Here is a 115343-nt window from a genome sequence, read left to right on the forward strand (position 1 = left end):
GCGAGCCGCTCCCGGTCGGCCGCTGCGGGTAGCGGTCGAGGGCCTGTGTCTGGCCGGGAAGTCCACGCTGGCGGCGGCCCTCGCGCTACGACTGGGCGCACGCCTGGTGCCCGAGTACGCCGACCTGGCACCCCTGCCGCCGTGGCCGCCCGCCGACGCCGCTGCCGCCCGCGCGGCCCTGGATCACCTCGCCTCCCTCGAGCAGGGGCGGCAGCGCGCGGCCGGACGGCACCGCGTGGTGGTCTTCGACCGGTGCCCGCTGTCGCTGGCGGCCCACGAAGCCGGGATGCGCGCGCTGGGCACCCCGGCCGACGTGAGGTACGCGGCTCGGCTTTTCACCGGGCATCGCGCACCGGATGCCGTGCTGCATCTGACGGTGCCTGAGCAGGCCGCCCGAGAGCGTCTACGCGTCCGCGGTCCGCTGCCCGGCCACCTCATCGATCCGGCTGTACGGGCGGCGATGGCCGACTACTACACCGCGGCGCTCGCCCGCCTTCCCGGCCGGGTGCTGCACCTGGACGCCACCCGCCGGCTTCCGCAGCTCCTGGACCGGGTGCTCGCCTTCCTGCACCACCTGCCCGGCCGGCCCGCCGAGCTCTGGGCACTGCCGGCCTCCGAGAGCACCGGGAGGGCTGCGTGATCCCCGACGTCCCCGCGACCGAGGCGTCGCGCGCCGCCGTGCACGCCGATGCCGTGGCTCGGGCACGCGTCTGCATGCCCGGCTTCACGCCCTCCGGCGACCTCCTGGCGACGGAGACGTCCCTGCTGGTGTCGGGGACCGCCGAGGGCCGGGCCGCCGTCGCAAAGGTGCCCGTCGACCGGCGTCCGTTCTGGATTGCGCGCGCCCGGCACGAGATCGGCGTCTACCGCCTGCTGCGCAGCTCCCGCGCCCCGGTACCGATGCCGACGATGCTCGGCGCCGACGAGGTCAGCCCTGTCCTGGTCATCTCCCGTCTGCCGGGGGCTCCGCTCGCCCCGGAGCGGTACCCGCGTGCGGCGCTACCGACGGCATCCCTCGACGCACTGCTCGACACCCTGGAGGCCGTTCACCGCTGGGAGCCGGGCGGGGATTGGCCGGATGACAGCGACTTCCCCGCCCAGCTCGCCGCCCTCGGCCTCCTCACCCCGGCGCAACTGGCCACGGCCGCCCGGGTCTTCACCTTCGCCCGGCAGCGGCTTCCGTTACGTCTCGAATTCGGCGACGGGCACCCCGGCAACGTCCTCGCCGCGCTTGGCGGCGGCCAACTGGCCCTGGTGGACCTGGAGTTCCTGGCCCGTCGACTGCCCGGCTATGACCATGCCGTCCTCTGGGTTCTGCTCGGGGATCACCCGGCTCACCGGGACACCGTCCTCATCTCCGTCGACGGCACGGACGCGGCGTGGGCCGCGTTCTGGGTCGCCGCCGCGCTCTACGCCGGACGCGAGCTCGTCTCCCACCAGCGGTGGGCGCCCGACCAGGCACGGCGAAACCGCATCCCGAGGCTGCGCGCGGACCTCGACTACGCCATGGGCCAGCTCCACACCCTCGACACGGAAGGCCGCATCCGATGACGCAACCCGCCACTACCCTGCCGGCCACGCCCGTCAGCAGCTTCTACGGCTACGACCGCGGCACCCCCATCGACCGGCACTACATCCGGCAATTCCTCGCCGAGCACGCGCACCTCATCCGCGGCCACGCCGCCGAGATCAAAGACGACACCTACGTGCGCACCCTTGGCACCGGCGTAAGCACCACCGTCATCGACATCGATCCTGCCAACGAGAGCGCCACGCTGCACGCCGACCTCACTGCACCCGGCGCCCTGCCCGAGGCGACGTTCGACGTGGTCGTGCTCACCCACACCCTGCAGCTCCTTGCCGCCCCCGGGACCGCGCTGGCCAACTGCTACCGCGCGCTCGTCCCTGGCGGTGCGCTGCTGCTGACTGCCCCCACCGTCGGCCAGCTCTCCCTGACCACCCCTGGCAGCGACTACTGGCGTCTCACCCCGCCCGGCCTGGTGCGCCTGCTGTCCGGCTGGGAGGGCGAGGTGACGGTGAACGGTGCAGGCAACCTCACCGCCTGCCTGGCCATGCTCCTGGGCCACGCGGCCGAAGAACTCGCCCCTGGCGCCCTGGACCACGACGACCCGGGATATCCCCTGATCTCGTGTGCCCTCGCGACGAAGCCCCGCTGAACCGCTCCACCCACTGCTCGGGAAGGACTCCAGCGCATGCCTCACATGACTCTGCCGGAACAGCGATCCGGGGCCGCGGCCGTCGTCTTCGACTGCGATGGACTCCTGGTCAACACCCAAGGCGCGTGGGACCGCGCCTACGCGGCCCTCTTCGCTCACTACGGGCGCCGCCTGGCCCCTTCGGACCGGCGCGGTCTCGTCGGCCTCCAGCTCGTTCCCCTCGGCCGCCGCCTTGCCGAGCTCCTCGGCCGTCCCGCCGAGCCGCACGTTCTCGGGCAGCAGCTCTACGATCTCGTCCAGACCAACCTGGGCGCCGGGCACGCCCCGATGCCCGGCGCCGTCGACCTCGTCCACGCACTCGCGGGGACGCGGCCGCTGGCCGTCGCCTCCAACACCCCCGCACCGATCGTCCGCGCCTACCTGGAGCCGCACTTCGACCTCGCGGCTTTCGACGCGATCCACGGCAGCGACACCGCCTCCCGGCCCAAGCCGGCCCCCGACGTGTACCTCGATGCCTGCGCGGCGGTCGGCGCGGACCCTCAGCGCGCGGTCGCGCTTGAGGACTCGCCCACCGGAGCTGCTGCCGCCCTCGCTGCCGGCCTGTACCTCGTCGGTGTCCCCTCCGCCCCCGACCTTCACTTCCACGCCCATCTCCACGTGCCCGACCTGACGGCACCCGAGCTGTGGGAGCTCCTCAGCATCCGGTCCAGCCCTGCTCGAACCGCGTGACGGTGCCGGCCAGGGCGAGCGATCAACGCCTTCGTGAAGGGGGCCCCTGCGCGAGCGTCCGACGCTGTGAGCACGGCTGCTGATGCCGCAGCAGCTCACCTGCTCAAGGTGCCCCTTGACGGCGCACGGCTCGGCCGGATCGGCGGGCAGACGCTCGTGGCAGATGCGTACCGGTGCCAGCCGCGGGTTCTCGTATCGCTGTGGGACGTGCGCGCGCTGCAAGTGCACGCCGCGGCCTTCCGACGTGGATGGGGCATCGCGGTAGGTGTGACCTGCCACGGAGTCGGATGGGTCTGGCCGTGTACGGGGTTCGGCGTCGATGAACACGAAGTTCTCGGCCGGGAGGTGATCTACCGTCACGCTCCGCGGGGCATCGGACACGCCTGGCGCCGATGGCGTGTGTGCGTCGTCGAAGGCTGCGAAGTGAGCCATCCCCCGCGGAGCCGCGCCATCTTCAGAGACGAAGGACGTCATGCACCACGGGCCCAACCAGACGGGCGAGCCACGATCCGGTGAACGTGAGGCGGAAGGCCAGGTCTTCGTGCTCTTCCGTCGTGTACGCAGAGGGAGGGGAACCGTCCACGTCAGTGTCCATAGAGAGGGATGTACCAAGAAGCCGAAGGTCGGGCAGCGGCGTAGCGACGGCACGGCCTGGAAGGCTTCGGGTTTGTGCACCCGGCAGGATGCGTACGCAGCCCTCGACATCCTGGCGATGCTGAGTGGCGTAGAGTTCGGCATCTTCTGCCGCTCGTGCGGGGGTTTGCGGCTGTGGTGGGGCCGCTGAGGGCAACAACGTCCGCGACGGGGCTGTCTGGGCGCACGGGCCCGGATCCAGCGTGACGCGGATGCAGATTGGAGTCCGCGGAACCTCGGCCTTGGCAACCAGACGAGGGGACGTGACAGGACCGCGCGGAGCGCGAGCCGTGACGGCGGGACCGCGACGCCTCTGTGACAGCGGCCGACACCTGCCGATACGGGGTTCATGCGGCAGCCCCGGGGGCGAACACTCCACCGGTGTCACCTGGGTTCGAGGCCACCAGCACCGCGCTGCGCTCGCCGGTGCCTCCGACCGCAGGCAGCTGGCGGGCTCGGACCTGGCGCACTTCCGGTCCGAGCGGGAGATGTCTCCCCAGCCCGCACCCCGAGGAAGACGCGCTGCAGTCTGACGTGGTGGGCCTTGTTCAGCCGCCGCGGTCCCTAGAGGCTCTCGACAACTGCCCTGGCATCGGCGATCGGCACATCGGGCACTTGCTTGCGCAGAGCCCGGATGGCGTGCACGAGCCCATTGCTGTCTCGGACGGCGCGGATCGCCGCACTGTCCAGGTGTTGCACCAGCGCATCTCGATTCGGGTACGCGCGCTCGTACCGCTCTCTGCGCTGGCGCTTCGTCATACTGCTCACGACCAGGCCCAGAGGGACGGCAAGCCAGCAAGCGCCGAGGGCGACCAGGATCAGCACGAACCCGGCATCCGCCATGCGGTAGTACGACAGGAGAGGACCCAGCGTCGAGGCGAGCAGGGTCACGGCAACAGCCGACGAGAAGAGAATGCGCAGCACAGGAAGCATCGGGCGCAGAACCCTAACAGCCACGGATCGGTCGAGCTGACGCGCGGCCAGGCACGCCTTCGAACACAGCCCCGCCGCGGCAGCGGTGCGGCAGAAGCGAATGCGGCACCCCGGTGCCACTTTGCCGCGATGACCGTGCTTCCGGAGGTGTTCAACTGATTCCTGGCTCGCGCTGGCCAGGATTTCAGTCGACGCCTTCCGCTAGGGCGTGTCCGCAAAGTCATGTGGCGAGCCAGAGTTGCAGGCAGGCGAGGGTGACCATGGCCTGGTAGTGGCGGGCGAGTTTGTCGTAGCGGGTGGCGAGGGCCTTGTACTGCTTGAGGCGGTTGAAGCAGCGTTCGACGACGTTGCGGCGGCGGTAGACGCTCCGGTCGAGGGTGCATCGAGGTTCACCGCGGCGGCGGCGTCCGGCGATCTGGTCGGAGCGTTCGGGGATGGTGCAGGCGATACCGCGTCGTCGTAGGTAGGCGCGGATGCTTCGGGCCGAGTAGCCCTTGTCCGCCACCAGCCGTACCGGTCGGGTCCTTGGACGTCCCGGCCCTGGCCGTGCCACGCGGATCTGCTCCAGCACGGCCTGCAGTTGGGTGCAGTCGTTCTGGTTGCCGCCGGTCAGCGTGAAACTGAGCGGCAGTCCGCGTCCGTCGCAGGCGAGGTGGATTTTGGACGTCAGTCCGCCGCGGGAACGTCCGAGCGCCTGGCAGTGCCCCCTTTCCGGGCGCCGGCGGCGTGCTGGTGGGCGCGCACGGTGGTGGAGTCGATGCACACGATCGACCAGTCCACCGTGCCGAGGGCGTCCGAGTGCTGCTGGACCCGGGCGAGTATCCGATCCCAGGTCCCATCCGCTGACCAGCGACGGAAGCGTTCGTAGACGGTCTTCCACGGCCCGTATCGCTCGGGCAGGTCCCGCCAGACCGCTCCGGTCGACAGCTTCCAGAGGATCCCATTGATCACCTGACGTCTGTCCCGCACCGGGCGGCCCATCCGGGAAGTCGGCAGCAGCGGCTCGATCCGCTCCCAGGCTTGATCAGTCAGCTCATGACGACGAGGCACCACAACTAACCAACGCCAACACCAACTTTGCGGACACGCCCTAGGACCGTCGGCTGGATAGTCGGCGGGCTCGCCCAATGCCTGCTCGTCTAAGCTTCGGCCGTGATACCGGGAGGACAGGCTTGCCTGGTCGTCCCGGCGTTGTGGCGCTCGGGCACTGTTTTCTCCGGCGTCGGCCGCCTCTGCGAGCGCCGAGCAGCAGGCAACTGCCAGGCCCCCGCCCTGAGTTGGGCCACGATGCTCACAGAGGGCATCATCAAGGGCATGCGGCAGGAGGCACGGATCAGTGGCAATGTCGAACTGACGGCTGCCGTCGCGGAATCCGGCACCTCTTACACTGCTCTGGCTCGCCGCGTCAACGAACTCGCTGCGCGTCAAGGGGTGTTACTGCGCTACGACAGCGGGTCGGTGACTCGCTGGCTCCAGGGGAAGCAGCCGCGCGGGCGAGCGGCTGAGTTCATCACCGAAGCGCTCAGCGAGAAGTTGGGGCGCCCGATCAGCCCCGCTGATCTCTTCGGCAAGGACACATCGCAAACCGCGGCCTCGCAGGCCCTGGTCTGGCGTGAGGACGTCGCAGAAGCACTGCGCATCATGGCCGAACTCGGCTCACGGGACGTATCACGCCGCAGCGTCCTTGGAGCCGCCCCGTTCGTCACCGGAGCCCTTGTGGACCCGCAGCGGCGGTGGCTGCTGTGGCTGACAGAGCTGGACGAGGACCTGCCGTCGCGACTTGCTACCGCGAGCGCGGGCGGGGTGGTTGAGGCTGTGCACAACACGATTCGGTCCTTCGACGGAATCGACAACCGCTCAGGAGGCACCCACATCCGCTTCGCCGTCATCGACTATCTGACCCACCAGGTCGTGCCGTTGGTACGGCGCGGTGGCCAGTCGGAGGAGGAGCGGCGGGAGTTGTTCACGGCCACGGCGAGGCTGGCGGCGATGGCGGGCTGGAGCAGCTACGACGCAGGCGAGCACGGGCGGGCGCAGGTCTACATGCAGCACAGCCTGCGGCTATGCCAGGAAGGCGGGGACCGCGTACTCGGCGGACAGATCTGGGCTGGGTTGTCACACCTCTACACCAGCCTCGGCCACCCCGGCGAGGGGGTACACCATGCCCGCACCGGACTGGCCACCGCCAAGCGCTCCGGCAGCCACCTGGGGTTGATGCGGCTGCATCTGATGGCCGCCCGCGGGTACGCGGCCCAGGGCGATACACGCAGCGCGCATGCTGCGCTGCATGCGGCCGAGAAGGCGCACGCCAAAAGTCCCGGACCGGAGGACCAATCGCCGTGGGTGCGGTACCTGGACTACCACTACTTCCAGGCCGAAGCCGCCGCGGTCTGGCGCGACTTGGGCGACGGGCGCCAGGCTGAGGAGATGGCCGCGGACTCGGTGAGGCACACCGACCATCGTGGCCGTCGACAGACGATCGGACAGTCGGTCCTGGCCACCGCCCACCTCCAGCAAGGCGACCTCGATGCCGCACTCGCCAGCGCCTCTATCGCGTTGGAGCGCTTAGGCTCTGGGGCCGTCGCGTCCCAGCGCGCGGTCCAGGCCCTGCGGGACTTCCGCGCCCGGCTGGAACCGCTGGAGGGGGAGGAGACGGTGCGGGCCTTCGTCGCAACCTCCCGCCCCGTCCTCGATGCGCCTGATCCGCCGGTCTAGTACCCAAACGGTGTCGGGGCGTTCTGCGCCCTGTCCACGGGGATGTTGGCCCCTGAGATCCCGCTCGATCTGTCACTGAGCAGGAAGACGATCACCTCCGCCACCTCCTGCGGCTGGATGAGGCGACCGCCGGGGAACTCGCGTGTGAACGCGGCGAATTCTTCCGGCTGCTCGGTACGCATCCCGTCCCAGCGCTTGCCGGGAACCAGCGTGGAACCAGGAGAAACGGCGTTGACGCGGGTTCCGTCCCGACCGAGCTCCCGCGCCAGCGTGGCCGCCATGCTGATCTGCGCCGCCTTCGCCGCGCCGTACTGTGCCTGCGGGCCTGGTTTCCAGCCGGAGATGGAGGCCACCAGGACCGCCGAGCCGCCGCCGGCCGCCCGAAGATGCGCCGCGGCCGCGCCCAGCAGACGAGCGCTGTAGCCGGTGTTGGCTTCAAACGTGGCGGTCCACTGCGCTCGGCTCGCCTCCTCGATTCCCCCGCCGCTTCCGCCTCCGGCGCACGCCACCACGCCATCCAATCCGCCCAGGCGTTCGACGGCTTCTTCCGTGAAGTCTTCGACAGCGTCTGGAATGGTCACATCGACACTCCGCGCGAAGACTTCGCCGTCCCGGGCGGCGGCCTCCACATCGCGCTTGCGGCGCCCGCACAGCGCCACCGCACACCCCTCGCGCAGGAGCAGCTCGACCGTCGCACCGCCGATGCCACGCGTTCCGCCCGCGACGAGGATCCGTCGTCCCGCCAAGCCCCAGCTCATCCGTCACCTCTCCGTGCGTACAGCATGCGTACAGCAAGACAGTGCCTGTGCCCTCTCCCGTTCCTGGCCGAGGTGAGGTTCCCTGGTCACGCCGCCGCACGCACGCACAGAGCGAGAGGCAAGGCACGCGGACCGCTGCGGGCAATGCGTGCGGCGGCACCTGCGCAGCCGCAGACCCGACCCGCTCACGGTCGAAGGGACGCTGCCCGCGGCGCGAAGCAGCACCGTGCACCCGCAGATGCACTTGACGCGATCGAAGGGACTCCATGCCGCCCACGGGCCACACTGCCACGCCCCCGCCGGCCGCCGGCGGGCTGACAGCGACGGAGCACCGGCTGGCCAACGGCCTGCGCGTGGTGCTCTCCGAGGACCATCTCACCCCCGTCGCGGCGGTCTGTCTCTGGTACGACGTCGGCTCCCGCCACGAGGTCGCGGGCCGCACCGGACTCGCCCATCTCTTCGAGCACTTGATGTTCCAGGGCTCCGCACAGGTGCGGGGCAACGGCCATAACGAACTCGTGCAGGGCGCGGGCGGCTCGTGCAACGGCTCCACCAGCTTCGAGCGCACGAACTACTACGAGACCATGCCCGCCCACGAGTTGGAGCTCGCGCTCTGGCTGGAGGCCGACCGCATGGGCTCGCTGCTGACGGCCCTGGACGAGAAGTCCATGGAGAACCAGCGCGACGTGGTCAAGAACGAGCGCCGCCAGCGCTACGACAACGTGCCCTACGGCGCCTGGCTCGAGAAGATGACGGCCATGGCCTACCCCGACGGCCACCCGTACCACCACACGCCCATCGGCTCGATGGCCGACCTCGACGCGACGTCCCTGGAGGACGCCCGGGAGTTCTTCCGTACGTACTACGCGCCCAACAACGCCGTGCTGAGCGTCGTCGGGGACATCGACCCGGAGCAGACGCTCGCCTGGATCGAGAAGTACTTCGGCTCCATACCGGGACACCAGGACAAGCGGCCGCCGCGCGACGGCACCCTGCCGGAGGTCACCGGTGCCGAACAGCGCCAAATCGTCGAGGAGCAGGTGCCCTCGCGTGCGGTGATGGCCGCCTACCGGCTGCCGCACGACGGCACCCGCGAGTGCGACGCCGCGAACCTGGCGCTGACCATACTCGGCGGCAGCGAGTCCTCCCGCCTCAACAAACGCCTCGTACGGCGCGACCGCCTCGCCGTCGACGCCAACTGCGGACTATTGCGCCTCGCGGGTGCGCCGTCGCTGGGCTGGCAGACCGTCATAGCATCCGGCGGCGTCGAGGTCGCCGACATCGAGGCGGCGATGGACGACGAGCTGCGGCGCTTCGCCGAGGAGGGCCCCTCACCGGAGGAGATGGAGCGCGCACAAGCCAAGCTGGAACGCGAGTGGCTCGACCGGCTGGCCACCGCCGGCGGCCGCGCCGACGAACTCTGCCGCTACGCCGTGCTGTTCGGCGACCCACAACTCGCGCTGAGCGCGGTGCAGCGCCTCCTGGACGTCACCGCCGACGAGGTGCGCGCGGTGGCCGCCGCGCGGCTGCGCCCCGACAACCGTGCCGTGCTCGTCTACGAACCCACCGAACCGGCCGCCACCGAGAACCAGGAGACCGGCCAGTGAGCACGAACCACCAGGACGCAATACACGGCAAGCAGATGGAGTTCCACCCGCAGCCGCGCGGCGGTCAGCCGAAGCCGTGGGCCTTCCCCGCGCCGGAGCGCGGCGTGCTCGGCAACGACCTCACGGTGCTGCGGTGCCACCGTCCCGGCCAGCAGATCGTCGCCGTCGAAGTCACGCTCCAGGCACCGCTGGACGCCGAGCCGGCGGGCCTCGACGGCGTCGCGACGATCATGGCGCGCGCGTTCTCGGAGGGCACCGACAAGCTCGGCGCCGAGGCGTTCGCCGACGAGTTGGAGAGCTGCGGCGCCTCCCTCGACGCGTACGCGGACCACGCGGCCGTACGCGTCTCGCTGGAGGTGCCCGCCTCCCGGCTGCGCAAGGCCCTCGGCCTGCTCGCCGACGCGCTGCGCGCCCCCGCGTTCCCCGAGAGCGAGGTCGAACGCCTCGTCGGCAACCGCCTGGACGAGATCCCGCACGAGCTCGCCAACCCGACCCGGCGCGCGGCCAAGGAGCTCGCGAAGGAGCTGTATCCGGCCTCCGCGCGCATGTCCCAGCCGCGTCAGGGCACCGAGGAGACGGTCGCCCGTATCGACGCGGCCGCGGTGCGCGCCTTCTACGACGCGCACGTACGGCCCGCGACGGCCACCGCCGTCGTCGTCGGCGACCTCGACAGCGTCGACATCGACCTCAACGCCGCACTGGAGGAGACACTCGGCACCTGGACCGGCACGGCCACCCAGCCACTCACAACAGCCCCGATCACGGCCGACGACAGCGCCCGGATCGTCATCGTCGACCGTCCCGGCGCGGTGCAGACGCAGCTGCTGATCGGGCGCATCGGGCCCGACAGGCACGACCGCGTCTGGCCCGCCCAAGTCCTCGGCACCCACTGCCTGGGCGGCACCCTCACCTCGCGCCTCGACCGCGTGCTGCGCGAGGAGAAGGGCTACACCTACGGGGTGCGCACCTCCAGTCGGATCCTGCGCTCCACCGCCGAGGGCACGGGCGCCGCCCTGCTCGCCATCGCCGGCTCCGTCGCCACCGACGTCACCGGTCCCGCCCTCGCCGACCTGTGGAACGTGCTGCGCACCCTGGCCGCCGAGGGCCTCACGGACGACGAACGCGACGTCGCCGTGCAGAACCTGGTGGGCGTCGCACCGCTGAAGTACCAGACGGCCGCCGCCGTGGCCGACACCCTCGCCGACCAGGTCGAGCAGCAACTCCCGGACGACTACCAGGCGAACGTCTACGCGGAGCTGGCCCGTACGGGCACGGTCGAGGCGACGGCCGCGGTCGTGAACGCCTTCCCTCCCGACCGGCTGGTCACGGTGCTCGTCGGCGACGCGTCCCAGATCGCCGACCCCGTACGGGAGTTGGAGATCGGCGAGGTCAAGGTCGTGACCGGCGACTGAGAGGGGGCGGCGCTCGCGATTCCAGAGTCCTGGAGGGTGCGGGTGCTCTCCCGACGGCACCGCAGGAACGCCGTACGCCTGCGGACCTGCCGCGACGTGAGCAAACGAACAGTCCGACAGGTCCTGGTGATCTGCGGGAACAGATTGAGGCGGAACATGCAGACGGATCTTCAACGGGGGAAGCAGTGACGGACACCGACATCACCTCTCGGCTTGCCGAGCTCGGCATCACGCTGCCCGACGTCGCCACCCCCGCGGGCGCGTACGTGCCCGCCGTGCGCAGCGGGCGGAACGTCTACACCGCTGGCCAGGTCCCCTTCGTCGACGGCAAGTTGCCGCTCACCGGCAAGGTGGGAACAGACGTCACTCCGGAGGACGCCAAGGATCTGGCTCGCGTGTGCGCGCTGAACGCCCTGGCGGCCGTCGACTCGGTCGCCGGCCTCGAACGCGTCGTGCGCGTCGTGAAGGTCACCGGATTCGTCGCCTCCGCCCCGGACTTCACCGCGCAGAACGTGGTCATCAACGGCGCCAGCGAGCTGCTGGGCGAGGTCTTCAAGGATGCGGGCGTGCACGCACGCAGCGCTATCGGCGTCGCGGTGCTGCCGCTGGACGCGCCCGTGGAGGTCGAGATCCAGGTCGAGTTGACCGACGCAACGCAGTGAGCCGGAGCGGTATCTCGCGCTCGCCGGCACGTTCACATCGACCTGAGGACTCTCGAATGGCCATTCTGCGGTACAAGGCATTCAGCACCACCCCGGAGGGAGGCAACCCCGCCGGGGTCGTACTCGACGCCTCGGACCTCGACGACAAGGACATGCAACAGATCGCCAAGGAGGTCGGCTTCTCGGAGACGGCGTTCCTCATCGACAACGGCGCCAGGGGCCTCGCGGTGTGCTACTTCAGCCCACAGAAGGAAGTCGACTTCTGCGGCCACGCGACGATCGCCGCCGCCTGCGCCTACGCCGACGCGCACGAGCACGGCACCTTGACCTTCCAGACGAAGACCGAGGGGCCCGTCACGGTCACCACACAGAAGGGCCCCGGCGGCATCGCCTCGGCGACGTTCGTCAGCCCGCCCCCGTCAACTGACCCGCTCGCCCCGGCAGATCTTGCCGCTCTCTGCGGGGCATTGCGGTGGCGAGTGCATGACCTCGATCCTGCGCTGCTGCCGCCTTGTGTGGCCTATGCCGGAGCACGACATCCGATCATCGCGGCCGGCACCCGCGAGCGGCTGGCCGACTTGGACTACGACTTCGATGCGCTTGCCGACCTGTGCGAGCGCAAGCAGTGGGACACCATCTGCCTGGTGTGGCGCGAAACGCCCCTGCAATTCCACGCCCGGAACCCGTTCCCCGCAGGAGGGGTCCGCGAAGATCCGGCGACCGGAGCAGCCGCAGCGGCGCTCGCCGGATACCTCGCGGGACGGGAACTCGTCCCCGTCCCCGCGGACATCACCGTGCTCCAGGGACACGACATGGGCAGCCCAAGCACCATCACCGCACACATCTCCCGCAACTTCACCGACGGGATCGCCGTCACCGGAGCAGCCGTGCCGATGTGACGCCGCCTCGCCACCAACTCCTAGTGGCCGCCCTAGCGGGCTGCCGCGAGGGTATGCGCGAAGCACCGGGAGGGACGAGCGGCCAGGCCCCGTACGGCTAGACGTGCATTTCCGCCGGCTGCGGATCGCCTACGGTGCAACGTGCCGTTCGCTGAAGTCGAGCATTTCATCGAACGTTTTCGGGGCCGTGCGTTCCAGGTTAAAGGAGTGGCCGCCTCCCTGGATTACGGAGCCTTCGACAGTGGCGTGGGCTCCGAAAAAGCTCTGCTGGGATCGCGCAAGAGCCTTGCTCGACGAGCAGTCTTGCGAGGTTGGCGGTCCGCAGAAGAGCGGATCCTCACTTCCGTTGATTGTGAGCACCGGTACGTTGATCCTCGCAGCGTTGCTGGTGATCGAATACGGGAGGCCGGTGGAGATCTCCACGAGCGACGACGCCTGCCTGAACTCGTAGTCGTGATCGACGACATCGGCCTCGGCATTGGCCTGGTTGAAGAACATCTTGTGATTGCTGCGTGAGAGCGTGACGTAGCCAGGGTCAAGGCCTGCACTGGCAAATTTCGGGTCGAGGATGGCAGGCTTCAATCCGGCCGCGATCACACCGGCAGCAGGGACGTTGATGTCGCGGCCGGCGCCGGTGGCGATCACAGCGTTGACGTCCTGGTACTGCCCGGCTTCCAAGTAGCTGGTCATGGAGCCGAAGCTGTGCCCCACGAGGACGATTTTCTCGTAGGTGGTGCCGAACTTGCCAGCACGTGCAGCTTGGATGACCTGGTGTACAGCGTCGGCGTTGGCCTGGTAGGTCACCGCGGCGGAGGGAGGATGGGTGGACTGCCCGGAACCAAGCCGGTCTATGGCCAATGTCGCGTATCCGCGCTGGTTGGCCGCACGTGCGTAGGAGTAGGTGGCTGGCTTGTGCGGGAACTGCCAGTAATGGCGGTCGTAGGTATATCCGTGCAGCAGCAGTTGAAGAACCTTGGCATCTCTGGGAGCGCACAGAGTTCCACGGATCGTCCCCCGTCCGAAATCCCCTGTGACCGGCGTGGCCGTTTCGGAGCACCGGATGTCGGCAGAGTTTTCGGCGGGGTGAGAGTCGGCGTTCGCGCCAGGGGCGCCAACGCCGAAGGCCAGCACTGCGATTGCCCCTCCTGCGAGGCTTGCCGTGGGCCGGAGCGTTTTCCTTCGGTTCCGTTTCGCCCGATTCGGCGTTCTCTGGCTGGCGGCCCGCCGGGTAATGCGCATGACGACTCCTCACCTGCGCGGAAGGTGCTTTTCGCAAGGCGAGAAGGTATGAATTTCTACTTGTGGATAGTTTCCGGCGGCGCAGAGGCGTCTTGCTGGCGGGGCTGCCTTCCGGCCGCCCAGAGCGGCACGTCTGTGCCGCGAGCAGGGCAGTGGGAGGGGCAGCCGCGGGGGTCGGGCTCCCCTGCGGTTCGGACCGACAGCTTCGTCCTCGCTACAAGCAGCGCAGGCAGGATCGGCGGCGTGCAGGACCGGTCGTCTCCGAGGAGAGACGGGGACACGCAGGATTCGGTGGAATGTCGGTGCCGAGGTCCGCGCGCTCTTCCGCGTGCGGAACGGCGTGACGTGCTGGTGCGGAGCTGAACGTCTGTCCCGGCTGGTCAGGTCTCGGGGCCCGGCTTCGGCGTCACGGGCTGTTCGGCATCATGTCCGCGGGCTGCGGCCTGACGGCGCGGCGCCGCGGTCGGGGGCCTGAGCTTGAGCACGTTGCGCTGGGGAGGGGGGCGGCGGGCAGTGTGGGGCCTGGGCGCTGCCTTCTTCGTCGCGCCAGTAGGCAATCTGCCAGTGCTCCTCGGCCCACATGCGCAGTGTCGGAGCGTGGCCGCCGTCGAAGACGCTCCAACCGGCGCTGACGGCCAGAACGTTGGTGCCGGCAGTGATCGGTTCGATCAGCGAGGGGTGCGGGGAGCGCACCGCGACGTGGAAGGCGGAGTCGCCGTGGGGAACGTTCAGGGCGAGCATCGCGTAAGGGCGTTCTTGTCGGTCGCGGCTGATGCGGGCGACGGTCCCGAAGACGGCCACCGGATGAGTGAGGCCGGCACCTGCACGGCACCGTACGTACAGCGCTGCGTAGGAGGCCGGACCAGGGCCGAAACAGAACGCGTCCCAAGGGATCAGCCGTCCGTTGTGGGGGCGTACGGTGAACCGGCTCATGATCTCCGGGTCGAAGTCGTGCAGCTGCAGAAACTGGGCGATCGCTGCTGCGCTGCCTACCGCCGGCGGGAGCCACGGCCGTGTGGTGGTCACGGTGTGCCTCACCTGGTCCTGCGCATGCGGCTGCTGGTCGTCCGCATACGGCGGGGTGTCGGTGAGTCTCTCGGGCAGGTTCAGGCGCAGGAGGCCACGGGCGGTGACCTCGGCCAGGCCGTGCGAGCCGCGGGCGATGCGCTCGCTGACGAGCGTCGGGTTGAGGGGGCAGTGCGCGTCATGCTCGGTGCTGGGTGCCAGCCGGAACTGGGCCTTCACTACCGCCCCCTGGCGATGGTGCTCCTTGACGGCGACCACCGGCGCCTCGCACTTCCAGCAGATGAGCTCGTCGGCGAACTGGTGCGGTGGTCCGATGTGGCGGCGGAAGACGTCGCGTTGAGTCGTTCTCTCCCGCGCACGGTGCACCGCGCTCCTCCTCTCGCGTTTCGCATGGATACCGCTCGGTGTGAAGCATCCCTCGGCCTCAGGTGTCCAGTGTGGCCTCGCGCCGGGTCTTGCGGGGCGCGGAGAGGATGAAAGCCATCAGGAGGTCCGCATCCAGCCCCACGAGTGCTTCTGCGGTCAGGCTGAGGGGGTCGCGGTCAGGAGCATCCTCACCGCCCGGACATCGTTCTCCGCGGCGTCATCGGGCGTCGGGGCTCGGCACTGCGCGAGGTCCTGCACGAGCGGTGGCCGGCTCCGCGCGGAGGGAGTTCTGACCGGCATCACCTCGTCGCTGCTCCCACCACCACGAGGACGCTCTGCCCGCGTTGGCTCCGCCGTGTGAAGCCGTGACGATCAAGGTCTCCCGGGAGTGAAACGGCGCCGCTCGACCTTCTCCCGGGGGCGGCGGCTGCCGCCCCCGGGTGTCCGGTCCTACTCAGGAGCGAGGCCGGTCACCACCTCGGACGCGGCCAGAAGACGCACAGCGCTGCTGTCCAGACCGGCCGGGTGCAGGGCGTAGACCTCGGAGCCCGCGGGAAGTTCCACATCTCCGCGCATCAGGTACGCCAGCGTGGCACGCGAGGGGTCAGCCTCGGTGGCATCGTCGTCCATGGTGCCGATGCGTGCGGCGAACGCGGCTACGTCCTCCCCGACTCGGCGCCCGTATGAGGTCGTCGAGCCGTCAAGGTGGCGCACGACGACGTTGGTGGCCCTGGCGGCGGCCTGCCACGTGGCCAGCTCCCCCAGGCCGACGCGTGCTCCGGAGCTGAAGAGCGCGGTCAGGTGCCTGCCCAGGGCGGCCATGCTGTCGCCGTGGCGGTGCACCGCGTGGTGGGTGCCGGTGACGCCCTGCACGATGTCGAGCCAGCGCATCGTGCGTGCCTGCACGTCGATGACCATCGGCAGGCACGCCTTGGCCGGGCTGGTGAGGTCGAAGCGCTGCTCGACCTGGCGCGCGTCGAAGACCGGGCCGTTGACGCCCGGTTCGTCGCGGACCATCAGTCCGGCGAACGCGTCCTCCAGCTCGACGAAGGGGACGCTGTTGAAGGAGTAGACGGCTGCCACGACGTAGCGGACACCGGCGGCAGCCAGCTCCTTCAGGTCCAGGTCGACGAACTCGCTCGCACCATGCGGAGCGGGGGCGCTGGTGAGATCGCCGGAGTGCACCGCAGCGGTGTCGGCGTAGCACAGGTTCGTGTAGTCGCAGGTCGCGATGTGACTCCAGTCGTGGCCGAACATGGCCGTGGACAGGTCGAGATCAGTGCGCCCGGACGTGGCGGATTCCATCCAGTGCAGGAACAGGCGCACCGTCCGACCGTCCGGCACGGGAAGTTCACTGCCACGCGGGAGGGTCACCAGGGCGCGCGAGGCCGTCCGCTCGGCGAACGGTGCGATCAGGCCGGTCAGTTCGGCGTCGACGACAGCGACGTCGGCCTGCGGGAGCTGCTCGGCTCGGCGCAGGATCTCTGCAGTGAGGACCGCGACCGTACGCCCGACGACGGCGCCGTCGAGGGGCGCTCGCTGGTCCGCGACGAGGTGGGCCCTGGCCGAGCCTCCCTTGGGGAAGAACACGCGGCTTTCGCGCCGGGTGGTGCGGGTGCGCACCTCACCGAGCGCGGACAGGAGCACCGCTGGAGCGACGCGCGGGGCCGCCGCGCTGAGCGCGTTCAGAACCGCCTCGGCGTCCGCGGGGCTGGCCAGGCACAGCAGGTGATTCAGTCGACGTACGAACTCGCCGGGCCGCTGGGTGAGCAGCTTCACGGCACGGGCGACGTCAGCGGCGGCCAGCGCCGCCTCCACCTGACCGGCCCAGACCGGAGGCCGGACCCCGTCCGCAGTGGCGTGGGCGCCTGCCGTGCGGTCCGCGGTCTGCCGCAGTCGGGTGGACAGCGCGTCGTCAGTGAGCGGCGTGGAGCGGAGCACCGCGAAGGCCAGGGCCGCGCGGGGAAAGAGCTCGGCGTGCTCGAACGGGTGCAGCCGCTCGGCGACGGCCTTCCACCGCGCCGGGCGACGGCGGAAGTCCTCGGTCGCCAGGGTCGGGTCGAGGCGGTCGAGCGCTCCCAGGAGCGCGCGGCGCAGCGGGCGCGGCACGGAGGTCAGCCGGGGTGCGTCGGTGAGGCTGGGGTCTCCGCCGGAGCGCACCGCGAGCAGCCGGAGGATGTCCGTGGCGGTGGTCAGCCGGGCGGTGACCGCCGGAAGGGTCGCGGCGAAGGCGGACCGGTCGTCCAGGAGCCACGCCAGAACGCGCGCCTTGGTCTCTCGGCTCGGGAGCTGCTCCGGCAGCCAGGACAGGTCGGCGCGGTCGCCCACGTCGTTCAGGAGGACGGTCAGGTCGTCGGTGTCCTGCGGGCTGAGTGCTCCGGTACGAGCGAGCAGCGTGGCGAGCTCGGCGGCAGCATGGCTGCGGCGGGCTGAGGTGTCACCGCCGAGGGAGAGCACACGCAGCCGCTCCGGAAGCGCGCGGTGGGGGGACGCCGCCGGGCGGGTGGCGGCCGGGTGCAGGAACGGATCCGCGGTGTCGATGCGCCGGTGGCAGATGGGGCATGCGGAGAAGTCCGCGCCATCGAAGCAGGAGCGGCACACCAGGTGCGCGCAGGGCGATACCGCGTGCACGGTTCCGGGTGTGCCGCACAGGATGCACGGCTGCTCGGGCACCTGAAGGAGCACGGTCAGGACGCGGTCGACGAAGAAGGCCATCGTGTCGGTCGGGGTGGACTCCGGGAATCCGCGGAAGAGGGGCTGGTGGGGGCGGTCGGCACCGAGCGCGGCGTCGATGTCGGCCAGCAGCGCCGTGCCTGCCTCGGCCAGCGTGGCGGTTTCGAGTGCGGCCAGGGCGTGGCGGAGTTCCGCCGAGACGAGAAAGCCTCGGTCGAGGAGGTCGCTCTCCAGCAGCGTGACCCCGGCCAGGGCCTGCGGGGAGGCTGTAGCGGAAGGAGCGGGCGGGTAGACGGCGCCGCGGCGGGTCAGCAGCACTGCGGACGTGCTCCAGGGACGGTGTGCAGTGATCGTGTCAACCGTGGTCATGCGGCGGGTTCCCTCCCCGTGTCTCGGCTCGTTCGGCGCCCGGGCGCGGTGACAGCACTCCCCTGTGGCGGGAAGTCGGATGCAGCGGCTCGGGGCCGGCGCGCGAAAGCTCCTGGTGGCCAGTGTGGTGCGGCCGTCCGTCACTGCGGGGCGCAGACGAACGCGGGGCGGGAAGTGAGCGCGCTGGCATCTATTCCAAGTGGGAGAAGGAAGCACGCTGCGGAGCCGCCCCGCGTCGCGACCGTAGCAATCGCGGCACGGCAGGCGCATAGGGATTTCCGTACGCCCGGGCGACCGCGCCAGAGCGGGCATGCGCTCTGGGACGTCAGCTGCGAAGCAACGCGGCGGGCCGGGCGTACACCGTCCCGCGGGACGTGATGTCCCAGCCCGCCGCGTCACGAACAGCATGACATTGCGAGGGGTCAATAGTCAAGCTTTAGGTGTCATGATCGAGCGTGCGCCGCCCCGCCGGCGACAGGCAGCGTGGCGGTGTCTTCGAATCGGACGCGGGCTGCGGGTGGTGTACGGCTCCAGCCCTGCATTACCGCGGCTGGAGCCGTACATCACTCACGCAACCGGGGGTCGCTCACCCTGGGCGGGATCGGTCGAACCTCTCCCCGGCCCAGCCTGGTCAGCGGGTGGACGGCTCCATCGGCACGGGGACGTAGGCGTCGTACACCCAGTTGACCTTGCCCTTGTGCCGGCCTTGAAGGATGCGGACCTTCTCCCAGTTGCGCCCCTTGTTCGAGCAGAGCGCCATTACGTCGGTCCCCTTGGAGAGTGTCCCGACCGAGGTGTATCCGGTTCCGGGACCGGTCCGGAGGTTGACGCCGCTGGCGCTGATGTACGAGCGGTAGTTCTCGTGCTGGCGGGCGCACTTCACCGAACTCGTCGACGAGTCCGCCGCCGAGGTCCCCAGCGCAGTGGGAGCGGCGGCAGCGGAGGATGCGCCTGTGAGTGCGCCGCCCAGAACGATCGCGGAGGCTACGGCAGCCGTAGCGGCCCGCCGAGCAGTGCCGTTCGTCATACGGTTCCCTTCTCGAGAATGAGCCGACACCCCCGCCACCAGTGGATTCGCTGCTGATGCCGGCGAGTGCCGCACGTGACATGCGGGCGAGAAGGTAGGAACGGGCGCCTGTGGACAGAGGTCGGCCAACTCGGAGACCCCGCGGAAGGACGGTGGTCGCTCCGGCCGGCTGCGCACTGACACGGCTGTGACCTGACGTACGGGCGCGACTCCCCTCCTTTGAGTTTTGCCCCCCTGTTGAGTATTTTCTATCCCTGCGTGTTTCCGGGTCCGCGATCAGCACCCGTGGACCGCACCGGCCATCCGGCCCCGACGGATCAGGAGGCTCCCGGCGGTGAGCAAGCCCTCTCGGAGAAAGCGGCAGCGCGCACTGCCCGCTGGGCAGATGCAGGCGCTACGGACGATCAGGGACCACCGTGTTGTGCTGCAGAGGCGCACAGGAGATGAGTCGCAGTTCCGCTACCTCGCTCCGCGCGACCCCCGCAGGCCGACCGCGCCCGAGACGTGGCTCACCCTGCCCTCCTGGAACGTCACTCCCCTCCTGAAGAGCGGTCTGGCCGAACGCAGTCCGAACCGAACCGCGTACGACTCTGTGTGGCGTGATCCGGTCCGCCTCACGCAGCGAGGGCATCAGGCTCTGCGCCTCGCACAACTCGCTGATGCAGAAGGGGAAGCCGGGGAACAGCGCGCCGCTGCCGCAGAGTCTCTGCGCAGACTGACGCGTGAACGTGACCGGCTCCGTCGCGAGCAGCCCCGCACGGGGTTCGATGAGCGGCTCAACGAGCTGGAGCGTGAGCAGCAGTACGCAGCAGCGCTTCACGCCGCCGCGGTCGTCGCCCACGAGTCGGCAGAGCTGGAACTGGCCCGGATGGATCGTCCCCCGCACAGGGACTCCCACGGGGCGCCAGAAACTCGCGTGGCCGCCTTCGGGCGCGATGCGGACGCCGAAGCGGCCGTGACCGCCGCTGGATACACCGTGACCGTGATGAGCCGCGGTCCTGCCACGCCATGGAAGAAGTGCGATCCGATCACGGTCCCCCGACCGCGTGCGCGGTCCATCGTCTCCGCCTGGACCCGGGAGCGGCAGGCACACGCCCTCCAGGATCGCGACGGTCGGCTCTTCCTCGCCCTCCCTGCGGTGCAGTTGGAGCTGGCGCCCTGCAAAGTGGCGCCGCCGACCGAGGGGAAGGCGCTGCGGGCAGCGCTTGCGGCCGGTTACGGCTTCCCCGCGTACGACGATGGGGAAGGCGGCTTCTCGTGGCTCGCCGTGCCGCTGGACCCCAACCGTTCGTGGACCGGGACCTACGAGGCGTTGCACTTCCGGGTCTCCTCAGGGGAACGCGCGGACCGGCCCGCTTCCGAGCACCCCGCAGTGTGGGGCGCCTCCCTGTACGACGCGGAGGCCGATTACGTCACCACGCTCGCCTCCGCGCCGGAAGGATCGACGCTCGCGGAGGACTGCGCACACGTAGCCCGTGCCATCGCGCAGTACGCCCGCGCCGTTCACCCATGCCGCGCACGGCCGTGATCGCGCGCCTGGAGACCTGGTGGAGCGTCGGTGTGGACTCCTTCGCCGATGACGGCGGCTACGACCCGTCGGCAGTACCCCGGGAGTTGTGCGGATACGTCACCGCCTCCATCACCGACATCAAGGCCCTGGACGAGGCCGAGGGGTGGGCCCACGGCTATGGCCGCACCGGGCTCCGGGTGCGCGACGGGCGGGTGCACATGGCGCTCGCCTGGCGCCTGGATGTGGATCGGCAGGCGTGGGCCGCCGTGCGCGGCCTCGACCCGCGACGCGGCGTGCGCCGCGACTTGGCAGAGCACATCGCGTTCGAACTGTTTCACCTGTCCTCGGTGTGCGAGACCGACGCCGTGATGACAGCCCGGTACGCCACCGGGCACGGCACCGTGCGGCGCATCTGGCGTCCGGAAGACCGACGCCGAACCTCCTGACCCGTAACCCCCGACGTCCGGATCGTCCGATCGGACCCGACAGAAAGGCCCCTCATGAGCCTGCTCAGCCCCACCGGCGCGAAGATCCTCAACGCTAACGACAACGGCGTCGTCTCAGGCCACCCTGCCGCGATGGCCAAGCTCGAAGCGGACGGCCTCGTGATCCCGCACCGCCGGGATGGCGGTACGCACTGGATGACCGAGGGCGGCTGGTCGGCCCTCGCCCAGTGGCGCCAGGACAATCCCAGCGCCTCATCCGTGCCCGAGCTCGCCGGCATTCCGCCGAAGCTTCCGAAGAAGCAGCACGAAGCGATGCAGACGGCGGCAGGCAGACCTGATCAGCGCGTGCCCGGCATCGATGACCGGGACGTGTACTTCTCCGGCGGCACCTGGTTCCGACGGCAGACGCTGCACGCCCTCTGGGAGGCCGGGTACGCCGACTACCGGCGGTGCCCCGGGGAGAAGCCGCTCCGGTACGACGAGACCTGCCGGTCGCCCCTGCCGGCCGTGAGTACGCCCGGCAGCGCTGCGGCACGCTTCTGGACCGGCGCAAGATCGTGCTCATTGCGTGCCGCGGCGAGATGAAGCCGGACCCCGGCCGGAACGAGTACGGCAACCCGAACGCGGGCTACCCGGCGGAGGAGTTGTACGTAGGGCGATACAACCGGGCTCTGAAGCTCGCTGCAGGCGCCCTCACCGACCCGTCTCTCATCCTCATTGCCTCTGCGCGCCATGGCTTGGTGCCTCTGAGGCGTCCGCTCCACCCGTACAACGTGACCATCGGTGACGATCGGGCCGTGTCCGCCAGGACGCTGGCTCACGACGCTGCGGACCACGGTCTGGACGACGCGGACGTGCTCTTCCTCGGCGATCAGGAGTATGCGGCTCTGCTGCGCCCGATCGTTCCGCACCTGTTCACGCCGTTGCTCAGCGACGATTGCGGCCAGTACGAGCTGGTCGGTGGGGACGACGCCCTCCGGGAGGCGTGGTGGAGCGAGGCCGCGCTCCTTCGATCTGACCATGGTGACACTTTTTAATTGACATCTAGCCCTGCCCTGCGTAAATTAATGCCCATGCTGGTGAGGCAAGCACCGGCCCCTTTCCGCTACGCCACTCCCGGAGCTCTCGTGACCACTCTCGACTCGCTGTTCCCCGCCGCCGACCTCGACGACGCAGTGCGGGCCGGACACGTCGCGCGCAAGGACCACCCGCACCTGCCGCTGGTGATGTTCAACTACACGCGGGCCTGCCAGTACGCGGGCGCGTGGACTCCCGTCACTACCCGCTGCCGCGGCCTGGTCGTTGAGAAGGACACCGGCCGCGTGATCGCCTGGCCATTCGAGAAGTTCTTCAACGTCGCCGAGCACGACCTCGGCCGCCCCTACGCGCCGCCGCTGCCCGCCGAGCCCTTCCACATCTACGACAAGCTCGACGGCAGCCTCGGCCTCGTCTTCCACTACGACGGTCGCTGGCACGCCGCGACCAAGGGGTCTTTCGACTCGCCGCAGGCCCAGTGGGCCCAGCGGTGGCTGGACGCTCAGGACACCGCTGGGCTGCGCCCGGGCGTCACCTACCTGACGGAGATCATCTACCCCGGCAACCGGATCGTCGTGAACTACGGCGACCGTGCCGAGCTCGTGCTCCTGGCCGCCTTCACCGGTGACGGAGACGAGCTTGACCTTCGGGAGGCGTCCGAGCACTGGTCGAGCGTCGGTCCTGTGGTGCGCACCTGGCCGTCGACTGACCTCGGCACGCTGCTGAAGCGGACCGAGACGAACCAGCATGCCGATGGTTCCCCTGCCTCGGCCCTCGCGACCGAGGGGTATGTGCTGCGGTTCGCCTCCGGCGTGCGTGCCAAGGCCAAGCTCGCCGAGTACGTCCAGCTTCACAAGAGCATCACCGGTAGCAGCGAGGTCGACATCTGGCGGTACCTGGGCGTCCAGAAGTTCCGTACCCAGCCCGTCAAGCAGCTCGCCAAGGCCCTTGCCTGCCCCGTCGGTGAGGTGGAGAAGCTGACCGCTGCTCCGCAGGGCCCGCTGGAGGCGCTGCTGGAGCAGGTTCCCGACGAGTTCGACGCCTGGGTGCGCACCGTCACTTCCACGCTGGAGGAGGGCGCGGACCGCACCCGCCGGGCGATCGAGACTGCGTATGCGGAGATGGCCCACCTGGCGGGCGATCGCAGGGCGTTCGCCGAGGCCGCTCAGCGCTACCAGGACCCTGCCGTGCGCTCGGGGCTCTACCTGCGCCTGGACGGGCGGGACCTCTCTCTGCACATCTGGCGGTCCCTCAAGCCTGCCGCTTCGCCCGCGCCGGGCGTCGTGGAGGAGGGCTGACCCCCGCTTCCGGGCCGTCGCCTCCCACGACGGCCCGGCGGTGGGAGCGCGGCGAGCAGCCTCGTCCTGCGCGGTCTCAGCGCCGGGGGGAGTTGACCATCGTGCCGATGTCCTTCCGGGAGGCGTGCGCGTACGTCGACCGCGTCCATCGCCACCACGACCGGCCGCAGGGGCACAAGTTCTCCCTCGGTGTGATGGCGGACGGGCGCCTCGTGGGAGTGGCCATCATCGGGCGGCCTGTGGCCCGGGCGTACGACACCGGAGTCACGGTGGAGGTCACCAGAGTGGCCACCGACGGCACGCCCAACTCCTGCTCGGCTCTCTACGGAGCGGCTTGGCGGACGGCCAGGGCCGCCGGCTACCGCCGCGCGATCACCTACACCCAGGAAGGGGAGAGCGGCGCGAGCTTGCGGGCAGCAGGGTGGCGTCAGGTCGCTCAACGCCCGGCGCGCGCCGGGTGGGACGCCCCCAGCAGGCCACGCCGGTCGAAAGGCACCGATCACGTCGCCCGCGTCCTGTGGGAGATCACCGCGCGCCAGGCCCCACCACGCATGGGTGATGAAACCCGTGACGAAACCCGCCGCACCTCCGGGCGGCGGCGCTGCGCGGCTCCGTCCTGCCGCAACCGCCTCATTCGCCGCGCGACGGGACGCCCGCCCCGTTACTGCTCGCCGGCCTGCCGCCAACGTGCCTACCGGCGCCGCACCCGAGCACGCGCACGCTCTGGTCGGTCTGGCGACCTCACGAACTGTCACGTCCTCCCGTCCGATCGGTCCGAAGTCAAGGTCACCGCCATGTCCGCAGAAGCAGGTTCCGACCATGTACGCGACGAAGCCGCATCCGCCGTGCAGAGCATCGACGACGGCGCGTACCGCGGCAGGCCCGACAAGGGCAACCGCGTCGTGCAAGGCGCTGGGCTGGAGCCAGCTCGGGATCCGGGCCACGGCGCGGGCGACGCCTGCCTGCAAGTCGCCAAGCAGGCTTCCGTCTTGGCCGCGAGGGCGGCGGACGAGGCGATGTACGCGGCGGCGCGCAGCCGGGCGGGTGAGACGGCTCGGCTCGACGCGGTGATGCTCGCGGCCCATGAGCAGGCCACCGAAGCGGAGCGGCTCGCGCGCCTTGCTGCGAAGAACGCCGGTATCGGTGATGGGTCGACAGCCCGCGCATTGGCCCTCCGTGCCGTTTCGCACGCGGCTCTGGCTCAGCAGACCGCCGGCATCGAGGAGACTGCCGCGGAGCTCGCCACATCGCTGGTACGCCAGCGATCCGCGCTCGAGCGGCGCGCCGAGCGAGATGCGGCGGCAGAGACGGAAGCCGAACTGCGCGCGGCGACGGGGATGGACGAGCACAACCGCGTCCAGCTGGACGTCGCACGCTCTACCGCAGTGGATGCTGTGCCGGCCCTCGGCTGGTCGAGGGGACACCTGCGAGCAATGGAGGCAGCCGACGCGGGAAGGCTCTATCGCCGCGACGGGCGCGCGTGGGACGGGGGCACCCCGGGCCGGTGGGATGGGGGCCGACCGGTCGCCCGGGAGCGGGTGCTCATGCTCGCGTCCGCCGGATTCCTCGCCATCTGCCGCGGCAAGGACCGACGGATCATCGTCACGCCGATGGGGTCCCTCGCACTCTACTTGGCTCGCCTCTACCCCGACGGGGTGTTCGCCGACGACAAGGCCGCGTACGCCGCGCGGCTTGCAGCGTGCCGCCGACCGTGGTCGAGGAAGGACGAGTTGAAGGAGGCAGCCCGGAGGCTGCGCCCCCTGGACGAGCACACGCTGCGCACCTTCACGTGGCCGGTGACGATCGCCGAGCAGGAAGCACAGGCCGCCGAGCTGGCGCACGGGGCGTGGGAGGACGACGGCGGCGCTGTGCCGGAGATCGCTCGCGCGAAGGCGGGGCCACGCGGGCCGACACCGAGCCGGCATCAGGATGCCGCGCGGTACGGGGCAGGCCCGCAGGAGCAGTTGGCGCTGTGGACCCGCGAGACCGTGACCGGCGAGGCACAACCGGGCCGCGGTGTCGGACCGCTGGTCGTGGTTCCCTGTTCAGCTCGGAAGTTGGATCGCCCCGCTCCGGTCCGCCATCTGTACACCGGGCCGCTGCACACCAAAGCCCGGATGGCGGCGGAGGCCCTCACGGCCCGCGGCGGGCTCGTGCTGGTGCTCTCCGGCAGGCGGCTGATCTTCCGTCTGGATGAGGTAGTCGAACCGTACGACGTGGTGATGCCCGAGCGCCTGACCGACCAGGACGTCGCGCAGCTGCGCGCCGAGGCGGTGCGACACGGCGTGGCCGACGCCGACGATGTCGTGCTGCTCACCCCCCGGCTCTACACCAGCGCAGCACGGCACATCTGGCCCCATGCGACCGCGGCGCTGGAAGGCAGCGGCGGCATCGGCGTCATGCTCCGGCGCCTGGCCGAGATCTCTGGCACCGGACACTTGGGGCAGCGGGTCGACGGCCAGCGCCGCACCGACCGTTCTCGCGCAGCGCTTGGCGGATGAAGACGGAGGGGCACGGATTGGCGGCGCTACGGTGGGGTTTCCCGTCTTCCGTCCGGACGTCGATCCCTTGGACCGGCACTGCCCATCCATCTCGAAAGGTCGCAGGCTCGTGTATCGGAGCACCACGGCAACCCTGCCTGACGGGACCAAGGCGGTCGTGCACTCCGACAGTCTCATCTGGGAGAAGGCCATCTTGCGGGGCAACGGCGGTCTCGCCAACCTGGGCGCCACGGTCATCGAGCAACTGCGCGGCGCCGGCGCCTGCGTCGCTGTCCAGCACGAGGATCTGGGCGTGATCGTCACCCCTCACCGTGGTGGCGCGACTGAGATCACCGCCCGTGTTCTGTGCACCGATCCGACCTGCCTCACCGCGGCCGAGACGCACGAGCAAGAGCTCTTTTGGGTCCAGCATCCTGACACCCCCGCGGCCCGTGCTTGGGCGACTCGGCGAGCCGTAGCCGGTGAGTGGCAACTCCAGGCCGAGCGGGAATCGATCGCGCACTACTACCCGGGCCCTGCCGTCCCGCTTCATGTGCGCGAGGGGCAGTGAGGCGGACGAGGTGAGGTGGCTGACCTCCGGTCATCTCCCAGGTGTCTGCGAAGCGGTCCGGCACGGTGTCGCCGGCGCCTCCGGTCGTGCTGTGGCCCCGAGCCGCTCCACTCGCGCACACCGCGCCGTCTGACGGGAGGCGGCAGCCACGTTCGACGGCAGCGAAGGCATCGGGACATGCAGGGCGTCTGGCACTTCTCGCGCCGGGCGCCTCCCAGGCTGGCGCCCGTTGCCCCTCGGACGCTGCCCCGTGCGCCGATCAGGAGGCCCCGCACGGTGCTACCGCGCTGTGTCTTCTTCCGTCGCCGTACGGGAGACCCTCAGCATCGGTCGCCCGGGGTACGGGTAGAGGGGCACGCTCCGCACCAGTTCCGGGCGCATATCGACCCGGCTCAGCACACACGGCTCTCGGTAGACGTCTTGCACCCAGGCACTCGCCGCTCTTCGCGTGGCCTCGCGGCGGAGCGCGCCGTCGGCGAGGGTCCACACGATCCAGTCGCGGCGGCCGTCTCGATGGGCGTGCCACAGCAGCCCCAAGACGAGGCCGACGACTGCTTCGAAGCCGGCCCAGGGCAACAGCAGGATGCGGGATTCCGGGAGGGCCCAGGCCAGCAGCAGAGCGGTCGCGGTGCCGGCCGCCCAAGCGGGCCAGTATGCGTACGGGCGCGCCGTGTCCGCTGTGCGCATGTGGAGAACGAGTGCGCTGATGATCAGGCCGACCGCCAGCACGATCAGGGCCTCGTTGCTGCCAGCGGCTCTCAGCGTCACGCACGCTGCGGCAGCGGTGAGCAGGCCGCGTACGGCGGTGCGCTCCTGTGGGCGCTTGTCACCGGGCACCTTTCCCCTCCTTCGCGCGCCGCTTCCGAATCGTATGTCCAGTCCTCGAAGACGACCAGCAGCCGGGACGACCCCAGGGAACGACCATGGGTGTGCGTATTCCACGACGCGGCGCCCCTGCACCGGAGCTCGAGGGCAGGGGCGCCGCGGGGGCCAGATCCGTTACGTGGTGTAGCGGTAGGAGACCCATCCCTTGAGGCCGTGGTTCTTGCCGGTGAGGACCTTGCCGTAGTACCAGATCTTGTCGGGGCCGGGGTCCAGGTAGCTTCCGCAGCTGCCGTAGATGCGGAACTTCGCGTTCTTCGACAGCTGACCCTTCGAGGCGTAGCCCGTCGACGGGCCCTTGCGCAGGTTCACGCCCGAGCTGGTGATGCGCTCGGTGTGGTTCTTGTCGTTGCGGCAGTTCTTGGCGAAGTCCGCTGACGGCGATGCAGCCTCAGAGGCGACCAGCTTGGCGGGAGCCGGCGCCGCCGAGGCTGCGGGCGCCGCGGCGGCAGCTCCGCCGACGAGTAGAGCGGAAGCGGCGACGGTCGTGCCGAGTCGGTGTGTCAGTCGTGTCATCACATGCCCTTCTGTGAATCCGTCCGCCCGGCCGGCCCGGGGGCGCGGTTCACGGAAGGTAGGAAGACCCGCCTGTGGATGGATGCCGACCAACAGCCGGGGCTCCGGACTGGGCCCGGCGCGTCAGTCCTGGCCGCCGGAAAGGAGGTTCCGAGCAGCTCGGAGACTGTCGCGCCTCGTCACGACGTCGGCGAACAAGGCATCCCTTCGGTCTTCCAGTTCTCTCCGTGTGGCCAGTGCCTTGCCGGAGAGGTCCCCTTCGCTGAGGGTGTCCCCACAGGCGACGAGGGTGTTCGGGCCGAGGTCCCAAATCAGCATGTTCACGGCCGCGCCGGCCGCCGCGATGGGATCCTTGTCCTGGAGGTGCCAGGCCCAACCGTGCGGGTCGATGCCACGGTGGCGCAGGTGTTGTGCGGCTGAGCGGAACATTCCGCTAGTGCCGCCGGCCGGTTCGTGCAGCGCTCCGTTCTTGGGCGGGCTGTCGCCGATGGTCATCCCCGCCAGGAGGTCGGTGACTTCGGGTGGTGTGTGGAATTCGCCCAGCCAGGAGCGGTCACCGCGGTGGCGGAGGCTGGTGATCGTCCAGGACATCAGGTCGACGTGGGAGCGCATGTAGGGGTCCCGGTAGCCGGTGTGGAGCAGAACGCCGTGGCGCAGGGCGGTGTCTGAGACTGCTTTGATCGCGCGGAGGGTGTCCGGTGAGTGCTCTTCTTCGTACCAGCGCAGGATGGGGGCGGCGGTGTTGATGAGGTCCGGGCGGGATATCCAGTGGACGGCGGCGACTTCGCCGACGGTCGGCGGCCACTTCGATGCGGGCTGGTCGGCGATGAAGTCGGCCAAGTCCTGTGCGTGGGAGGCCGCGTCGGTCTTGCGGGGCCACAGGGCCAGCGTGGCCACGACTCCGCACGGTATGTCCATCCGGCCGGCGCCGTGGTGGCGGTGCCAGGTGTCCGCGACGGCGTGTCCGAGCTTCATTCCCTCGGAGCGTTGAGTGGGAAGTCGCGGCTTTCGGCGTGCGTTCTTGCGTGCGCTGGTCGGGTCGTCTGGCGTGCGCGTCGTGGTGGCGGGCTCGGACTGAGCGGTGGATGACACGTGTTTTCCTCGTCGGGATAGCTTATACACGTTTTACGTGTCGCTGAGTTGTGGTCGTAGCTCGCCCTGAGCAGAGAGGAGTTGTCGCTACGCGGGGGCGGAAATGATGACGACGTCTTCGGGGGCAAGACCGTGATGTACTGCTATGGCCTGCTGCGGAGAGACGTCTCCTTCGCCCCCGATCTCGAACGTCCCCTCACGGACGCGGCGGTCCAGGGCGGGGATCATGTAGCTGATGCGGCGGCCCAGAAGGTAGGAGCCGCGGACTGCCTGAACGGCGAGGACCGGAAACGGGCCGGGCTGTCTCAGCAGAGCGAGGCCGTTGCTGATCCAGAACTCCTCGGCTCCGGCGCCGTGTTCCAGGACGCTGAAGCCGTCGCCGCGGGAGAAGGAGCGCAGATGGTCGAAGCGGTACGCCGCGGCGATCTTCCAGTCGTCGCCGGAGAGCATGTCCTCATCGGCGTTGAAGAGCGTGACTGCGCGCCAGAGTTCGTCTTCTGCCGGGCCGGCGGAGGCGGTGGTGTAGGAGAAGACTCGCAGCATCGGGTGGTCGGAGCGGTAGCCGAGGTTGTCCGGGTGGGTGTTGTGCCAGACGGTGATGCGGCGCATGCGGGGCAGGTTCCTTTCGTTCGGTCTCAGCGCGTGGCCTCGTGAGGCGGGGCGGGGTCTACTGCGAAGCGGGGCACCACAGCCGGCGGTTGAGGCACAAGCGCCCGTCGGACGGCACGCGCCGTGGCACTTGTCGCGGTTCTCGTACGGGCGCGGATTCAGTCGAGGAACATCCGGTGCATGCAGCTCCTCGGTGGAAGCCTCGCCGGTCCGGCGCATCGAGACGCCTGCGCGGGTCCTACGGTGGTGGCACCGTCAGCCGTCCCGCGCGACAAGCAGGGCGTCGCCGTAGGCGCGCATCCAGGCTTCATGTACTGCGTAGTCGGGGTTGGTCGGCGGGATGGGCCACACGGGCCGCCAGCGGGTCCGGCGGCCGGTGACGATGACCTGGTCCAGGCGCTCGTGGTCCGCGCCGTCACCGGTCCTCCAGTGCTCCATGACGGTCAGGCGGCCGGGAAACTGTGCGCGGAGCTTCGCGGTGATCTCCTCGGCGCTGTTGGTGATGGAGACCCCGACTCCGCTCTCGGTGACGATCGCCAGGTGGCCGTCGGCCGTACGCCAGACCCTCAGGAGCGCCATGCCTCCCCCGCCCGCGCATACCGAGGGGAACGTCCAGGCGGGGTCGTCGAGGACGAGCTCGTCAGGGCGCGGCACGGGCGGGAGGAGCGGGAAGTGCTGGTCGTGGCCGGAAGGGGACACAGGATGCTTCTCCAGTTCGGCGCGGAGGGTGGGCGGGCAAGTCCGGCATGAGGGCCGGGTCACGGGTGATTCGTTCACGAGGAGGCGGTGGACGGCGGGCGGGGGCAGATCCGCTCGACGACGTCGCCGTCGTCGGTCAGAGTGAGCATCAGACGCCGGTGGCTGTGCGGTGCGTCCAAGTCGACGGCGAGGTGCCGCAGCTGCGGGTCCGGGTTCCAGCGGGTGACGGTCCCCGGTCGCGCCGGCCGGCACCGGGTCGTGCACGTCGGTGCATACGAGGAGCCGGATGCGGTCGCCGCGCTTGAATTCCTCTTCCACGGTGCTCCTTCGAGGTGTTGTCCGGCTTCCGGGGGCGGCCTGCTTCCGCGTCGTGAGCGGACGCTCAGGTCTTCGTGGGGACGAAGAAGGTGGCTGAGGAGGTGGTGGGTCGGGCCTGATGGATGGAGCTGATGTAGAGGGCGCGCATGCGCTGTCGGGCCTGCGTGCTGAGCCTCCAGGCGGGACCGTCTTGGGTGTGGGTGAGGTCGATGAAGCGTCGTACGCGTGCTTCTGCGGGCCAGTCGGAGCGCTGCCAGCACATGGGCCCGTGCCGCTGGCATGCGCAGCGGGCTGCTCCCGGAAAGGGATGCTGGGCGTGCGCGATGAGGTCGCTGTGGCCGCCGACGCCGCACTGCTGCTCGATGACTCCGTGTGGGCCGTGGAGGAGGAAGATGCTCCAGCCGCGGGGGTCGGTCTCCTGCTCCGCTCGCAGTTCGGGGTGGGGCGCTGCGAGGGTATGGCTGATCGCCCACACCGTGGCGCTGGTGGTCTGGTTGTTTGCGTCGCCTTCCACGGCGCATCCGCTCCGCCGTAGTGCCGTCCGCATGGCCGTGGCGGCCCACCTGTTGTCGGTGGCCACGGTGACGGTCTTCTGCGTCGAGTGCTGGAGGGCGACGTCGCTGCTGGTGAACTCGGAGAATCCCGGGAAGCTGTCGGGATCGACTGCTGCCCGGGCGAGGGCTATGACCAGGCCCGGATCAGGGGCGGCGGCCTGCGGTGGCGGGGTCGGCGCGGAGGGGGCGAGGAGCGGCACAGATCTCCAGACTCGAGGTTGAGGTGATCACGTCGCGCGCGCCCGGAGGCGGGTGTGCGTACCCCTGGCGGGATTCGAACCCGCGGTCTCCTCGTTGAGAGCGAGGCGAGCTAGGCCGCTACTCGACAGGGGCAGGACCGTCGGCTCCCTCGGGTGTGTCCGGTACGAGGTGGAGCTGACTGTGGGGTGGTTCTGGCGTGCCAGAGGGGGCCGGGGGCGACGCGGGCACCGACCCCCTCCGACACGGATAATTTACCTTACCAGGAGTCGATTAGCAATGCTTGCTTGTCGCTTTAGGGTGTTCGCATCGCAGACGCCCGGTGGTCGGATTTCAGGCGCGCTCCTGCGCTGGGCCGGCGGCGGGGCCTGAGCATCGCTCCCGCTGCGGCCTGACTCCGTAGGCGCGGACGCTGGTCGTCCGGGACCACGATGTCGGCTCGCCCGCCTCATCAGACCTTGGCTCTCGACCTCCGCCTCAGGCCCGACCAGGTTCTGCACGCTGCCATGACACCGCAAGACGGCAGCCGGGTTCCCGCCGGTGCCACTCATCAGTGCTGACAACCGCCTCTTGAGCCCAACGAGCCTGGTTGCCAGACTTCATTCATCGCCCGACCCAGGTTGCGCGTGGGGGTGGCGAGCAAGTTGTGAACCCTGCAAAGTGACAATCGCATGTGCAGTGTCAAGGTGACCCGCCGGGCGTCTCCAGGCGCCCTGCGCGAGAAGTGAAGATCTTCAAGGTGGCGAGGTCGCATGACGGCGACGAAGACGAAACCCCTGCAGCGTCGGGCCAAGGTGAGGCGCCAGGAGATCCTGAACGCCGCAGCGCAGCTCTTCGCCGTGCGCGGCTACAAGGCGACCACGATCGAAGAGATCTGCGAGCTTTCCAAGAGCACGCAGGGCGCGCTCTACTACCACTTCCCGTCGAGCCCCAAGTTCAAGCTGGCGAAGGAAGTGATGATGCTCCAGCGTGACGCGGTCACGCTGCCGGACGGACCGGATGGACTCCACCGCCTGTTGGCCATGAACGCCTACCTCGCGCGGGAACTCCAGACCAACAAGATTCTGCAGGCCGGCGTACGCCTCGCTATCGAGCAGGAAGAGATCGGATTCACGGACGTAGCCCCTTACATGGAGTGGGTCGGCGTCTTCGAGACGCAGCTCAAGGCCGCAGAAGCGAAAGGCGAGTTGCGCGACGGAGTCGATCCCCACCGGGCCGCGATGACCATCGTCGGCTCCTTCTCGGGCGTGCAGCACCTCTCCAAACTCTGCGAGAACCGCGCGGACTTGCCCGAGCGCATCCAAGACCTGTGGAACCTGATGCTGCGGGGGATCGCCCGCCCCCATGTCGTGCTGGAGATGGACCCCCTGACACCCACCGGCGACGCTGCCGCCGGCTGAGCGCATGGCCCGACAGGGGCCACTGCGTTGAACGCTCCCGGCGGCTCCGCTCCTCTGCCGCCGAGGGTTCTCGTTACGCATCCCTCTGGCACATGCAGCGCACAGTCCCGGCAGTGCCCCGCTGTTTCGCGGAGACGAGTCGGCCCCATTTCTGTCATCTTCACCGGGCATATCCCAACTGTCGTCCGTGGCCTGACGCTCACTCAGGAAGTCATCCGTCTCTAGCGTCGCGAAAAAAACCGAGAACCTTGTATGTTTGCGCGAGCGGCAGCGGACGTTGCTGCTTCGCTGTCCGTACCTCGGCGGTTCGCACGAAGGGAAGACGCGGCATGGTGCAAGTGCGCGCACAGCTGACGAGGCAGGCATTGACGATGGCCGCGGCGAAGTCGTTCAGCCTCAACGGGTACGAACGGACCACGCTCACCGAGGTAAGCGGCGCCGCGGACGTGAGCAAAGGGGCCCTCTCCTTCCACTTCAGCAGCAAGGAGGACCTGGCCGAAACCGTTCTGCGCGAGGCGTGCTCGAGGACGTTGCAGGCCACGAGGACGCTTCTCGAGAAGAGGCAGCCGGCGCTGCGGGCCTTGATGGACCTGACCCACTGGGTGGCCCACCAGCTCGCCAGTGACCCCCTGACGCAAGCTGCGGTGAGGCTCGTCCGCGAACTGAAGACTCCCTCCGACCCCGAGGTCAACCTCCTCGACTGCTGGCGGAGCATCTTCACCGAGGTCGCCGAGAAGGCCGAGGAAGAAGGCACGCTGCGCCCGGGGACCACTGCTGAGGGTGTGGCCGAACTGGCCTTCTGCATCGTCGCGTCAGGAGCGCACTCCCAGCAGGCCGGGACTGAGGACGCCGACGGATCCGACGTGCATCATCGTCTGTCAGGCCTCTGGCAAATGCTGCTGCACGGCGTAGTGTCGAATTCCGGATCGTCACACAGCGCCGGTACAGGACTCGACCGAAGGCCCACGAGTAACGAGCCCGCGCTGGCCAGTTGAGGCAAGGGCGATCGCCCGAGCGCCGAGGCAGTACCTCGTGAACACCTTGCGGGTGCCATCAACACCCGCGCGCGAGCGGTCTGTTCGACGGCTGGTCGTGGACCTCGCGAACTCAGGCCCAGGCGTTCCTTCGCCGACGGTCCCGTGATACTCACTGATCGCCCTGTCGGACTCGCCTCGCGAGAGGATGTGGCCAATGCAATCCGCGGTTCGGCGCCTTGCCGAGATCATTCCGCCGCCTGCCGCTCCGGAGGTACCAACGGCGCAAACCCCGTGGGACAAGGCACCAGCTGAGGCGGGCATCGGTTTCCCGGAGGACTACCGCCAGTTCATAGGGACCTTCGGCGGGGGCATGATCAGCGCGGAGATATTCGTGTATGCCCCGTCACGGGGCCGATTCGGACCAAACCTCCCGACCGGGTTCCGGGGATTCACCGCCTTCACGGAGCAGGAGATCCCCACCAAACTCGCCTCGCAGGGCGTATCGCGATCGACTTTGCCGTACCCGCTCTTCCCCGCTCCGGGCGGTCTGCTGGCGTGGGGAGGCAACTTCAACTCGGACCACTTCTTCTGGCTGACGAACAGCGTCGACCCTGATGACTGGCCCGTCGTCTGGTTCCAGAACTCCAGCCGCCGCTGGCACCGCTACTCCGGCCGGCGAGAGACCGAGAGCGCGGCAGCGCTCGATCGGCGGTCCGAGCAGCCGGTACGGGGCCGCGGACGAGCGGCAGGCCAGGCGCTCCGGGAGAGCGACGAGAGAGGCATGGCAGCCTTCCTGCTCACCGCGATCTGGGACGAAGCCCACTATTCGATCTCCTCGCCCCACGAGGAGGCCCCGTACTGGATCCGGACCTCGGACTACGAGCGGGGATACCGCGGCTGCGGCGTCTGACGCCCCCAGACCGCTGCCTCCTGCCCGATGCTCAGAACCGAGAACGCCGGCGGCGGTACTCGTCGAGAACGACCACTCCCGCAAGGGGTGTTGCCCGCGCTCTCTGCTGGGCCTCACAGGTGGCTGGGTGCGGCATGTGAAGCCGCTCGTCCCCCCACAGCGGCAGGTCCTTGCTCGGACGGCGCGAGACGTACGCGCCCAGCCCGTCCCGGCGGATGGCGGTGTTGCCCTTCCGGTCGGGGGTCGGGTCGACAGCCAGCGTCTTGCCCTTCTCCGTTCGCGTGAAGATCACTCTTTGTCGGCAATCCGCGCACGTCCCAGGGCCGTTCACCGCGTCTCCCGGCTGTCCGTCTCGATGGGCACCCGCTTCCGACGGCCTGGTCCGCCTGAGCTGATCTGTTCCAGTGCAGCCCAGGCCAGTGCGGTTGCGTCAGTCATGATCGGAAGTGTCACATCCGCTACTGACACCCGCCCGTCGCCACGGTGGGCGACTGCTCCCAGCGCGATTGGCACGTCACACCTCCCGCACGGTGACGGCACAGCCGGTCTCTCGAAGCGGCCCCAGCGCGGCGGCCAGAGCCGCACGCTGGTCGCGCGAGTACGCCAAGTGCGCTGCGCGGACGGCGTCGACGAACAGGTAGCGCACCACGCAGTGTTCATCCCCCGCCAGGTGGGTGGGGTCCAGCCCGAAGCGCCGGCAGAGTTCCAGCACTTCGCGGTAGCCGGTGACGGAGCGGAGGACTGGCCGTGCCGCGGGAACGCGCCAGAGGCCTGCCAGTTCGTCCAGGATCGTGCGTGCTGTCGTGCCGTAGCCGAGCATCCGCTCGACGCGCGTGCTGACGCGCCGTTCGTATGCATCGGGGTCGCCCTCGAGTACGTACTCGATATGGACCCGTCGGCCCCAGAACCACGTGGGACGGGCGAGGAGTTCCCGCGTCGTCGAGATCGATCCGCCTTCCAACACGATGGTCGACGCTCCGGTGTCGGCCAGCTGCTTGACGAGTCGCTCCATCCTGTCGACGGCGTCGGCGGCGGTCAGGACCCCGTCCGAGACCTGTCGCCGGTCAAGGTAGACGCGGGTCGTGCCGCGCAGTTCGCCCGGGGTCGGCCGACCGGACCCGACTGCCAGGGCTGGGTGGCACTGAATCCGGTCCAGGACCAGGACGGGCGCCGCTTCTCGTCGGGCCAGCTCCACGGACCGGGAGGTCTTCCCGATCCCGGTCGGGCCCAGAACGAGGTGAAGGTAGGGGTCCATCACTGCCGTCCTGGCTGCGATGCACTACGTCCCGGGGCCGGTTCTTCCCTCACCGCGAGGGTGAGGAGTTCCTCGTGCGTCGGAGGCAGAGCCGAGCCGCGGGACGGCGGGGTGTGATCGTGCCGGGCGTGCAGAACCACGAGAGCCTCCCAGGGAGTTGGCTGCCGGCTTGGGTGACCTGCAGAGGATCAGCGCAACGTCCTGTGGACAGGCTCCTGCGGGTCTCGGAGGGCGGGGGCCGCCCGGCGCGGCCGGGGTCTGGGGCGGACGAGCTGGCAGGCGACTCGCGCGGCATGCGCGTGGGCGAGACTGGTCGCAGATGCGTGAGCACGACGATGACCGGGAGCGAGACGATGCCGCAGTCTTCAGGCTTTCAGGCCGCGACCGGTCACGGCGTTCTCCCCCATCGAGCAGCGCACAAAAAGGCTGCTGTCGGTGCATGGGCGTCGGTGTTGGAAGTCCGCCGGGTGACGGGCGCAGTGGGCCAGCCTGCGGACTGGGAGCGGACCCGCATCGAGCACGCTGTCTCCCTGGCCCTGGAAGCTGGCGGGGTACCTCCCGCCGACGTGGCGCCCTCCGGGCGCTGCCTCGTCTCCGGCTATCAGGTGTCCGCCGGGCCGGCGCCGCACTCAGCACGGGTCGTGTGGAAGCAACGCCCTGAGGACCGCTCCGCGGACGGCGGCGGACCAGGACTCGACGAGTGCCAAAGGGTGCTGTACGAGGCGTGCTGGGCCAGCGAGCGCTACCTCGGGTCCCGTCACCGGCCGTACCTCCTGGTGTGGGCGCGCGGGGATCCTGCTCCGCTGCTGTAGAGGCCTGCTCTGGTGTCGGGGCGCGACGTCGTGGCCCGTGACGTGCTCCTGGCTGCGGGCTGCGGCTCCGTCAGGTCTCACTCACCGTGCCGTAGCCGCACTACTCGTACTCGGCCCGCGTGACGAGTGGTGCCGACCTGTACCTCGACCGTCACGCCGAGCGGCACCGGGCGCCAACCTCGTGCGGGAACGTTGTCGAGGTCGTCGGAGGGCAGTTGCGAGAGCGCTCGCCCGAGCTGGAAGCTCAGCGCGGCCGGCAGCACGTTGGTGACTGCCGGCGTTGGGTGACCGGGGAGAGCTACGACCACTGCACGAGGACGCCGCCGGTTTCCGAGCACTCCGATGACGGCGGCGTCGTGCCTCACGGCGTGCCGGATCTTCTGCCAGTCCGAGGTGCGGCCCGGCCGGTAGCGCGAGGCCGTCCGCTTGAGGACGAGTCCTTCCACGCCGACCGAGCGCATCTCCTCGAACCATCGCTCCGCCACCTGTCGTTGGCCGGTGGCGGGGGTGGGCTGCAGGGGAGGCCCGAGCGGGGTGAGCAGATGCAGCAGGCGGTCGCGGCGCTCGGCGTACGGACGGGTGCGGAGGTCCTGGGTCGCTTCCCCGCCTTCGGCCAGGAGATCGAAGGCGATGAAGTTCGCCGGGCGCTTGCGGGCGAGGACGGCTGCACGCGTGCGCCCGGACAGTCCGCGGCGCTGAACGGACTCGAAGTCGGTCCGCCCGCCGGTGAAGACCACCGCCTCGCCGTCGAGCACGCAGCCGGCGGGCAGCGCGGCGGCTGCGTGAGCGAGGTCGGGGAAGAGATCGGTGACGAGACGTCGGCTGCGAGTCTGGAGGTACACCTCGCGCTCGGTACGGAAGATGAGCAGTCGCCAGCCGTCCCACTTCGGTTCTGCGGACAGACCGGTGAAGGTGGCGGGAAACGTGGCCGCGGGACGGCCAGGGCGACGTCCAGCGGCGGCAGCAGCACGCCTCAACCTGCGCACGGGAGGTCCGGCCCTACGTCGCGGCGCGCCCGTCTCCTGTCGCGAGTACCTGCATGGGCGATCGCGGGGTGGTGGGAAGGCTCTCGTCCTCGCGCGCAGGGACCCAGGCGCCGAGCGTCGGGCTGGCCGCGGACGCCGTGGGGTCGGGGCGGACGGACGGACTGGGGGTGAAGGCCATGCCGCGCCCGCGCGCCATGGCCCTCAGCACTTCCCGGGCAGCGGCACAGTCGCCGGCGGCGCGGTGCGTGCTGGAGAGCGGCAGCCACCGGCGGACCCCCAGCCACCGGGCGTAGGTCTTCATCAGGCAGTACCAGTTGTTCACCAGCAGGAGAGGGCGCTCCCCGGCACGTTGGGTGTCGCCGAGCATCGTGGCCTTGTCGAATGAGCTGTTGTAGGCGCAGATCGTGCGGTGGCGGGTCACCTTCAGCAGATCTGGCAGGACTTGCTTCCAGGTCGGTGCGAACTGCACGTCGCGACTGCTGATGCGGTGGATGCCGTAGGCCTTGCGGGTGACCGGCTCGCTGGGCCGCACCAAGGTGTTCAGCAGAATCGCGCCGGACGCGGCATCGAGTACCGCGATCTCAATGACCTGGCCGAACAGCCGGGTTGTTTCGGTGTCCGTGATCACAGAGATGCCGGGTTGCAGCAGGTGGCGGGCCTCCCGGGTGAGACGTCCCCAAGGAGGGCACAGAGCGATCTCCCCTGCGAAACCGCGGAGGGCGGGATGCTGCGCGAGCTCGCGCCGGATCTGCCGTGGCCGCGGGCCGCCGTCTTCTCGGCGCTCCCAGTCGAGCTCCCAGCGCCCGGAGAGGCCCGCCGTGTCCGCCCACACCTCCACCCCGTGCCGATCGGCGAGGTCTTGCGCGCACGCTCTGAGGTCGGCGGGCAACGCCCCCGTCACGTGCCTGCGTGCACGTGCCCCGTTCGCTGGTGGCGCTGCCGTTGCCGAGTTCGTCATCGTCCCGCCTTCCGTACGCGTGATCAACACCATGCCTCGGAGGACTGACAATTCGGATGGGCGCTGGTCAACGACCAGGCGGGGGCGGCGATCGTGCGGGCGGCCGGCGAGACCGCACTCTGCGGTGACCACATCGCTTCTTGAGTGACACTCCAGACCGATTGACCTGTCTAGCTTTACTCCTAGCCCCCTCTCGCGTAAACTAGTCCATGTTGGCGGCCGGAACCCGGCTCAGCCCCGCTTCCTTAGCTCAGCGGTAGAGCATCCGCCTGTCGAGCGGAGGGTCGCGCGTTCGAATCGCGTAGGGAGCGCTAGCGCACCGGCAGCCGGTGAAACGGCTGCGCCGATGGCCCTGACCGGCCATCAGGGTGCGCTTTGGCCAGGACATTACGACCGGCCGTTTCGTCTCGTCACCCACTCCGTAGGAGGTCCGTTGAGTGCGACCACTGCCGCGATTCCCGCCGCCGGATGGGAGCTCCACTGCGACTCGGGCACCAGCGACAAGTTCTATCGCTTCATCGTCATCTTCGGTTCGAACCCTGGCGTGATCTTCATCTACGGACGGCGGGGCGACCGCGGTCAGGTCCGGGTACACCCGCATGACTCCGCGAAGACCGCGATCCGGCGGGCCGTGACCATGACTCACGAGAAGGAGCGGAAGTCCTACTTCCTGACGTGCGACTTCACCCCCTTCTCCATCCCGGCCACGGAACTGGCAGACATGAACGACACCACGTCGGTCGACGCGCACGGCATCGCCGCGCTCTTTCGCCAGCAGGCCGCCGACCTCGGCAACGAGCGTCCCAACGTCGCCCCCCTGTAGCGCTCCCCCACTCCCCTTCCGACCGCAGGAGTTGCATTGTCGATCGCAGAAGAGATGCGGATCCATTGCGAGGCTGAGCTCGCTCGGAGTCAGACGTCGAGCTCCGCCAAGAGGCGGCCCCGCCCGAAGACCTCGGCCGCCCCGGTGTCCCATCTGACGCCGGTCGGCGTGCAGATGAGGCCCAACGGCCAGAAGTACCACCCCCGAAACCTCGCCGGGGTCGAGGACTTGGCCTTCTTGCGAGACGCCCGCCGCCACCGCGAGCACGTGCTGATGGACGGCCCGCCAGGCGCCGGGAAGACGGCCATGGTGGAGGCCGCCTTCGCGGCTGACGCCACGAACGGCCACCCGGGCGGCGTCGAGACGATCGTCGGAACGGGAAGCACCGAGGTTCCGGACTTCGTCGGCACGTTCGTCCAGAACCCTGCCACCAAGGCCTACGAGTGGATGCCCGGGCCGCTGATGCGCAGCGTCGAGAACGATGTGCCGCTGTTCGTCGACGAGATCGCCCTGATCGACGCGCGGGTGCTCAGCGTGCTGTATCCCCTCATGGACGGCCGGGACGAGCTGCGTATCGAGATGAACCCCACGCTGCCGCCGATGAAGGTGGGGCCGGGCTGGTTCGTGATCGGCGCCTGCAACCGCGATGTTCCCGGCGCGCACCTCAGCGATGCACTGGTGAGCCGCTTCGACCACCACTTCCAGGTCACCACGGACTGGGACCTGGCCGCCGACCTCGGCGTGCCGCTCGGCTTGATCAAGGCAGCGAAGAACTTGGAGGAGCGCAAGGCCCAGGCGACGTACGAGGGTTGGATCCCGCAGATGCGCGACGCTCTCAGCTTCGCTGAGTGCTTCTCCCGCCACGGTCAGGACTTCGCCGTAGCGAGCCTGCTGCGCAAGTGCCCGGCCGCCGACCGCGAGGACATGGCGGAGACGTTGGCGTCGAACCTCGCCCCGGCCGAGCCGCTGACGCTGGGCGCCCGCATGCGCAAGCCGCGTCAGGGGCGCAAGTGACCGCCCCCGCGGACGTACGGTCCGCTGGTGACGAGGTCGATGACGACCTCCGCGATGCCCGCGCGGCCCTCGGCCGCCGCCTGAGCTCCATCATCAACGAGCTCTCGGGCCGGGACAGCGTGCTGTTGGACATGGTCTGGGACGCGCAGAGGGAGCCCGCGTGGTTCGACCCCGCACGCGTGTGGGTGACCATCAACGGGGCGGTGGCCCTGGCGGATTCCGCGCACCCTGACGACGTTGATCCGCTGACCGTCTCCGGCCGCCTGCGGCACCCGGTGATCATCGGGATGTGCGGGCACGAGGCCGCCCACGCCCGCAGCACCCGCTGGTCCGCGTGGCCGCGGACTGCCGGGCGTGCTGCGGTGCGCGCGGCCGTGCTGCTGGAGGAGCCGCGCATCGAGGCGCGGCACCTCCAGGAGCGGCCAGGTGACCGCGTGTTCCTGCGCGCGGCGGCCCGGCACATCGTGCTTCCGGAGCCGGACGACGCGTCAGCGGTCGGGGACCGGTGGCGGGCAGCTACGGGCGCTGCGCTGGTCCTGGGCCGTGTGGACGCGGGCGTACTCACCGAGGCGGAGGTCCGGCCGGTGTATGAGGCGGTGGAGGCCGCCTTGGGCGCCGATGACCTCGCGGCGCTTCGTGCGCTGTGGCGTGAGGCGCTGGACCTGCGTGACGGCGACCAGGAGGCGTTGCTGTCGGTCGCGCGCCGGTGGGTTGACGTCGTCGGGGCGGAGGAGGACGAGGACCTGCCGGGCGTCGGCTGCGCTGCTGGCGGCCCGTCTGCCGCAGAGGACGCGGCGGCGGGGTCCGATGGTGACGGGAGTGGCAGCGAGGAGGCCGCGGGGGACGACGTGTTCGCGTCCGTTGTGGCCTCCGTCGCGGAGGCTGCCTCTACGAGCGCGCAGATCGCTACCGGCGCGCTGCCGGACCCTGAACAGGAGCAGCGCGCACAGGAAGAGGCGGCACGGAGGGCGGCGCGGGCAGCGGACGAGGAGGCTGCGCGCGCTGCGGCGCAGAAGGCGTCCCGGCGGGTGTTCGCGCCCGCGCCGACGTCGGTGCGGGCGCGGCCCCACGATCCGGTGGTGGGACGGCGTGCCCCCACGTCGGATGAGCGGGCTGCCGCCCGGCGCCTGGGACGGGCGTTGCGGGAGGCACAGTTCCGCGAGCCGGTGCGCACTCGTGTCTCTTCGGCACTCCCTCCGGGACGGCTCTCCGGTCGTGACGCGATGCTGGGCGCAGCTCAACGGTCTCTCGGGCTGCCGGTGACGGCGCGGCCCTTCCGGTCGGTGCGGCGTCAGCAGGTGGAGAATCCGCCGGTCGCCTTGGGAGTCGCGGTGGATGTGTCCGGATCGATGAGGCCCTACACCGGGATCATCGCGTCCACGTCGTGGGTGTTCGCGCACGCTGCACGGGAGGTGGAGGGGGTCGCAGCGACGTGTGCCTTCGGTTCGGCTGTCACGCCGATCGTCTCTCCGGGGGTGCCTCCCGCGCAGGTGACGCGGTTCTCCGCGAACGATGGCAATCACCGCTTCACCGAGGCAGCGAGGGCGCTGGACGGTGCGCTGACGCTGGCGGGCGGAGCCGGAGCGCGGGTCTTGGTGATCGTCTCCGACGGGCACTGGGAGCCTGCGGAGCGCGGCGGCGGTGCACGGGTCGTCAAGCGCCTGGCGGACTCGGGCGTCCACGTGCTGTGGTTCTGCCTGGACGCTGAGGCGAACGTCCTGTCCGGGGCCCGCCGCGCGCAGATCGCGCAGGTCTCCGACATTCCCTCGGCTCTGAGCGCTGTGCTCGTGAAGGCGCTGCGCTCGGCTTGAGAGGACCCGATGGGCGCCGTACCTGAAGGTACGGTGCCCATCCGGATCTTCTGCCGGCCGAATTCGGGCAAGAAGAAAGGGGCAGTGGCCGCGAACGGCGAGTGCCCCTTCAAGTCTGGGAACAGAGTAGCACAGCCTTCGCAGGGCCGCTGGGAGGCGATGTTCCGTCCGCTACGGTGCTCCGATGGTCACCCACGCGGCTTCGGATCCCTATGCCCGCCACGTCCTGGCCCGCATGGCCGACTACGTCACGGACGAAGGCACTCCGTGGGCGCGCCGGCTCTGGGACATAGGTTCGATCCTGGCGCTGGAGGAACTGTGGGAAGCCGGGTACTGGGAGGCCCACGGCGTGCTGTCCGGTGCTGCGTGCACCTGGCAGCGGACCCAGCTGACGGCGCTGATCGGCCCGGACCGCGGGCTGGGCGAGCGTGAGCTGCGCAGAGAGCTCACGCAGCTGCTGAAGCATCCGCTCCCGGACCCCAGCCCCGCTCGCCGCCGCCTGCGAGAGATCATCGAGCACGCCCGTCCCGGATACCTCGAGCGCTGGGCGACGGTCGTGAACCAGCCGGGCGAACCACAGGTGAAGCCGGAACGCCTCTCCCGCGTCATCAGCGCGCACCTGCTGGACCTGGGCTACAGCGCAAGCCGGCTACGTACCTGGACGCACAGTCTGGCCCGCGCCGGGGCGTCCACCGGTGACCTCACCGACAGCGCTGTGGAACTCGCGCAGGCCTCACCGCGCCCGTTCGAAGTGCTCGTAGCCCTGGAGAAGGCTCCCCGCCGGGACCTCGCCGAAGGCTTGAAGCCCTGGCGTGACAAGGGCGCCGTCATCGCCTGGCTCCGCGAGAACAGCCACTCCACGCAGGGCGTACGGGCCGGCGGAGGCTTCGTGCACCGGTTCACGGCGATGGACCCCTACAGCGCAGCCGAACAGGCCCGGCAGCTGCTGGAGCGGCTGACCGCCCGCGCTCAGTTCCTTCGCCGCGACCGGGGGGGCATCGTCCCGCTGCCTCACATCTGGGTCGCAGGTCACCCTCACGCCATTCCCCTGGCGCCTCCGGCGCGCGGCGCGGACGTCCTCACGCTCGTCAACGAGGGCCACCTCTATCAGGACCCCGGGCGTGGGAGCCGCATCGACGATGCCCTGGAGCTCGCTGCGTCCCTGAACCGCGGGCCTCTCGCTCCGGCCGTCGCGGGAGGATGGGCGGCTGTGGAGTCCCTGCTCACCCACCCCGACGACCCGCAGGAGCAGGAGCGCTCGGGTAAGGCGGTTGCCGCGGACCGGCTGGCGGCTGTCATCGCCTGTTCCTGGCCGCGCGCGGAACTGACGGCCCTGGCGCACCGGCACAAGCCTCAGCAGCCTGACGAGCTGCAGCGCAGCGTCCAGGCATGTACGACGAACCGTGAGCGTGCCCGCCTCGTGGCTCAGGCGCTGCGCACCGCCGGTGCCGATGTCCTGGACTTCTCCGGCTCCTCGACGAAGTGGAGCGACATTCCGGCCGGACAGCGTATGGCCGACCTCGTCGGTGGCCCTCGCCGCGTGCTCAGTGATGTCGCTCAGACCTTCCGCATCGCACTTCGGAGGCTCTACCGCACAAGGAATGTGATCTTGCACGGCGGGGCCACCCGTGGAGTGGCGCTGGAGGCGTCTTTGCGTACGGCGGCCCCGTTAGTCGGAGCAGGCCTCGACCGGTTCGTGCACGCCGTCTACGAGGAGGGTGTGGCTCCCCTGGATCTGGCGGCGCGTGCCGATGTCGCGCTGTCGCTCGTCGACGGCGAGACGAACCTCGATCTGGTTGATCTCCTTGAGCCCGGCGGGAGTTGATCCCTTCGCGGAGCGGTGCGCCCGTGCTGCGTCGGGCGGGGAGCCGGGCCTGCTGACGCGAAGCGCGTCAGCGCGTTCCGGACTCGGGGAGCGGCACGGTCTGCTGCCACGCCCGCACCAGGACCAGTCGCGACCAACGCCACGGGAGAGGTTCCGTGCGCCATCGCATCCTGCGGATGTGCCGCCATGTACCAGGGGCCAGTTCTGCGCGGTCGTGCACGAAGTCGTACTCCATCGCGCCGACGAGACGCCGGTGGTGCACTCGGGCACACTCCCGGAGAGCGAAGGTGATGCGCCCGAGGACTTCCCAGGAGTTGACGTACTTCTCGTCGTCCTCGGCCCGCTCATGCCACTGGTAGATCACCAGGTGGCAGTCCTGCCGGCAGTCGTTGAAGGAGTGTGCCCGTATGCGGGGACGTCGTGTCAGGAGCCGGGGCAAGGGCATCATCTGCGGGCCTCTCGTCTTCAACGGCTGCTGAGGCGACAGAAGGTGACGCAGCTCCGCTCCCGGGGCAGGTACTGCCGCTTGTAGCCCCGCTGGCCCTCGGTCTCGAGGGTCAGCCCGAGGCTGAGGAGGGAGAAACCGTCGTCGGTCAGGTCCTCCGTCAGCCAGCGCAACAGGGCGTGACCTGGGGCGAGTTCGGCGTAGTCGGGGTCCATGGCCGGGAAGAGGGAGTAGCACCGGTCGTCCCGGTACAGGCACATCTGCTGAGCGACGACGTGTCCGTCCAACTCGAGAGCGGCGATGAACGCCAGGTCTGCACCGCAGCGTTGCAGGACCGCCGGCCAGGAAGCTTCGTCGCTGATGAGAACGTTCTCGGTATCCTCCGGCTGTCCGGCCCAGCGTCGTTGCCGCATCTGGGACAACAGGGGGTAGGCGGCAACGAGTTCGTCCGTACGTCGGCTGCGGCGGTAGACCACGCGCCGCTCGGCGGCCAGTTCTCCCCACTTGCGTGCGCGGCGTCGGTGTTCCCGCCGGGTGGAGCTGGACATGCGCGCGTAGGCGACGGGTAGCGGGATCTCCGCGCAGCGGGTCGGATCTTGTGTCCAGCCTCTCTGAGCGGAGAGCTGCTGAGCCAGGCCGCTCTCGGCCGGCATGTCCGGCACGACCACATCGTGGTCGCGGGCGAGTTCCTTCAGCCCTTCGGCGAGAGCCATCGCAACGGAGGAGTCCGCGGCGTACGGGCCGACGGGCAAGGTGTACTCCGCATGGGGAGCGCCGAGGGGGTAGACCAAGGCGCGGCGGCCGAGCCGCTGTTCACGTACCAGGGCCACGGCGGCCGCGGGCTCCGTTGCGGTGCCCGTGACGAGAACCAGGACGCTGGCGGTGGGCGGCAGCTGTGCCGCCCAGGCCGAGAGCCAGGAGGCGGCCTGGTACGGGGTCGCGTCGGGGTCCTGCCCGTACAGCGTCGGCCACGTCTCGTTCAAGAACTCGAGGGCGCCTTCCCCGGTCAGTGTGCGGAGCGTGATGTCGGACGGAGAAGCGGCCTGATCTGTATGACGGTCGCGAGTCTCGAGCATGACGTCGCCCTCTTCTCTCGGGTGGCAGCGGCGCAGGGGTGAGGCCTGGAGGGACCGAGGGTGTGTGAGAGCGCCTGTGGACAGATGCCTGCTCTGGGCGCGTACCTGTTCAGACGCTTACCGACCGCCCGTGCGCCGCCCTCGCTCCAGCGGACCGGACGGGCGGCAACTCTCCTGGCGTGAGGCCCCGTTGAGCGGCCCGAGGCCGTCGGGTGCCCCGGCCCGCATGGAGATCCGGAGTATGCTCCGCGGGCGCTGATGGGGCCGTACGGCCGCGGCGGGCGAGCCACAGCCAGGCCAGTTCTCCGAAGACGAGATCGGTCATGTCTTCTGCGACGGCTTGCGGCGGTGCGATCTGGTCGTCGCGGCGATGCGCCGCTCACGCAGCCATGCTCGCTTCGCCTTGGACGGGTAGCCCTTGACCCCCAGCAGGCGGTCCGGGCGCTGACGTGTCCGTACGATCGTGCCGACCACGCGGATCTCGTCGAGTGTGTCGGGCAGCGTCGTCGTGTCCGCTGCCGGGCCGCCGGTCAGGACGAACGCCAGCGCCCGCCCCTCAGAGATCACGTCACGAGACACACGCACAAGGGCTGCGCCCGACGACTTCGAAGACTCTCAGCAACACGCTCTGAGGCTCACCGAGACTCGTTGCTCGCGCCCACCACAAGGATGTCTGACGGCCACTCAAGTCAGACGGGATCGGTGAACGAGATCGGCTTGCCGGCGGCGCGAGCATAGGCGATCTCCCTGCTCGTGGACTCACCGATGTACCCGCCGGGGTTGACGACCAGAACCCGGTCAGCCAGGTCGATCTTGCGCAGGTGGAGAGCGTCCAGCGCGGTCTTCTGCTCGTTGGTGACCAACTCGTCTGCTTCGCCTGGCGCGACGACGATGACACCTGCGAAGGTCAGATCTTGGTTCGCCACACGCATCTCGTCCGCGAACCGGGTAGAGCCGCAGATACACACAATCTCAGGCCGGTCGGACACGGAACAGTCCTTCGGTCGGACGGGAACTGCCGGTGTGCGTGATGACATCACAGACACGGGCCAAGTTTACGCAGTGAGATGGACCCATCCGGCTGCAACTTCGCAGGCGGGAGGTGTGGTCCCGACGCGGCACGCTCGGGCGACGACGTTCCCGGCCTGGTCTGTGGCTGTCGCACCTTGTGCTGGTCGCAGGCGAGGAGCCGTTCGCAGCCGTGGTGGGTCAGGTCTGTGGATCGATGTAGTCGATGCCCAGGGCTGCTGCGATGCGCATGGCCAGCGAGCGCGGCGCGGCCAGGGGGTGCTGGGCGATCCACGCGCACACGGAGGGCGGCAGGTTCGCGGTGTTGGCGGGGTTGTCGGGCAGAGTCGCGTGGCAGACGGTCCATCCTTCGTCGTACGACCCGTCCGGGCCCAGCCCCAGGAGTTCGCGGCGTCGCTCGTCGCTGAGTTGTGTGCCGCGTCGGCCGATGCACGTGGTGCACTTGCCGCTCATGACCCGCACTCTTCGGGTCGCCGGGTCGAAGACGGACGGGGCGGTCGTGTCAGGGTCTACGGCCCGGTCCGGTACTGCGGGGGCTGCGTGCCGCGGCGCATAGTTGGCCGGGTCCTGGAAGAAGTCCGCCAGGCTGATCAGCCCGTCTTCAGGAGAACCGGTGGGCATCGCCTACTCCTTCGTGCGTCGGGAGGACGGGTTGACTCAGGTCGCGGGCGGAGCAGCCGACGCCGATGACTCGTCGGACGGTCCTGGGCTGCTCTGTGTGTTGGAGGGATTGTCCAAAGGCCGGGAGGTGGATCGGAAGTGGGTGTCGGACGGCTCGAACGTGAAGTCGCTGCCGACGAACCCCCCGTAGAGGCCTCCGTTGAAGTACCGAGCCACTGCGTCGGAGACGATCTCCATCGTCTCTTCCTCGGTCGTGGCCACCGCGAGCGCAGCTGCTTCGTCTCCGGTCAGGTCCACCTCGATGTCCCGACGGCGGACGGCGGGCGAGCCCCGGATCTCGAAGGTGCCGGCACGGCTGACCCTGACCGAGTGGCGGGAGAACGGCCGGCCCCTCATCTGCTCTGCCCGACGCTTCCTGCCTCGGGCCGTGGTCTGCACGGCAGCGGCGTCGTGCTGCAGACGCTCGGCGTTCTCGCGGGAAGGGCTCTTGATCCGCCCGTCCGCCCACTTCCTGACCGTGCTCCGGTTGAGACGGTAGTCCGCGGCCATCGCGCCCACGTTCCCCCCGTACTTGCGCTCGAGGACCTGAGCAGCCTGCGTTGTGACGAGCTTGGGGGTCTTCCGGGACGGGAAGAGGGCCTCTTTCGCAGCGATGAACAAACTCTTGGCAGGGCGCGTTCGGCGGGCCATCGCGGTTCGGGGCTCCTGGTCGTCGTCACGCTGCGAGCACGGCGCCGGCAGTGTCGTAGCTGTTGGTCAGCCGGGAGGGGTGTTCCCCGGCATCCATCAAATCGGTCACCGCATCAAGGGGGATGGTGGCCTCGTGCTTGTGCGAGCCCGGTCCGATTCCCAGCCGCACCGTGCCGGGCAGCGGCTTGCCGTCCGGACGGTAGGCGAGCAGTTCCACGGGAGTGGGCTCGTCGGTGGCGTAGAGCACGGAGTCGTAGTTCACCGCGATCGGCGCGCGTCCCTTCTCCTGAAAGGTCTTGCGGAGCCGCCGGTGTACGGCCACGCGGGCGGCGGAGACGATGTGGAAGCGGATCTCGGGCCGATACTCCCAGGAGCCGGCGACCTTCTCCAGCCAGGCATCGTCTTCCAGACGGGCCGCGGAGTCCGCCCACTTGCCGATGCCGCTCTTGTAGACCTGCTTGTAGGCGGTGGCCAGTACGAGGGCGTCGGCCTCCTCGGTGGTCTCGCCGTCCTTGTGCGTGGCGTAGGCGTCGAGGAACTCCTGCGGGGTCTGGCTGTCCTTCAGGCCGAGGATGGCGTAGGTCCGCTTGTAAGCGGTGCGGATCCGGCCTGTCCACTCCTTGAGCAGGGGCACGGTGTGGTCGCTGAGGTAGGCGTCGGTGATCGTGCCGGGGTCGAAGCCGTACGCGGTGACCATGTAGGCCACGGTCGGTGTGGCGTACCAGCCGGGGCCCTCGGGCGGCATGCCGTGGAAGGTCGCGGGGTGCGGCAGTTCCTCGTCGACGGGGACGACGGTGAAGTCGCACCACCACAGGCCCGCGGTCTTGGGGTCCCACTGCGGGTCCTGCGCGCGCGTGAGCGGTCCGGCGGGCAGGCGCAGCGACTCGGTGACGGACAGGTAGCTGGCGCAGACGTCGACGGCGACGACCCATGGCCTCGCCTTCTCCTCATCGGTCAGCTCCCTCGCCCACCACTTGTAGTCCTCGTCCGCGCACACCGCCTGCCCCTTGTCGAGGAGTTCGCGGGTGAGCGGATGGCGCGCGCCTGCCGCGGGGGGCACCGTGGTGTCGCCGGCCGGCAGCGCGCCCTCGCGCAGTTTCGGCTGCCAGTCCCCTGAGTCCTCGTCCTCGACCCACTCCGTGCGCGGACGGGCCGCCTCCAGCAGTCGCATGCTGGTGGTGGCCGGGCTGGCGCCGGGAGCGACACCGAGATCAGCGACGAAGGTCCGAATGCGGCGTGCGAGGGTGAGGGCGTCCGGGGTCCCGTGGAGGTCTGCGGCGAGCTGTGCGGTCAGAGCGGCCACGGCCTGCTGCTTCTCGTCGCCCTGGCCGAGCCAGGGCGTGAGGATGACGCGAGTGGATGCCTTGGGGCCGCCGGGGGCGCCCTTGCGCCTGAAGGCGTGGATGACGGGGCCGAGCTCTTCGGAGATTTCCATTCCAACGCTGGCGGCTGCCTTGGCAAGTTTCTCCTGCAGCTTCGCGACGGCCTTCGGCGTGGTAGGGAACGACGCGGGCAGGCCGAGCGCCGTGAGGGCGGCGGCCGAGAGGCACACGATTCCGTCCTGGTTGCGGCCGCTGGAGTGGATGCGGTCGACACGAAGGGGCAGGCCGGTGCCCAACCAGGCGAACCAGTCGGTGAGTTTCGTTCCAGCCGGTGCCGGGACGGGAACGTCGACGGTCCACGTTCCGGACTCGGTGACATCGAGGGCGGCAGCGGGCCAGCGTCTGGGGGCGGACGAGCCGCGGGCGGACGCCTCTTGGGGTGTCGGTGCCGGGGTCTGCTGTGCCGCGTGGGGACGGCCGCGGTAGCGGGCGGCGGGCTGCGGGGAGGCCGGATGCTGGGGCTGTTGCGGGCCGGCGGTCTCGTCGACGGCAGCTTCGGCGGTGCGGCGGGCGCGCATTTCTTCCTGGCGGGCGATCTCGGCTGCGCGGGAGGCGGGTGTGCAGAGAGCCGGGCATCGCAGCCAAATGTGGCGCATGCCGCCTCGACCGTCCGGCTGCCAACCGCTGTTGTATCCAGGCCTGATGCTGCCCACACACTCCTTACAGCCCGCGAGTCGCGCCTGCTGCATGGGTGACTCCTTTCTGCGGGTGCTTCGTGAGTGGAGGCGAACCTCACCTGCGGGCCCGATTCGTGTCGGGTGGCCATCATCGCCGGTCGGGGCTGTCCGGATGTTCGGGAACCGCCCCGACCGTGCGGTCGTTCGCGTGCGGCTACTTGCCCTTCGCGGCTTCCTTCAGCTTGGAGCCCGCCGAGACCTTCACGCTGTAGCCGGCCGGGACCTCAATGGGGTCACCGGTCTGCGGGTTGCGCGCCGTACGAGCCGCGCGGTGCGTGCGCTCGAAGGTGAGGAAGCCGGGGATGGTGATCTTCTCGCTGCCCTCTGCCACGGTGTCGCCGACGGTGTCGGCGAAAGCGGCCAGGACGGCGTCGGCGTCCTTTCGGGGCACCTCGGCGCGCTCGGACAGTGCGGCGACAAGCTCGCTGCGGTTCATCTTGTGCTCCTGGTTCGTGTGCGGTGAATCGTGAATCTTCGCCGGATCCTGTCAGAAGCCGCTGACATTCCCGGCCGGCGCCGGAGGCGTTCTGTGGCGCACTGGTCCCGCGACCATACGACATGACCCGTTAGATTTGACAACTCTTCCCATGAAGTGCATTTTAAAGATTACCGGTCCGCGAGTCGCGCCCCTGGGCCCTCGAGGACCCGCAAGTCCCGCCGCTTCAGGCTGTGCACCAGCAGAGCGGTTCCCTCTCCGCCTGCCCGGACCCGCAACTGGGCGGCGAGACAGCCTAGTCCCCGCTCAGCTACCGAACTGACTCCGAAAGAGCCACCGTGTCCGCAATCTCCCTTACGACATACGGCAACTGCCGCGGACGGCACCGTCGTTCCGCCCGCACGCCTGCCCCCGACCAGACCTGGAAGGACATCGCCGTCGCGGCGGAAGACGCCCGCCACGCGCTCGTCGCCCGAGCCCCGCGCCAGCAATCCGCGGCTACGGCCGGCCAGATCGCCTGGAACCATCTCGTCCAAGGTCGCTTCCTGCTGAAGGAGCACTCCAGGACATACATCGGCGCTGGAGGAAGCCCTCTCGGCCGCCTCCGCCGGCGACTCACGACTCGTCGCTGCCTGAAGGCCTTCGACGAGGCGCTGGTGTACGCCGGTTCGGCAAGGGACGGTCACGACCTCCCGTCGCTGCCGCTGTTGTTCCAGTTCACCGGGCAGCTTCCGGAGATCGAGCGGAATCTCAGTGACCGGACGGTGCTGGCCTTCCCGTAGCGAGCCGCCAGGCGCCCAGCGATCTGCCGAGACCTGGCCTCCCGCCAGGGCGATCCCACCTTCGAGGAGTGGCCCATGCCGGTCATACCCGCAGCGGAACATCTCGAGCTGAGCCTGCCGGGAGGCGGCACGCTGCGCGCTGCGGAGACCGTGCTCGCTCACGGGCGGGTGCGGTACGTCGTCCGCGGCCCCCGGATCCAGGGCACCCTCGTCGTGATCCCCGAAGCGCTCTCCGATGGCCCTGTTCTGCCGCGCACCGTCACGGTCCAGTTCGGGGAGGGCAGCGAGAGCGGGAGGTTCTACTCTCCCCAGCCCGGCGAGCCGGTGATCAACGGAGTTCGCCTGCACGGTTGGACCGACGGCCTCGATCCGGAGAGCCCGCCAACCCGGTACTTCCTGGGCCGATACGCCGTGACGCTCACCAACAGCCACCTGGGCCGGCGTTTGCCCGACGCCACCTACGACCGTACGCAGGAGGTCATCCTCGCGCTGGTGAGGCATTGGCGTGCCCGCGCTGACCGCGGGGAGCTCCTTCTGGCCGCCGCCCGCTTCAAGGCGGGCGAGCATGCCGCACACGAGCGTGACCTGATGTGTCACTACGAGGCCTGTCTGTCGGACCTCCGGCGTGAGCGTTCCGAGGCTCGACGGCGCATCAACGTGCTCTGCGGTCTGCACCGGCGGCGGCTGCCGCAGATCCGCCCCCCGCGGAGCGAGCCCGTCTCGCTCCCGTTCGTGGACAGGCACGGGCGGAATCTGGGCGTGCTGTCCGTCGTCGAGCAGGAAGTCAACGTCGTGCCGGGGTACGTCGTCTACTCGGTGGTCGGCAGCCGCGTGCGGGGCACCTTCAGCGTGGGTCCGGAGCCCTACGGCGACGCTGCGGTCCCCGGTGGCATCTACGTGACCTACGGCCGGATCCGCTCACGCCGCAGCCATGATCACCCGAGCGCCCCGACGGTCAACGGCGTGCGCCTCTCCGGCGGTTGGATCCACAGCTCGGACCCCGCGGCCATCACCCCGACTTCTCCCCCGCTGCTGCCCTCCTCGGTACGCACGGGCCGGACGACGAGCAGGCCGACACCAGCGGCGACCGAACGCCGGGCCTCCGCCGTGCTGCGCGCGCTGGCACGGCACTACCTGGACCGTGACGACACGCACGCGCTGCGCGTGGCCGCGGGCAAGGACCGCGTCACAGGGAACCTCGGCGCTGCCCGCAGGCGGCTGCGTGAGCTGCGATCGGCCCACGCGAAGGCGGACGCTGCGCTGGAACACCACCGCAGCCGCACCGCACAGTACGAGGCCCTGCTCGCCCCGCAGACACCAGTCTCGCCTCCGACACCGAAGGAGATGCCCGCGTGCACGAGTTCAGGTCCCCGACCCCTCGGGAGGCGCAGCACCTCAAGGCCGCGTGTGCTCACCCCGACGGGCACCTTCCGGGCGGGGTGACGCCGCGGCTCCTGGCGGCCATGCTGAAGGAGGGGTTCATCTTCCGGGAGGACGCCGACGGCTTCGTCATCGACGAGGCCGCGGAGGCGCTCGACCAGCGTCCCGGAGGCAGGCCGTTCCGGATCACCGAGCGGGGCCGGTACGCCGTACTGAAGGCAACTGGGCGGCGGGCCCTGACCGATCGCGTGGATGAGGTCGGCCAGTTCCTTCCCAACGTGACCCTGGCGACACGCCGTTCACTGGTGGCTCTGGGTCTGGCCGAGTACCGCGAGGAGAACGAGGACGCGCCCGCACCCGCCGGGGACGCCGCCGCGGAGTCGGGCGCCCGCATCTTCCGCACCGAGCTCGGGCGGCGCGTCGCGGGTTCGGTGACGTCTGCTGCGGGGCGGGCGCCGCGCTCCGAGCCGCCGCCCGTCGGCACCGGGGGTTGACGACGCAGTGCGGATCAGGGCTTGGCCGGACGGATGTCGAGACGGACGGCGTAGACGCGGCGGGTCTCACCGCCCGCCCAGGTAGTGGTTTGCAGAGCTTCTCGCGCCTCGTGCTCATGGTCGAAGACGTTCGACTTCTTGCGTTCGTCGCGGAGGGCTTCCAGGACTGCGGACTTGGCGGCTTCCGCGTCTGCCGCGAGCGCGTAGAGCGTTCCGCTGATGCGGTCGGACCTCGAAATCGGCACGTGGATCTCCTGTTGGTGGGGCAGCGTCACGAGGCGGGGGGAAGGAGCACATTCGCCTTGAGCCGTGTGACCTGGACGCGCCGTCGGCTCCAGCCGTGCTCATGCGGCAGTCTGCGCAGGTAGGAACGCAGCTCCCGCGCCTGAAGGACGGTCACGCCGTTGCCGGGTACGTGAAGCCCGCCGGGCGGGATCGCGGCTCCGTGCACGGCAACGACGGCCCGCACCGGGCAGTTGAGCACGGCTGCGGCACGGTCGGCTTCCCAGCGCACGGTGTCCATGGACCGTTGCTGGGAGAACCGTCCGTACCAGAGCTGGCCGTCGCGCATCCGGACCTTCGACGACTGCGACATCCACGCCTTGGTGTCGACGTACACGGCGCCGCAGGGGCCCAGGACGATCGTGTCGAGATTGGCTCGGGAGGAGGGCACTTGACGGTCATGGAGGATGGCCCACCGGCCCTTGCCCGCCCACGAGAGCGGGGCGAGGTGCCGGGCGGTGCGCCGCTCCCCCCGGGCACCGGTCCGCCACGAGCGGGAGCGCCCGCTGGTGCGGTAGAGCCGGTGAAGGGCCAGGACGAACAGGACGGCGCCGAGGGCGACTCCGGCGTGCCACCGGCCGGTTGCCTCGCTCGCGCCGTAGCCGGCGAACCCCGCCGCTGCGGCGACGAACGGAAGTATCCAGCGTGCCCGGCGGTGCTGCCTGCGGCGCTCGGCACCGCGGATCGTCCTGGCCATGCGCTGCGCGCTGGCTCCAGCTCCTCGCCGGCTGCCCCGTGTGGCGTGCATGCCGCTCCCCTTGTGGCTCGTCGGGCTGAGACGAGCGGACGGTAGGGAGGGGCAGTTGTGGATGGAGTCCAGCTCAGCGGGGCCGCGTACACCGCGCGGCCGTTGCCGGGCCATGTCGGCCCGGCAACGGCCGGTGGGTGCGTTCCTTCAGGACCGGACGGGGACGACCAGGACGGGGCAGTCGAGCTGCTCGGCGAGGCGCTGGCCCTCGCTCAGGGCCGGGTGGGTGCCCGGCGCCTGGTGACCGCACAGGTCGGAGGCAGAGACTCCGGTCCCGGTGGTCTCGACCATGGTGCGCAGGAGGCCACGGACAGCGTCTTCGGTCTTCGTGCTGTTGGGCGGACGGACACCGATCTGCCGGGCGACGCTCGCCATCTCGGTACCGGTGAGCGCGTTGATGGCCTCGCGCGTGAGGCGGTCGCCGTGGCGGCAGAACAGGGCGTAGGCGATGGAGGTGGCCTTGCGGGCCCGGTTGATCTCCTCGCCGCGGTGCCCCTGGTTGCGGGGGAGAACGTGCTGGGCGAGGGGAAGCTCATCAGCAAGCATGTGGCTCCTGGCGGTCGTGGAGTACGCTCCGCACTCCTCAACTATTTGACTCGTATAGCTTAACTAGAGGGTCTGACAATCGGGCACGTCAGAAGCGGGGAGCGGGTGAGGCTCAGCCCGTGAGAACCCGTTCGCGGTGCAGAGCACGGCGCACGGTGACGCCGAAGTGCGTGCGCAGCCGCCGCAGTTCCCAGATCGACAGCGCCGTGACGGACAGAGGCGGTGTGAGGAGGAACGCGACCTGCACCCAGGCCGGAGCGGCCACCGGTGAGGCGTCGAGGACCTGGAGGGCGAACATCGTCCACGCCAGCACGGGAGAGATGAGCGGGGGCAGAACTTCGTGCACGTCGGCCGTGCGGAAGAGGTGATGCAGGCACAGGACCGATCCCGCCGCGACGAAGACGGTCGCGAAGAGGCAGAAGATGACGCCGAGGATGTAGACGACGACGTCGAAGGCGCCCAGGCCTTGCGCGAGCCACCGCATGCCGTCCTTGAGGACGAGGAGCCAGGTCAGTACGACGCAGCTGAGCAGCGAGGCGAGGCCGGTCAGAGGGCCGGCGGACCGGCGACGGTAGAGGCTTCGTGCGGGACGGCGCGCGGCGAGCACGAAGGCGCCCAGGGCGATCGATCCCGTCACGAGGAGTATGGCCGTGCCGATGAAGACCTCAGCGGCCTTGTCGCGGGCGAACTCGCTGGCAGGCTCCTGGAGTGGATACGCGTAGATCACCCAGGCTGTGGCGACGGCGCCCGCGGCCGTACGGACGGAGTGAGCCCGCTCGATACTGCGGTCGGTGATGCGGTCCGGCCTGCTGGGCCGGAAGATCCGGGCCGCGGTGAGCACGGGCAGTGCAAACCATCGCGCGCGCCCCTGTCCGAGCCGCCGCCGCATACCCCTCACGTTCAACTCCCCCGCCGCCGTACCGAGTTGCTCCGCACCACGATGCACCGTCAGCGTCTGCCGAAGCCGTGGTGTGCCTGTCCCCTCCGGGACGCCGGGCGAGGGCCGCTCGGTTCTGTTCACTCGCCGGTCTCGAACGCAGCGTCCGCCACGACCGCATGCTCGAACTCGCCGCACGAGGTCGTGACGGACACTGCCAGGCGCGGGACGCCTGCCTCCCCGAAGGTGCCGGACGGCTCGGCGGCTTTGGGGTCCGGATGCGGTGGCCACAGCGAGGGCCCGCAGGGTGTCGCCGCGTCGGCGGGCCAGCAGCACGCGGCGAGCGCCAGGAGTTCGAGGTGCGCCCACTCGCCCGTGCCCGCTACGTCGACGGCGGGTCAGTAGGCGAGGGCTTCGCGGGTCTGCTCCATCCATCCCTCGCTTGCCTCGTCGAGGAGCTCGTCGATCGTGGCGTCGTCCAGCCCGTCGGGGTGGTGTTCCCCGAAGACCTCCGACGCCTGCTCACGCGTGATGATCACGCCATGCTGGCTGGGGATGTCCGCTGCGGTCCGCACCTCAATGTCGCCGTCGATACCGCCGATGAGGCAGAGGGCGCTGCCGTCGTCGCTGTGCGCGAGCAGGTCGCGGATGTGCTCGACGGTGATCTCTCGCTGGTTGATCACGGTGTGCTCCTGGTGCCGGTCGTGGTGTGGCCGTCGGTTTCCGGGGGCGTGTCGTGGGGCTGTGCCGCACTGGTGCCCGCTGGTACGTAGTAGGGGCGCAGCGCGTCCCAGACGGCGAAGAACATCGCAGTCCAGGCTTCGCCCACCGGCCGGCCCGGGACGCTGGGGTGGACCTGCTCCCTGAGCTCCTCTTGCATGCCCCGGAAGGTCCGGGTGACTTCCTCGGCGGAGAGTCCCCGGCGCGCCTTTTCCTGGATCTCGTCGATGCGTGTCGGCACGACGTGCTCGACCCACATCTCCGCGCTCTCCTGGCCGATGAACTCCGCCCGGACATACACGGCCAGCACTGCGCGCGCGCCGGCCTGCGCCACTTCCAGCAGGTTCTCCATGGTCTCGTCCAGCACGTTCTCCATCGTCCCGCCCCCTCGCGCGTCGATTGCTGTTCCGGGTGCTGGCGGAGCGCCACCCCGAGTTTCGACATGAACAGTATCCTAGAAAAGACACTTGCTGCAAAGGGAAGCCGCTCTCGGTACGGCTGTGCTCGGTACGTCGCGGCTTACGGAGCACAGCCCGGCGGGAGGGGGCTGCCGGCATCAGCGGCGAGGGCCGGCCGTACCGTCCCGCAGGGCTTCGAACCGGGCAGTGGCCAGCGGCAGCAGGGCGGCGCTGTTGGGGTAGCGGGCGTAGAGGCGTTCGATCTCGGCGTCGGCCCGCTGGATCTCGTTCGGCCGCTGCGCCTGGCGGGCGACCGCGGCCCGTACGGCGTCGGCGAACTGGACCGGAGGGTTCAGCAGGCGCAGTCCCCGCACGATGCCGGTGTCGGCCTCCACGAGGACCAGTTGCAGGGGGAAGGTGGAGCCGGGGTCTCCCGGCGGGGCGGGCGGCTGTCCGAGGAGGGCCTGGCGGTGGTACTCCCACGGGGCGTCGGCCCAGGAGATGCCGGGGCCGCGCGCCGCGGGATTCCCCGAGGTGGGGTTGGTGAACCGGTACAGCCAGAGCGTGTACCGGTCCTCGGCGATGATCGCGAACTCTGCGTTGCCCTTGCGGAAGGCGCGCACTTCCGGGTCGGACAGGCCGCTCAGCGGCAGGACGAAGTCCACGTTTTTCGCGGTGACGGTGATCTGGACTCCTCCGCTCTGCCAGGGGAGGCGGGTGGGGTAGGGCTTGCCCACCTCGTACACCGCGAGGGCCGACCCGCCGCTCGTGGCCGGCTCCTGGACGTACTCCTCGTCCTCCGGCGGGACGATGAGCCCCTCCGTGGGGTCGTGGGGCAGGCGCGCCACCACGAAGCCCTTCACGACGCGCCAGCCGGTGCGCTCCAGCATCTTGACCGGCGCTGGCAGCAGCCTGCGCCGCAGTGCCTCGGTGCTGGGGTCCTCGCCCAGATCGCCGGTGTCGAGCGCGGTGACGATGTTGTGGCCGTGCTCGAACAGCACGTGCCACGGCGCCAGTTCGGGATCCATCGCGCGCGGGGGCGGGTCCATCGCGACCAGGCCGCCCAGGACTTCCACGATGGTCTCCCGCGGATCGATGCTGCTCACTGCTGAATTCCTCACGTCGGATACTGCGGAGCGCCGTACGCAGAGGCGGCCTCTGCGTACGCGCTCACTCTGCCGCACCCCACTGACAGCCCGTAGGCCGTCAGGTTCCGGGCTGTTCGTACTCCGCGCGCAGCGCGGTCAGCAGTGCCCGGCGCTCCTCGGACAGCGGGAACCGCCGGGCGATGAAGGAGGTGATGTTGTTGCGCGACCAGTCGTCTCCGTCGTGGCCGTTATATTCGATGAACCAGACGACCCCGCGGGCCTCGTCGACGCGCAGTTCGTCCTCCGGCCAGGTCTGAAGGATCGAACGGCGCTCCCGCTCCCCGAAGTTGACCAGGGTAGTGCTGCTCAGGTCCGGCTGTTCGGGGAGTTCCCCGTCCTGCACGTGGGGGTGGAGGAAGAGACGCCGGCGGCGTTCCTCGAGCTCGGCGCGGCGGGCTGCGGTCTCCTCCCGCGCGAGGATGTCGGCCGCCTCCTCGGCGGTCGCCGGGCGGACCAGGATGCGGAAGTACCAGCCGTCCTCGCCGACCAGGACGCCCGGGTTGTCGCCGTCGGCGTCCCGGCAGTAAACCGGGGTCTTCTCGCGCACCGTGGTGACGACGGCGGAGACCTCGCGGCCGCCGGTGCGGCGGTATCCCGGTGCGTCGGCGGGGAAGGGCTGGTCGGGCGGTTCGAGGAGCCGGGTGCGCAGGACCGTCCCTGCGGGCATGCACCGCTCGGGCCGGGGATGGAAGCGGCCCGGTGCTCCGCGGTCGATCTCCCACAGCTCCTCGCGCGGAGGGCAAGCGCCGTCGCGGTGCCGGACGATCCACACGGGCTCCGAGCGCAGCAGCAGTCCTTCCAGGGGCGGTACTGGATTGCCGCACCTCTCGCAGTCCTGCTGCCGCTCGTTTGCCCGGGACTGGGCCGGGCGGCGTTCCTCCGCGGGCGGGCACGGGCCGTTGTGCCGGGGCCGCCGCCGCTCGAGGATGCCCTCCTCGGACTCCAGCCAGCCCCCGCACTGCGAGCACGGGCCCGCATAGAGGTTGGGGCGCACGGGCGGGGGCGAGCACTGCCCCGGGTGATGCGCGGCCACGCTGTACCCGGAGGAGGCGCGCACCAGACGGCCCTCGCCGGCGGCCACGGGCTGCCTGCACCTTTCACACTGGTCATCCTTGGCGTTCGGGCGGGGCGGAGCGGCGGTGAGTTGCCGCGGGATCGCGTGACGGTCGGCCGGGTGCTTCTCCAGCAGCCGACGCATCGTGCCGCGCACAGAGACGCCGAAAGCGTTCGCGGAGCCGAGCGTGGAGTCGCGTTCCTCCTTGAACGCGCCGTCGCGCTTGACGCGCCAGATCCGCACGCGCTTCTTCTCCCCGTCCGGCTGCGGATCGCACAGCACGACCAGAGCGCCCACGGGCAGTACGTAGGAGGCTCCCGCCTCCAGCCAACTGCCCACCGCGGCCATCCCGCCGGGCTTGCTCTCCTCCAGGCCCTGGAGCCACTTGCGCCAGGACCGCACCGCCCCTTCGTCCGCTTGCGGGATCGCGACGGTGTGCTCCTTCTGCTGCATCTGATCTTCTCCTGGTTCGGCGTGGTGGGGTGGTCCCGGGCGGCCATCCGCAAGGCCGTACCCCGGGATGAGGATGAGAGCCCTCACCCCCATGCGATGCGCTCTCCCCGGTTCTCCTCGGCGAGAACTTCCAGCTCCCGCAGCCGCATATGTCGGTAGCCGGGACGGCGGCCACCGGTGAACAAGGCCCTCGACCACGCGATCACGGCCGGGCTCCTCGTCCGTCAGGCTGAGCAGCTCGACCCCGTTGCTCTGGCTGACGTTGACGACGTCGTCCAGCTCCAGGGCGGGGTCGGTGCTCCCCGGCTGGAAGGTGCTGACCATCCGGAGCTCCTCGAAATCGGCGCTGATCTGGGGTGCCGATGGGCTGCCTCTCCCGCCTGTGGTCGCAGGAGATCTCCCAGGCTCCTTCGCCGGGGCCCGTGTCTGCTCGCGGAACGCCGAGCAGACGGACCTCGGTGACGCGAAACTCAAAAGAACAGTATCCCAGAAAAGACACGTACACAATCGAGGGTGTCGCCGGACGCCGGGACCGGCCCTCGGCCGCATCGCGCGCGCCACAGCCACACCTCGGCCCCATACGGGGCCGACGTACGTGCAGAGCCTCTCGGGGAGGCGGCGACAGGAGCCGGCTGGGTACTTCTCAGAAAATCGCCCACGCGTCGACGACGCGCTGGTGGTATGCGACCACGGCGGCGGCGAGGATCTCGTCGGCAGCGGCGCGGGTGCGGGTCTGACTCAGGGTATCCGCCAGTTCGATCAGGGCTCCGTGCAAGCCGATCAGCCAGTCGGTCTTGCTGGAGTCCGGCGGTGGCTCATCGGACGCCTGGTAGGCGCTCCAGTCGATCAACGCCTCCGCGACGGTGGCGGGGACACGGGAGATCGTTGGGAAATCGGCGCTGACGCTTCCGGGGAGCGTCGTGAGGGTGTGGTGGGCCTCGTCGGTGAGGCGCCCGATGTCGTGCTGCACCTCGGCGGACAGGTGTGCGTGGAGGAGACCGTGCCGGAGAAGTTGACAGACCAGTGCATCCAGGGTGCCGGGGGTCGTCTCGGGCTCAGCGGTCACGGGTCGGTTCTCCTCGAATCTCGGTCGGTGCGGCAAGTTGGGCGTCGGCGAGCTGAGCCTCGGCCTCCGCGAGGGCCTCCTCGACCGGCACGCCGGCCTCGTGGAGTCCGCGGAAGACCTCGACCTTGCGGCGGTGGTAGGCGAGGACGTCGAGCGGGTCGACCGATGCCGGTTCCCTGCCCTCGTACTCGGCGAGCTCCTCACGAACGGCCTCGTGGTCGTCGTGGTAACTCCCCTGGGCCGCTGCGGTGTTGAGGTCGGCGTGCCGCCTGCACGCGTCCTCGTACGCGCTCCGCCGGGCGGCGGCGACGCGCATCCGGTCAGACTCCCGCTGCAGGTCCGCGAGTTGGCGATATAGGTCGAGGGGGTCCGTGGCGGTGGTGTCGGTCATGTTGGAGATCTCTTTCTGCAGATGCGAGTGAGTGGGCCCACGGGACCTCGGCCGAGGCCGACCGAGTAGGCCCCAGAGGGCAAATCCGACGCCCGCCCTACGCGGGCAGGCCGCCCGACGAGATTCCCGAACGCACGAGCAGAGCCGCGGGACGCTCGTACCTCCGGGCCCCGGCCCCCCGGACGTTCAGACCTCGGACCGTTGCACTGGCTGTGGCGGTGCCGGTCACGCGCGTCCAGGCTGAGCGGATCACCGCGGGCATGGTGCCTCCTGATACTGCTTCCCGGGCACTGGCGAGGTGCCACCCACCAGACGTCAAGAACAGTATCCTATAAAAGACACCTAGGCAGTCAGGCAGTTCCTGGAGACTCGGCGAACTCCGCCGGCTTCCCTCGGCCGGTGCGGGAATCCTTCAGGAGTTCGGCCAGCGCCTGCCCGCTGGGCTGACGGCCGGCCTTGTCGAGGTACCGGATTCCGCTGCCCTGGGGGGGAATGCGCTCGCCGCGGTCAAGGTTCGGCCGCGCCGGCGAAGTCCGCCAGCCGTAGCGCTCGTCCCACAGCAGGTACGGCGCCGGAGCCGCTGCGGACAGTTTGAGCGCCGCGGCGACCACATTCTTGGGCCGCACCTTGACCCGGTGGGCGGCGGTGCTGATGCCGGCCTCGTCCAGGCCGTGGATCACATGGGTCAGGTACGGCTCAAGGGCGCGCGCGCGGCTGCGGGCGGCCACCGCGGGCAGCGCACGCCGTACCGGCAACAGCGGGTAGCCGAGCTCGTCGGCGATCTGCTGCTCGGACAACCCCGGGCGACGCTCCAGCAACTGCTCGATACCATCGGCGCGTGCAGCGGCCAGGGCCCGCTGCGCGGCGTCGATCCCCAGGCCGATCTCGTCGGCGACCTCTTCCGCCCTGATGACCGGATTGTCGGCGAGCAGAGCCGCCGTGCGGGGGGCGATCTCCTCCACCGGCACCAGGTTGGCGGTCCCCGTGGGACGGCCGCCGCGGTAGATCTCCTTGTCCTCTCGCCATGCGCGGATGTCGCCGCGGCGGTAGAACGTCACGCCCTTGACCTTGACCGGCTTGGGAAGCGGACGGAGGCCCGGAAGGTCGTCGTAGCGGCTCCAGGTATCTACAGGCACGCCTGCCTCGGCGGCTGCCTCTTCCCGGTTGAGCAGATCGTCGGGGTCCTCTGCACCAGTGAGTTCCGGGACGGGGTCCCCGCGGTAGTAGGCGTCGGTCTGCTCACCGTCGTAGAGCGTCTTGGCCCGTCCGCGGGTCTCCAGAGGTCCGCTGATCGGAGCCGGGTGTTGGGGCGCGCGGTGCCGGCCGGTGTTGCGGAACGCCTTCGTGGACTTGTAGCCCTGCGCTTTCGCGATGTCGTCGAGCGTACGGACCCACTTCAAGCGGCCGGCGCGGATCATGAGGCACTGCCCCTTTCGGAGTCCGGGCGCTGTGCGCCTTGGTGCGTGCGATGGAGATCGTGAAGGCGTTGGCGGGCGTGCTCGTACGCGGCGGCGAGCGTCTCTGCCTGGTCGGTCAGCAGGGCCGGGGACAAGGCGTCGTCGTCCGCTACGAGGGGCTCGAACTCCACGGAGGGCTGCTGGATGGTGTGCTCCAGAGCGATCCGGGAGGCCAGGGCTTCGGCCGGTCGGCGCAGCAGTGCGGTGCAGGAGTGCTCGTATTCCCGCAGTTTCCAGTGAACGGTCGCGTGGTGCGCGCCGGGGAGTCCTTGCGTCCCACAGCATCCGGTGCCCGGGAGTGCTGCGGATCTCGGGCAACGCATACCAGGCGCCGAGGGTCGACTCGTCGCTCATCGTTGCTCCTGGTGGTGTGTCCGGACGTGCGGGCTGCCACCACCCACGCTAGAACAGTATCCTAATATAGACATTCCCCCAAGGCGTGGGCTGGAAGCGGCAGCATCACAGGTCCGAACGCTCCTTTCAGCCCGACTACGGTCCTCTCTGGACGGCTGTTCTGGGGGCCGGCCCCGTACCACCGCCGCTGGCGGCGGCCTGGGGCGCCGACCGCACCAGCCCGGCCGCGGTGAGCACGTGCAGCACGCGCCCCTGGCCGAGCCGTCGCCGCATACCCCTCACGCTCAACTCCCCGCCGCCGTCAGCGTCTGCCGAAGCCGTGGTGTGCCTGTCCCCACGCACCGGTCTCGACACGCAGGCCTGGTTCGGGCGGCAGGTCGCTAGTTCTGGCAGCCCCTTCGCGCACTGCCGTCGGCGTCCGCCACGGCCTCATGCTCGAACTCGCCGCACGAGGTCGTGAACGGACACTGCCTGGCACGGGATGTCTCCCCGAAGGTGCCGGACGGCTCAGCGGCCTTGGGGCCCGGATGCGGTGGCCACAGCGACAGCCCGCAGGGTGTCGCCGCGTCGGCGGGCCAACAGCGCGAAGCACGCGGCAAGCGCCACGAGTTCGAGGTACGCCCACTCGCCCGTGACCGATACGTCGACGGATTTGCCGCGCAGCTTCGGCAGCGAGAACTCGATGCGGGCCTCGCCCCGTGTGAGCACAGCGCGGTAGCCGCGGAAGCTGCGTGAGACGTCCCAGTGCGCAGGCTGCGTACTCCCGGGAACCTGTGACTGCCCCGGGGTGAGGCGCATGATCGGGTCCTTGCCGTCCCCGACGGTGATGCCCAGCCTCCGTGGGTGGTTGACCTCGACCGGCAGTGTGTCGCCGTTCACGGTGATCTTCCCGCGGCGCATGCTGCCGCCGGTCTCCAACGTCGCGGCGTCGCCAATGCCTTCCAGGGCAAAGGCGCGGCCGCGCTTGGTCAGGCGCGTCGTCGTCAAGTTCCTCAGTCCTTGTGCGAGTTGCGGGCAAGGCCCGGGATGAGTACCAGAGCGGCGACCGTGTGGAGGGCGGCGAGAGCACCCTTCGCTCCCGTGGTGACGCCGCTGGCGGGTCCGAGCAGCAGGGACAGCAGGAACACCACCACCGCGATCGTCGTCCAGACCGTACGGGCAGAGCCGGTGATCCGCTCCAGCACGGCGAGGAGTCCCCAGCCGAGCAAGCCGCTGAGGAGCGTTGTGACGATGACCGCGAACACCCCCACCGTGGTCTTCTCGGTGCCGTTCGTCTTCGCCGTGATGTCGATGCCGAGCATGGAGCTCGCGAGGAGCCACACCGCAACCGCGGCGACGGTCGCGGAGGCTATCGCCGCGATCCTGCCTCCGGCGGTGCTGTGCTTCGCCTCGGTGTCGTCGTTCCGGGCGTTGGCGATCATGCACTCAGGCCTTTCTCTTCGTGTGCGGAGCCGCCATCGGCTTGATGGCGGGGGTCTGCGCGACTGCGGCGGGTCTGCGGTGGTGAGCGGAGGGGATGCCGAGCTTGTCGAGGGCTTCTGAGGTCGTGCCGGCGACCCGGAACAGGTCGGCTCGGGTGTCGTCGGCGAGCAGCCCCTCGGTCACGGTGCGGCCGAGCTGTTGGAGGAGGCCGTCCCAGTAGCCGCCCCAGTTGACCAGGACGAGTGGCCGGAATGGGCGGGGCGGTCGGTGGATCCGGTGCTTCGACCACACGGCCACCTCGAACAGTTCGTCCATCGTCCCGGGGCCGCCGGGCAGCGCGAGGAAGCCGACGCAGGGTTCATAGATCCGGTCTTTCCGTGCGTGCATCCCGTTGGTGAGGAACTGGTTCCACGCCGGGCGGGACCTGGGGTCATGCAGGAACAGCGGGGTGATGCCCGTGACCGTGCCGCCGGCTGCGTGGGCGCCCCGGGCGAGGGCTCCCATGCAGCCGGTCGTGCCACCGCCGTAGATCACCTCGGCGCCGCGGCTGGCGATCTGCCGTCCGGTGTCTTCGGCGAGCGGTTCGTACTCGGGGTGGGGGCACGCGCTACAGAAGACGCCGACGGTCGGCGGACGCTCGTGCAGGGCGCTCACCGCTGAACTCCCAGCCATGCTTCGAGCGGGCTGAGCGCGAGGAAGGCCATGAAGACGGCGGCGAGCGTCCACATCAGCACGCCCGGTTCCCTCCACCTGCCCTGTGCGGCCTTGATCACGACATACGAGATGCAGCCGGCAGCGATGCCTGCGGTGATGGAGTACGTGAAGGGCATCAGCACCATCGTCAGGAAGACCGGGACGGTGGTCGCGGTGTCGCTCCAGTCGATGTGCTGGGCGTTGGTCATCATCATCGCGCCGATGACGACGAGCGCCGCGGCGGCGACCTGCGTGGGGATGATCCGGGCGAGCGGTGTGAAGATGAGGCAGAGGGTGAAGCCGAGTCCGGTGACGACGCTGGCCAGGCCCGTGCGGGCGCCGTCGCCGACACCGGCCGCGGACTCGACGAAGACGGTCTGCCCGGAGGCGCCCGCGATGCCTCCGGCGACGCCGCCGGCGCCGTGGATGGCGAGTGCCTTGTTGAGGCCGGGCATGCGGCCCTGCTCGTCGGCGAGGCCGGCCTGCTGGCCGATGCCGATGATGGTGCCGATCGCGTCGAAGAGGGCGGTGAGGACGAGCGTGAAGACGATGACGCCCACGGTGACGGCTCCGGCGTCGGCGATGCCGTCGAAGGAGACCTTGCCGAACAGGCCGAAGTCGGGGGTGGCGACGAGCGATCCGGCGATCTCCGGCGCGTTCCGTCCGCCCCAGTCCTTCTTCTCCAGGCCCGCGAAGTGGTGCACGGCGCCGGCCACGACCGTGCCGCCGACGATGCCGGTGAGGATCGCGCCCGGCACCCGCCGTACCTGCAGGACGAAGACGAGCAGCACCGTCACGGCGAAGCACAGCACCGGCCAGCCGGTGAGCATGTCGTGCGTGCCCAGTTGCACGGGCTTGGCGCCCGGTACGCCGCCCGGCCCGGGCATGCTCGTCACGAACCCGGCCTGTACGAGGCCGATGAGGGTGACGAAGAGGCCGATGCCCATGGTGATGGCGTGCTTCATCGCCAGCGGGATGGCGTCCATGATCAGCCGCCGCAGGCCGGTGACGACGAGCAGCACGATCACAGCCCCGTAGATCACGCACATCCCGAACGCGTTCGGCCAGGTCATCACCGGCGCGACCTGGTAGGCGAGCACGGCGGAGACGCTGAGTCCGGCGGCCAGCGCCAGCGGTACGTTGCCGAGGACGCCCATCACCAGGGTGGTGGCCGCGGCGGCGAGGGCGGTGGCGGTGGTGACCTGCCCGGCGTCGAGGGTGTGCCCGGCGGCGTCCGGCACGGAGAGGATCACGGGGTTGAGCAGGACGATGTAGGCCATCGTCGCCAGCGTGGTGACGCCGCCGCGGACTTCACGCGCGAGGGTTGAGCCGCGCTGCGATATGCGGAAGCGCCGGTCGAGCCATCCGGCGGCCAGCGGTCCGCCCCCGTCGTCGACGGTTGCCGGCTGGGTATGGGCACTCGCGGAGTGCCTGGGCACCGTGAGCGTGGTTCTTCGTGCGCTCCTCATCCGTCACCTCCCTGCGGTAGCGATCTGTCGTCGCGACTGCTCGGTTCTGCCTCCGGGAGCGGCCGGGGCAGTCCGTGATCAATCGCCGCAAGGAAGGTAGGAGCACCTGCCTGTGGACACTTTCTACTGCGGAGAGCACTCAGAGGGGCCGTGCCCTCCACTCCGCAGCGGCGAAGCCCCATCCGGCGTCCAGGCTGGCCCGCTTCTGGTGGGGCTCGGCGCGTCCGCGCAACCGAGCCTGACCAAGCGACCACGGGCCGATGAGGCAGCCGTCAGCGACCCACCGGGACGTCGACCACGAACCGGAGCGCAACACGGCCGCAGGCGGCACCGCTCCCCCAACACCGTCGCGAGGGCCCAGGGGAGACGGGACGGAACCCTCGACGGCGCCACGACGAACGACAGGCGTTGGCAGGCCGGGGCGGGGACGGGCGGCACGACGAACTGCCGGCAACTGCGGCATTGCCAGCGAAGTGGCAACAGCCGGCAGGTGCCATCCCGTCGACGAAGCCATACGAGCTGCGGGGCGCTGCGAAGCGGCGCGAACAGGGCAACGCCTCGCCGCCGGCGCCACGCGTACGCACCGGCCCGGGCCGCCTACGAGACGGCCGCGGGCAGCGAGCGACGGACCGCGCAGTGCCGCGCGTCGGACGGCGGGACGCGGAGCGAGGGGCGGAACGAGCCAGCGACGACGAGGGGAACACAGCGACCTGGCCCAGTCCGGAGTTGAGCGACCTCGCTGCGAGTACGCCGACGGCTCTGCCTCATGCCGGCACCGCCCACCCCGGCGCGCGCAACATGTCGACCTCGGACCCACGGAGCGCTGGGGCGGAGGCACCGCCGAGGAGCGCAGCGGACGAACACCTCCGCACACCACGACCACGCCAGTTCAGCAACGACGGAGACGATGGAGCGGTCGGCGCGAGGGCGAACACCCGGTTTGAGGAGAGCCACGGCCGAAGCCGGATGCCGATGACGAGCACATACCTGCCAGCCGTACGACGGATGAGAGAGCCGGAGCACCACGCAGACGCGAGCGGCGCCAGCTCGACGACACCGCCAGCGCGGCCGGCGGCCCGTAGAACGGCCGACACGAGCAAGCGCCGGCGCTCGCCGGGCGGCGGACCACCATCGGTCACCGCCCGCGCGGTGCCGAGCGCGTACGAACGACGCTCAACAACGGCGGCCAGCCCGGAGAACGACCGGAGCGTCATGAGCCGCGCGCCGATCGACGAGCCCGCGGAACGCCGATGGCCGGGGGTCGACGCGAGACGGCACCGCGACGCACGAGCCGAGCAGCCCACACCGCTGGCGCGCACGCGCGGCGGACGATGCGGGCGGAGCGGCGGGCGCCACGACGAGAGATGCCGACGAACGCAGCACGAGCGGAACGACCGGAGCCGCCGGGCGATGTCCTACGGGACGGCCAGGCCCGGCAGCCCAGACAACGCGAGGATCGCAGACGAGCCGGACGGTGCTGCGTACTCGCCCGGAAACAGAGCTGCCAACGAACTGGCAGGGCCCGAGTCAGACCGGATGGCCCGCATGGCGCCGTATGCGAGCGGCGGGAGTTCGCCCAGGAGACATTGACGCTGCCGTCGGCCGTGCACTCATCGCGCGCCATGCCGTCCGGTCGGATGGCGCGACGGTCAGCTCCGCTTCGTAAGACCGGATCCCGCGGTGAGCAAAGGGGTGATGACCTTGACGAGCTCGTCGACGACCAGCGCGTATCCGGCACCGCTGGGGTGGAAGTCATCGGCCGACAGGTACATCTCGGGGTCGGCAGCGATCTGCGGACTGGCGACCTGGTCGAGGCGAAAGGCGACGGCGCCGGCTTGGCGGATCGCACGGAGCTGATGCCTGACGAGCTGGCGGCTGAGGCAGCCGAGCACCCAGCGAAGCGGCTGCGGCAGAGCCACCACGAGCCGGAAGTCGGGGCAGGTACCCACGATCACGGTCGCGTCGCCGAGTTCGTTCACCGCCGCGCGCAGCGAGCGGCTTGCGCGGCGGTGGCTGAAGGGCCGGGCCACGTCGTTTGCTCCGCTCACGAGCAGCACGACGTCGGGATTGCAAAGCTTCAGCAGGGAGGTGACCTGATGGGGGAGGTCCGCGGAGCCGGAGTCAGGGCGCGCGAGGTTGGTGACATGGACGGGGCCGTCCCACACGGTGACCAGCGCGGAGCCCAGCAGCCAGCTGGGGGTCTCCTCCTTGCGGGAGGCGCCGACGCCCGCGTTCAGGGAGTCGCCGACGAGGGCGACGTGGAGCGGCCGCTTCCCGGGCTGCCCGGGGAAGGTGGGGCACAGCGAGGTGACCGCGGCCGCGCGCTTGTTGTGGTGCCGGATGCGTCGCCACGTGGTGCGGGCCTGGCGGCGGAGGATCGCGGCCAGAATCGCAACGGTTCCGACGAGCACGCTGCCGGAGGTGAGGAGGAGGGCGAGCACGGCTACCTCCCGCGGGTTCCGGCGATAGCGGCCTTGCGAGCCTCGATCCGTTCGGCCTCCACGCTGGCACGCCGCTTCAGGCCCTCGAGGAATGACGCGAGCTCGTCGCGAGCTCGCTCGGCTTCCGGATCCAGGCCTTCGCGATGGAAGACGCCCCACTCGCGCAGCGTTGGCCGCAGGATCTGCTGGTAGTGCACCTGCTGGTTGTAGATGCCGGCCCGCGCGATCGTGACGGCCGCGCGACGGAAGCCGGGCACGGTGTCCTGGCCGGGCATGCCGAAGTTCATCACCTCACGAGCAATGGACTGCACCGTCTCCGACGGGGCGATCTCCAGACTGTGCTGCACCAAGGACCTGTAGAAGAGGTAGTGATGGTTCTCATCTGCGGCTATTCGCTTCAACAGCACCATGGCCATGGCGTCTTGCGGCTGCGCTGCCATCCCGAGGTTGAAGTGCGAGACCCTCGTGGCGAGCTCCTGCAAGGTGACGTAAACGAGGGTGTCCAGGCCGCTCTTGGGCTGCTCCCGGTAGCCGGCCTGGATGGTCTGCATGCGGTGCGATTCCAGCGCCGTGGGGTCGACGGCGCGCGTCGCCCATGAGAAGGCCCGCAGCCCGATCGCGTGCCGCCCCTCCTCCGCCGTCCAACGGCGCAGCCACTCCCCCCAGGGCCCCTCCTCGCTGAGCTTCCGGCTCAACTCCGTCCGGTACCCGGGGAGGTCATCTTCCGTCGCGATGTTGACCAGCAGCGCGGCCTGCAGTTCGGCGGAGAGCGAGGAGTCGCCGGGCTCGTAGGGGTGTTCCCAGAAGTCGCGGCCTTCGCTCAGCGGCACGTACACGGCTGGGTCCCAGTCCTCCACCCTGTCCAGGTGGCGGTTCAGGAGCTTCTCGACGGCGGGAGTGAGCTCCTCCATGACGTCCGTCGAGGTAGTTCGTGGTGCGTTGCTCATGGTGGTCTTCCTTTCCGACGGTGCACCTCAGGCAGTGAGAACGAGCACGGCGTTGACTCCGCCGAAGCCGAACGACGAGCTGAGGGCGGCCCGGATGCCGCGCTGCTCCCGGTGGGCGCTGCGAACGACGTCGAGGTCCTCGATGTCGGCGTCGAGCTGCTCCAAGTTGCGGACTGCGGGCACGACTCCGGTCTGGATGGTGCGGATCGCGACGATCGCTTCCACGGCCCCGGCCGCGCCGATCATGTGGGAGGTGTGGCCCTTGATCGCAGTGACCGTGGGGCACGCGGGCCCCAGTGCGCGAGAGATCGCGCGCGCTTCGGCGGCGTCGCCCGCCAGCGTTCCCGTGGCGTGGGCGCTGACGTGGTCGATGTCGTACGGCGTCAACTCCGCGTCTGCTATCGCGGCTTGGAGCGTGCGCACCTGTCGCTCGGTGTCCGGCAACTTCCAATCGTTCGCGTCCGCGCTCACTTCGGCGCCGACAAGGTGAGCGTGGATCTTCGCTCCCCTGGCTTGGGCGTGCTCTTGCCGCTCCAGGACGAGTACGCCGGCGCCCTCGCCCATGACGAACCCGTCTCGATCGCGATCGAACGGGCGCGCGGCGCGTTCCGGGTCGTCGCACCGGCTGAGTGAACGGATGACGGCGAATCCAGCGATGCTGACGGGGCTGATACTCGCGTCGGCGCCCCCGGCGATCACGACGTCCGCCCGTCCTGTCTGGATGAGCATCCGCCCAAGCCACAGGGCCTCGGCTCCTGACGCGCACGCGCTGGAGGGGGCGTGCACGCCTGCCTGCGCGCCGAATTCGATGCTGACCGCTGCCGCCGGGCCCCCAGGCATGAGGCGCGTGACGGCCCACGGTGGAACGCGGGTCCAGCCCCGCTCATGCAGCGTGTCGTGTGCCTGAATGAGGCTGTTCGCGCCGCCTACTCCGCTGCCGAGCGCGACCGCGAGCCGCTCCGGGTCGACTTCCGTGACGCGGGATGGGAGGGAGGAGGTGAGGAGATCGGCGTCCGTGAGCGCCTCGTGAGCGGCCAGGAGGGCGACTTGCTGGCTTCGGTCCAACAAGGCGGGCAGCCGGCGGGCCATGCGGGCCTGCTCGTGGGGTTCCGGGTACAGGCATCGGGCGAGCGGTACTGTCGGGTCTTCGCGGAGCAGGCCGGCGAGGCGTACGGGGAGTGGCGGTCCGTCGGTTTCCAGCTTGGTGACGCCGGATTCGCCGCTGCGGATGGCTCCCCAGGTCTGGGCGACGCTGCCTCCCAGCGGTGTGGTCGCACCCATGCCGGTGACCACGACACGTGGCCGGTCAGCTGTTCGGGATGATCGCGAGTGGTTCACGGGAGCCTCCATCGAGGGTCGAGCTGCTCTGGGGTCCGCGGTGTGGGGCGCGTTGCGGCGGTGCTCATGTGAGGTCCAGGGCCAGGTCGACCGTGGCGGCGGTGTCGCCAGGTGCTTCGGTTGCTCCGACACGTCGCGCGATCTTGCGCATGGGCTGGTTGCTCGCGCCGGTGATGGAGCGGACGCGGCGAAAACCCTGGGCGCGGGCCCAGGAGAGGGCCCGGAAGATGAGGGCGGTACCGAGGCCGTGACGCTGCCAGTCGTCCTGGACGAGGATCCCGAAATCGAGGTCCTGCGGAGCGTCGCTGTAGCGGGTCAGCTGGGTGAGCGCGATGACCGTGCTCTCGTCGTGGAAGGGCTGTGTCACCCAGCTGCATCCGGTGTCCGGATGGATCACATGGAGCCACTGCCTCTCCCGCAGCGCCGGTGTGCCGGACTGGTAGCGGGCGCTTCGGGAGTCGGTTGTGCACCGCTCGAGCATGTCGTTGACGAGGGCGAGGTCGTCGACTCGGGCGGTGCGGGTGATGGTGAGCTGTCCGGCATGCGGCACGGGTGCCGCTCGAGCGTCGGCTCGCCGGCCGAGGACGTGCAGGGTCGGGGCCGTCCCCCCGCTGCCGTGCACAAGCGGAGCCACCCCCGCGACGGTGGGGATCACCATGCGAGCGACCTCCAGGCCGCAGCGGTGTCCGTCGTGCCTCGCGCGTACGCTGCTCCTTCGCCAGCGGGCGGTGTACTTCCGAGCACCGTCGGTTGACTGCTGAAGGAGTTGAGAACACTCGCTCGAGACTCGTCGGTGGGTCCAGCGGCCCCTCGACTCACGTGCGACCAGAGCCGCTTGAGGTCTGCTCTCGTCATCGTCACCTCCCAGGAGGGGGAACTTCAGGCGACGACTGAGGCGGAACGAACAGCTCTGACGACGCTGAACTGACTCGGAATCAGCCGCCCGCAGGACCGTAAGAACGCGCGCCTGTGGACAAGATCTCGCCAACGGACAGATGGCGTCTGCGACTTCAGGTCCGCACGAATGGGATGCCAATACATATAGCTGACGCATCACAGGTCACGGTGGCGCCGGCGGTCACGACGATGGCCAGCGCAAACCGTCCCATCGCCTGGCTCGGGTTCGGGGCGTTGCGGGTACCGTGCGAGGAGAGGGCCAGAACGATTGAGCAAGGGTGGGAGCATGCCGTACGAGGAGGAGCAAGAAGCCATCGGGCGCCGAATCAGGCGCCAACGTCTCCGACTTGGAATGGCGCAAGCTGACCTTGCGCACGCCGTCGGGAAGACTCAGGGCTGGCTGTCCAAGGTCGAGCGGGGCCGTCAGGAGTTGGACCGGACCGGCATGATCAGCCAGATCGCGCAAGCACTTCACTGCCATCCCAACGACCTGATCGACCGACCGTATGGCAGCACTACAGCCGAGAGCGGTCAGTGGCAAGCATCTGCCGCCGCCATCCTGCGGGAACTACGCCGCTACGACCTGACCCCTCTCTTCGACGGGCAACCTCGCCCCACGGGGGAACTTTGGCAGGACACCAGGCGACTCCACCGGCTCCGGGACGCGGCGGCAAACATCGCCATCATGCGCAGCTTGCCGGATCTTCTCCGTGAATCTCGGGCCCTTGCAGAAGTCGCGACAGGCCATGAGCGAGAGGAGGCGTTCGGCGTCTACGCAGTGTGCTGCAAGTTCGCCCACACCGCCGCTCACGCCCTCGGGCACCCCGAGCTGATTGCCACAGCCTGCGAGCGGGCATCCTGGGCTGCACAACGGTCTGGCGACCCCGTACTCCCCGCAGTAGCCGACTGGATGCGCGTGTGGGACATGTGGGCTACTGCCGACTGGGACGACGCCATCGCCCTCGCCGACAAGGCAATGCGTGGGATCGAGGACCTGTACGAACAGGGCGATCCGCTCGCAATTCGCGCCTGGGGGTCCTTGCAGTTGCGATCCGCGGTCTCCGCAGCGAGGGCAAACAACGCGGCCGAGTCAGACCACCGACTCAGCCTGGCCCGCCAAGCGGCCTCACGTTCGGAAACCCAAGCTGGACCGCCGACGTTCGACCGGCACTCGCTGACCTTCACCCGCGGCAACGTGCAGATCCACGGCATCAACGTGGCACTGGAGATGAGCGACCAGACGACCGCCCTGGATCTGAACAAGAAGCTCCCACAGGCACAACTGGAGGCGCTGCCTCACTCCCGACGGGGACACCACCGAATGGACCTTGCACGGGCGTTCCTATGGAACGGAGACCGTGAGAAGGCATTGGGGCAGCTACTGGAAGCTGAACGGCTGGCACCGCAACTCGTCAGGAACCATCCCATCGCGCGAGCGACGCTGAGGCGCATCGTGTACGCCGAACGCGCCTCGACACGAGAGCGTCTACGAGGTTTGTCAGCTCGATTTTCGCTCAGTGACCAGGAGTTATTCCGCTGATTCATATTCAGGGGTAGCCGCAGCCCTACCGTCCGTGGGCATGACGGGAGAGCGATCTACCCCCCAGGACGCCGTGCGCAGATTTTCGTCGGCCGGCGCCTCATCCAACTGGCCTCGGCGCGGCGACCTCGCCCACGACAAGCAGCGCGAGCGTGTCGGCGTGGTCGTCTCGCTGCCAGAGGACACCGAATCCCACCTCTATCACCTGCGCCCTGTCGGTGGTGGCGACGAGTGGGCCTCCACGCGCGACGACTTGGAGCCCCACTCAGACGCAGCAGAAGACGGGCTGACTCTTGCCGAAGCGGTCATGCCTCCGGACGACGGCGAGGTCGTGCCGTGAGGTCCATCAGGGCGCAGCAGTGCGCTGATCACTCGCGCATCGGTCGTGGCCGCGACAGCGTTGTGGCCGCTCCAACAGGCTGCCGAGGGCAGCTCCGCTCAGTCGCTCCTCACGCGTGTACGCGCCCGCCGGTCCCTGCCGCTCGCGGTCGAAATCCAGCTTCACCATGGCAGTTCCACCGGACTTGGCCCCTGCTCGACGCTGTGTGGAGTCGCATGATGCTGAGCAATCACCAGTTGCGCGAACTTGCAGAAATCCGCGCAGCAGAGACGGGCGAGACCGTCGATCGTGCCGCCGAAGTGCTGGGTGGGGCTGGTCGCGTGAGGAGCTGCGGGGACTCTCCTCGCCTCGACTCTCCTCATGAGCGCAACGACGGCGAGCAGCTTGCGAAGGTCTACACGTTCCCGGTTGGTGACCGGTGGTGATCGTCGGGCTCACTCGTGTGTCGAGTTCTCGCTCACGTCCGGGACTGGCTGATGAGCCTCCCTCTTTGAGGGATGCGACGAACGGCAGCCCGCCCGGTGCGGGCCTTCGCTTCAGCCGAGTTCCGGCAGGCGGTCTGACCACCTTCGTTGAGGGTCAGCGCGCTCCCGTTCGAAGCGAACTCAACGTCAGAGCGGCCGAATTGCTCAGTCAGCGCCGCATCTAGACCGGCCGCCGGGGCGTGGTGACCCCGTTCCTCGCGCCGTGGGCCCTCCCCCCGTGGGGCCCAGCCCGAGGGCCGTCCCCGCGCCCCGGCCGGCCATGCCAAGACGGCCTCTACTCCGCCTCAGGGATCTTCATGTTCGATGCTTTGACGACGACGGCAACGCTCCTGGGCTGCGGCCTTGCCGCATCCACCACGGTCTCGGTACGGCAGGCAGTGGCCTACCGAGCGCTCAGGCGGCGCGTGCAACCGCTCGAGGCTTCTTACGCGCAGGCGCAGCAGACCATCGCCGCGTTGAACTCGGAGTCACGTCACCTGGCCACAGTGCGGCTGTCAGCGGCCATGGACGTCGCCGCGCGTCGTTACGCAGGCGCCACGGTGCCTGGCCTCAGCAACTCCTCGCTGCAGGGGACGCCGCTGGATCACTACCACCAGGCCGTGTTGAAGCTGCTGTTCGAGGCCGTGGACATCACTCGCAAGGACATAGGCACGACTGCTCGCTCGGCGGTGCGGGACGGGATCGATGAGGCGCAGACCCACCTGGTGCGGTGCCAGATGAAAGCCCTCGAGGAGATGGAGAAGTTCCCGGAAGGCACGGCGTATAACCAGGGCCTAATGGAATTTGATCACTTGGTCACCAAGGCGATGCACCACATGCAGCGTATGCGCATCGTCACCGGCTCCTGGCCAGGAGTTCAGCGCGCGAACTGTCCCTTCAGCGAGATTGTTGAGTCCGCACGCGGCCGCATCGATGCGTATCAGCGGGTCAAATACACCTACGAGCCCGGTACCGGGGAGGTGTTGGTCGAGGGACGCGTCGTCGAGCCGCTCACGGTTGCCCTTGCGGAACTGCTGGCCAACGCGACCAGCTATTCGGCTGGCGAGGTGCTGGTCGAGGTCAAGCAGACGCAAACGGGATACGCCATCGTCGTCAACGACAGCGGCGTGAACATGAACCCCTACCAGCGCGACGCGGCAGCACAGGTCCTCGCTAGCGGCGAGTTGCTGGATGTCACCAACATGCCCGACACCAAGAAGTTGGGCTTCTCCGTCATAGGCCGACTGATGGCCGAGTACGGATTCCATGCCGATGTCAGCTCGACCTCCCCATACGGCGGCGTCAGCGCCGTTCTGCGTGTAGAGCCGCGCCTTCTGGGCGGTCCCCCGACCGAGGAAGAGCAGGCATCCGACCATCAACAGGTTGCCGACGGTCAGAACGCCCCTTCCCAGCACCGAAGCGTGCCCGCAGCCTCCGCACAACCTCTCCCTCCGGAAACGTCACACGTTCCGACAGCGGGTCCACCCGCTTTGCCTCAGCGCCGCCGCCGACAGCCGAAGCCCACCGGCATACGTCCTGGGGCACCGCAACCATCCGTCGAGGAACCAGCCGAAGACCCCGACGCGTTTGCCACTGGTTTCACCCACCTCACTCAGACGATCCGCGACACCGAAGACGAGCACAAGGAGAGCAGGCGTGACTGAACAGCCCACTGCCGACACCTCGGACATGAACTGGGTGATGGACAACCTCACCCAGGAGAAGGGCGTGATGCACGCCGTCCTGCTCAGCGGCGACGGCCTCAAGCTCGCCCACTCCAACACCCTGACCTGCTACACCGACGGATGCCGGCATAAGAGCGAGAGCGCTTGCCCACAGGCAGGAGCAGACCGGCTGGCGGCCAAGGCCTCCGGCATTAACTCCCTCGCCCGCGTGAGCGAGCACGAGTTCCCGGGCGCAGCGGACCTGAAGCCGCGGAAGGTCATGGTGGACCTGGACGGGCACACCCTTCTGGTCTTCTCCGGGGCGGCTCGCTCTTCTGTCGTCGTGTTTCTCGAGGCGGAGTTCACCAGTGCCGAGGTCTCCGTGGCTACGTCGGCGACCATCAAGGTGATCAACGGGCTTCGGGAGAAGCTGTCCGCACGGGAGCGGACCGACCACCCCCGGCGCTCATGACACCACCAGGCCGCCGGCGCGCCGGGATGGTCCGCCCCTACACGCCGACCGGGGGACAGGCCATCGCCTCACGCGCCAGCCTGGACCTGGCCACGATCCTCATCGCCGACCAGGACCGGCCGCTGCACGCGCTGAGCTCCCATCAGCACCGCGTGATGGAGCACTGCCTGCCCGGGCCCCTGTCGATCGCGGAGGTCAGCGCCCATCTGCAGCTGCCCGGCGCGGTCACCAAGGTCGTGGCCGCGTCCCTCGTCGACAGCGGTCACCTGATCAGCCGCGCTCCCGTCCCTGCCGCCCAGCAGCACGACAAGGAATTCCTGGAAAGGCTCTTGGATGGTCTCCGCAAGCTCTGAAGGCCACTATCTGGCCGCCGGCGTCACCAGTTCGGTGAAGCTGCTCGTGCTCGGACCGTTCGCGGTCGGCAAGACCACGCTCGTCCGCACGGTTTCTGAGATCCAGCCGCTGTCGACAGAAGAGCGGATGACGGAGGCCGGCGCACTCGTTGACGACCTTGGCGGCGTCGAGGGCAAGGAAACCACCACGGTCGCGATGGACTTCGGCCGCATCACTCTGACCGAGGACATCGTCCTCTACCTCTTCGGCGCACCCGGGCAAGATCGCTTCAAACCCATGATCGAAGACCTGATGGAAGGCGCCCTGGGCGGCATCGTCCTGGTCGACACTGCGCGCATTACCGATTCCTGGGATGCCATCGGCAGCTTGGAAGAAGCCGGTCTCGCGTACGTGATCGCTGTCAACGCCTTCCCCAACTCACCCAACTACAGCGAACCGGAGCTGCGTTCCGCCCTGGACCTGGACCCCTCTACGCCGTTGGTGGTCTGTGACGTCCGCGAGCCCAAGTCGGCGAAGGATCCGCTCATAGCACTTGTCTCGTACCTGCTCTCCCGCTCGCACTTGGAGCTCGCCCCATGACCACCCCACCGCCCGGGCAGGCGCGTCCTGCATCCAGCTGCCCGATGCTCTACGGTCCGGACTTTGCCGCCCGTCCGGACGTGACGTACGACCAGCTCCGCGATGCCGGCCCCGTGGGCTGGGCTGAGATCTCACCCGGTGTGCACGCGCTGGTCGTCACCGACTACCGAGCCGCCCTGACTCTGCTGAACGACAACGCTACCTACTCCAAGGACGCCCGCCGCTGGCAAGCTCTCCGAGATGGCCAGATCCCCCCGCGCAGTCCGGTGCGGGCGCTCATGGAGTGGCGCCCCTCCGCCCTGTATGCCGACGACCACGAGCATGCCCGGCTACGGTGGGCGATGGACGACTGCACCGCTCGCATCAGCTCCCACCGCCTGCGCGAGATCACCCGACGCTGTGCCCTCAGTCTGATCAACAAGGTCGCTGGCTGTGGTGCAGCCGACCTGATGGCCGATTACGCCGACACGCTGCCACTGCTGATCTTCGCCGAACTCCTTGGCTGCCCGGCCGAAATCGCAGCGCGCATGGTCAGCGCCTGCCAGGCCATCATCGCCGCCGACCATCGGGCCGCCCAAGGCTCCGCTGACTTCGCGATGCTCCTGGCGGAGTTGATCCAGATCAAACGCGCCCAGCCTGGCCAGGACTTCACCACCTGGATGCTGAACCACCCCGCCGCGCTCACCGACGAAGAGATCCTCAACCAGCTGTACTGCTGGACCGGTGCAGGCCTCATTCCCACCGCAGCCTGGATCGGCTGGGCCCTCCTTCGGCTCCTGCGCGACGAAACTTTCGCGGGCAACCTCGCCTCGGGTGCGCTTACCGTGCGCCATGCGCTGGAGGAGGTCCTCTGGCTCAAGAGCCCCATCGCGAACATGGCCGTGCACTTCGCCCGCGAAGACACCCACCTTCACGGCCGGCGCATCCCCCGTGGCGTTCCCGTGATGATCTCCCTGGCCGGCGCCAACACCGACCCGAACCTCCCGAAGGACCTGGGCTACGACAATCGCTCGAACCTGGCCTTCAGCGGCGGTAGCCATCGGTGTCCGGCCATGGGTGAGGCCACGACGATCGCACAGACGGGAATCGAAACCGCTTTCGATCGCCTGTGGGACATGGAACTGGCTTCGCCGGACGAGAAGGTCATCAACCGTCAGGGCCCCTTCCACCAGTGCCCCGACCGCATACCCGTCCACTTCCGCCCCAAGTCAGTCGACGGCACCAGCCTCGCCACATCAACCCGGAGGTGAACAGCATGACCGCAAGCACTCCCATCACTCTGGACCGTACCGGCCGCCATCTGCACACCGAAGCAGCCCAACTCCGCGCGGCTGGACCTGCCGTACGCGTCCAGCTGCCGGAGAACCTCACCGCCTGGTCCGTCACCCGCGGCGACATCGTCAAGAAGCTCCTCACCGACAACCGCGTCTCCAAGGACGCCCGCGCCTCCTGGCCCGGCTACCAGCCCGGAGCCATTGCGTGGCTGACCAGCTGGGTTGACGTGATCTCCATGTTCACCAGCGACGGACCTGACCATCACCGGCTGAAGAAGCTCATCGGCTCCGTCTTCAACGCCCGCGGCATCGACGCCCTGCGCCCGGCCATCGAAGCGATCGTCGCCGACCTCATATCCGGGCTTCGCCGACACCCGTCAGGTGACGTGGTGAACCTGCGGGCCGAGTTCTCCTACCAGCTGCCGACCCGTCTGATCTGCGACCTGTTCGGGGTGCCGACCCGCCAGCGGCCCAAGATGCTCCGCGTCATCGACGCCATCCTCGACACCCAAGCCACCGATGCAGAAGCGGCCGCCACGCAGCGCGATCTGTATGCGGCGATGGAGGCGCTGATCGAGGCCAAGCGGCGTTCCCCGGGCGAGGATATGACCAGCGGCCTGTTGGCCGCGCACGAAGAAGACGGCGACCGTCTCAGCGCTGACGAACTCGTCTCCACGCTCATCCTGATGATCGGGGCGGGCAGCGAGACCGCGGTCGCCCTCATCGACCACGCCGTCCTTGAGCTATTCCGACACCCCGACCAGCTCGCCCGCGTTCTGGCCGACCCCGACCTGTGGGACGAGGTGATCGAAGAGACCCTGCGTCTGCACGGCCCGATCATGCACCTCCCCATGCGCTACGCCACCGATGACATCGACCTCGGCGACGACGTCACCATCCGATGCGGCGACCTCATCCTGATCGCCTTCGCCGCCCACGGCCGCGACCCGAACGTCCACGCGGACCCCGACACCTTCGACCTTGACCGCGCGGACAAGCAGCATCTGGCCTTCGGCTACGGCATCCACTACTGCCTCGGCGCAGCCCTCGCCAAGCTCGAAGCCCGAATCGCCCTCCCCGCCCTCTTCGACGCCTTCCCCGACGTTCGCCTCGAGGAGGGCTACGTGCCCGAGCCACAGCCATCGTTCATCGCTCACGACGTGCGAGATCTCAACGTCCGCCTCACGACATGACACCACCGGGGATCGGCGGTCAGCGATTTTCCGATCCTCGGCCCGGCGCCCTTCGCTTCGCGCCTCCGGAGCGCACACGTCGCCTCTCCTCTGTCTCCAACGGCCCCCAGGACCACGCACGTACGACTCGACGGCTTCGACATAGCGAAGCCGCGTGACACCCAGGACAGCATCCTCATGTTCTCTCACACGCCTCGATGTACACCTCCCCGCGCAGACCGGTCCCTCAAGCGGGTCCGCGAGCAGGGCTGGCCGCTCCTGAGTAGCGCCGGGCTGGGATCCGACGCACGCGGTGAACAGTCCGCCGGGATTCCGTGGAGGCGGCCGTGAGGGTGCTGTTGCTGGGTGCGAGCGGGTACCTCGGGACCTCAATCGCCGATCGGCTGCTGGCGGACCCCGGAGTGCACCTCTTCACGCTTGGCCGCGGGGAAGACGCGAACGTACGTTTCGACCTGGCCGCCGATAGCCCGGGCGCGCTCGTCCGCTTCCTCGATGCCGTGGACCCGGGCGTCGTCATCAACTGCGCTGGCACCCCACACGGAACAGCAGCGGACCTGATCCGGGGCAACGTCGTCGCCACGGCGACCGTCTGCGAATCACTACGGCGCAGCCACTGCCAGGCCCGCCTGGTCCACATCGGGTGTGCCGCGGAGTACGGGCCCTCACACGTGGGCTCCCCACTCGCGGAAGACTCGGTACCGATCCCCTGGGGACCGTACGGCCTGAGCAAGCTGGCTGCGACGCAACTGGTGCTCGCCTCAGGGCTCAACGCCATCGTCTTGCGGGTCTTCTCCCCCGTCGGCCCCTATGGGCCGGCAAGTTCGCCGCTGCGGCAGCTGGCCCACGACATGTTCCGAGCGGTCGCGCGGGGCGACAGCGAACTGCGCGTGCCCGGGCTCGACGAGCAATGCGACTTCGTCGATGTGCGCGACGTCGCTCGGGCCGTTCACAGCGCTTCCCTCGCGACGGTTCAGGGAGTCGTCAACATCGGTTCCGGCACAGCGGTGCGGCTTCACGACGCGGCCACCATCCTCGCCCAGCTCGCGGGCTACGAAGGCAAGTTGCTCGGTCCCGAGCCAGCCACCACGGGCCGAAGCAACGGCGACAGGCGGCAGCAGCAAGCGGACATACACGCCGCCGACAACCGGCTCGGATGGCGACCTCGCATCGGCTTGGAGGAGTCGCTGGGGGATCTCTGGAGGGAGGCCACATGCCTCGTCTGACGACGTGGGATCCGGCCTCCCGGCATCGCGGTTCTCGAAGACCACGAACCGTCCCGACAGCAACAGAGCCGCACGCATTCCATGTGTGCCCTTGGCCGCCGCGCGCTCCACGGAGAACCCCGATGACGGAGAAGAACTGCAGGCCCCCAGCGACCTGCGAGATCGACACGACCGTGCCGCACCCTGCCCGCATGTACGACTACTACCTTGGCGGAAAGGACAACTTCCCCGCAGACCAGGAGGCTGCCGAGCGCGTACGGAAGGCCGTCCCGTTCATTCAGACCGTGGCTCTGGAGAACCGGGGCTTCATGCACCGCGCCACTCGAACGCTTGCCGGCGAGTACGGAGTTCGGCAGTTCGTCGACATCGGCTCGGGCATCCCCACGTCCCCCAATTTGCACGAGGTCGCGCAGGACGAGGCACCAGAGTGCCGCGTCGTATACGTCGACAACGACCCGATGGTGCTCGACTACACAGATGTGCTGGTCCTTAGTGCTCCCGAAGGCTGTGCCGGGAGCCTGCAGGCCGACGTACGTTACGACGCCGTCCTCGATCACCCCGACCTGCTGAGCCTGATCGACCTCGACCGGCCTGTCGCGCTGTCACTCAACGCGGTGATGCACTTCGTTCCCGACGAGGACGCCCCGTACGAGATCGTGCAGTCTCTCGTCGACCGGCTGTGCCCCGGGAGCTTTCTCGCGCTCTCGCACGTCACTTCGCAGTTCGATCCAGAGGCATGGGCCACCACAGAGAAGATCTACCGAAAGGCCGGGACTCCAGCACGGGCTCGCACTGAGAAGGAAATCCGGACGTTCTTCGCCGGACTGGAGCTAGTCGACCCGGGCCTGACAAGCACGCACTTGTGGCGGCCAGGCCGCGACCAGGGTGAAACTACCGCGTCCGAGTCCTCGATGCTCGCCGCGGTCGCGCGGAAGCCCTTCCGCCCAACGGCGACCGCCCAGGCTGCTTCGCCGCTGTCGGTGAACGAGTCCCGAGAGCCCCGGAGCGGTTCGTGATCACTGCATGGCCGCAGCCGCTTGTGTGTGTGCGTTTGGGGACAACTGGGCTCCCTCCTTACGACCTGGTGGAGCTCATCGCGGTGTCGGTGGTGGACGGCGCGCTCGCCGCCGAGCGAAGCCGCCAGTGGCTGATCCAGCCTCCTGGCCTCGTTCACCCCCGTGCCGCTCGCGTTCACGGACATACGACGACCTCTCTGTCCACTCTCCTGACCTGGGAAGAGATCAGGGTCCAGGTTGAGGCTGTCCTCCAGGACGTCTGGATTGCCACGCACAGCGTTCACGTCGACCTGCGCGAACTGACCACCCACCTGCCCGGGTGGAAGCCAGCCGGCGTCGTCGATACACGCCGCTTGGCCGAAGCGACGTACCCGACAGTCAGGGACTACCGCCTCGAGTCCCTCGTCCACGGGCTGGGCCTCGACATGAGCAAGGCGCCCGGTCGACCGAGCCGACTGCCGTACCAAGCATTCGCCATCGGCTCGCTCCTGCTGAGCGCCGCGAGGCACTACGAGTCGTGGGAGGGCCTGGCTGCGGCCGCTCGCCCCGTTGAGGGAGCGAGCTGTCGAGGGCAGCCGCCGTGAACGGCATCCCGCGCGGGTCCGTTCAGCAACGCCTCGTGCGATCGGCCTGCCGCGCCTTCACCTCGCTGGAGAACGCCTCCCCCGACCCTCAGCCCGTCCATCCGCATCTGGAGCACCGGAGATGTGCCAACACTCCCCTCAATGCCCGCCTTTCACGTCCCCCGACCGTGAAGCCGCCCACCCCATCGCCTTCTTCCCCCAGCAAGGATGGAGCCTCCTCTGCAACGAAGTCCTGCTCTTCGAGGACACCGGTGAGCTTCTGCCGGACGGACGGATCGTCGACCCGCACCGAGCTCCCGCAATCACCTTCGCTGCGTGACCTCGAAGTGCCGAGAAGGAGCCTGCTGTGTAGCGGCGTCTAAGACAACAGCGAGCTGCTCCCCGACGGGAAGATCATCGCCTCGCGTCGGTCGTACGCCGGCGATGGTCGCCTCGCATCGAGGTGACCATCCACGTCGGACAACAAGGCTCCACCGCGCTCTTCGCGTAGCGGTGACAACAGCAAGACGTGCTCGCTGAGCCCAAGCAGTTGCCTTTCTCTGATGAAACTATCCCCGCCTCATGGTCGGAGAACCTCGAAATGCTCCAGTCACAGGCCTTGCACCCCGGCCGGTCAACTCCACATCAGCACACCGCGTCTGCGAACTCCGGACAGGACGCGGAAAGGCTCGCTGCGACCATCAAACAGCTCATAGGGACAGGCTCCTACGCACCAGGGCACAACGTATCCGTGGAGCAGTTGAGTAGCGAATTCAGTGCACCGTTACCCATCATGAGCTGTGCGGTCCACCGGCTTCTCCGACAGGGCGCCCTGGAACTCGTCGGGGTTTCCTCGAATGAGGAGGGCCTCAAGGCGCATGAGGGGGCAGCCGTAGCGTATGCGGCACAGGAGCTACGCGAGCGGATCGCCTCGGGACAGTATCCGGAAGGGCTGCCGCTGCCCACCCAGAGGGCCCTCGTGCGGTCGCTGAAAATCGGAACGAACACCCTCAGCGCAGCCCTTAGCCGGGTCGCTTCCGAGGGCTGGCTTGATCGGAAGCCACGGCGAGCGGCCATCGTCGTCGTTCCCGTCCGCGATGGGCGCACCGTCCGAGTTCCCGCCGCTGTGCGTGCGGAGGCGGACCTCTCCTAACCGGCGAACTCTCTCCGTCTCTGCTCACGCGTCCGTACGGCTCAGCGGGGATCAGCCGCTGGGGGTTGGAACCTTCAGAAAGCAACGAAAGCGAGAGTGGTGCACTTGTCACGGCCGAATCCGCTGCGCGGGATGCGTGACGGTCGATTCCGGGATATGGCGAAGGCCGCTAAGAAGCAAGGTTTTGAACTTGAGTCAACCAGGAGCGGTCACGTGGCGCTTATATGCCCTGAGCCGCAGTGTAAGCAGCGGGTGACCTTCTCAAAGACCATCACAGGGAACGACATGGCCGCTTTCCAAACAGTGCGGAAAATCCTGCATCTGCACGGGTTTTCCTATCGGGGCCGCGGAGGGGAACACATAGCCGCTTTCACCAAGGAACCGAGCCGTTCGTAACCAGACACCGGGCATTCATTCGCTCTCCCTTCGATATCCAGAACCAGTTATGGACGAATTTGTCAGGGAGATTAACCGTGACAGACCTTGTTACAGGAGGACACCGCGCGTGGACCTGATCGTGCCTTCGATGGAAGCCCTACTCAAGGGTGTTATCGAGGGGACAGGAGGTGAGGTAGGGCGGCAGCTGTGGGCCGGGCTTCGCCTGCTGGTCAGCCGAGAGCGAGGAGAGGGCCACAGAGACGGAGACGGCCAAGGTCGCAGCACCTCGGGCGGGCCGGCCGAGGATGCGCTCCGCGCCTTCGAGGCCGATCCCCGTGATCCGGTGAGGCTTGCCGTCCTGGGGGCCGCCCTGACAACGGCGGCACAGTCAGATCCCCAGTTCCTTGCACACTTCGATGCCTGGCGACAGCGGGCGTCCGCGCTTCCGCTCCCGTCCAATGCAGCCGGGGCAGCAGAGTTGCACAGCCCGGCGGCAGAGCGGATCGAGAGTATCGACGAGCGCCTTCAGCCTCTGGTGCCGCGGCACCTGCGGCCCCCTCTCGCGCACTTCACCAACCGCACAGCCGAGTTACTCCAGCTCGATCAAGCCGCGCAAACCCGTACGGGCGCAGGCGGCACGCAGATTGTGGTGGTCAGCGGCGGCGGAGGCATCGGTAAGACCGCCCTCGTTGAGCACTGGCTGCACCGGCGTGCAGCGGACTTCCGTGACGGCGTGCTCCACGCCGACCTGGCTGCGACCGCAGGAGATCACCGCGCGCAGATCCACTTGGTGCTCAGCGGGCTGCTGCGGTCTCTGGGAGTGGCGGGGGAGCAGGTCCCGGCCACAGCGGACGAAGCATCCATCCTGTTTCGCCAAATCACCGCACGCAGCAACCTCGCAGTCCATCTGGACAACGCCGAGTCCGACGCGCAGGTGGAGGCCCTGCTGCCGACGTCGCCGGAGAGCACCGTGGTGGTGACGAGTCGGCACCTCCTCGGCGGCCTGAACCGGCTGGGTGCCCGCTTCATTCACGTGCAGGCGCTGGCCCCTGAGGCCGGCCGGGAGCTGCTGCGTCGGTCCTTGGGTGAGGACCGGGTCGCAGCAGAATTCGAGTCCTCCGTACGTCTGGTCGAGCTGTGTGGTGGGCATCCCCTCGCGCTGGCCCTCACGGCCGGAAGTCTCGCCACACGGCCCCAGCAATCGCTCGACGATGCCGTGCAGCAACTCACCGAAGATCGGCGTCACCAGCGGGCGCTGAGGAGGGAGATCTCCATTACCAGCAACTTCGACGGGTCCTACGACGCGTTGACCGACGAACAGCAGGTTGCCTATCGGCGACTCGGATTCCATCCCCGGGGGGAGTTCTCGCTCCAGGCCGCGGCAGCTGCCTTGGCCCTCCCTGTGCACGAGGCTCGGCAACGGGTCGACGACTTGGTTGAGGTGAGCCTGCTGGAGATCCGTGGCGAGAGGTATGCCTTTCACGACGTCGTCCGCAGCGACGCCCGGGAGCGTGCCGAGTGGGACGACGACCACGATCAGCACCGGGCGGTGATATGCCGCTTGTTGGAGCACTACGTCGCTCTCGCGGCTGCTGCCGATGCCGTCGTGGCACCGCAGGAGTGGCGTCTCGGTGAGTTCTTTCCGTCACCCGGCGCCCCGCCTGCGTACTCCAGCAGCCTGGAAGCTCTTGAAGCGCTGGAGCGGGACCTGCCCACGTTGATGGCGATGCTGCGTGCCGGCGGCGAGTACGGTGCCCACGCTCTGGTGTGGCAGCTGGCCGAGGCGATGTGGCACCTGTTCTTGCGTCGAAAGCACATCGCGGAGTGGGAGCTCGCCTACAGGCTGGGGATCGCGGCAGCGCGGCGGTGCGCCGACGATGCGGCCCTGGCCCGTATGCACTACTGCCTCGGCCTCGCCTTTCACGACCAGGGCCGCCGGGCCGAGGCCTTGACGGCGGGCCAGGACGCCCTGCGCGTGGCGCGCAGGGCCGACCATGACCGGCTGACGGCTCATGCGCTCGGCTTGATCGGCATGGCCCGCCGTGAGCAGGGCGACGTCAAAGACGCAGTCGCCGCGCTAGCGGAAGCCGTTGCCCTTGACCACGTGGCAGAGCGGCATCGCGACGCGGCTCTCAGCCGTCGCCGCCTCGGCCAGACTCTCCTCGCCGCGGACAAGATCGCCGAAGCCATCGACGAGCTCACCAAGAGCCGGGATCTCGCCGAGCGGATCGGCGATCCGGATGTGAAGGCGATGACCACGGTCTGGCTCGCCGACGCTTACACCCGCGCAGGAGACCCGGCCCACGCCGAGGAGTTCGCGGCACAGGCGGCGGGCCTGCTGGCTGATTCCGGATCCAGCAAGTACAGGGCCCAGGCGTACATGGTGTGCGGCGAGGCCGCCGCCGCGCAGGGACGCCTGACCACTGCGCGGGATCACTTGCAGCGGGCCAAGGCCTTCTTCATCGAAGCCGGAGCGCCGGATCTGCGACGCGTCGAGGAGGCGCTGACAGAGGTAACCAACCGGTTGAGCGACGCCTCTGCGCAGCGGTAGCTGACCCGGCTCCCTCGCACGCCGCTGCTCCATCGCCGGCGCACACAGCAGCCGTTCACCGCACATGCGGCGTTCGGCTGAACCAGACCGCCGGAGGGCTATTCCCTGCCCCGCGTGTAGGGGCCGACCGCTGCTCCGGCCGCAGGCTCCCGCCTGCACCCCGTTACACACCGTTACCAACACACGAAAGTCATGCAAATGCGACGACGCGTCATGTTCACGACTCTGGCCGCGGCTGCGGCTCTGGCCGCCGCCGGCGTCCTGCCCGCCGCGATGGCGGCGGGCAGCGACACAGCCGCCTCCTCCCACCAGGGCCGGGTGGGGACGTTCATGAGCGATATCCCGGAGCCGAAGACCGCCCGGACCGCGGCGGACAAGCCGGCCGAGCCCGGCACTCCCGCAGAGTGCAAGGAGTTGTACGGCCGCCCCTGCTACACGGCGCGCCACCTGCGGCACGCGTACGGCGTCGACCGCCTCAACGCCCGCGGCATCCAAGGCCAGGGCGAGACCATCGCCGTGGTGATGCCCCAGAAGCACGCCACCGTGCAGTCCGACATGAACAAGTTCTCGGACGAGATGGACCTGCCCCGTACGAAGGTCGAGGTCATCGAGCGCGGCGAGGTGACGGAGCCGGACCCGGAGGACCCCTCGGAGGCGGGCAACGTCCAGGAGGCCAATTTGGATCTTCAGATGGCGCACGCGATGGCGCCGAGGGCCAAGTTGATCCTCGTCTCCACGGCGCACAACTGGGATGACGCGAAGGGCCTTGCGCCGTGGAAAGAGATCTCCGACGCGATCGACTGGGTATCGCGCAACAGGGACGTCACCGCCATCTCGATGTCGTACGGCATCTTCGAGCGGGCGCTCGCCGACGCGGCCGGAACGCCCGGCGACTACCACCTCGTCAACGGTCTGCGCCGCGGTCTGAAGACCGCTGCCGGACGGGACATCAGCCTCTTCGCGGCAACGGGGAATCACGGCCCGACCGGGCCGACGCTCCAGGGCGACGGCGTCTACCCGGACCGTACGGTGCCCTGGCCCGCCTCCGATCCGCTCGTCACCGGGGTGGGCGCGACCGACCTCTACTTGACCGACAAGGGTGAGCGGACGGCGCCGGATCGGCTGTGGACGGACGACGCCAAGCTCGGCGGGGTGAGCGGCTCCGGCCGCTCCCTCATCTGGAAGGGCCGGCCCTCCGCGGACCTCACCGCCGTCGGCGGCGGCAGCTCGCGGACCTGGATCTACAGCAGCATGAACGGGCTGGAGGGTCAGAAGCCGGGCTGGACCCGCGTCGCGGGTACCTCCGCCGCCTCGCCCGCCGTCGCCGGCATCACCGTGCTCGCTGCGCAGCAGGCCGGCCACCGCCTCGGCAACGTCACCCGCGCCGTACGCGCCATCCGCCCCAACACGCGCGGCACGTATGACCTCTACACGGGCTGCAACACCGCCTGGGACGTCGAGGGCTTCTGCGCCAAGCCCGGCATGGACACCGCGTCCGGCACCGGCACGATCAACGACGCCGTCCGCTGGACCCGGGCCCTCGCCGCCGCCCGGCGCTGACAGGAGACCGCGATGTCCTGGGAATCGGACCTGCCCCACGTCCCGCCACGCACACCCCTGACCGGGACGCAGCGTGAACAGTTCAGCCAGAAGGTCGTGACCGCCTACTGCGAGCGCAGGTACTCCATCCGCGAGATCAGCGAGGAGACCGGCCGCTCCTACGGCGCCATTCACCGGCTGCTCAAGGACGCCGGGGTGGAGCTTCGAGGGCGCGGAGGAGGGCCGCGAAAGCGCGCCCGACGCTGATCCGCCCCCAGCGCGGTGGGTCCGTCCGGCGCCGGGCGTACCACCGCCCAGAACTGCCCGTCCACTCGACAACGATCAGGAGGCCACCCACCGTGAGCAGCAGCGGTAACGCCGTCAGCGGCGGTCAGTTGGGCGCCGTGGTGCAGGCTGGCGAGATCCATACGCTGCACGTGGTCCAGCCTCCGCCCCCGCCGCTGGTTCCGTTTCAGCTGCCGCCCGTGACAGCAGCATGGGAGGACCGGGAGGACGAGCTCGCCGATCTCGCCGGCCATGTACGCCACCGGCAGCCCTACACCTCCACCCTGGCGGTGCTCGTCGGGGACGGCGGCGTGGGCAAGAGCGCCCTGGCCGCCCGCTGGCTCGCCGCTCACCGCGAGGAGACACCCGCCGGCTACGTCCACCTGCCCGACGCGCGGAAGGCCGGGGGCAGCGCGGCGCTGCCGACGCTGCTGCGCCGCCTCCTCCGCGACCTCGGGCACGCGGCCACCGAGGACGCCGACGTCGACGAGCTGACCGGCCGCTGGCGGAGCGTCACCGCCGCCCGCCGTACCGGCCTGCTGCTCGACGACGCCACCGACGAGGATCTCGTCCGCGCGCTCCTCCCCGGCGGGGAAGGCCACCTGGTCGCCGTCACCTCCCGGCGCCTGCTGTCCGGCTTGCTCCGGGACGGCGCCCGCCTCCACCCCGTCCCCCCGCTCACCCCCACCGCTGCCGAAGCCCTGCTGCGCCGCCTGGTCGGCGAGGACCGCCTCCCCCAGGAGCCCGCCGCCGTACGGCAGTTGGCTGCCCGGTGCGGGCACCTCCCGCTGCACCTGGGCCTGGTTGCCGCCCAACTCGCCGTCCGCCCCGGCCTCATGGCCGATGCCGCAAACCACACCCCCGAAGGACCTTCCGTGCTCGACGAGATCCACGACAGTCTGCCCGGCCCCATGGGGCACGCCTACCGGATGCTCGCCTGCATCCCGGCCACCCACCTCGACGCCGACAACGCGGCCGCCGCCCTGGGGCTGGCCACGGACCGCTCCAGGCAGGTGCTCGCCAAGCTGCACCGTGCCCACCTCCTGGAGGACCGCGGCGAGCACCGCGGCCGCGGGCGGCTCTTCCGCTTCCCCGACGAGATCCTCGTCCACGCCCGGGGCGCCGCCGCGCAGCGCGAGAGCCTCGAGGATCGCGACCGCGCGCTGCGGCGGTGGTCGGACTACCTCCTGGGCACGGCCACGGTCGCCGAGCACCTGCTGACGACCCACCGGGAGGTGAGCCGCGACATCGTCTTCCACCCCATCTCGCCCGACTTCGGGGAGGACAAGGACGCGGCGCAGGCGTGGCTGGACGCCAACATGGACGACATCGCGATCTGCCAGCGGGCCGCCGAAGGCCGCGGCTGGGACACGCTGGTCTACCAACTCCCGCACGCCGCATGGCCCCATTTCCGCCTTCACCGGCCTCTGGAGCTGTGGCTGGACATGCACCGACGGGGCCTCCGCGCGGCGATCCGCTGCAAGGACCGTCTGGGGCAGCGGGAGATGCTCACCACCGGCGTCATCGCCCTGCGGCTACTGGACCGGTACGACGAGGCGATGGAGTGGGCCGAACAGGCGCTCCGCCTTGCGCGGGAGGCGGGCGACCGCCACGGCGAAGCACAAGGGCTCCACGAGATGGGGGTGTGCCACCAGGGCCAGGGCAGTCACGAGGAGGCCGCCGACGCTCTCTCCGAGGCCATCCGCATCCGGGAAGCAATCAACTACCCCCGCGGCGTCGCGGTCTCCCGACACGTCCTCGGAGAAATCGCCTACGCGAGGGGCCGCTTCCGCCTCGCCGCCGAGGAATTCCGCCTGGCCGGTGAGGGCCTCAATGCCGCCGGCGACCGGTTCGACGCCGCCCGCTCCGCCGCCGAGGAGGGACATGCCCTGGCCGGGCTGGAGGAGTTCGGGCGCGCCGAAGAGCTGCTGCACACAGCGCTGCAGGAGATGCGCGCCCTCGGCTCCGACCCCGAGGAGTCGCGCGTACTGAACATGCTCGCGCAGGCCGCCGCAGCCCAAGGCCGCCGTGAGGAAGCCCTGGAGCTGTACGAGCAGGCCCTCGCGATCGCCGAGACCGCCAGCCCCCGCGACGCCGCGGATATCCGGGCCCGCCTCGCCGCCCTGCGCGCGCGGGACTGAGGGATGGAACCGCTCCGGACCGACGAAGAAGCCATGCCTGAAGACACCCTCCACCCAGCCCACCCCGGCGATCCCAAGGACCGGATCAACTGGCCCCGCTACGCTCAGCTGCTTGTCCAACTGAACGAATCCGACCAGTTCTTGAGCAAAGCCGCGGCACAAGAGCTTCTGACTGACTGTCTGCGCTACTGCCGCATCGCCGGCCAGTATCAGGCAGGGGCAGACCTTGCCGACCGCATCCGAGGCGCCTGGTCACGCACTCTCGCCATAGCTCATCCGGCGATGTGCGAGCTCACGACCGCGCAGAGCAACCTGCTGCGCGGCCTGGGGGAATTCGAGAAGGCACATGCTCTCGACACGGAACTTATGGACAACTTGAGCGTCGCACCCGAAGCGGACACGGGCATGCTCCTGAACGCCCGAAGTGGTCTCGCAGCCGATCAACGCTTCCTCGGCCACTATCAGGACGCGCTGCGAGAACAGCGGGAGGTAGTCGCCACAGCGCAGCAGCTTCATGGCACCGATCACGACACAACGCTGCTCGCATCCCACAACCTCGGCGTCAGTCTCCGACTGACCGGACGGTACGCGGAAGCACTCCAGGTCGACCGCGACACCTTCACCAAGCGTCAAGCTCTGGCGCTCCCGCTCGATTCCCTCGAATCCGGCAACGTGCTCGCACGCGATATGCGGCTCCTCGGGCGCCACGCAGACGCCGTGGACCTACAGCGCCGAGTGGTGCACCAGTTCGTTGAACAGCTCGGCGCTGATCATCCCAAGACCCAATGGGCCCAGCACAACCTCCTCCTGTGCCGATGGCAGACCAACCCTCGGCACGAGGGAATCGAAGGCGCCTTCAGCGAACTGCTCCAGCGGGTCGTCAAGACCATGGGGCGCGGGCACTTCCAGGCCCTGGCCGTGATGACCAGTCTCGGGAATCTCCAGCACGTCCGGGGCAACACCGACTCGGCGTACGAGCTGATCGCTGAAGCCGAGCAGGGCTACCGCCGGCTCCTCGGCGAAGCCCACCCCGTCTCCATCGGCATGCGGACCAACACGGGTCTCACGCTCGAAGCACAAGGCCAACTCGACCAGGCCCAAGCGCAATTCGAGTGGGCCCTGGAAGGGCTCCGAGACGCCCTGGGACGAGACCATCCAGTCGCCATGGGAGCCGCCGTAAACGCCGCACGCTGCCGGTCCCGCTCCAGCACCTGGGACGCCGCGGACCTCATCAGAGACACCATCGACCGCGCCATCAACGTGCTCGGTGCTCAACATCCGCTCACCCGCGTCTGCCGCAACGCAGTCCAGCAGGGCCACCTGGACCGGACTTCCTCCTGGTCCTTCGAGCCCTACGTCGGATGACATCCGCTGAAGAACGGCCCGCGGCCGCGAACGCCTTGCACCTCGAAGCGGCTCCCCATCACACATGCCCAAGGCCTTCACAGCCATGAACAGGGAGGAACCGGTCAGTGCCCCCGCGCAGGCGCCCCGCATCAGGCAGCACGCCCACGGGATTGAATGTGCTGCTCGTCGCCCACGCGCGCCGTCTGGTAGCCCGCGGCGCGAAGGTCGGCGCAGTCGCCCAGGAACTCGCTGTGCCCACAGAGCCTCTCCGCCGGGCGGTACGGGGGATGACGTTCGCTGATCTCGTCGTCCCGGCGCCCCCACCACCCGAGCGGCAGGACAGGCTGGACGAGGAGACTGTACTTGAAGCCCGTCGGCGGACCGCCGACGGGCAGTTGATCGCTGACGTCGCCGACGATCTCCAACGCAGTTACCAAGCTCTGCGCCGCGCGATCGTCGGTCGCACGTGGGCACATCTCGTGGACCCGCCACCTGTGCAGCTCGTCGACCAGGCCGACAGAGCAAGAAGGGGGCAGGAGCGAGCCCGAGCCTTACGGGAAGGTGACGTGAGCAGGGGCTTCGCTGACCTCCCGCCTGTGCGGAGGCGACGGTCGGAGCGGTTGCTGACGTCCCGGGATGTGGTCGGTGCCCGCCGGTCGGCCGCGGGCGGGACCAGCGTCGCGGTGCTGGCGTATCGATACGACGTGTCCGAGCTTACGATCGCGGCCGCCGTACGGGGCGAGCCGCCCTGGCACCGGATGACCACCCCGCCACCAGTCCCGGCGTCCGGCGACCTTCTGGACGAAACGCAACTCCCGCGCCAGTCCGCCGTCAGCATCTGGCAGAACTAGTCCCGGCAGCTGGCGGGGCTTTCAATATCATGACTCATTCCCGGGCCTGACTATCAGTCAACGCACACCGTGATGCACTACATCAAGTGGACTTCGATAGTGAATCCGGGAGCAAGAACCCCGTTGACGCATTCTGCGTGCGCATCGAGGCGTTGCTCGGTGTCGACGTCTTCAGTCGTGGCAGTGAGCACCACGTGGTCAAGTGCGTCTTCGGTGCTCATTCCGCAGATGCAGCAACGGAGCCGCTGGGAGGTCATTCCCATCTTCCCTTTTCCACTTGATTATCAAGGTATTTCTGCGTCGCGTCCTTGATGGCGGTCGTGGGCGCGCCGCTCGGATTCCCGAGGTCCTTGATCACAACATCGTAGCCGTTTCCGCTCTCCATGACCTTGACGATTTGTCCGTCATTCTGGACGTACATGTCTCCATTCTCCCAGACATGATCGACGTCCACTCCGCGCTCAGCCTGGCGTCCCTTGCCGTGGACATCTCGGTCGCTCAGGGAGCCGTCGTCCTTGCCGCAGGGTGCCAGTCCTAGCGGATCTGCCCATGTGTGCGGATTGTGGACGTACGTCGTCGGGTTCGGGGCCGGGTCGAGGCCCAGAGGGTCCTGGGAGAGGTAGCGGGCCGTGGTCGGGTCGTAGTAGCGGTGGACGTTGTAGTGGAGACCGGTCTCCGGGTCGGCGTACTGGCCGGGGAAGCGCAGCGGCGTGTAGGCGGTGGCGCCCGTGTTCCACATCGTGGTGCCCCACAGTGTGCTGCGGGTGCGCCAGGCGATGTTCCCGTGCTCGTCGAGGAGTTCGGTGGGCGTGCCGATCAGATCAGTCGCGATGGCGAAGAAGCGGGAGTCCACCTCGTTCTGGCTGCTGGCGTCGGTGATGCGTTCCGTCTGGGACAGAGGGCGCAGTCCGTCGTGGTCCCAGGTGAGGGTGACCGTGCCGGGCAGGTTCGTGGCCGTGGTGGTCTGCTCGATCAGGGTGGCCCTGTCCCATGTGAAATCGGTTTGGTCCAGGACCTCGCCGTCTTCCGCGAGGCGCTGCTTGGCGATGCGGCGGCCCAGCGGGTCGTAGAGGTAGCGCCATCGGGTGCCGTCGGGCGTCGTCACGGATGTGAGGCGGTCTTCAGCGTCCCAGGCGTAGCGCCACGTGTCGGGCTTTCGCGACGGCCGCGAGATGCGGCGCAGGGTGGTGCGTCCTGCGGCGTCGTGGGTGTAGCGCACGGTGCCCGCGTTCAGGAGTGCGGTGCCGCTGTAGCTGCGCTCACCCCGGGCTTCTGGTCTGGCGTGCTGGGCGGGCCAGTTGGCAGCCGTCTGGTTGCCTGCCGCGTCGTAGGCGTAGGTCTCCGACCAGTTCTCGGCGTGGACGGCGGTGACGCGTCCCGCCGGGTCGAGAACGAAGCACTGCGGGCCGTTCAACTGGTCTTCGACGCGGGTGAGATGGCTGTCGGGCCGGTAGCTGTAGGTGCGGTGCTGCACCGGCGTGGTGGAGGCGGGTGCGGTGATGGTCTGGGAAGCCAGGCGTCCCGCCGGGTCCCACAGGCTGCTGAAGGTCAGTTGGCCCTCGCCGATGCGGCGGGCGGTCTCGCGGCCCGTCTCGTCGTGGTCGAAGGCGAGGGTGTGGCCGTCGGTGGTAAGACGGGTGCGGTTTCCGCCGGCGTCGTAGGCGTACGTGGTGACCGTGCCGGACGGGGTGACACGTCGGGTGCGACGGCCGAGAGCGTCGTAGCCGTGGGTGGTGACCCGGCCGCCGACGAGCTCGGCCGTGATGCGGCCGAGCCGGTCACGGCGGCAGACGAGTTCGGCGTCCGGTCCCGCTGCGGATATGAGGCGCCCGGCTGCGTCGTAGGTGTAGTCGGTCGCGTCGCCGTAGGCGTTCTTGCGGACGACGCGCCCCATGGCGTCGCGGGTGAAGCTGACGGTCTGCCCGGCGGGGTTGGTGCGGAAGGTGAGACGGCCGGCGGCGTCGCGTCCGTACTGCATGGTGCGGCCGTCGAAGTCGGTCTCGGAAATGAGCCGTCCTGCGGGGTCGTAGGAGTAACTCCACGTCAGTCCCTGGGGGTTGGTGACCCGGGTGAGGCGCAGCTCGGTGTCGTAGTCGAAGGTGTGGCGTACGCCATCGGGCCCGGTTCGTGCCGTGCGCAGGTCGAAGTGGCCGTATTCGTAACGGGTGACGGCGCCGGCGGCGTCGGTGTGGGTGAGGCAGTTGCCCTCGCCGTCGTACGTCCAGCCCTGCACGGAGCCGTCCGGGTCCTCGCGCCGGACGAGGCGGGCCTCCGGACTCCAGGCGAGCCGGGTGACGGCGCCCACCGGATCGGTGACCGCGGTGGGGCGACCGAAGGCGTCCCGTACGTACGTCGTCGTCCCGCCGAGCGGGTCGGTGACCGACATCGGCAGCCCCGCGGCGTCGCAGCGGATGCGAGTCGTCTCGCCCAACGGATCGGTGACGGAGGCCAGATGACCGCGCGCATCGTAGCCATACGCCGTGATAGCGCCAACCGGATCGGTGGCGGCCGTGACCAGACCCCGCTCGTCGCGCTCGTAGCGCCACTCGGCACCGTCCGCAGCCTTCTTGCGGACCGGGAGACCGTGCCCATCGTAGTCGACACAGATTTCCCCGCCGTCGGGCAGGACGACCAGCACGGGGCGCCCCGCGTCGTCGTAGCCGTACGCCGTCCTCGCCCCGAGGGGGTCGGTGACCGTGAGCGGACGGTGCCGCTCGTCGTAGGTGGTACGGGTGGTGTTCCCGCCCGCGTCGGTCTCGGCGCCGATCCGCAGCCGGCCGTCGACCACGTAGTGCAGGCGGTGGCCGAGGGAGTCCGTGACGCGCGTGACGTGATGGCCGGCGATGTCGGCGGGCAGGCCGTACTCGAAGACGGCACGGAGATGGCCCGCCTCTCCGGTGTGGGAGACGCAGCGGTCCTGCTCGTCGTAGGTGTAGGAGAACGAGCTGTCGTTGCTGTCGGTCCAGGAGACGATCCGCCCCCGCTCGTCCACGCCGTAGCGCAGGGCCGCTCCCGTGGAGTCGGCGACCGAGGTGAGGTGGCCCGCCTCGTCGTAGCCGTAGGACTTCAGGAGCTGGGCCGAACCGTCCTGCGCCCCACCCGCGAGGTGCAGCTCGGTAACGCGGCCGCCGGCGCAGCCGAACGTCAGCTCGTAGCCGCCGGAGTGGGTGACCGACAGCGGCTCTCCGGTCTCCTCGTCCCACTCGAACGAGAGCCAGCCGCCCGCGAGTTCGCCCAACGCGGCGATACGGGCGACGCCGTCGCCACCCGGCGGCGCACCGGCCGGAGCCTCAAACGTACGGGTCAGGCCGGTCACCGGGTCTGTGAGGGTGTACGAGCCGTCGACAGCGCGGTCCAGCGGCCAGGGCAGGCCCTCCCGCGGAGTGACGGGAAGCCCGGGCGCGGGATGGGGGTATGCGCGGACGCTGCCGTCGGCCGCGACGTAGACCACGCCCTCGGCGTCGACCTCCAGCCGCTCGTCCAGCGGGGAGGCCCAGGCGGCGCCGAACCAGCCGCCCAGCCGGTAGGCCGACTCGAAGGTACGGGTGAAGGTGAGCGGGAAGGAGCCGGGCAGCGAGACGTCGGCCTCGGAGAGGACCATCCGGCCGGTGGCCATGTCCACCGGCTCGTGGCGCAGGACCTTGCAGTTCAGCTCGCGGCCCAGATCGGTCAGCCGCTCGCGTACGGTCTTACGCGCACCCTGCTCGGCGCCCTCCTTGAGGCCCTCCTTCAGACCGGCCTTCAGACTGCTCTTGACCCCGCCCTTGACGGCGCCGCCCGCGCCCTTCCCTCCGGCCAGCTCGACCAGGACCTTCCCGGCCATCTCCCCCGGGTCGCTCCAGTTCGCGTTCTTGACCGCGTCGACCATGCGTTCGGGGTGGGTGGCGGTGGAGGCCAGCCCGGTGAGGACGCCGTTGACGTTCGTCGCGTAGGCGCCGGGGTGGGTGAGGTTGTACGGGTCGATCGGATTGAGCGTACGTGCGAGCTGGAGGGTCTCCATCAGGCCCTTCGCTGCGCCGGAGAGCATATGGATGCCGTTGAGGCCCATGCCCTCACCGAAGTCGCGGGCTCCTGAGGTGAGTTGGTCCATCAGCCCGGGCGCCGCCGGGGCGTCGTGCACCAGCCGGGAGATCGCCTGCCGCGCCTCCCGGGCGGCCGAGTCGCGCTGGCTTCGGGCTTCGGAGAGCAGATGCTGGGCGCGCGCCATGCCCTCCTCACCGGGGTCGGAAAACTTCCCCGGGCGTGGGCCTGGGTCTTCCCCTTCAGATTCGTTGGCCTCATTCCAGGCATCCACGCGCTTGTTGTGGGCCTTCAGGGCCTTGTCTGAGGCGGCCTGGGCCTTGTTGTAGGCGGCGATCGCTTCTTGGGCCTGGCCTTGCGCCCACTGCACCGTGGAAGCGAACGTCACGAGCGCCTTGGCCGCGCCCTCGCAGGCGTCGGCCGCACCCGTCCAGAACTTCGGCTGCGGGGCGATCTTCTCCCGGAATGCCTCCCCCGCCTCACCGCGCCACGATTCCGTGTCCAGGCCGCGCATCCCGGAGCCCACCCGCTCGAAGGCGCGGAAGAAGTCCCGTAGGTGCTCTGCGGTTTCGGTCAGCTCTTTGACCTCGCCGTGTATCAGCTCCTTCGGGTCCTCGGTCGTGCCGAGTTCACGTTCGGCGACCTTCGCGCCGAGGCCGTCGGCGGCCCACTCGCTGCCGTCCCGTACGGCCTCGGCCATTCCGCGTCCACCGACCTCGTCCAGCCCGTCCGCGACCTTGTCACCGGCCCATGCAACACCGTCGCCGAGTGCTTCACCGGCGCTGTCGATCCAGTCCCCCATCAGTGCGCACCCCCGCCGGTCGCGGCGCTACCACCGGTGGGTGATGACGTGGAGGCGTCTTGGCCGACCTGCTTCCACTGATCGCCCATCTCCTCGAAGTCCGGCAGCGAGTAGTCCGTTCCCGCGCCCTTCGTGTTGTCCTTCTGGATCTGCTCCCACGACTTCCCGGCCGCTCCGTCGGACGCGCGCATGCCCGCGAGCGGGTCGTTCGAGCCGGCCGCCGCGAGTTCCTTCAGGCTGTCGATGACGTATTGCTCCTGCTCGTGGTACAGGCCGGCGTTCAGGCGGAGTCCGACCGCCATCTGGTTCGCGTCGTGGATCTTCTCCTTCACCGCGAAGCCCCACCTGTCGCAGAACTCTTCGAGCGCCGAGGCCAGTTGCGCGTCGCCGGTCGCCAGCCCGGACATCGCCAGACGTGAGAAGCCGTTTCCCTGCTGGCTCGTGATGGAGAAGAGCCCTATCTCCTCCAGCTCGGCGATCGCGTCCTTCAGGCCGCGTTCGACCTTCTTCACGTCTTTCGGGTCGAACGTGTAGCCGCCGCTCACGCCACCGCCCCCTTGTGCGCTCGCAGGGAAGTGGCGGCGCTCGCGACGTCGTTCGGCACTGGGGTGGTCTCGGTTTCAGCTGCTGTTTCCAGTGCTGCCCGGTCCGGCACTATGCCCCTCATCGGCGGCAGCAGCCGCCCGTCCTCGGTGCCGGCGTCGAGTACGACTCCGCACCGCGACCTCAGTGAGGGGATGACTTCGTCCAGCAGCCGCGCGCCGTAGAGCGTCTGGAACTCCCATTCGCCGCCGGCTCTGCGGCCCTGGGCGAAGACGGTCAGGGCTTCCGGCGAGCTGAAGGCGTAGATCCAGCGCAGGCCGGCGAGTTCCGCGGACGCCAAACCCCCGTCCAGTAGCGGCACCAGCACCAGTTGGCGGCGAAACTCGCCCAGTCTGGCGAGCCCGTCCGCGAGTAACCCCGCCGTCGGTAACACGACGTCCCCCTCTTCATGTGACCAGTCGCTCCGCTTCCGGCCTCCTTACGGCTGCAGGCGACGACCAGACGAGAGGCGTGTAGTCCGTCGTCTGGAGCCGGTGGAGACCGGCCCGACTCGCCGAATGCAACGGCGGGCGGGGAGCAGTCATGATCAACACCTCGCGCACCACAGGCAACTTGGTGATTTCGTGAAGTTTGTGGGATTCACATGGTGTTAGGAGGTGTGGTGTGCGTGTTGAGGTCCATGCGCGATGGTGCCCGCGGGAGGCGCCAGCCCGTGGGCACAGCCGGGCGACGTACGGTCCGTCAGCGCTTTCGTCCGACGGCGGCGTACACCGCTACCTCGTCGTCGGCGACCGGCGGCGCCCCGGCGATCGGCTTCCAGCGGTGGGCCGGAACCACTCCGGGGTCGACAAGGTCCATGTCCTCGAAGAAGGCTGTGACCTCGTCCTTGTTGCGGACCAGCATGGGCATCCCGAGGTTCGTGTACTCCTCGGCAATGCGGGTGAGCCTGTCAGGGTCGAAGTCCGCGGTGACGATCGTGGTGACCAGGAGGCTGCCCGCTGGCAGCGGCTCCAGCAGGCGCCGCACGACGTCGTGGGCATCGTCGTGGATGAAATGCAGCATGCCGATGATGCACAGACAGACGGGCTCGGTGAGGTCCAGGGTGTTACCCAGGTCCGGATGCTGAAGGATGGCGTCCGGGTCACGCGCGTCGGCGAGGATGTAGGCGATCTGGTCCTGAGCGCTGCTGGTCAGCACGGCTTGGGCGTGGACGAGGACGAGCGGGTCGTTGTCCACGTAGAGCACTCGTGCTGACGGGTCCGCCTGCTGGGCGACTTCGTGCAGGTTGGGGGAAGTCGGCAGACCTGTGCCGATGTCGATGAACTGCCTCACGCCGCCTTCGGTGACGGCCCAGCGGGCCACTCGGTGCACGAAGGACCTGTTCACTTCCATACCCGTGGGCAGGCCCGGCCAGATGGCCTTCAGTCTGTGGGCTGCCTCAATGTCGACCTGGTAGTGGTCTCGGCCTCCGAGGAAGTAGTCGTATACCCGTGCGGAGTGGGGCACCGTGTCGTCGACTCCCTTTGGCGGCTGGTGATCCGTCACGCCCATATCCCCTCAAGTTGTTCCAGCAGAGCTCCCGGCCGGCTGGCGAGCACTGCTGTCCCGTTCATGTCTGCCATGTACTGGTCGACCATCTCTTTGCGGTCGCTGATCTCGGCCCGGTCAGCTCCCTGTGCGAGGACGAACTGGTCTGGAGATCCTGCCCCCGTGCGCAGGAGTCGCACCGGCGGCGTCGTACTCAGGGGGTGCAGGCCTCGTGGGGCGACCTGAACCCTCACGTCGGGGCGCTGGCCCAGTGCTCGCAGGTGCGCGATCTGTTCGCGCATCAGTTCCTCTCCGCCCACGAGCGTCTCCAGCGCGCCCGCTCCCATGATCTCCCAGATCGTGCAGCTGCTCTCCAGCACGCGCCTCTGCCGTTCCAGGAGCAGTTCGACACGACGGCTGATCTTCTCGGGCGACTGGTCCGGGCTCATGGTGTGCCAGATCGCTTCTTGGTACGCACCGGTGCGCAGCATGGGCGGGATGAGAGTGGGGTGCCACTCTCGGATTCGCTCGGCGACACCTTCGGTGGCGATCGTCTTGGACATCCACACGGGGATGACGTCCCGGAAGGAGTGCCACCAGCCCGTCCTGCTGGCTTCGGTGATCTTTCGACGGATCTCTTCGCCCACGCTGGCCGACGCTCGGTAGCAGCGCAGGAGTCGCTCTGCGTCCTCCCAGGTCACCGTCGATTCCGGGCGCTCGATGTACTCCACCTTCGACGGTGTCAGCCCGGTGGCCTGCGCGGCCTGCTTGCGGGACATGACGCAGCGATTGCGCAACTCCTGGAGGCGGCGGGAAACGGCGGCGTGGATCTCCGCAGGACCGGCGATCATCTGCCGCAGCTCTTCGACGTCGTCGGGCGGGGCGCCGTAGCAGTGCAGTAATCGCCAGGCGTCCTCCCACGTCACCTTGGAGCGCGCACCCTCGATCCTGGTGACCTTCGAAGCACTCATTCCCGTTGCGTAGGCGGTCTGTTCGCAAGTCTTGCCTGCGTCGTTCCGGAGCCGTTTCAGGTGCCGGCCGATGGCGGCATCGACCTCCGTCGGGCCTGACCGAGGTGCTGGCATGGGCGTCCCTCCCCCCGCGGCGCGTGCTCCGCGGTATATATGAGGTCATCTTGCCTTCTTCACGTTTTGCTCATTGCAGAATCGCTTGAGGGTGGCCAGGATGAAATCAGATTGACCGAAATAGAAACCGTCCCATCAGGCGGTTTTGCTAACTGAATAAGGCTAGTGGATCATCTCCAGAAAAGAGACCGGGTGGCCTTTTCTGGAAAACCGACCGCCGGTTTGTTTATCGTCCCGGATGCTAGCTCGGCTCAGGGGGAGAGCGCTACGAGGGCACGGGCCGCCACAGGCCGGCACGGAGGTGACCACTTCGAACGTAGTTGGCATGGCCACGCAAGTGAGGTGGCCGTAGAGAGGTCGGGGGTCAGATGGTGACGGCAGAGAACTTCATCCAGGGGGAGCGCCCGCTTCTGCGCTGCCTGTCCGAAGGGCCGCCGGATGCCGCGCTCCCCGTCGACGAGATTCTCCTCGACAGCGGAGATCTCCCGGCCGCGCTCAAGGGCGCGTTGGTGATCGCTTCCCTGGAGAGCCACGCCGCTGACCACGTCGCACAGTACGCCGACCACCTCGCACAGCGGGGAGCCGCCGGCCTGGTGCTGCTGGCAGGTCCGGCGATGAGCTTCTCCCGCGTCCAACTGCCCCTCTACGCACCGGTGGGGAAGCCCCGCGACGGGGAAGAGCTCCGTTCGCGGCTCCAGCGCCGTCAACTCGAGGCCGTACGGATCCAGCTGGCCGTTGAGCGGGAGCGCACCGCCGCGGAGCGGGAACGCTCAGCCCTGTTCGCTGAACTGATCACCCGCACAGACAGGATCCGGCGTAACGGGGAAGGCCCGCAGGAACTGCTGCCGTGGCTGCAAGCCAAGACCGGCGCGGCCGTCGTGACGTTCATGAAGGCGGAGGGGGAGACACCGACGGCGTCGACGGTCCCCCGCCGGGTCGTGCAGAAGGTCGCGAAGGGACCTCTTCAGACGGGCACCAGCGATGAGAATGATCACTACAGCCTGTTGCACGCCGTGGGTGTGACTCCCCCGCACGAGGTTCTCGTTGCCTCACGGCGCTGCCGGGACGGCACGTGGAAGCCTCTTCACCGGGAGTTCCTCATGCTGGCTGCTGCACAGATCCGCCACCTCAACGAACAAGCCTCCAGCCACGGCCAGCTCGACGAAGAAACTCGCGCTGTCGGCCGTGCGCTGGCACTTCAGCAGATCATGCGGGGGGACATCCCCGCTGCCCGTCGCACTCTGCCGGACCTGCTGCCCGACCTCCTCAAGACGGAATGGGCACAGATCGGGGTCCTTCGCTGCGCGAAGGGCGAGGACCGCCGTCCGATCCGTGACGTGGTCGACCGCGCCCTGGACGGCCGTGCTCTCGTCGTGCTGTGCCCGGCGGAGCCAACCGACGTACTCGTTCTCCACCCGCGCAGCGCGCCCGGCGCCCTCGCCGATTCCAACAACACGGTGGAGATCGCCCGCACCCTGGCCCCGATCGTCTCCGCTCGCCCCGAGCGGTTGCTGGGTATCAGCCACCCCACCCCGTGGATTCGAGCTGTCCTGGGCTACGTCATGGCGGCGCAGCTGCTGGAGCGTGCGGCGGTGAACAAGAACCGCATCGCCGCTGACGCGGACGACAGCAACCTCCCGATGGCGATGGGCCTTCCCGACTGGGCACGGAACTGGGCCACAGGCGTCCTGGCCAAGTTGAACGGCCTGCCCGAGGGCGTACGTCACGAACTCGTGCAGACGGCGACTCTGACGATCATGTTGGGGCCGAAGCAGGCCTCGCGCCTTCTGGGTACGGACGAACCGGAGTCGGGGGGACATCCCCACCGCGTCACCGTCTCCCACCAGCTCACGCGCTTGGAGAAGCTGCTGGAGCTCGGGAACGAGCGCGTCGACCGCGCCGTCCTGCTGTTGGCCCTACAGCTGTCCGGGCTCGAAGACACCCGCGACCACCGCAAGCGCACGTTGCGCGAGGTACTTCACTCCGAGAAGGCTCAGGCTCACGCCCGTCGGCTGCTCGACGGGCTGACGCCGGAGCAACTGGAGTTGCTGACGGACTTCTTCACCCTGGGCCGGGCAGAAGCAGCTCGCCGGCGGGGCTGGTCAACCAAGTGGATCACCCGCAAGCGAGACGACATCGCGGCGGCGATCGGGCGGTCGCTGTCGAAGACTTCGCCGCCGTGGGGGACTTACGACGTGCTCCTCGCCCTGGTCAGTCACCCGGACACGACCATGTCAGCTGACCTGCTGCCGGACCCTGCTCCGAGCTGTGTCGCGTTGTTGCCGGGGGTCGTTCCTTCGTGGGAGGCGCCAGAGAGCGATTGGGAGGCGTTCTCGCCGAGGACGGCGTCGGGCGAGGATCCGGGCGCCAGCCTCGCCTCCTGAGAGCCGGCTCGTCACGTGACCCACGTCGTGGTGGGCCCTCGACGAGCTCGGGGAGCCCGGCGAACGCACCGCGTCGCAACTCTTCCTCATCTCCAGCGGTTGACGAGCACCGTGTCGACGGATGCGAGAACCGGTGAAGCTCGGCGGGGTCGAGCCCGACGACGCGACCCCTCCCCCGACGCGGGTCGCCGGCCCTTCCCCGCCAGCGGCAGCAGCTCAGTTCGCCCACCTGCTCGCCCCCGGGAATGGCACTGATCGTGGCCCTCTTTGGGGTGGAGCGCGAGCGGTTCCCTGACGGTGGCATCCCCCGGGACGGGATGCTGGGGGGATGGACGAGAGGCTGCTGAAACGGCTGGACGAGGCGTTGCACATCCTGGCTGAAGATCCCGGGCACCCTCCGCACCGCCGGGACCTCGAGGCGGCGGACGAGGACGTACTGAAGGTGGTCCTCTCCGCTGCCGAGCGGGCAATCCGCGCACGCGACCAGGTCTGGGCGCTGGCGGCGACGTTGGTGGACACCGACGTGCCGCTGGTGATCTGGCCTGCGCGATCTCTGGACGATCATCACGCCACAGGCGAAGAGGCTGAGCGGGAGGACGAGCGGATCCGGCAGCGTACCGCCGAAGGCGCCCGCAACCGCGCACAGTGGCGCCGCGAGAACCTGCGGATGGTTCAAGAGCACATGGACGAGCGCGAGCAGCGGCTCGACGAGGAGTTGCAGCGCGTGGACGATGAGGTCGCCGCTGGTCCACCGCCGCGCGACCGCATGGGCTGGTGAAGACGGCAGCACCGAGGCGGCGGACCTCCTGCGCGCGAGAACTCGAGCTGAGAGGGCGCTCGGAGGGGGACGGTCCCACGACTCACGATGCTCCCGGGTCTTCGGAGTCGATACGGCTCAGGCGCTCGTGCAGTGCGCGGCGTTGGGCCGCCTCGCGGGCGAGTGCCTGCCGATGGGCTGTGGGGTCACGGTGGGCCTCGATGGCTTCGCGCACGATCGCGGCCAGGACGTCGGGCGGCAGGGCCTCAGCCTGGGTGGTGGCAGTGCCGGAGAAGGAGCGCCGGTCAGTCGCCTTGGGCGGGGCGGTGGGCAGGTCGTAGGTGGCGATCTGCTCAGGTGTGACCGCGAGCCGCTCGAACTCGACCTCGGTGCCCGCGGCGGAGGCGAACGCGATCACGTCCTCGGCGAGCGAGCTGAACAGGTGTTCACCACTCGGGTCGTAGTCACCCAGATGCAGGACGACGGTCGCCCGTACGCCGGCTGCCGCGCGCAGGGCCGCGTTGTGCTTGCCTGTCAGGCCGTCGAACCCTCCTCCCGAGAAGCAGGCGATGCCGAACTCGGCGCCGATGCGTGCCAGTTGAGGCACCATGCCAGCGGTCTCGCACCACAACTCAAGGCGGACGGGCTGCCCGGCCTGGCGGTCGATGCGGTAGTCGGCGACGGACGCGTCCACGAACGCCCAGAAGTCCTCGGGGCCGGCGAACGCGGGCGGGGCGTCCACGGCGATCTGCGTATCGTCCCGGATCGCGTCCCAGGGGATGCGGCCGGAGCGGCGGGCCATCCCGACGTACTCGCACATCCGCTTGTACTCGCGCTCCGTCTTAGTGAGTACCCCGTCGCTCAAGAGCACGTAGAACAGTTGGCGGAGGGAGACGGGCACGTTGTCGCGGTAGCGGTCGAGCACGCTCTCGACCGCCGCGAGCACCCGGAGAGTCTCCCGCTTGGGCCGCCAGCGCGGCTGCGGCCCACGAGGGCGTCTGTTCGGCATGGCTGCCTCCCCCTCCAGAGTCCGCCACGGTGTCCTTTTCCTCAAGAGCGTCCGGAGCGGGAACGTGGCCAGCGCGTTTGCAGCTCTCGGCGCTCCGGGTCGCGGTTGAGCCGGGCCGGACCGACGGCCTGCTGGTGCAGGGTCCGGCCCCGGAGCTGCTCATGCCATCGGGCCGTCTGCGCCGGATGCGCGCCAGGCCTGCTTCCCTCGGGCTCGCTGAACGGGTCTTCGACGTAGCGGACCGGCGCGGGTGAGGAGCGCGGTGCGGGCGTCCGCCGCCAGGTGGAGCTGGACCGAGACAAGCCCCGGACAGGAGCCGGCCTGTCCCGCCGGTCGCTCACCTCCGGGTGTTCTTTCCGCCTACTCTCCGTAATGGCAGGAGTGATGCTCATATACGTTGCCCTGCCCTGCCTCCGGCTGAAAATCAAAACCGGTTGGCCGGAAACGGGCTACCCAGCGGAAGTCCGAGTGCTACTCAAGGGAACGCCCGCTACGCAACGGAACACCTCGCGCTACGCAAGGGAACTCCCGCAGCGGCCGTGACGGCTTCTACGGTCCCTTCCAGACAGGCCAACCCCCTCTGTCTGGAGTTCTCATGGACCAGGACCAAGCCACGGTCGCCCTTCTGGCGGACCGCGATGTCGCCCCGCGGCTGACCCACTGGCTGCGGCAACGATCGGCGACCGCGGCCGGCTACGAGGTGGTCGACGTCTCCGAGATGGCAGGGCGCGGGCTCCTGCCTCGTCCCGCGCGTACTTTGATCAGCTATTTCCCGGATCCGGACCAGACGCGAGAGGTCATCTCTCCGTTGCTGGAGGCGCGGGTGCTGCCGGCCGGAGCGGTGTGGCTCCAGCTCGGCCCGATGGAGCTCCCCCGGGCGTACGGGTTCGCAATGCAGGCGCGGGCGGCGGAACTCCAGCTGTGGCACGCCCCGTATCTGCAGACTCCCGATCCGTTGGCTGATGAGCCCCCGATGGCCGTGGTGTGGGGGCCGATTTCCGTCACGAGCCGCGGACGGGTCGATGGACTGGTCCGGGCGCTCACCTCCCAGGCGGCGTGGTGCGGCCCGCTGGAGAACGCCCTGGAGACCCCCACCGCCTTCTCCCACGAAGCCGGGTTCGAGGGACTCGCGGACGCCGCACTGACGAGGCTCGATCCTCCCCCGCCACGTGAGTAGCCGATCCGCTTCCCGCCGTTCCCGCCCCTTCTGATCGAGGAGTTACTGATGACCGCTTCCACTGCCGGCTTCGACGTCGACTACCCCACCTCTCCCGCCGGTGACCCGATCGAACTTTCCGAGGGGATCACCGCCCACGTCCTGGTCTGGGGACGGACCGAGGAAGGAGAGCAGGTGCCCAAGGAGGCACGAGTCGTCTTCCAGCCCGGCGCAGTCTGGCCCGAGGCTGACGTCCACGCGGACAGCTGCGAGCTTGTCATCGTCATCGACGGCACTCTGGAAGACGAGAACGGCACCTACCCTCGCGGCACGCGCATCAGCGCACAGCGCGGCACCTCTCACCACCCGCGGTCCTCCGGCGGCTGCACGCTGCGCGTTCTCTACCCCGACGTCGTGGAGGTACAGCGCCCCGCTCCACCCGTTGCCGAGGGAGGCGCGTGATGAGGACGGCAGTCGCCTGCGAGCAGGACGCGCCTCGCCCCGGATGGGAGGCGCCGTCCTGCGGCGGCGATCACAGTGCATGTCGTAGGACGAGCTGGCGGCTCGACTCACGCGTCACCGGTATGCGGCAGCACGCCCGGCTGTTCGCCACGCTCCGCGCTCGAGGAGGCCGTGCTGCATTCCCCGTCAGCACCGCTCGCCTGTCAGGTCACAAGCCGCGAGGCACCCGGACCTCGGCCGAGGTCCGGGTGCCTCGCGGCTTGTGACCTGACAGGCGAGCGGTGCTGACGGGGAATGCAGCACGGCCTCCTCGAGCGCGGAGCGTGGCGAACAGCCGGGCGTGCTGCCGCATACCGGTGACGCGTGAGTCGAGCCGCCAGCTCGTCCTACGACATGCACTGTGATCGCCGCCGCAGGACGGCGCCTCCCATCCGGGGCGAGGCGCGTCCTGCTCGCAGGCGACTGCCGTCCTCATCACGCGCCTCCCTCGGCAACGGGTGGAGCGGGGCGCTGTACCTCCACGACGTCGGGGTAGAGAACGCGCAGCGTGCAGCCGCCGGAGGACCGCGGGTGGTGAGAGGTGCCGCGCTGTGCGCTGATGCGCGTGCCGCGAGGGTAGGTGCCGTTCTCGTCTTCCAGAGTGCCGTCGATGACGATGACAAGCTCGCAGCTGTCCGCGTGGACGTCAGCCTCGGGCCAGACTGCGCCGGGCTGGAAGACGACTCGTGNGGCGCCGTCACGGGCGGATGCGCTTACAGATGTGCCGACATCGCAGCCGGCGGGAGTCCCTGAGGTTCGCCAGGGTCCCCAAGAGGGCCATGTCGGGCGGGATCCGCACCGCTTACGTGGCCTGACGCGGCTCTTAGCCGTGTGATCGCGTGGCGCGTCTGACATCTCGCTGAGCGAGTTGCCGCCGAATCTTGTCGCAGGGACTTCGGCCACTCAACTCCCCTTCAGCGGAGCGATGTCACCGACGGGCGCGGGGCAGCCGGAACCGTCGCAGTAAGAAATTTGGCGCCGCCTACCCCGCGCCTCCACACCGTATGGGCTCTCCCGCGCTCATGCGACCCCATCGCCTCGTCGTCCGTATCCGGACCATTTTCGGGTCCACGAAGGGCAGTCCCATGCAGCACCATCCGCACCACCAGCCACTCCGAGCTCAGCCTTGCCGGTGCAGCGCCACATCCCTGCCGGCTGCGCAGCCGCTTGCGATGACACGGCGATGGTGACGGCCCGCCCACTGAACATCGGAAGCGCCGTGCAGCGCTGCGTCCTGGGCCGCCCCGCGGCCGCCCGGCCTCGCTGGGGCCACGCAACCGGCGGCCCAGCCAGGTCTCCACTCACTTCCGTCCGGAGATACCGGGCGGATTACCCGAAAGGCTCATCATGACAACCCGTTTCGCTCAGCGGCTGGCCATAGCCGCGGCCGTGCCCGCCCTGCTCGGCGGCGCGATCGCTGTCGCTCCCTCCGCCGCGGCTGAGGAGCACAGCCCCGTCACGGTCAAGCGGATCCTCGACACCGAGAGCTGTCACGGCAAGAACAAGAACATGGACATCAGCAAGAACAACGTCCAGTTGCGGAAGGGGCCGGACACGTCGTACGCCTCGAAGGGGTCGCTGCGGAAGGGTACGAACTTCCGGTACTACTGCACGTACCGACCCGGCACGTTGATGGCCTGGTACTACGGCAAGGTCACCTCCGGCTACCACTCCGGCACCAAGGGATGGGTCCGGGAAGACATGGCCCGCTGACGTCCCTGAACCGCTCAGCACCTCATGGCCAGCACGGCCCGGGATGACGACGCCGAATCTTGTCGCAGGGACTTCGGCACCGTGCAACTCCCTCTCAGCCGTGCGCCTGGCGCGGGCGGCCGGACCGTCGCAGAGCTACGCGCCGGCTGCCCGCGCCCACTTCGTTGAGCGGATCTCGCCCCTCACCCGTGATGCTCCGTCGTCGCCGTCGTCGGCAGGCGTTCTTTCAAGGAGAGTCGGATGGCTGATCCCGCCCCCCTCAACTCGCTGCACGAGTACCGCTCCGTCCAACCGGCTAGCGGCCGCACCCGCAGTCGGCACGGTGCTCTTGTGCACCACGCAGGTGTGCTCGTAGCGGCGCCGTCTCACGCCCGCCGGGCGCGCTCCGCGCAGATTCGTTTCGTCCCCGGTCTGGCCGAGCCGCCTCTTCGTCGGGGTGCGGCATGAACCAGCGCTTTCTGCACGTCGTCGGCTTCGACCACACGTTCTGCCCTTCGACATCCTCATCGGTGCAGCTCGGCCTCGCGGCGGGATGCCACCACGAGGTGCTGTGGCTCGAAGCTGCCCTCCGCCGTGGGGAGATGACGGCGGCTGAGTTCGCCGCACGGACCCACGCGTTGTGGTCCGAGCCGCGGCGCCGGCTCACACCTGAGCACGTCGCGGAGGTCTTCGACCGCGCGCCGTGGATCGACGGTCTCGACGAGGTCCTGGAGGATATCCGCGCGCGCGGTGAGTTCAGCGTCCTGGTCACGATGAGCCCGGACTTCGTCGCGAACCTGCTGCAGCACCGCGAAGGTGAAGCCGGCGGCTTCGACTCCGTCATCGCTCAGCCGTATCCCGCGCTCACCGACACCGGTTTCGCGGGGCCCTTCGACAGGGCTACGGCCCTGGTCCCGGCGGACAAGCCCCGCCTGGTCGCTGAGCTGCGCCAGGAGTTGGGAGTCGAGGTCGAGGCGGTCGTCTCCTACGGCGACTCGCTCCACGACATCGCCGCGGGCTATTGGTCCGTGGCGGTCAACGCACCACAGGCCGTTCAGGACGCAGCCGATGCCAGCTACTCGGGCGGAATGAGCTGCGACTTCTGGGCTGTCTACCAGCTGGGGCGTGGACTGCTGGAGTACCGCTGGGCAAGTCCGCGCCCCACGAGGCCGGTCTCGTGACGGCCACTCCTGCCGCCGAGGGCGCCAACTCCGGCTGGGGCGCGGTACTTCGTGCGCGTCACGCCCGCCACCTGCTCACCTCCACTCTGATCGGCCGGCTGCCGCAGGGCATGATGGTCATCGTCATCGTGCTCGCGGTCCGCGCGGACGGCGGCAGCTACTCCTGGGGTGCCGAGCTCGCCGCTGCCTACGGGCTGGCGTTCGCGGCCGGGCAGCCGCTGCTCGGCCGGGTGGTGGACTATCACGGGCAGACGCTGCCGATCGTCGGCGGAGCGCTCATCGCTGCCATGGCTTCCGCAGTCCTGGCTATGCCCGGGGTGGTGCTGAGCGCCGCGGCGATGGTTCTGGTGATCGTCGCCGGTGTGAGCTCGCCGCCGCTTGAAGGGTCCATGCGCGTCCTGTGGCGGACCCTGGTCCCCGCACACCGTTTGCCGTCTGCGTACAGCATCGACAACGCCGCGCAGGAGATGGCCCATGTGGTGGCACCGCTGGCGGTTGGCGGAGCCGTCACCCTCGGCGGGCCGAACGCCGCGCTGATGACGATGGCTCTCCTGGGAGTCGGCGGTGCAAGCGCCATGGCCGTCTCACCGCCGTCCCGGGCCTGGCGGTCCCGCCGGCGATCCACCGGAGCGCTGGGCGCGCTGCGCCTGCCGGGTATGGGGCTCTTGCTGCTCACGCTCGTGGCCGTGGGCGGCAGCGTCGGCGCGTTCTTCGTCGGCGCGAGCATCGCCTCCGAGCAGTTGGGGGCTGGGTGGGTCGCGTGGGCAGCGCCGATGACGCTGAGCCTCGGCGCGATCGGCGGCAACGCCCTGTACGGGCCACGCCAGTGGACGCTGTCGGTTCGCCGCCAACTCATGCTGGCTGCCAGCGGATTCGCTGCTGGATGGGTTCCGCTCACCTTCGCCTACAGTCCCGCGACGGCGATCTTCGGCGCCTTCCTTGCCGGCATCCTCTTCGGCCCGCTGCAGACGATCGCCTTCCAGGCGATCGATCTGCTCGTCCCGCGCGACCTGATCACCGAGGCCTACAGCTGGCTTGTCGCTGCCATCGGGATCGGGATCTCGTGCGGCAGCTACCTGGCCGGGGCTCACTCCATGCGCCTGGGGACGATCCCGCTGCTCGCGGGCCTGCTCACGGCGCTCCTGGCCCGCACCCTCAACCGCCCGCTTCAGCGGGCAGAAGACCCCGCTGCGTCCGCCTGGTCCCGGGCGCGGCGGTCGACGGAGACTCCCGCTCCCTCGTCGGTCTCCGTCCGCGCCCGAGCCGGCCACATGGGGGTGTGGACCGGCTCGGGCGCACCCCTCGCACGGGTCCGCCGCTACTACCGCAGGAGGCACTGATGCCCTCCGCTGCGAAGCAAGCCGCCCTGGACCACAGGAAGTTACTGGTCACGGCATGTAAGGATCATGTGATGACGATTTTCGAATGCGTGTTCGCCAGTGCGCCGGCGTCTCGGTCCGGCCGTCGGGCGACCCCGCGTCAACTCTCCCTACAGCGCCGCCTCGTGAGCCGGTGATGCCCCGTGAGTACCGAAGAGACCGAAGAGTTCAACGACGTCGACGAGCCGGAGTCCGCGGAGCCCGGGACCGCGACGATTCAGCCGGCGCGGACGTGGCCGCAGTACAACGTCGACCGCGCCCGCGCCGAGCTGATCGCGATGGAGATGCTCCTGCGGGGTGCGTCCCACTTCCGGGTCCGGCAGACCACCAAGCTCTCGAGCCGGAACGTGCGGCGGCTGGCACAGCTGCTCGCTGAGGAGGCGATGGATCCACCGGCGCCACGGAACGTGTGCCGCCGTCCGGTGCACTCCGGGGGGCAGCCGTATCAGCGCAAGACCGGTGAAGCGGACGCTGAGAGCCCGGCCGAGCCGGAGCAACTGGCACTCCTGCCGGAGTAGTTCCGGCGTAGCTGAGCCGCTCTGACCTCTGCCCTTCAGGCCCGTGCGCCGCCGCGGGTCTACTTCGTGATCTCAAAAACTTTCGGACACAAATGACTAATAGGCGCAAACCGCACATACCGAAGACGGCTTCGAAGGTCCCGGAAAGCGAGCAGTGGATCTCCCGCACCAGCGGGCGCATCGCGTCCGACGGCTACTCCTGGATGCAGGCGGTGCACTGGGCCCACGACCGCGGGGCCTACCTCGTCGGCCGCTCGCACGGCCCCCGGCGGATCGGGCGGACGACGCTGCGCCTCGCCCAGGAGCTCTCCCGTCTGACGCCCTGCCGGCCAGGCGTCGACTACCTCGCTCGCGTGCTGCACATCTCCCCGCGCACCGTGAAGTACCACCTGGGGATGCTGCGGGAGACGGGCCTGATCGCCTACGAGAGAAAGGGCACCCGCGTCCGCGGGAGAGGCGGCAGGGCGAGCGAGTTCCTGCGCACCATCCCTGCGGCCTTCGACGAGGCGCTCGGTGTGCGCACCGGTCCCTCCGAGCGCCTCATCCGCTCGGTGCGCGGCATCTCCGCCGGCGGTCGGCCGGTGATGAAGCGACTCGGGGCGAAAGCGCGGCGGCGCGTGCCGCGGCGGTCTGCGCGTCGCACGACGCGTGCTACGTCGGCGGCAGCTCGTTGCACCCCAATGGGGGTGGGTTCCGGTAGTTCTTCGAGTGCGGGTGGTATTCCCCCTGAGAGCAAGCTCGTGGGCGTACGCGGCCGGGACTCCCCGGCACGAGCCGGTGGGGCTGTTCCTCGTCGGCGGCTGAACGCAGTCGGGCGGCGCTACCAGCTCGCTGCGCAGCTCGTGGAGTCCGTCGACTGGCTCCACCGCGCGTCCGTTCCGCGGATCGCCTGGATTGTGCGGTGCGTGGCCGACGCCGGCTGGACAGCCGCCGAAGTGATCGCCCTCCTCGACCACGTACCCGCTCCCTGGCCCGTACGCCGCCCGTCCGGCTTCCTCGCCCGCCGTCTCAAGGGGGCTCACCTGCTGTACGACACGCCTGCCAAGCGTGAGGCTCTCGTGGCCGCCGTGGCCGCGCACCGCCAGGTCGCCGAGACCGAGCAGCACGTGCCCGTGGTCACCGAAGGTCCCTGGCGGCAGCCGGACAGCCCCGCCGTCACGCGCCACGTCGAAGCGGTCTTCGCCCGGTTGCGGCAGGACGACGACGGTGACGCCCTCGAGGCATTCGCCGTCGGTGAGGACGGCCTGGTCGACCTCCACCAGCTGTCGACCGACGAGATCATCGATCTGCGCGCCGCCGCACAGAAGGATCCCGCCCTGATCCGGACCGCCCTCGCCGAGTACGGCGAGGCCTACACGCGGCGGCTGTTCACCCGTGCCCTCGTGGACCAGGTCGAGCGCCTGAGCAACTGCCGTCAGCTCGCCCTGCACTGCCTGGGAGGCCGGCTGTGATCCGGCATGACACCGCCGCCAGCGATCCCAAGATCTGCGACCTGCCGGCGAGATCTCGACGCGGCGCTCGCGACGGCAAGCGGCGGCACTTACCGACGGCGCGCCCCGCCGGTGCTCCAGCTCCCGACGACTGACCGCACGCCCATCCCGAACAACGCGAAAGGACAGCTCATCTCATGAAACTCACAGCTCAGAATCCTCCCGGGCCTGGCCTGGAGCCTCCGCCGCGTCGCACCGCCTCCACCATCACCGACCCCGAGCTGGAGGCACTGTACGCCGAGCGCGACGGGTTCCGTTGGCTGCTGGTCATCGCCCTGATACGGGGAGCGTCGAAATGAACACACCGATCCGGCGCGAGTACGACGTCCTGCCGTGCATGACGACTGATCCCGAGGTCTTCCATGACGACGCCACTGTCGGACTGGCGAAGTCACTGTGCCTGTCGTGCTCGCTGTGGGACCTGTGTCGGTCCCAGGCCCGTGAGCGCCGGGAGTGGGGCACCTGGGGTGCGGAGACAGCTGCGGAGCGCGCGGCGGCAGGCTATGCGCCGCGGGGCTGGCGGTGGGATCGGCCGCAGCAGCAGAGCGGAAAGAGGAAGAGGACCAGGAAGACCCCGGCCGGGAAGAAACGCGGCTGACGTCTTCCCGGCTGGCACGCCCATTCCGCGGCCCGGGCAGGCCCCGGCTTATTGCGGTGCGCCGGGGCGGTCCCCGCTCCGCCGCGGTGATGGTCACCTCGCCATCTGCCGGGCCGACCGCAGGACTTGGTCGACGCGGCAGTGGGTGTAGAGGCGACGTGCATAGGCCTCTCCCGCGTGGTCCAGGGCGAACCGGACCAGGCTCGCATCGCGCGCTGCTTCAGCCCGCAGCGTGAGTACGGTCTCCGGCGGCAGGTCCTCGAGCGCTGGCGGCGGGGCCGCGTCATCGACGTCGCAGCTCCCGCCCGCGTCGGAAGCCGGCCGGTGAAGCGCCGCCGTGAGAGCAGCATGGACCTGCCTGCGCACGTGCGCGCTGGCGGGGGGCCGCCAGGGGCCGTCCCACTCGGCGTGCCGCGCGGCCGCGGCCCGAGGGGAGTCGCGCCACGCCTCCACCGTGCGGGCACGGCTGGCCGGATCGGTCCAGCCCGGCATCCCCTCGGCGTTCTTCAGCCTGTAGGCCAGCAGACCTGAGGGACGCACGACCCTGCGGGGCGCATCGGTCGTATCCAGGAATGCTCGGACCTCGTCCGTGGTCCATCCCGCGTCGGCCACACGTCGGATGACCCAGGCGATCCGCGGGACCGACGCCCGAGCGAGCCATGGCACGCTCCTGATCAGCTCGGCGGCCATCCGAAACCGGCGGCCCACGGCGTTCACCCGGCGGGCCCGCCGGGAGGTGATCTGCTTTCGAGCGGGATGGCCGTCTTCCCCGCCGAGCTTGTCCTCAGGGGGAAGCGCCGTAGGGCCCGCACCGGAAGAGGAAGAGCAACCATCCTGCATTGGGGTGCAAAGGCCCCTGGCCGACCGCGACGTGGACGTCCTGGACCTGGGGCGGCGCCGACGTGCCCGACGGCGGGCCCGCTTGCCCAGCTTCGCGATCTCCTCCCGGTGCTCCTCCGCGATCCCCACCGGCCGTCGTTCCCGCGCAGGCTTGCCGTCGTCGATCACCGTCCGGATTCCCAGGGCGCGGTCGAACGCCACCGGGATCGTGCGCAGGAACTCGCTCGCCCTGGCGACGCCACCGCGCAGCCGCGTGCCCCTGGCCACGTACGCGATCAGCCCGCTCTCCCGCAGGATCTCCAAGTGGTACTGGACGCTGCGCCGGGACAGGCCAGTGAGCTGGATCAGGCGTCGGAGCCCGGGTCGGCACGGCGTGAAGTCGCCGAGGACTTCGGCGAGTTGGATCGTGGTGCGGTTGAAGCGGGGGCCGTGGCGGCGCGCCGACTCGTGAAGACCGGCGCCGTGCATCCAGTGAACGGCCTGCATCCACGCGTACCGATCGGTCGTGACCCGGCCGGCCGTGGTGGCCATCCACTGCCGAGCCGGTGCCACGCGCACAGCATCGTCCTGCGCCGCTGCCGAGTGGGCAGCGGGGCGCGACTCGCTGCTCACTGCGCACGCGCCTGCGCAGGCCGGGTTCGGGACATGTGGCATCGGCGCTCCCCTGCGATCTGGGGAGCCGCACGCAGCGCATCACTCAGCGAGAAGGGACGAATCAGCGCCTGGCGCTGGTCCGCTTGAGAGGCGTCCTTATGCTGTGTGAGGTGAGCCCTGGGACTGGCAGGTCGAGGGGTTCACGCAGCAGCGTCCGCGCTGCATACGACTCTGAGGCTTTGCTGGCTGGAGTCGTTACTTGGACGGCCGCCTCTGTGAGCGCAGAGGCGGCCGTTGTCTTACGGGAGTGGTCGGGTCACAGAGTGCTGTGTGGGGCCGGGCCGGGCCGTACCTACGGTGCCGGTCGTGGTTGTTCGCCGGAGGCGGCGTGCTGGAGCGGTGCGACTGGGGAATCCGGAGTAC

At 69.3% G+C, this 115343-nt stretch carries 109 protein-coding genes, 2 tRNA genes and 1 pseudogene; 59 read left to right on the forward strand and 53 right to left on the reverse strand.

Annotation, left to right across the window (positions count from 1 at the left end; all coding sequences use genetic code 11):
* The 4 genes from AN218_RS22450 to AN218_RS22465 form a co-directional block, all read left to right on the forward strand.
* Positions 1 to 640, forward strand: a 640-nt coding sequence (locus AN218_RS22450) for an AAA family ATPase (RefSeq protein WP_107421537.1), incomplete at its 5' end; no start/stop codon positions are given.
* Positions 637 to 1551, forward strand: coding sequence for a phosphotransferase (locus AN218_RS22455; RefSeq protein ID WP_070018697.1), 915 nt, complete (start codon positions 637 to 639; stop codon positions 1549 to 1551). The genes AN218_RS22450 and AN218_RS22455, both read left to right, overlap by 4 nt.
* Complete coding sequence (locus AN218_RS22460; protein WP_070018698.1) at positions 1548 to 2177, forward strand: class I SAM-dependent methyltransferase; 630 nt, start codon at positions 1548 to 1550, stop codon at positions 2175 to 2177. Before AN218_RS22455 ends, AN218_RS22460 begins: the two co-directional genes overlap by 4 nt.
* A gap of 36 nt (positions 2178 to 2213) precedes the next feature.
* Positions 2214 to 2906: an HAD family hydrolase gene (locus AN218_RS22465; RefSeq protein ID WP_070018699.1), complete on the forward strand. Its 693-nt coding sequence runs from the start codon at positions 2214 to 2216 to the stop codon at positions 2904 to 2906.
* Positions 2907 to 4103: 1197 nt separating this feature from the next.
* On the opposite strand, the gene AN218_RS22470 is transcribed toward AN218_RS22465, so the two are convergent.
* Together AN218_RS22470 and AN218_RS34715 are read right to left on the reverse strand one after the other, a co-directional pair.
* Positions 4104 to 4472 carry a hypothetical protein gene (locus tag AN218_RS22470; protein ID WP_070018700.1) on the reverse strand — a complete coding sequence of 123 codons (369 nt, stop codon included), beginning with the start codon at positions 4470 to 4472 and terminating at the stop codon, positions 4104 to 4106.
* Positions 4473 to 4692: 220 nt separating this feature from the next.
* Positions 4693 to 5522, reverse strand: a pseudogene (locus AN218_RS34715) (IS5 family transposase).
* A 102-nt stretch (positions 5523 to 5624) separates the two neighbouring features.
* Between AN218_RS34715 and AN218_RS22485 the strand changes: the two are divergent.
* Positions 5625 to 7187, forward strand: a complete 1563-nt coding sequence (locus AN218_RS22485) for an NsdA family TPR-like regulatory protein (protein ID WP_244900595.1) — start codon at positions 5625 to 5627, stop codon at positions 7185 to 7187.
* On the opposite strand, the gene AN218_RS22490 is transcribed toward AN218_RS22485, so the two are convergent.
* Positions 7184 to 7945: an SDR family NAD(P)-dependent oxidoreductase gene (locus tag AN218_RS22490; RefSeq protein WP_070018703.1), complete on the reverse strand. Its 762-nt coding sequence runs from the start codon at positions 7943 to 7945 to the stop codon at positions 7184 to 7186. The two genes, AN218_RS22485 and AN218_RS22490, sit on opposite strands and share 4 nt — an antisense overlap.
* Positions 7946 to 8211: 266 nt before the next feature.
* Between AN218_RS22490 and AN218_RS22495 the strand changes: the two genes are divergently transcribed.
* The 4 genes from AN218_RS22495 to AN218_RS22510 all read left to right on the forward strand — a co-directional run bounded on the left by AN218_RS22495 (position 8212) and on the right by AN218_RS22510 (position 12525).
* Positions 8212 to 9552, forward strand: coding sequence for a M16 family metallopeptidase (locus tag AN218_RS22495; RefSeq protein ID WP_070018704.1), 1341 nt, complete (start codon positions 8212 to 8214; stop codon positions 9550 to 9552).
* Positions 9553 to 9587: 35 nt separating this feature from the next.
* Positions 9588 to 10964, forward strand: coding sequence for a M16 family metallopeptidase (locus tag AN218_RS22500; protein ID WP_070018841.1), 1377 nt, complete (start codon positions 9588 to 9590; stop codon positions 10962 to 10964).
* Positions 10965 to 11149: 185 nt separating this feature from the next.
* The gene (locus AN218_RS22505; protein WP_070018705.1) at positions 11150 to 11626 is read left to right on the forward strand and encodes a RidA family protein; all 477 of its coding nucleotides are present in this window, start codon (positions 11150 to 11152) and stop codon (positions 11624 to 11626) included.
* A 56-nt stretch (positions 11627 to 11682) separates the two neighbouring features.
* On the forward strand, positions 11683 to 12525 hold the full coding sequence (locus AN218_RS22510; protein WP_070018706.1) for a PhzF family phenazine biosynthesis protein: 843 nt from the start codon (positions 11683 to 11685) through the stop codon (positions 12523 to 12525).
* A 129-nt stretch (positions 12526 to 12654) separates the two neighbouring features.
* Here the strand turns inward: AN218_RS22510 and AN218_RS22515 are convergent, their stop codons facing one another.
* From AN218_RS22515 to AN218_RS36960, 4 genes are all read right to left on the reverse strand, one after another.
* Complete coding sequence (locus AN218_RS22515) at positions 12655 to 13656, reverse strand: alpha/beta hydrolase (RefSeq protein ID WP_171908757.1); 1002 nt, start codon at positions 13654 to 13656, stop codon at positions 12655 to 12657.
* A gap of 531 nt (positions 13657 to 14187) precedes the next feature.
* Positions 14188 to 15156 carry a hypothetical protein gene (locus AN218_RS22520; protein WP_070018707.1) on the reverse strand — a complete coding sequence of 323 codons (969 nt, stop codon included), beginning with the start codon at positions 15154 to 15156 and terminating at the stop codon, positions 14188 to 14190.
* Between the two features lie 450 nt (positions 15157 to 15606).
* The gene (locus tag AN218_RS22525; RefSeq protein ID WP_070018708.1) at positions 15607 to 18198 is read right to left on the reverse strand and encodes an MXAN_6230/SCO0854 family RING domain-containing protein; all 2592 of its coding nucleotides are present in this window, start codon (positions 18196 to 18198) and stop codon (positions 15607 to 15609) included.
* A 631-nt stretch (positions 18199 to 18829) separates the two neighbouring features.
* Positions 18830 to 19081 carry an SH3 domain-containing protein gene (locus tag AN218_RS36960; protein ID WP_070018709.1) on the reverse strand — a complete coding sequence of 84 codons (252 nt, stop codon included), beginning with the start codon at positions 19079 to 19081 and terminating at the stop codon, positions 18830 to 18832.
* Positions 19082 to 20210: 1129 nt separating this feature from the next.
* On the opposite strand from AN218_RS36960, the gene AN218_RS35625 reads away from it, so the two are divergent.
* The 7 genes from AN218_RS35625 (at position 20211) to AN218_RS22575 (ending at position 26565) form a co-directional block, all read left to right on the forward strand.
* Positions 20211 to 20753 (forward strand): hypothetical protein, encoded by a 543-nt coding sequence (locus AN218_RS35625; RefSeq protein WP_141747660.1) that lies wholly within the window; start codon positions 20211 to 20213, stop codon positions 20751 to 20753.
* Positions 20735 to 21181, forward strand: coding sequence for a hypothetical protein (locus tag AN218_RS35630; protein ID WP_070018712.1), 447 nt, complete (start codon positions 20735 to 20737; stop codon positions 21179 to 21181). The genes AN218_RS35625 and AN218_RS35630 overlap by 19 nt, the downstream gene beginning before the upstream one ends.
* Before the next feature lie 54 nt (positions 21182 to 21235).
* Positions 21236 to 21766: a hypothetical protein gene (locus AN218_RS38380; protein WP_070018713.1), complete on the forward strand. Its 531-nt coding sequence runs from the start codon at positions 21236 to 21238 to the stop codon at positions 21764 to 21766.
* Entirely contained in the window at positions 21763 to 22218 is a 456-nt protein-coding gene (locus AN218_RS38905) for a DUF6884 domain-containing protein (RefSeq protein ID WP_338059635.1), read from the forward strand. Before AN218_RS38380 ends, AN218_RS38905 begins: the two co-directional genes overlap by 4 nt.
* Positions 22219 to 22308: 90 nt before the next feature.
* Entirely contained in the window at positions 22309 to 23514 is a 1206-nt protein-coding gene (locus AN218_RS22560) for a T4 RnlA family RNA ligase (RefSeq protein ID WP_244900598.1), read from the forward strand.
* 107 nt (positions 23515 to 23621) lie between these two features.
* On the forward strand, positions 23622 to 26015 hold the full coding sequence (locus AN218_RS38390) for an XF1762 family protein (RefSeq protein ID WP_338059637.1): 2394 nt from the start codon (positions 23622 to 23624) through the stop codon (positions 26013 to 26015).
* Positions 26016 to 26172: 157 nt separating this feature from the next.
* The gene (locus AN218_RS22575) at positions 26173 to 26565 is read left to right on the forward strand and encodes a hypothetical protein (RefSeq protein WP_141747661.1); all 393 of its coding nucleotides are present in this window, start codon (positions 26173 to 26175) and stop codon (positions 26563 to 26565) included.
* A gap of 279 nt (positions 26566 to 26844) precedes the next feature.
* Here AN218_RS22575 and AN218_RS37575 read toward each other — a convergent pair whose 3' ends face one another.
* From AN218_RS37575 to AN218_RS22610, 7 genes are all read right to left on the reverse strand, one after another.
* Positions 26845 to 27402 carry a hypothetical protein gene (locus AN218_RS37575; protein WP_070018718.1) on the reverse strand — a complete coding sequence of 186 codons (558 nt, stop codon included), beginning with the start codon at positions 27400 to 27402 and terminating at the stop codon, positions 26845 to 26847.
* 162 nt (positions 27403 to 27564) lie between these two features.
* Positions 27565 to 27963, reverse strand: coding sequence for an SH3 domain-containing protein (locus tag AN218_RS22585; RefSeq protein WP_070018719.1), 399 nt, complete (start codon positions 27961 to 27963; stop codon positions 27565 to 27567).
* Positions 27964 to 28086: 123 nt separating this feature from the next.
* Entirely contained in the window at positions 28087 to 28938 is an 852-nt protein-coding gene (locus tag AN218_RS22590; protein ID WP_070018720.1) for an N-6 DNA methylase, read from the reverse strand.
* A 204-nt stretch (positions 28939 to 29142) separates the two neighbouring features.
* Positions 29143 to 29664, reverse strand: a complete 522-nt coding sequence (locus AN218_RS22595; protein WP_070018721.1) for a hypothetical protein — start codon at positions 29662 to 29664, stop codon at positions 29143 to 29145.
* Between the two features lie 255 nt (positions 29665 to 29919).
* On the reverse strand, positions 29920 to 30363 hold the full coding sequence (locus AN218_RS22600) for a hypothetical protein (protein ID WP_070018722.1): 444 nt from the start codon (positions 30361 to 30363) through the stop codon (positions 29920 to 29922).
* 382 nt (positions 30364 to 30745) lie between these two features.
* Positions 30746 to 31435 carry a hypothetical protein gene (locus tag AN218_RS22605; protein WP_070018723.1) on the reverse strand — a complete coding sequence of 230 codons (690 nt, stop codon included), beginning with the start codon at positions 31433 to 31435 and terminating at the stop codon, positions 30746 to 30748.
* Positions 31436 to 31494: 59 nt separating this feature from the next.
* Positions 31495 to 31568: transfer RNA gene (locus AN218_RS22610), tRNA-Glu, on the reverse strand.
* A gap of 617 nt (positions 31569 to 32185) precedes the next feature.
* Here AN218_RS22610 and AN218_RS22615 point away from each other — a divergent pair.
* From AN218_RS22615 to AN218_RS22625, 3 genes are all read left to right on the forward strand, one after another.
* Entirely contained in the window at positions 32186 to 32833 is a 648-nt protein-coding gene (locus AN218_RS22615) for a ScbR family autoregulator-binding transcription factor (RefSeq protein ID WP_070018724.1), read from the forward strand.
* Positions 32834 to 33162: 329 nt separating this feature from the next.
* Positions 33163 to 33828, forward strand: a complete 666-nt coding sequence (locus AN218_RS22620; protein WP_070018725.1) for a TetR/AcrR family transcriptional regulator — start codon at positions 33163 to 33165, stop codon at positions 33826 to 33828.
* Positions 33829 to 34324: 496 nt separating this feature from the next.
* Positions 34325 to 34720, forward strand: coding sequence for a hypothetical protein (locus AN218_RS22625; protein ID WP_141747662.1), 396 nt, complete (start codon positions 34325 to 34327; stop codon positions 34718 to 34720).
* Between the two features lie 514 nt (positions 34721 to 35234).
* Here AN218_RS22625 and AN218_RS22635 read toward each other — a convergent pair.
* Positions 35235 to 35975, reverse strand: coding sequence for an isopentenyl transferase family protein (locus AN218_RS22635; RefSeq protein ID WP_070018728.1), 741 nt, complete (start codon positions 35973 to 35975; stop codon positions 35235 to 35237).
* Positions 35976 to 36442: 467 nt separating this feature from the next.
* Between AN218_RS22635 and AN218_RS36170 the strand changes: the two genes are divergently transcribed.
* On the forward strand, positions 36443 to 36787 hold the full coding sequence (locus AN218_RS36170; RefSeq protein ID WP_141747663.1) for a hypothetical protein: 345 nt from the start codon (positions 36443 to 36445) through the stop codon (positions 36785 to 36787).
* Between the two features lie 77 nt (positions 36788 to 36864).
* Here the strand turns inward: AN218_RS36170 and AN218_RS22645 are convergent, their stop codons facing one another.
* Complete coding sequence (locus AN218_RS22645; protein ID WP_420856003.1) at positions 36865 to 37773, reverse strand: ATP-dependent DNA ligase; 909 nt, start codon at positions 37771 to 37773, stop codon at positions 36865 to 36867.
* A gap of 13 nt (positions 37774 to 37786) precedes the next feature.
* Entirely contained in the window at positions 37787 to 38764 is a 978-nt protein-coding gene (locus AN218_RS22650) for a 3'-5' exonuclease (protein ID WP_079132466.1), read from the reverse strand.
* A gap of 206 nt (positions 38765 to 38970) precedes the next feature.
* Between AN218_RS22650 and AN218_RS22655 the strand changes: the two genes are divergently transcribed.
* The 5 genes from AN218_RS22655 (at position 38971) to AN218_RS37580 (ending at position 44204) form a co-directional block, all read left to right on the forward strand.
* Positions 38971 to 39042: transfer RNA gene (locus tag AN218_RS22655), tRNA-Asp, on the forward strand.
* A 122-nt stretch (positions 39043 to 39164) separates the two neighbouring features.
* Positions 39165 to 39554: a WGR domain-containing protein gene (locus AN218_RS22660; RefSeq protein WP_070018730.1), complete on the forward strand. Its 390-nt coding sequence runs from the start codon at positions 39165 to 39167 to the stop codon at positions 39552 to 39554.
* A 144-nt stretch (positions 39555 to 39698) separates the two neighbouring features.
* Entirely contained in the window at positions 39699 to 40568 is an 870-nt protein-coding gene (locus AN218_RS22670) for an AAA family ATPase (RefSeq protein ID WP_171908758.1), read from the forward strand.
* Positions 40565 to 42379 carry a VWA domain-containing protein gene (locus AN218_RS38795; RefSeq protein ID WP_070018733.1) on the forward strand — a complete coding sequence of 605 codons (1815 nt, stop codon included), beginning with the start codon at positions 40565 to 40567 and terminating at the stop codon, positions 42377 to 42379. The genes AN218_RS22670 and AN218_RS38795 overlap by 4 nt, the downstream gene beginning before the upstream one ends.
* A 184-nt stretch (positions 42380 to 42563) precedes the next feature.
* Positions 42564 to 44204 (forward strand): hypothetical protein, encoded by a 1641-nt coding sequence (locus AN218_RS37580; RefSeq protein ID WP_070018734.1) that lies wholly within the window; start codon positions 42564 to 42566, stop codon positions 44202 to 44204.
* A 67-nt stretch (positions 44205 to 44271) separates the two neighbouring features.
* Here AN218_RS37580 and AN218_RS22685 read toward each other — a convergent pair whose 3' ends face one another.
* The 8 genes from AN218_RS22685 to AN218_RS22720 all read right to left on the reverse strand — a co-directional run bounded on the left by AN218_RS22685 (position 44272) and on the right by AN218_RS22720 (position 50560).
* On the reverse strand, positions 44272 to 44568 hold the full coding sequence (locus AN218_RS22685) for a hypothetical protein (protein ID WP_141747665.1): 297 nt from the start codon (positions 44566 to 44568) through the stop codon (positions 44272 to 44274).
* Between the two features lie 101 nt (positions 44569 to 44669).
* Positions 44670 to 45632 carry a GNAT family N-acetyltransferase gene (locus tag AN218_RS22690; RefSeq protein WP_171908759.1) on the reverse strand — a complete coding sequence of 321 codons (963 nt, stop codon included), beginning with the start codon at positions 45630 to 45632 and terminating at the stop codon, positions 44670 to 44672.
* A gap of 414 nt (positions 45633 to 46046) precedes the next feature.
* Positions 46047 to 46292: a transposase gene (locus tag AN218_RS22695; protein WP_070018737.1), complete on the reverse strand. Its 246-nt coding sequence runs from the start codon at positions 46290 to 46292 to the stop codon at positions 46047 to 46049.
* Between the two features lie 122 nt (positions 46293 to 46414).
* Positions 46415 to 46714 carry a hypothetical protein gene (locus AN218_RS22700; protein ID WP_070018738.1) on the reverse strand — a complete coding sequence of 100 codons (300 nt, stop codon included), beginning with the start codon at positions 46712 to 46714 and terminating at the stop codon, positions 46415 to 46417.
* Positions 46715 to 46934: 220 nt separating this feature from the next.
* The gene (locus AN218_RS22705; RefSeq protein WP_070018739.1) at positions 46935 to 47375 is read right to left on the reverse strand and encodes a hypothetical protein; all 441 of its coding nucleotides are present in this window, start codon (positions 47373 to 47375) and stop codon (positions 46935 to 46937) included.
* A gap of 36 nt (positions 47376 to 47411) precedes the next feature.
* On the reverse strand, positions 47412 to 48065 hold the full coding sequence (locus tag AN218_RS22710; protein ID WP_070018740.1) for a hypothetical protein: 654 nt from the start codon (positions 48063 to 48065) through the stop codon (positions 47412 to 47414).
* Positions 48066 to 48090: 25 nt separating this feature from the next.
* Positions 48091 to 49965, reverse strand: a complete 1875-nt coding sequence (locus AN218_RS22715) for a hypothetical protein (protein ID WP_070018741.1) — start codon at positions 49963 to 49965, stop codon at positions 48091 to 48093.
* 313 nt (positions 49966 to 50278) lie between these two features.
* Positions 50279 to 50560, reverse strand: a complete 282-nt coding sequence (locus AN218_RS22720; RefSeq protein WP_070018742.1) for an HU family DNA-binding protein — start codon at positions 50558 to 50560, stop codon at positions 50279 to 50281.
* Positions 50561 to 50898: 338 nt separating this feature from the next.
* Between AN218_RS22720 and AN218_RS22725 the strand changes: the two genes are divergently transcribed.
* The 3 genes from AN218_RS22725 (at position 50899) to AN218_RS22735 (ending at position 53216) form a co-directional block, all read left to right on the forward strand.
* Positions 50899 to 51342: a hypothetical protein gene (locus AN218_RS22725; protein ID WP_070018743.1), complete on the forward strand. Its 444-nt coding sequence runs from the start codon at positions 50899 to 50901 to the stop codon at positions 51340 to 51342.
* Between the two features lie 75 nt (positions 51343 to 51417).
* Entirely contained in the window at positions 51418 to 52785 is a 1368-nt protein-coding gene (locus tag AN218_RS22730; protein ID WP_070018744.1) for a hypothetical protein, read from the forward strand.
* A gap of 20 nt (positions 52786 to 52805) precedes the next feature.
* Positions 52806 to 53216, forward strand: coding sequence for a hypothetical protein (locus tag AN218_RS22735; RefSeq protein ID WP_171908760.1), 411 nt, complete (start codon positions 52806 to 52808; stop codon positions 53214 to 53216).
* 14 nt (positions 53217 to 53230) lie between these two features.
* On the opposite strand, the gene AN218_RS22740 is transcribed toward AN218_RS22735, so the two are convergent.
* The 20 genes from AN218_RS22740 to AN218_RS36965 form a co-directional block, all read right to left on the reverse strand.
* The gene (locus AN218_RS22740; RefSeq protein ID WP_141747666.1) at positions 53231 to 53461 is read right to left on the reverse strand and encodes a hypothetical protein; all 231 of its coding nucleotides are present in this window, start codon (positions 53459 to 53461) and stop codon (positions 53231 to 53233) included.
* A 26-nt stretch (positions 53462 to 53487) separates the two neighbouring features.
* Positions 53488 to 54195: a nuclease-related domain-containing protein gene (locus AN218_RS22745; protein WP_171908761.1), complete on the reverse strand. Its 708-nt coding sequence runs from the start codon at positions 54193 to 54195 to the stop codon at positions 53488 to 53490.
* A gap of 198 nt (positions 54196 to 54393) precedes the next feature.
* Positions 54394 to 54792 carry a hypothetical protein gene (locus AN218_RS22750; RefSeq protein WP_070018748.1) on the reverse strand — a complete coding sequence of 133 codons (399 nt, stop codon included), beginning with the start codon at positions 54790 to 54792 and terminating at the stop codon, positions 54394 to 54396.
* A 112-nt stretch (positions 54793 to 54904) separates the two neighbouring features.
* Positions 54905 to 55633: a hypothetical protein gene (locus AN218_RS22755; protein WP_141747667.1), complete on the reverse strand. Its 729-nt coding sequence runs from the start codon at positions 55631 to 55633 to the stop codon at positions 54905 to 54907.
* Positions 55634 to 56067: 434 nt separating this feature from the next.
* Positions 56068 to 56352 (reverse strand): hypothetical protein, encoded by a 285-nt coding sequence (locus tag AN218_RS22760; RefSeq protein WP_070018750.1) that lies wholly within the window; start codon positions 56350 to 56352, stop codon positions 56068 to 56070.
* On the reverse strand, positions 56349 to 56765 hold the full coding sequence (locus tag AN218_RS22765) for a hypothetical protein (RefSeq protein WP_070018751.1): 417 nt from the start codon (positions 56763 to 56765) through the stop codon (positions 56349 to 56351). The genes AN218_RS22760 and AN218_RS22765 overlap by 4 nt, the downstream gene beginning before the upstream one ends.
* Before the next feature lie 180 nt (positions 56766 to 56945).
* On the reverse strand, positions 56946 to 57893 hold the full coding sequence (locus AN218_RS22770) for a hypothetical protein (RefSeq protein WP_070018752.1): 948 nt from the start codon (positions 57891 to 57893) through the stop codon (positions 56946 to 56948).
* 100 nt (positions 57894 to 57993) lie between these two features.
* On the reverse strand, positions 57994 to 59442 hold the full coding sequence (locus AN218_RS22775; RefSeq protein WP_070018753.1) for a hypothetical protein: 1449 nt from the start codon (positions 59440 to 59442) through the stop codon (positions 57994 to 57996).
* A gap of 83 nt (positions 59443 to 59525) precedes the next feature.
* Positions 59526 to 59648 carry a hypothetical protein gene (locus AN218_RS38800; protein WP_275936990.1) on the reverse strand — a complete coding sequence of 41 codons (123 nt, stop codon included), beginning with the start codon at positions 59646 to 59648 and terminating at the stop codon, positions 59526 to 59528.
* A 437-nt stretch (positions 59649 to 60085) separates the two neighbouring features.
* Positions 60086 to 60508 (reverse strand): hypothetical protein, encoded by a 423-nt coding sequence (locus AN218_RS22780; RefSeq protein WP_070018754.1) that lies wholly within the window; start codon positions 60506 to 60508, stop codon positions 60086 to 60088.
* Positions 60498 to 60899, reverse strand: a complete 402-nt coding sequence (locus AN218_RS22785; protein ID WP_070018755.1) for a hypothetical protein — start codon at positions 60897 to 60899, stop codon at positions 60498 to 60500. Before AN218_RS22785 ends, AN218_RS22780 begins: the two co-directional genes overlap by 11 nt.
* Positions 60900 to 61249: 350 nt before the next feature.
* Positions 61250 to 62317 carry a hypothetical protein gene (locus AN218_RS22790; protein WP_070018756.1) on the reverse strand — a complete coding sequence of 356 codons (1068 nt, stop codon included), beginning with the start codon at positions 62315 to 62317 and terminating at the stop codon, positions 61250 to 61252.
* A 900-nt stretch (positions 62318 to 63217) separates the two neighbouring features.
* The gene (locus AN218_RS22795) at positions 63218 to 63697 is read right to left on the reverse strand and encodes a hypothetical protein (RefSeq protein WP_070018757.1); all 480 of its coding nucleotides are present in this window, start codon (positions 63695 to 63697) and stop codon (positions 63218 to 63220) included.
* Between the two features lie 5 nt (positions 63698 to 63702).
* Positions 63703 to 64131: a DUF6069 family protein gene (locus AN218_RS22800; RefSeq protein WP_070018758.1), complete on the reverse strand. Its 429-nt coding sequence runs from the start codon at positions 64129 to 64131 to the stop codon at positions 63703 to 63705.
* A 4-nt stretch (positions 64132 to 64135) separates the two neighbouring features.
* Positions 64136 to 64786, reverse strand: coding sequence for an LOG family protein (locus tag AN218_RS22805; RefSeq protein ID WP_070018759.1), 651 nt, complete (start codon positions 64784 to 64786; stop codon positions 64136 to 64138).
* The gene (locus tag AN218_RS22810; RefSeq protein WP_070018760.1) at positions 64783 to 66294 is read right to left on the reverse strand and encodes an NCS2 family permease; all 1512 of its coding nucleotides are present in this window, start codon (positions 66292 to 66294) and stop codon (positions 64783 to 64785) included. The genes AN218_RS22805 and AN218_RS22810 overlap by 4 nt, the downstream gene beginning before the upstream one ends.
* Positions 66295 to 67943: 1649 nt before the next feature.
* Positions 67944 to 68735 (reverse strand): SGNH/GDSL hydrolase family protein, encoded by a 792-nt coding sequence (locus AN218_RS22815; protein ID WP_070018761.1) that lies wholly within the window; start codon positions 68733 to 68735, stop codon positions 67944 to 67946.
* A 2-nt stretch (positions 68736 to 68737) separates the two neighbouring features.
* On the reverse strand, positions 68738 to 69682 hold the full coding sequence (locus tag AN218_RS22820) for an acyl-ACP desaturase (protein WP_070018762.1): 945 nt from the start codon (positions 69680 to 69682) through the stop codon (positions 68738 to 68740).
* A gap of 27 nt (positions 69683 to 69709) precedes the next feature.
* Positions 69710 to 70975, reverse strand: coding sequence for a beta-ketoacyl-[acyl-carrier-protein] synthase family protein (locus AN218_RS22825; protein WP_338059636.1), 1266 nt, complete (start codon positions 70973 to 70975; stop codon positions 69710 to 69712).
* Between the two features lie 109 nt (positions 70976 to 71084).
* Positions 71085 to 71678 carry a GNAT family N-acetyltransferase gene (locus AN218_RS36965; protein WP_070018764.1) on the reverse strand — a complete coding sequence of 198 codons (594 nt, stop codon included), beginning with the start codon at positions 71676 to 71678 and terminating at the stop codon, positions 71085 to 71087.
* Between the two features lie 525 nt (positions 71679 to 72203).
* Here AN218_RS36965 and AN218_RS22835 point away from each other — a divergent pair.
* The 19 genes from AN218_RS22835 (at position 72204) to AN218_RS22910 (ending at position 92011) form a co-directional block, all read left to right on the forward strand.
* The gene (locus tag AN218_RS22835; RefSeq protein ID WP_070018765.1) at positions 72204 to 73457 is read left to right on the forward strand and encodes a helix-turn-helix domain-containing protein; all 1254 of its coding nucleotides are present in this window, start codon (positions 72204 to 72206) and stop codon (positions 73455 to 73457) included.
* A 40-nt stretch (positions 73458 to 73497) separates the two neighbouring features.
* Entirely contained in the window at positions 73498 to 73797 is a 300-nt protein-coding gene (locus tag AN218_RS22840; RefSeq protein ID WP_141747668.1) for a hypothetical protein, read from the forward strand.
* Positions 73798 to 74012: 215 nt separating this feature from the next.
* Positions 74013 to 74222 carry a hypothetical protein gene (locus AN218_RS36175; protein ID WP_141747669.1) on the forward strand — a complete coding sequence of 70 codons (210 nt, stop codon included), beginning with the start codon at positions 74013 to 74015 and terminating at the stop codon, positions 74220 to 74222.
* Between the two features lie 356 nt (positions 74223 to 74578).
* On the forward strand, positions 74579 to 75925 hold the full coding sequence (locus AN218_RS22845; RefSeq protein ID WP_070018767.1) for an ATP-binding protein: 1347 nt from the start codon (positions 74579 to 74581) through the stop codon (positions 75923 to 75925).
* A complete protein-coding gene (locus tag AN218_RS22850) occupies positions 75918 to 76397 on the forward strand; it encodes a roadblock/LC7 domain-containing protein (protein ID WP_244900609.1) in 480 nt (159 codons plus the stop codon). The genes AN218_RS22845 and AN218_RS22850 overlap by 8 nt, the downstream gene beginning before the upstream one ends.
* The gene (locus tag AN218_RS22855; protein ID WP_070018768.1) at positions 76394 to 76750 is read left to right on the forward strand and encodes a DUF742 domain-containing protein; all 357 of its coding nucleotides are present in this window, start codon (positions 76394 to 76396) and stop codon (positions 76748 to 76750) included. Before AN218_RS22850 ends, AN218_RS22855 begins: the two co-directional genes overlap by 4 nt.
* Complete coding sequence (locus AN218_RS22860) at positions 76731 to 77330, forward strand: GTP-binding protein (protein ID WP_070018769.1); 600 nt, start codon at positions 76731 to 76733, stop codon at positions 77328 to 77330. The genes AN218_RS22855 and AN218_RS22860 overlap by 20 nt, the downstream gene beginning before the upstream one ends.
* A complete protein-coding gene (locus tag AN218_RS22865; RefSeq protein ID WP_070018770.1) occupies positions 77327 to 78580 on the forward strand; it encodes a cytochrome P450 family protein in 1254 nt (417 codons plus the stop codon). Before AN218_RS22860 ends, AN218_RS22865 begins: the two co-directional genes overlap by 4 nt.
* A gap of 5 nt (positions 78581 to 78585) precedes the next feature.
* Positions 78586 to 79797: a cytochrome P450 family protein gene (locus tag AN218_RS22870; protein WP_070018847.1), complete on the forward strand. Its 1212-nt coding sequence runs from the start codon at positions 78586 to 78588 to the stop codon at positions 79795 to 79797.
* Between the two features lie 326 nt (positions 79798 to 80123).
* The gene (locus AN218_RS22875; RefSeq protein ID WP_070018771.1) at positions 80124 to 81020 is read left to right on the forward strand and encodes an NAD-dependent epimerase/dehydratase family protein; all 897 of its coding nucleotides are present in this window, start codon (positions 80124 to 80126) and stop codon (positions 81018 to 81020) included.
* A 122-nt stretch (positions 81021 to 81142) separates the two neighbouring features.
* Positions 81143 to 82036: an SAM-dependent methyltransferase gene (locus AN218_RS22880; RefSeq protein WP_070018772.1), complete on the forward strand. Its 894-nt coding sequence runs from the start codon at positions 81143 to 81145 to the stop codon at positions 82034 to 82036.
* A 29-nt stretch (positions 82037 to 82065) separates the two neighbouring features.
* A complete protein-coding gene (locus AN218_RS22885; protein WP_275936991.1) occupies positions 82066 to 82620 on the forward strand; it encodes a 3'-5' exonuclease in 555 nt (184 codons plus the stop codon).
* Between the two features lie 121 nt (positions 82621 to 82741).
* Positions 82742 to 82939, forward strand: coding sequence for a DUF5999 family protein (locus AN218_RS38400; protein WP_079132475.1), 198 nt, complete (start codon positions 82742 to 82744; stop codon positions 82937 to 82939).
* Positions 82940 to 83392: 453 nt separating this feature from the next.
* Positions 83393 to 83752, forward strand: coding sequence for a GntR family transcriptional regulator (locus AN218_RS36970; protein WP_171908763.1), 360 nt, complete (start codon positions 83393 to 83395; stop codon positions 83750 to 83752).
* 505 nt (positions 83753 to 84257) lie between these two features.
* Positions 84258 to 86681 carry a tetratricopeptide repeat protein gene (locus AN218_RS22890; RefSeq protein WP_070018774.1) on the forward strand — a complete coding sequence of 808 codons (2424 nt, stop codon included), beginning with the start codon at positions 84258 to 84260 and terminating at the stop codon, positions 86679 to 86681.
* A gap of 213 nt (positions 86682 to 86894) precedes the next feature.
* Positions 86895 to 88241: a S8 family serine peptidase gene (locus AN218_RS22895; RefSeq protein WP_070018775.1), complete on the forward strand. Its 1347-nt coding sequence runs from the start codon at positions 86895 to 86897 to the stop codon at positions 88239 to 88241.
* A 12-nt stretch (positions 88242 to 88253) separates the two neighbouring features.
* A complete protein-coding gene (locus AN218_RS22900; RefSeq protein ID WP_070018776.1) occupies positions 88254 to 88487 on the forward strand; it encodes a helix-turn-helix domain-containing protein in 234 nt (77 codons plus the stop codon).
* Between the two features lie 92 nt (positions 88488 to 88579).
* The gene (locus tag AN218_RS22905; RefSeq protein ID WP_079132478.1) at positions 88580 to 90646 is read left to right on the forward strand and encodes a tetratricopeptide repeat protein; all 2067 of its coding nucleotides are present in this window, start codon (positions 88580 to 88582) and stop codon (positions 90644 to 90646) included.
* Between the two features lie 33 nt (positions 90647 to 90679).
* Positions 90680 to 92011: a tetratricopeptide repeat protein gene (locus tag AN218_RS22910; RefSeq protein ID WP_171908764.1), complete on the forward strand. Its 1332-nt coding sequence runs from the start codon at positions 90680 to 90682 to the stop codon at positions 92009 to 92011.
* A gap of 131 nt (positions 92012 to 92142) precedes the next feature.
* Here AN218_RS22910 and AN218_RS22915 read toward each other — a convergent pair whose 3' ends face one another.
* Positions 92143 to 92430: a hypothetical protein gene (locus AN218_RS22915; RefSeq protein WP_141747671.1), complete on the reverse strand. Its 288-nt coding sequence runs from the start codon at positions 92428 to 92430 to the stop codon at positions 92143 to 92145.
* 267 nt (positions 92431 to 92697) lie between these two features.
* On the opposite strand from AN218_RS22915, the gene AN218_RS36975 reads away from it, so the two are divergent.
* Entirely contained in the window at positions 92698 to 92844 is a 147-nt protein-coding gene (locus AN218_RS36975) for a hypothetical protein (RefSeq protein ID WP_171908765.1), read from the forward strand.
* A 253-nt stretch (positions 92845 to 93097) separates the two neighbouring features.
* Here the strand turns inward: AN218_RS36975 and AN218_RS22930 are convergent, their stop codons facing one another.
* The 5 genes from AN218_RS22930 to AN218_RS22950 form a co-directional block, all read right to left on the reverse strand.
* On the reverse strand, positions 93098 to 97666 hold the full coding sequence (locus tag AN218_RS22930; RefSeq protein WP_070018781.1) for a putative T7SS-secreted protein: 4569 nt from the start codon (positions 97664 to 97666) through the stop codon (positions 93098 to 93100).
* Positions 97666 to 98211: a hypothetical protein gene (locus AN218_RS22935; RefSeq protein ID WP_070018782.1), complete on the reverse strand. Its 546-nt coding sequence runs from the start codon at positions 98209 to 98211 to the stop codon at positions 97666 to 97668. The genes AN218_RS22930 and AN218_RS22935 overlap by 1 nt, the downstream gene beginning before the upstream one ends.
* Positions 98208 to 98642, reverse strand: coding sequence for a hypothetical protein (locus tag AN218_RS22940; RefSeq protein ID WP_070018783.1), 435 nt, complete (start codon positions 98640 to 98642; stop codon positions 98208 to 98210). The genes AN218_RS22935 and AN218_RS22940 overlap by 4 nt, the downstream gene beginning before the upstream one ends.
* A gap of 308 nt (positions 98643 to 98950) precedes the next feature.
* Positions 98951 to 99754 (reverse strand): SAM-dependent methyltransferase, encoded by an 804-nt coding sequence (locus AN218_RS22945; RefSeq protein ID WP_420856004.1) that lies wholly within the window; start codon positions 99752 to 99754, stop codon positions 98951 to 98953.
* Positions 99751 to 100821 (reverse strand): helix-turn-helix domain-containing protein, encoded by a 1071-nt coding sequence (locus AN218_RS22950; protein WP_079132479.1) that lies wholly within the window; start codon positions 100819 to 100821, stop codon positions 99751 to 99753. The genes AN218_RS22945 and AN218_RS22950 overlap by 4 nt, the downstream gene beginning before the upstream one ends.
* A gap of 593 nt (positions 100822 to 101414) precedes the next feature.
* Between AN218_RS22950 and AN218_RS22955 the strand changes: the two genes are divergently transcribed.
* Together AN218_RS22955 and AN218_RS22960 are read left to right on the forward strand one after the other, a co-directional pair.
* Positions 101415 to 103205: a hypothetical protein gene (locus tag AN218_RS22955; protein WP_216311795.1), complete on the forward strand. Its 1791-nt coding sequence runs from the start codon at positions 101415 to 101417 to the stop codon at positions 103203 to 103205.
* 328 nt (positions 103206 to 103533) lie between these two features.
* Positions 103534 to 103983 carry a hypothetical protein gene (locus AN218_RS22960; RefSeq protein ID WP_070018787.1) on the forward strand — a complete coding sequence of 150 codons (450 nt, stop codon included), beginning with the start codon at positions 103534 to 103536 and terminating at the stop codon, positions 103981 to 103983.
* 82 nt (positions 103984 to 104065) lie between these two features.
* Here AN218_RS22960 and AN218_RS22965 read toward each other — a convergent pair whose 3' ends face one another.
* Entirely contained in the window at positions 104066 to 104971 is a 906-nt protein-coding gene (locus AN218_RS22965; RefSeq protein ID WP_141747672.1) for a hypothetical protein, read from the reverse strand.
* Positions 104972 to 105566: 595 nt separating this feature from the next.
* On the opposite strand from AN218_RS22965, the gene AN218_RS22970 reads away from it, so the two are divergent.
* The 9 genes from AN218_RS22970 to AN218_RS23005 all read left to right on the forward strand — a co-directional run bounded on the left by AN218_RS22970 (position 105567) and on the right by AN218_RS23005 (position 113486).
* Entirely contained in the window at positions 105567 to 106148 is a 582-nt protein-coding gene (locus tag AN218_RS22970) for a hypothetical protein (protein ID WP_070018788.1), read from the forward strand.
* 48 nt (positions 106149 to 106196) lie between these two features.
* Entirely contained in the window at positions 106197 to 106589 is a 393-nt protein-coding gene (locus AN218_RS22975; protein ID WP_070018789.1) for a cupin domain-containing protein, read from the forward strand.
* 1386 nt (positions 106590 to 107975) lie between these two features.
* Positions 107976 to 108341, forward strand: coding sequence for an SH3 domain-containing protein (locus tag AN218_RS22980; protein ID WP_070018790.1), 366 nt, complete (start codon positions 107976 to 107978; stop codon positions 108339 to 108341).
* A 443-nt stretch (positions 108342 to 108784) separates the two neighbouring features.
* Positions 108785 to 109501 (forward strand): haloacid dehalogenase-like hydrolase, encoded by a 717-nt coding sequence (locus AN218_RS22985; RefSeq protein ID WP_070018791.1) that lies wholly within the window; start codon positions 108785 to 108787, stop codon positions 109499 to 109501.
* The gene (locus tag AN218_RS22990) at positions 109498 to 110841 is read left to right on the forward strand and encodes an MFS transporter (RefSeq protein ID WP_070018792.1); all 1344 of its coding nucleotides are present in this window, start codon (positions 109498 to 109500) and stop codon (positions 110839 to 110841) included. The genes AN218_RS22985 and AN218_RS22990 overlap by 4 nt, the downstream gene beginning before the upstream one ends.
* Positions 110842 to 111023: 182 nt before the next feature.
* Positions 111024 to 111398, forward strand: coding sequence for a hypothetical protein (locus AN218_RS22995; protein WP_070018793.1), 375 nt, complete (start codon positions 111024 to 111026; stop codon positions 111396 to 111398).
* Between the two features lie 92 nt (positions 111399 to 111490).
* Positions 111491 to 112849 (forward strand): hypothetical protein, encoded by a 1359-nt coding sequence (locus AN218_RS36180; RefSeq protein WP_070018794.1) that lies wholly within the window; start codon positions 111491 to 111493, stop codon positions 112847 to 112849.
* A gap of 176 nt (positions 112850 to 113025) precedes the next feature.
* Positions 113026 to 113187: a hypothetical protein gene (locus AN218_RS36980; protein ID WP_171908766.1), complete on the forward strand. Its 162-nt coding sequence runs from the start codon at positions 113026 to 113028 to the stop codon at positions 113185 to 113187.
* Positions 113184 to 113486, forward strand: coding sequence for a WhiB family transcriptional regulator (locus AN218_RS23005; protein WP_070018795.1), 303 nt, complete (start codon positions 113184 to 113186; stop codon positions 113484 to 113486). Before AN218_RS36980 ends, AN218_RS23005 begins: the two co-directional genes overlap by 4 nt.
* A gap of 93 nt (positions 113487 to 113579) precedes the next feature.
* Here AN218_RS23005 and AN218_RS23010 read toward each other — a convergent pair whose 3' ends face one another.
* Positions 113580 to 114857, reverse strand: coding sequence for a helix-turn-helix domain-containing protein (locus AN218_RS23010; RefSeq protein WP_070018796.1), 1278 nt, complete (start codon positions 114855 to 114857; stop codon positions 113580 to 113582).
* Positions 114858 to 115343: the final 486 nt, after the last annotated feature.

It is taken from the genome of Streptomyces nanshensis (genome assembly GCF_001751255.1).
Classification (GTDB): Bacteria; Actinomycetota; Actinomycetes; order Streptomycetales; family Streptomycetaceae; genus Streptomyces; species Streptomyces nanshensis_A.

Coding starts and splice junctions, on each gene's coding strand:
- AN218_RS22470 (WP_070018700.1), bottom strand. CDS start 4,472: ATGCTTCCTGTGCTGCGCATTCTCTTCTCGTCGGCTGTTGCCGTGACC.
- AN218_RS22785 (WP_070018755.1), bottom strand. CDS start 60,899: ATGACCGACACCACCGCCACGGACCCCCTCGACCTATATCGCCAACTC.
- AN218_RS38390 (WP_338059637.1), top strand. CDS start 23,622: ATGTCCTTCCGGGAGGCGTGCGCGTACGTCGACCGCGTCCATCGCCAC.
- AN218_RS22910 (WP_171908764.1), top strand. CDS start 90,680: ATGCCTGAAGACACCCTCCACCCAGCCCACCCCGGCGATCCCAAGGAC.
- AN218_RS22720 (WP_070018742.1), bottom strand. CDS start 50,560: ATGAACCGCAGCGAGCTTGTCGCCGCACTGTCCGAGCGCGCCGAGGTG.
- AN218_RS22585 (WP_070018719.1), bottom strand. CDS start 27,963: ATGACACGACTGACACACCGACTCGGCACGACCGTCGCCGCTTCCGCT.
- AN218_RS22950 (WP_079132479.1), bottom strand. CDS start 100,821: ATGCCAGCACCTCGGTCAGGCCCGACGGAGGTCGATGCCGCCATCGGC.
- AN218_RS22495 (WP_070018704.1), top strand. CDS start 8,212: ATGCCGCCCACGGGCCACACTGCCACGCCCCCGCCGGCCGCCGGCGGG.
- AN218_RS22590 (WP_070018720.1), bottom strand. CDS start 28,938: ATGAAGCTCGGACACGCCGTCGCGGACACCTGGCACCGCCACCACGGC.
- AN218_RS22870 (WP_070018847.1), top strand. CDS start 78,586: ATGACCGCAAGCACTCCCATCACTCTGGACCGTACCGGCCGCCATCTG.
- AN218_RS35630 (WP_070018712.1), top strand. CDS start 20,735: ATGCCGCGCACGGCCGTGATCGCGCGCCTGGAGACCTGGTGGAGCGTC.
- AN218_RS23010 (WP_070018796.1), bottom strand. CDS start 114,857: ATGGCCACCACGGCCGGCCGGGTCACGACCGATCGGTACGCGTGGATG.
- AN218_RS22860 (WP_070018769.1), top strand. CDS start 76,731: ATGGTCTCCGCAAGCTCTGAAGGCCACTATCTGGCCGCCGGCGTCACC.
- AN218_RS22960 (WP_070018787.1), top strand. CDS start 103,534: ATGGACGAGAGGCTGCTGAAACGGCTGGACGAGGCGTTGCACATCCTG.
- AN218_RS36175 (WP_141747669.1), top strand. CDS start 74,013: ATGATGCTGAGCAATCACCAGTTGCGCGAACTTGCAGAAATCCGCGCA.
- AN218_RS22500 (WP_070018841.1), top strand. CDS start 9,588: ATGGAGTTCCACCCGCAGCCGCGCGGCGGTCAGCCGAAGCCGTGGGCC.
- AN218_RS22985 (WP_070018791.1), top strand. CDS start 108,785: ATGAACCAGCGCTTTCTGCACGTCGTCGGCTTCGACCACACGTTCTGC.
- AN218_RS22715 (WP_070018741.1), bottom strand. CDS start 49,965: ATGCGCGCCCGCCGCACCGCCGAAGCTGCCGTCGACGAGACCGCCGGC.
- AN218_RS35625 (WP_141747660.1), top strand. CDS start 20,211: ATGAGCCGCGGTCCTGCCACGCCATGGAAGAAGTGCGATCCGATCACG.
- AN218_RS22765 (WP_070018751.1), bottom strand. CDS start 56,765: ATGGAGAACGTGCTGGACGAGACCATGGAGAACCTGCTGGAAGTGGCG.
- AN218_RS22705 (WP_070018739.1), bottom strand. CDS start 47,375: ATGCCCACCGGTTCTCCTGAAGACGGGCTGATCAGCCTGGCGGACTTC.
- AN218_RS22845 (WP_070018767.1), top strand. CDS start 74,579: ATGTTCGATGCTTTGACGACGACGGCAACGCTCCTGGGCTGCGGCCTT.
- AN218_RS22840 (WP_141747668.1), top strand. CDS start 73,498: ATGACGGGAGAGCGATCTACCCCCCAGGACGCCGTGCGCAGATTTTCG.
- AN218_RS22930 (WP_070018781.1), bottom strand. CDS start 97,666: ATGGGGGACTGGATCGACAGCGCCGGTGAAGCACTCGGCGACGGTGTT.
- AN218_RS22735 (WP_171908760.1), top strand. CDS start 52,806: ATGCTGAAGGAGGGGTTCATCTTCCGGGAGGACGCCGACGGCTTCGTC.
- AN218_RS38905 (WP_338059635.1), top strand. CDS start 21,763: ATGAAGCCGGACCCCGGCCGGAACGAGTACGGCAACCCGAACGCGGGC.
- AN218_RS23005 (WP_070018795.1), top strand. CDS start 113,184: ATGAACACACCGATCCGGCGCGAGTACGACGTCCTGCCGTGCATGACG.
- AN218_RS22895 (WP_070018775.1), top strand. CDS start 86,895: ATGTTCACGACTCTGGCCGCGGCTGCGGCTCTGGCCGCCGCCGGCGTC.
- AN218_RS22615 (WP_070018724.1), top strand. CDS start 32,186: ATGACGGCGACGAAGACGAAACCCCTGCAGCGTCGGGCCAAGGTGAGG.
- AN218_RS22965 (WP_141747672.1), bottom strand. CDS start 104,971: ATGCCGAACAGACGCCCTCGTGGGCCGCAGCCGCGCTGGCGGCCCAAG.
- AN218_RS37580 (WP_070018734.1), top strand. CDS start 42,564: ATGGTCACCCACGCGGCTTCGGATCCCTATGCCCGCCACGTCCTGGCC.
- AN218_RS22595 (WP_070018721.1), bottom strand. CDS start 29,664: ATGCGCCGCATCACCGTCTGGCACAACACCCACCCGGACAACCTCGGC.
- AN218_RS22970 (WP_070018788.1), top strand. CDS start 105,567: ATGGACCAGGACCAAGCCACGGTCGCCCTTCTGGCGGACCGCGATGTC.
- AN218_RS22880 (WP_070018772.1), top strand. CDS start 81,143: ATGACGGAGAAGAACTGCAGGCCCCCAGCGACCTGCGAGATCGACACG.
- AN218_RS22820 (WP_070018762.1), bottom strand. CDS start 69,682: ATGAGCAACGCACCACGAACTACCTCGACGGACGTCATGGAGGAGCTC.
- AN218_RS22490 (WP_070018703.1), bottom strand. CDS start 7,945: ATGAGCTGGGGCTTGGCGGGACGACGGATCCTCGTCGCGGGCGGAACG.
- AN218_RS22620 (WP_070018725.1), top strand. CDS start 33,163: ATGGTGCAAGTGCGCGCACAGCTGACGAGGCAGGCATTGACGATGGCC.
- AN218_RS22800 (WP_070018758.1), bottom strand. CDS start 64,131: ATGATCGCCAACGCCCGGAACGACGACACCGAGGCGAAGCACAGCACC.
- AN218_RS38400 (WP_079132475.1), top strand. CDS start 82,742: ATGTGCCAACACTCCCCTCAATGCCCGCCTTTCACGTCCCCCGACCGT.
- AN218_RS22745 (WP_171908761.1), bottom strand. CDS start 54,195: ATGGCCAGGACGATCCGCGGTGCCGAGCGCCGCAGGCAGCACCGCCGG.
- AN218_RS22525 (WP_070018708.1), bottom strand. CDS start 18,198: ATGACCACGGTTGACACGATCACTGCACACCGTCCCTGGAGCACGTCC.
- AN218_RS36970 (WP_171908763.1), top strand. CDS start 83,393: ATGAGCTGTGCGGTCCACCGGCTTCTCCGACAGGGCGCCCTGGAACTC.
- AN218_RS22635 (WP_070018728.1), bottom strand. CDS start 35,975: ATGGACCCCTACCTTCACCTCGTTCTGGGCCCGACCGGGATCGGGAAG.
- AN218_RS36180 (WP_070018794.1), top strand. CDS start 111,491: ATGACTAATAGGCGCAAACCGCACATACCGAAGACGGCTTCGAAGGTC.
- AN218_RS22775 (WP_070018753.1), bottom strand. CDS start 59,442: ATGCAGCAGAAGGAGCACACCGTCGCGATCCCGCAAGCGGACGAAGGG.
- AN218_RS22980 (WP_070018790.1), top strand. CDS start 107,976: ATGACAACCCGTTTCGCTCAGCGGCTGGCCATAGCCGCGGCCGTGCCC.
- AN218_RS22865 (WP_070018770.1), top strand. CDS start 77,327: ATGACCACCCCACCGCCCGGGCAGGCGCGTCCTGCATCCAGCTGCCCG.
- AN218_RS36965 (WP_070018764.1), bottom strand. CDS start 71,678: ATGGTGATCCCCACCGTCGCGGGGGTGGCTCCGCTTGTGCACGGCAGC.
- AN218_RS22730 (WP_070018744.1), top strand. CDS start 51,418: ATGCCGGTCATACCCGCAGCGGAACATCTCGAGCTGAGCCTGCCGGGA.
- AN218_RS36980 (WP_171908766.1), top strand. CDS start 113,026: ATGAAACTCACAGCTCAGAATCCTCCCGGGCCTGGCCTGGAGCCTCCG.
- AN218_RS22790 (WP_070018756.1), bottom strand. CDS start 62,317: ATGATCCGCGCCGGCCGCTTGAAGTGGGTCCGTACGCTCGACGACATC.
- AN218_RS22810 (WP_070018760.1), bottom strand. CDS start 66,294: ATGAGGAGCGCACGAAGAACCACGCTCACGGTGCCCAGGCACTCCGCG.
- AN218_RS22855 (WP_070018768.1), top strand. CDS start 76,394: ATGACACCACCAGGCCGCCGGCGCGCCGGGATGGTCCGCCCCTACACG.
- AN218_RS22510 (WP_070018706.1), top strand. CDS start 11,683: ATGGCCATTCTGCGGTACAAGGCATTCAGCACCACCCCGGAGGGAGGC.
- AN218_RS22750 (WP_070018748.1), bottom strand. CDS start 54,792: ATGCTTGCTGATGAGCTTCCCCTCGCCCAGCACGTTCTCCCCCGCAAC.
- AN218_RS22835 (WP_070018765.1), top strand. CDS start 72,204: ATGCCGTACGAGGAGGAGCAAGAAGCCATCGGGCGCCGAATCAGGCGC.
- AN218_RS22460 (WP_070018698.1), top strand. CDS start 1,548: ATGACGCAACCCGCCACTACCCTGCCGGCCACGCCCGTCAGCAGCTTC.
- AN218_RS22900 (WP_070018776.1), top strand. CDS start 88,254: ATGTCCTGGGAATCGGACCTGCCCCACGTCCCGCCACGCACACCCCTG.
- AN218_RS22465 (WP_070018699.1), top strand. CDS start 2,214: ATGCCTCACATGACTCTGCCGGAACAGCGATCCGGGGCCGCGGCCGTC.
- AN218_RS22650 (WP_079132466.1), bottom strand. CDS start 38,764: ATGGTGTTGATCACGCGTACGGAAGGCGGGACGATGACGAACTCGGCA.
- AN218_RS38380 (WP_070018713.1), top strand. CDS start 21,236: ATGAGCCTGCTCAGCCCCACCGGCGCGAAGATCCTCAACGCTAACGAC.
- AN218_RS22975 (WP_070018789.1), top strand. CDS start 106,197: ATGACCGCTTCCACTGCCGGCTTCGACGTCGACTACCCCACCTCTCCC.
- AN218_RS22710 (WP_070018740.1), bottom strand. CDS start 48,065: ATGGCCCGCCGAACGCGCCCTGCCAAGAGTTTGTTCATCGCTGCGAAA.